Source organism: Butyricicoccus sp. AM05-1, assembly GCF_003474415.1.
Taxonomy (GTDB): Bacteria; Bacillota; Clostridia; order Oscillospirales; family Butyricicoccaceae; genus Agathobaculum; species Agathobaculum butyriciproducens.
Genome location: NZ_QUDG01000001.1, coordinates 165,128 through 278,532 on the forward strand (window position 1 = coordinate 165,128; position 113,405 = coordinate 278,532).

Below are 113,405 nucleotides of genomic sequence, written 5' to 3' on the forward strand. Positions count from 1 at the left end.
GGGACAAGAATGCGTGGCGCGTTGTGCTCGCAGACGAGCCGCGCCCATTCACCAAGGCGATTCTTTATCACGATGACCCGAATGCAATCGCGCCGCTGACGGCTGCGCTCGATAAATACGGTATTTTCGAGCTTGCGCCGTCCGTCATGTACAGCGGAGAGCTGCGCAACGTCGAGGTCAACCGCGTGGGTGTGCACAAGGGACGCGGACTGGAATGGCTGGCGCATCACCTCGGCTGCACGCTGGCCAACGTCATCGCCATCGGCGACAGCGAAAACGATCTGACCATGCTGCAGATGGCGGGACTGGGCGTCGCTATGGCAAACAGCGAGCCGTGCATCCGCGAAGCAGCGGACGTTATCACCGGCAGCAATATGGAAAACGGCGTCGCGCAGGCGATTTACCGACATGTTCTGGGGGAATGAACGATGAAAAAAGTAGTGGCAATCGGCGAACTGCTCATTGATTTCGTGCCGCAGCAGCGCGGCTGTGCGCTTGATGAGGTCGTGCAGTTTGAGCGTGTCGCGGGCGGTGCGCCGGCCAATGTGGCAACCGCAGTGGCGCGTCTCGGCGGCAGAGCGCAGATGATTTCGCAGGTGGGAGAAGACGCATTCGGTACGCACATTCTCAAAACGCTGCACGCAAACGGCGTGAACATCTCAACGGTGTTCCGCACCGGACGGGCGAATACCGCGCTGGCGTTTGTTTCGCTTGATAAGAACGGCAACCGCGAATTTTCCTTCTACCGCAATCCCTCGGCAGACCTGTTTCTCGATGAAGCACAGATCACGCCGGATATTTTCGCGGACTGTGCCGTGCTGCACTTCTGCTCGGTCGATCTGGTAGATGCACCTGTCAAGCAGGCACATCGCAAGGCCATCCGGCTGGCAAAGGACGCAGGCGCGTTCCTCTCGTTTGACCCTAACGTGCGCCTGCCGCTGTGGGACAGCCCGGAAAGCTGTCAGGCAGCGATTCGTGAGTTTCTGCCGTGTGCAGACCTCGTGAAGCTGTCGGATGATGAAGTTGAATTCTGCACCGGCTGCAAAACCGAGAGGGAAGCGGCAGAGCTTCTGTTTTCGCGGGGCTGCAGGCTGCTGCTTGTGACACGCGGCGCGGACGGCGCGGCAGTCTACACGCCGAACGCGAGCGCCGAGACCAAAGCGCTGCCGGTGACGGTCGCGGATACCACCGGAGCGGGCGATTCATTCATCGGGTCGTTCCTGTATCAGCTTACCCGCGACGGTGTGACAGCGGAAACGCTCGCTGACATCCCGCAGGAGAAGCTCGCGGATTATCTGACGTTTTCGTCCGAATGCTCGGCGTATACCGTGCAGCATAAGGGCGCGGTTATGCCAACGGAAGAAGAATTGAAAATGGGAAATGGAGAATGAATGTATCCGCCCACAGGGCGGCAATTCAATAATGCGCTTTGCGCGTAACCGCGGTTCTCAATTCGCCATTCTCCATTTTTCATTCACCTGCCACTAAAATTTATTGCACAATGTGTGCAAACGTGGTATAATTTTGAGGTTATAAAGAAATGATAACGATTCTTGGCATCGACCCGGGCTACGGCACGATTGGCTATGGCGTGGTGCGGTTCGATAATATGAAATTTACGCCGGTGCAGTACGGTGCGGCAAAAACCGCGCCCGGAACACCGATGCACCTGCGCTTATGTGAGATTTACGATGATATCTGTACGCTGGTGGACACATTTCACCCGGACGAGGTGGCAATCGAGGAGCTTTTCTTCTCGAAAAACGTCACAACCGGCATTCAGGTTGCGCAGGCGCGCGGTGTAATTCTGCTGGCGCTGGCACAGAAGGGACTGCATCCGGTATCCTATACACCAAATCAGGTGAAGCTGTCCGTTGTCGGCTACGGCGGCGCGGAGAAAAAACAGGTGATGGAAATGACGAAAAGCATTCTCCATCTCACCAAGCTGCCGCGTCCGGATGACGCCGCGGATGCGCTCGCGCTTGCCATCTGCCACGGGCATTCCCGGCAGGCCATGCGCTATGAAGGCTTATTATGAGGTTGAAATAGATGTTTTATTATGTAGACGGCACGGTTTCCGTGCTCCAGCAGGGTCTTGCAGTGATCGACTGCAGCGGTGTAGGCTATGCCTGTCACGCTTCGCAGAACACCATCGGCAAGCTGAAAACCGGCGAAAAAGCGCGTCTGCTGACCTGGCTCAATGTCCGTGAGGGCGTGTTTGAGCTGTATGGCTTTATCGACGAGGAGGAGAAGTCCTGCTTCCTGATGCTGACCAGCGTTAACGGTGTTGGCCCGAAGGCGGCGCTGTCCATCCTGTCGGTCGCACCGCCGGACAGACTGGCGCTCAGCATTATCACCGGCGATGAAAAAATGCTCATGCAGGCGCCGGGCATCGGCAAGAAGATCGCACAGCGCATTGTACTCGAGCTGCGCGACAAGATGAGCAAGGAGCAGCTCGAGACCGCATCTGCAGCGTCTCCGGTGGCGGCAGCCGCCGTTTCCGGCGGTGTCAACCACACGCAGGAGGCAGTCGCGGCGCTTATGGTGCTCGGCTATACGCAGGCAGAGGCGCTGCACGCGATGGAGGGTCTGGATGCTGCCGACATGGAGGCGGACGAGATCATCCGTCAGTGCTTGAAAAAGCTGGTCAAATCCTGATTTTGGACGATAAAAGCCTGATCAAGTAGGAGAGTGTACCTTTGAGTATTGAATTTTCCGGCGGCATGACGGATGATGAACGCATCATCTCCACCCGCCAGCTCAGCGAGGACGAGACCGAGAATTCGCTCCGTCCGAAATCCATGGCGGACTATATCGGTCAGAAAAAAGCTAAGGAAAACCTGAGTATTTACATACAGGCCGCGAAAATGCGCGGTGAATCGCTCGACCATACGCTGCTGTACGGCCCGCCGGGTCTGGGCAAGACCACACTCGCGGGCATCATTGCCGCAGAAATGGGCGTGAATATCCGTGTTACGAGTGGTCCGGCAATCGAAAAAGCGGGAGATTTGGCGGCTTTATTGACAAATCTCTCAGAGAATGATATTTTGTTTATTGACGAGATCCATCGCCTCGACCGTGCGGTAGAGGAGATTCTCTATCCCGCGATGGAGGACTATGCACTCGATATCATCATTGGCAAGGGGCCTTCGGCGCGCTCGATCCGTATCGACCTGCCGAAATTTACGCTCATCGGCGCAACTACACGTGCCGGTCAGATGACCAGTCCGCTGCGTGACCGCTTCGGCGTCATGCTCCGTCTGGAGCTGTATTCGCCGGAGGAGCTGTGCGGTATTGTTGAACGCTCGGCAGGCATTCTTAATGTACCGTGCGAGCACGAGGGCGCATTCGAGATTGCGCGCCGCAGCCGCGGTACGCCGCGAATCGCCAACCGGCTTCTGCGCCGCGTGCGAGACTTTGCACAGGTAATCGGTACCGGTACGATTGACAGAAAAAGTGCCGACATTGCGCTTCGTGCACTCGAGATTGATGAGTTAGGTCTGGATAACGTAGACCGCAGGATGCTCAAAAGCATCATCCAGAACTACGGCGGCGGTCCGGTCGGACTGGACACGCTGGCCGCGACCATCGGCGAAGAAGCGATCACCTTGGAAGATGTTTATGAGCCGTATCTCATGCAGATCGGCTTTCTCAGCCGCACGCCGCGCGGACGCTGCGTGACGCTACAGGCTTACCGCCATTTGAATATGGAACCGGCGGACGGACAGCAAATGCTGTAATTCAATCATTTCCCCGCCTTTATCATACAAGAAAGTTAGGTGTTTCATTTGGGTAGATATTTTGGAACAGACGGCGTTCGCGGTGTTGCGAACTCGGAACTTGATGCACTGCTGGCGTTCAAGATCGGCGCGGCAGCGGCATACGCACTTACGCAGGAGTCTGCACACGGCCGCAAGGCGAAGCTGCTGATCGGCAAGGACACCCGCGTATCCTCGGATATGCTGGAGAACGCGCTGGTCGCGGGCATCTGCTCGGTTGGCGCGGATGTAGAGCTGCTCGGCGTTATCCCGACGCCGGCGGTCGCTTTCCTCACCATCAAGCACAAGGCAGATGCAGGTATTGTCATTTCCGCAAGCCACAACTCCTTTGAGTACAACGGCATCAAGATTTTTGCGGGCAACGGCTACAAGCTGCCGGACGAAACCGAGGCAAGAATTGAGGACCTGATCGACGATTTCGAGTCTATTCCGAAGATGACCCACGAGAAGATCGGCCGTGTACTCAAAAGCGAGATCGACCCGGTAGTCGAGTACACCGACCATCTTGCAGATACCATCAAGGGCGACCTGTCCGGTCTGCGCGTGGCGGTGGACTGTGCAAACGGTTCCTCCTCCACAACGGTGGAGCGCCTCATGCGTCTGGTCGAGTGCAAGGCGGAAATCCGATTCTATGAGCCGGATGGCATCAATATCAACGATAACTGCGGCTCCACCCATCTCGGTCAGCTGAAGGAGCGCGTCCGCTCGGGCAATTTTGATCTTGGCGTTGCCTTTGACGGCGATGCTGACCGCTGCCTGATCGTAGATGAGACCGGCGAGGAGTTGGACGGCGACCGCATTATGGCAGTCTGCGCGGCGCACATGAAGAAGGAAGGCAAGCTGCGCGGCGGCGCATTTGTTGCCACCATTTTGTCCAACATGGGTCTGCACGCCTACGCCGATAAGAACGGCATGAAGATCGAGTGCTCCAATGTAGGTGACCGCTATGTGCTCGAAATGATGCTCAAGAAGGGCTACATTCTGGGCGGCGAGCAGTCCGGACACGTTATTTTTCTTGAGTATGCGTCCACCGGTGACGGTGAGCTGACTGCACTGCAGTTCATGTCTATCCTCAAGGCGAGCGGCAAGAAGTGCTCGGAGATCGCAGCTGAGGTTGAGCCGTGGCCGCAGCTGATGATCAATGTCAAGGTGCCGAACGATAAGAAGGCTACCCTGCAGCAGCTGCCCGAGGTCAAGGCGGCTATCGATGCGGCTTCTGCGGAGCTGGGCAATAACGGCCGAATCCTGGTTCGTCCGTCCGGCACGGAGGCGCTTGTGCGCGTCATGGTAGAGGGCACGAACAGTGAGCAGGTAGATACTTTGGCAAAAAAGGTTGCCAAAGTCATTGAGTCTGTTGTATAATGTAAAAGAGCCAACAGGAGTGGGTGTGGTTTGCACACCCACTTTCTTCATTCTGAACAGGGAGGTGGGAGCATTTGCGCACAATTCCATAATATGCTAAGCGCCAGAACTGCGGTGCAGCCGGTATCGCAGTTGACGAGGAAAGGGTTAATCGAAAGTATTCGGCGGGTGCCCTTCGGTCACAAGTGGGTTGATCGTCAGCAGGCTGTTAAAACATACGGGCGACCGTATCGACAGAGCAGTTATGCGTAACGCACTATTTTTATACCCAAAATTAGAAATTCACCGCATATATTGAGGTAAGGCAATACGGAATAATTAAACAAGAGCGATTTGTGAGAGAGTTTTACGGACCAACAAGGCGTGTTTGACGGTAATGCTTGATGTATTATCGTAAAATCGCAACGCAGTCAGGACGTAAAATCTTCACAAAGCGGTGCGGCAGCGCGACCGGAGTTCGTGCAGGAAGCCGCAGCTTTCATTGTTCCGTGCTGTCTAAGGCTCATACTGAAATGTTGCGGAAGATATGTTATATTTACCGTTGCAAAGGAGTATTATTTTATGTGTGGAATCGTTGGATTCACCGGACGCGAGAATGCGCTTCCGATTCTCATCAAGGGTCTGTACAGCCTGGAATACCGTGGCTATGACTCTGCCGGTGTGGCTGCCTTTACGAAGGACGGTCTGCGCGTTGTCAAGGCGCGCGGCCGCATTGCAAACCTTGAGGAGAAGATCAAGGAGGAAGGCGGCGACATGTACTGCACCTGCGGTATCGGCCACACCCGCTGGGCAACGCACGGCGAGCCGTCCGACCGCAACTCGCATCCGCATCTGGGCGGCAAGGGCAAGGTAGCAGTTGTACACAACGGCATTATCGAGAACTACAAGGAGCTGCGTGAGCGTCTGGAGGCACACGGTTACGAGTTTAAGTCCGAGACCGATACGGAGACTGTCGCGCACCTCGTGGACTATCTGCACACCGGCAAGCAGGAGGATCTGGCAAAGACCGTTCTGCAGGCCGTGCAGCGTCTGCGCGGCTCTTACGCACTGGGCGTAGTCTCGATGGATAACACGCAGGAGATTGTCGCTGCACGCCGCGGCAACCCGCTGGTTATCGGTATCGGTGAGGGCGAGAACATGATCGCATCCGATATTACCGCTATTATCAATCGCACCAAGCGTTACATTATTCTGGATGATAACGAGGTTGCAATCGTTCGCCCGGACAGCGTAGTTGTCATGAACGAGTTCGGCGATACGGTAGAGAAGGAAATCATGACCGTAACGTGGGATATGTCCGCAGCGGAAAAGGGCGGCTACCAGCACTTTATGCTCAAGGAGATCATGGAGCAGCCCAAGGCAGTTGCCGATACGGTTAAGCCGCGCATCAAAAACGATGCGGTTGTATTCGAGGACAACGGTCTGACCGACGAGCGTCTGCGTGAGATCGAGCATATTCATATCATCGGCTGCGGCTCTGCACTGCACGCAGGCATGGTCGGCAAGCGCGTGATTGAGGCAATGTGCCGTATTCGCTGCACGGCAGAGGTTGCCAGTGAGTTCCGTTATGAGAACCCGATCATCGGCAAAAAGGATATGTGCATCGTTATCAGCCAGTCCGGCGAGACGGCGGATACGCTGGCTGCCATGCGTCTGGCCAAGCAGGCAGGTGCGTTCACGATTGCGATCGTAAACGTCGTTTCCTCGACGATTGCGCGCGAAGCAGACGGTGTGCTGTATACCTGGGCCGGCCCGGAGATTTCGGTTGCGACAACCAAGGCATATTCCGCACAGCTGTCCGCTCTGTACCTCATCTCGGTTAAGATCGCGCGTGTGCGCGGCCTGATTTCCATCGGTGATGAGCGTGCGCTCTGCGCTGAGCTCCAGCGCCTGCCGGAGTGCATCGAGCAGACCCTGAAATGCCAGTCGGATATGCAGCGTATCGCTACGCTGTATGCAAACCGCTCGAGCGTGTTCTTCCTTGGCCGCGGGCTGGACTATGCCGCCGCGCTCGAGGCTTCGCTCAAGCTGAAGGAAATTTCCTATATTCATTCGGAGGCGTACGCTGCCGGTGAGCTTAAGCATGGCACGATTTCGCTGATCGAGGAGGGTACTCTGGTTGTTGCTCTGGCAACGCAGCCGGCACTGTTTGAGAAAACAGTCTCCAATATCCGTGAGGTTGTAGCGCGCGGCGCAAGCGTCGTGCTCGTCACCACGGACGATTTCACCGGGGACGAGTCGGTCTGCCAGCACATCGTGCGCCTGCCGAAGTGCCTGTATGAATTTTCTGCTTCGCTTTCGATTATTCCGATGCAGCTTTTGGCATACTATATCGCAGTGGAGCGCAACTGTGATGTCGATAAGCCGCGCAACCTGGCAAAGTCGGTAACTGTAGAGTAAAACGTTAATAATATTGTCATAATTGCATAAAAACAGAAGCGTGTTTTTGTGTGATATCGGTAAAGATGACAATCGTTTCTTGACATTTCCAATTCTACCGCGTATAATAGCTATTGACATGAGAAATGATTATCAAATACAGCCATCGAACGGGATTCCCGATGAAAAGCTGTGCCGTCTGGCGCGGCAGGGAGACGGACCCGCGATGGAGAATCTGATCCGTCGTTATACCCGTCTGGTCAAGACCTGTGCGCGGCCCTACTTTCTGGCAGGCGCCGATACAGAGGATTTGATGCAGGAGGGGATGCTCGGGCTGCTGAATGCCGTCCGGGAGTACGATGAGAGTAAGGGCGCACCCTTTGGAGCGTTTGCACGGTTGTGCATCACGCGGAAGATTTATTCCGCAGTGAAGGCGGCAGCGTCGCTCAAGCACGACCCGCTCAATCAGTCCATGTCAATCGATCGACCTCTGTTTGAAGACCTTGCGGAATCGCGTACCCGGGTAACTGCACCGAATGGTGATCCTGAATCGCTTGTTATCGGCAATGAGGAGAGGGAAGAGCGGAAAAAGAAGCTCTACTCGCTTTTGTCTGAATTTGAGGCACAGGTTTTGACGTTGTTTTTGGACGGCTTATCGTATGAAGAGATGTCCGAAGCGCTGCACAAACCGATCAAATCTGTGGATAATGCCGTCCAGCGCATCAAGCGAAAATCGGCAGCCATTAAACCTATTTAGGCGATAGCAGGCGCAGTGTCTGTACGCATATATTTCAAGGTTCCCGAGGGAACAGTATCAAAGAGAGGTAAAAACCATGTACGAAGACAAGACTTTAGTATGCAAGGAATGCGGTAAGGAGTTCGTGTTCACCGCTGGCGAGCAGGAGTTTTACGCAGAGCGCGGTTTCCAGAACGAGCCGCAGCGCTGCAAGTCCTGCCGCGATGCGCGTAAGAATGCTGCACGCGGTCCGCGTGAGTTCTTCACCGCTACCTGTGCTGCTTGCGGCGGCGAGGCTCGCGTTCCGTTCGAGCCGAAATCTGACCGCCCGGTATATTGCAGCGAGTGCTTCGCAAAGATGCGTGAGCAGTGATACCGTAACGGTAAAAAATCAATAAACGACACGTTAAAAGTGCCAGTAATGACTTCTCATTGCTGGTGCTTTTTTCTTTGCCCAAAAGAAAGGAATCAGCAAGGGAATGTATGTGTTCCGAAAAATGATAAAGAAATGAAGAATCGGATCCGCAGGCGATGGGCGGCTTGCGGCAAAAGAAAACCTCTGCTCAAAATGAGCAGAGGGGATCTTTTGATTTTAAGCAATAACATCGTATTTCAGGATTAAGCCACGTTTCTGCCGGTCGTCAAGGTCAACAATAGCGGCATCAATACTGGGAAATAAGCAAGGGCAGATATGACCTTTGCTGAGATTCACGAAGCTGTACATGTTTGTTCCCTTGTGGGGGAGCAGAAGTACGTCCAGCGTTTCGTTGCGCTTGAAAATGTAGAAATGCATAGAGAAGATCCTTTACTTGGCTTCGTTGATGGTAAGCAGCTCTTCGACCGTCTCTTTCTGCCGGCGAAGAAAGCTGAGATAGAAACCGTCAGAAACGGAAAATGCGATGCATGCTGCGTGCAGCAGAAGGGCTCCGATATGTATGAGAAGAGCTATAATCTCTGCGATGTTCATATTTTTTGATGCGTAAAAGGCATAGGCGGGATTGGCAAGCAGCAGATAAAAGTACCATAAGATAACCGCACTAACCGGAATCAGAGCGAACGATAAGACAATCCCAAAGCGGGTGTCTTTCTTAAGGACCTCGTATAAATGCAGAATATCGGCGTGCTTGGTTTCCAGTTCCTCGCGCGAAAAGCGGGAATAGTAATCCAAGTCACATAGTTTCTGGTGCTTGATGAATTCGGCTGCGCCGTTTTCATCGGACTTTGATGGTATATTGCTGGGCATAAGCGATAACTCCTGTAAATCGGGGTAGTTCTTGATAAAAAAGAAAAGGAAGACCCTAAAGAGCCTTCCTTTCAGGTCACAGGCCTCACGGGCTTCTGCGACACTAATCACTGTAAACAGTATAGCATGGCAATGCCGACCTGTAAAGCGCCGAGAAAGGCATTATTGTTCAGACGGTATTATTCCCGCATTGTCGAAAGCAGCGTTACGCTGGTCAGCACAACATCCGCCTGCGGCGGCTGAGGAGGGGACCAGATGTTAGGGCGAACGGCCTGAAGATGGTTATTTACGATCAGGTTCTTTCCGAGCGACTGCTGCAGTTCAACGATGTCTGCCGTTGTCAACTCGTGATCGCGGATGATGTTGGTTTCGCCAAAGCCCTTAACAGGGTTCTGTTTGGCAACATAAACGGTGTAGGCGTAGCCGATATAGTAGAGATAGTTCATGAGCGGTTACCTCTTTATATGTTGACTTGTGCTCACATTGAGCAGAGGCTAATGTCCAAACCCTCAGCGTTTTGAGGGCTTGGAAGAAGATAAAATTGCATGATACTCAAACCCTTACGATCAGGGCGGTGATAGAGCTTGGAAGAAGATAAAATTACATGGTACTCAAACCTACTTTTACTTGGGTGTTACCCTACTCTCGGTTTGGAAGAAGATAAAATTACAGGGCACTCAAACTCGTGCTGCTACCAATCCACTCGTTTTGGTGGAGAAAAAGCTACATGGTACTCAAACTTCGCAGCTGCTCGTTCCGGAAGGTGATCCGGGTTGGAAGAAGATAGAATTACAGGATACTCAAACCTCATCGGCGGAGGCACTGGTTTGGACGAGAAAGAAATTGCATGGTACTCAAACGCAACTTTTTTCGCGTGTCAAGCCCCCTTGTTTGGGAGGCGGAAGAAATTACAAGGTTCTCAAACCAAGATTGCAGCCGAGGCGGAACCTACCCCGGGTTGAAAGAAAATAAAATTACATGGTGCTCAAACTATAATCGCAATTGCGATAGAAATGTGTTGGGTTTGGAAGAGAATAAAACTACAGGGTTCTCAAGCATCATGCCGTTCTCTTATCCGCGTCTAATCGTTTTGGAAGCAGAAGAAATTGCATGGCGCTCAAACAAACTCGGCATCGTAAGTCAGTGAAAGAAGGAAATTGCATAGGGCTCAAACACGACCGTGCCGCGTGCTACACAAAGGTTTGGTTTGGAAGTATAAGAAATTGTATGGTACTCAAACAAACCGGACAGATGATTTTGTGCAAAAGTAGTTTTGAAAACAGAAGAAATTGCAAGGTTCTCAAATAAATGAAGATATAAATCCGTAAATGAGGATGTTTTAGAAGGGGGGATTACAGGGGCTCAAACGAGTGAAGGATGAGATCAGCGGTATGCGCTGGAATTACAGATCAACTCAAACAAAAAGAGAATACTGGCTGAGTATGGTTGGGTTGGCGGTAAAGAGCTTTTGAGAAAAGAAATTACACGGTACTCAACGGTACTCAAACCTTAAAAACCGTGCCGTCGCCATTGATAAGCTTAGAAGAGAAGTAGAATTACGTGGTTCTCAAACTCCGCCTTGATGTAGCTCGCGTTTTAGACGGGAAATACATGGTTCTCAAACCTATACACAGGCCAAAGATATCGGCCGCCTGATTTGGAAGAAGATAAAATTACATGGTACTCAAACACACACTCAGGTGTAACAGTCGGCAGGCGGTTTAAAAGAAGATAAAATTACATGGTGCTCAAGCCGAGATGTGGATGCAGAACGTGAGATCAGAGGATTGGAAAGAAACGAAATCACAGGGTTCTCAAACTGGACATGACGCAATCCATTTTGCCAGATTCGAAAGAATGCAAGACTTCAGCATTTTGAAGGCTTGGAGGAAGGTAAAATTATATGGTGCTCAAACCGGATTTCTTCGATGTGTCGATGGATTTCCGGTTTGGAAAGGTGTGAAGTTGCAGGGTTCTCAAACGTCAAGATGAGCCGCAGCGTTGTAAGAAAGCAAAATTACAGGATACTCAAACGGACATAGACTTTTTCACTGACCCCCTCAAGGTTTGGAAAAAGATAAAATTACATGGTACTCAAACTTTACAACAATATCACCTGGTTTAGAAGAAGATAAAATTACATGGCAATCAAACAGTCGCGACTGGGACTAAAAGATAAAAAAAGGGGGGGTAGAAGAAGATAAAATTACATGGTTCTCAAACTCGAAAAGATGTTCCGAATATTGCACCGTGGGTTTGGCAGACGTGAAATTACATGGTGCTCAAACCCCTGATGTTGCCGGCACGATATTCGAAGGAAAATGGAATTGCATGATGCTCAAACTGGCTTTCGAGCCGGAACACGCTTTGGAAGTGGAAGAAACCTTTGGATGTCGCACGTTCACTTATTTCACGATTTGAGCGGCTTTTCGGACAAGGATAGCAAGCAGTTGAATAAGATTGCATGCTGCGCTGGCGACAAACAAAGGAGCAAAGATAAATGCTCCCCAGTGGAAAAGCGTTAATACGGCAGAAAACAGGAGATTCGAGGGCCAGTATGGCACATGCAGCATCAACAGCCAACATTGCGCCCCAGCCAATGCCGATGAAAACATAACATCTTTGATTTGCAAAAGAATAGTCTGTTTGTCGATTAAGGTCTTTTGAGACATAAATAATCCTCCGAATTTGATTTGGAAATGGAATCGCGGGGTACTCAAATAATGAATTTCTTTTACCTCTATTGCATAAAATGCAAAAATGGAATCGAAGAATGCTTAAATAAAGTGGACGAAATTGCAGACGCTCAAACTTCACGGTCTGTTTCCCATTTAGAGCATTTACTTAGAAAAAATGAAAGATTGCAGGACACTCAAATGCAGAAACATGGATTGCTTTTGATTGAAAGTTGCAAATCCGCAAGCTAACGATGTTCATACAATGCAGAAGTTAAGCCGCACTCGCAGAACCAGACCAAGCCACGAAAAGCATCGGTAAATCCGAGACGAAATTGCAGGGTTCTTAAACAGGCTGGCGGTCATGCACAGTTGACCGTATGTTCTGGAAGAGAAAGAAATTACAGGGTTCTCAAATGCATGTATTGACTCAAAAGCGCTTTGAGGGTTTGGGAGAAGATAAAATTGCAGGGTACTCAAACGGCCAATGTGCGGGAGCTGCGCGGTCGGGCGGTTTGGAAGAAGATAAAATTGCAGAGTACTCAAACTTTGAGTTTCGGTACCGCCAACCCCTAAAAGGTTTGGAAGAAGATGAAATTACATGGTACTCAAACACATGCTACACCTAAGGCACATTTGAAAGGAAGCAAAATTACAGGATACTCAAACCGGATAAAGTCCTTTCCGAACGTCAGGTTTGGAAGAGTGTGAGATTACAGGGTTCTCAAATCTTTTGCGAATGAAGAAACGGCGTCCACGCGATTTGGAAGGGAATAGAATTGCAGGGTGCTCAAACCAAATCCTTTTCGATTGACTTACGGAGATAGGTTTAGAAGAAGATAAAATTGCATGATACTCAAACCATAGATTACCACAACGGAAGTGCTTTGGAAAAGAGTAAATTACATGGTACTCAAACGATGTACAATATCGCTCCTAAGTCGCCACCTTGGGTTGGAAGAAAGTAAAATTACAGGCCATTCAAATAAGAGAGAAAAATTGCAAGGCTCTCAAGAAGGGTACCCAAAGGGTTCAAATTGAAAACTCGAATCACAAACGCCTGGTCGCAAGAGAAGATAGACTTGTGCTCACAATGAGCAGAGGTTGATATCAAGCCCTCAGCATTTTGATGGTTTGGAAGAAGATAAAATTACATGGTACTCAAACAAACATAGCAGTCGCAGTCCTCACCGTAGAGGTTTGGAAGAAGATAAAATTACATGGTACTCAAACAAGCAAGATTTCGTCCGAAAACGGAACAAAGCTTTGGAAGAAGAGTAAAATTGCATGGTACTCAAACATATCTTGTACGGCAAATCAAATCAGCCCACTTTGAAGAAGAGTAAAATCGTATGGTTCTCAAATAAACAGGGCCCAATATTTTTGCGTACATTTCTGCTTGAAAGGCACAAAGAAATCGTAGGAGCACTTGTGCTCACATTGAGCAGAGGTCGATGAGAAACCCTCAGCGTTTTGAGGGTTTAGAAGAAGATGAAATTACATGATACTCAAACGCACAGAAATATACAGGAAACAACGAATTTGGTTTGGAAGAAGGTAAAATTACATGGTACTCAAACAATGCTACACTTTGATGCGTAATTACAGAGCTCTCAAATTCGGTAACACGGTCCTACGGCGCTTTGGAGAAGAGTGAAATTGCATGGTTCTCAAACCTGGTTCTGCGTCTGGGCCTGATTCTGTACGGTTTGGAGGAGTGTGAAATTACATGGTGCTCAAGCCCTACACCCGTTGAAAATCACGAATGTACAGGTTTGGAAGAAGATAAAATTACATGGTACTCAAACATACGTCAACTCGCCAACCAGACGGGTTTGGAAGGGTGTGAAATTACATGGTTCTCAAACAATTCAGTTCCATTTATATGTTACACACTCGATTTGGAGGGGTGTGAAATTGCAGGGTGCTCAAACAGATATTCACTATATTGTCAAGTCTTTTAAGGTTTGGAAGGGTGTAAAATTGCAGGATACTCAAACATCGGAAAATCAAAGAGCCGCTGTTTTGTAAGGAAGCAAAATTACATGGTGCTCAAGCCCTACAGCCGTTAAAAATCACGAATGTGCAGGGTTCTCAAGCTGAGATGGTTCACCTGTACTACGCTACAAATACAAAAAAATTGCAGGGCACTCAAACTCAAGAGACTCAGTCAGACGCACGACATCGGGTTTAGAAGAAGATGAAATTACATGGTACTCAAACACATGCTACACTTTCCAGCCAGAACACACTTGGAAGCGGAAGAAATTGCAGAATTCTCAAACAAGGATGTAGGCGGTTTTGCTTTGTAATTATTATACCATATCCTGATAGAAAAGCAAACATTTGTTCTATTTGTTTGAGAGCAGAAAAGGGTGAAGTTTAGGATGTGCTTCACAGAGAACGTAGATATTCCCTGATAAAGAATGATAAAAATGATTATGTGAGAAACAAAAAACAGAATTTAAGAAACGGAAAGGGAAACGTACATGATTTATTATGATGATTTTAGAGCTTTTGCAAAAGAGCATGAAGATGAAATTTTCGCGTATTTCGTTCGAGATGGAGAAGATGCTGCGCAGTATGGCACGATCATTGAGGTAGTGCCGTTGCCGGACGCAGATTTCCTGATTGGCTTCAATGTATGGACAGAATGCTATAACGATAAGGATTTCATGCTGTACCAGCAAGATGATCTCGAATATTATAAGCTGAGCGAGATTCGTCTGGGTATCAATCCGCATTTCGAAGCAGCAAGAGTTCCGCTAATGGGATAAGAATAAAACGCGGATGAAACATGAACGGCGAAAGGAGGTGATAAAATGAGCAAAATGGTCTATCTCCCGTATGTTCACTTTGAACAGGAAGAAGGAGAAGCGGAGGGTACCGGCTGGTACTTTACGCAGTATAATACAGAAACAGGAGAAGGTCGAGGCTGGCACGGAACAGAGTTCATGCCGGACTGCTTCTTCGAAACGAAATGCGAGAATGGAGAGCCGGAAACAAAGTTCTTTGATGTGCGTACCAATGAGCCAATCAAGCAGTGGAGTTGGCCGGAACCGCAGGATGACAATGCGTTCACAAACTATGGCTCGCTGGCTGAGTTCGTTGCGAATAATTCGCAGAAGGTGTTCCGTATTGTTGACCTCGATGAAGAAGCATACGACTGCTCATGCACAATTTATGGCCGATTGACTACATTGGTCGAACTGGCGAACAAGGATGCTCTGCTGGGCATTCAGGTGCTGCAGGAGAGCGATGACGGCAAGCTGTATGGAACGGATACGCTGGAATACTACAAACTCAGTGAGATCCGCCTGACAAGCTGCAAGGAGGACATGAAACGATATTATACCGATGAAGCTGCTGAGTGGATAGCCAATTACACATGGAATGCGTATGGTTCGTTCAGTAGATTTGCAGAGAAGAACAAAGACAGGGTCTTTCGAGTGATCGTAAAGCCGGAGTTCTGCGGCGATGTCCCGGAAGACAGCTTTGATGCAAGACGCTGTAAGATGTCTTCTGTCGTAACGCTGCCGGATGATGATGTCTTTATTGGGTTGCGGATGCTTGATATTGCGCAGGTGGAATACCGGAAACTGAGCGAGGTTCATCTGCAGTGGCGTGCAGACGATAATCAGCCTGAATGATCGGCGCAAAAAGAAAACCTCTGCTCAATATGAGCAGAGGAAGATGGATAAAGAAATGAAGATGAAATGCTGTTACTCTCCCTCAGATGCGATGAGAGGGCGAGCAGCAGAACGTACGAGAAACTCTAATCACCATTGCCATGGGCGAATATATCGCCGGTGAGAGGTTTTTAGCGGCTTTCGAGTAAGGAAGCTGCGCTTTACCAGCAATCGTGCTGGTCGATAAAGAAATGATTATAAAACGCTGTTGCCCGTCCTCAGATGCGACAGGAGGACGGGCAATGGGACGAATGTGAAATTTAACTACTGAAGATTAGAAACGCTTACAGCGCATTGTAGCGCTTATTTATCCCACGCCTCAGGAGCCGCCCCCGCCATCACCACCATCGATGCCAGCAGTGCACAAGGTGCTACCGTAACGATAAAAATCAATCTGCAATGCCTATTGCTTATATGGGCATCGGAACCCGAGCGCAAAGGATCATAGCAATAATACAAATCAGTATAGTTGCGATAAGAATAATGCATACAATCTCAATTTTGTATTCTTCCTTGTGCAGCTTGAACGCTGCAATAAGAACTATGGCACTTACAAGTGCGATAATACCTATTCCTTTCCATAACCATGAAAGTTCATGTATTAACTGCATTGTGGTCACTTCCTTTCTGAAATCTTGTAGAAAAAATATGGGATAGGATCACCCCACGTGTGTAGGGAAAAGACTTAAAATTATCCCGGTAACAATGGTCCATATTAGCCATCTACATTTATAAATATCGAAAATCTGGTTTTTGTAACACAAGAACAAATTGCATAAAAACTCCACCTAACCGCAAGGGTATAGATGGAGTAGGAATTTTCGATTGTGTAGGTGTTAATTTGACGGAGGAATATGCAGCATTCTAGCAGTTTCAAGCCATGCGATTTCATTGGACTCCAGCTCTTTGATTGCCTCAAGGCGAGTATCTCCTTGGGCGACGCAGCCTTTCAAATGCAGGCTCTTGGCGATCCAGACACGATGCCCATTGACGCTCTCACGGCTTATGGCGTAGGGATACAACATGAAGAACAGCTCCTTTAGCAATAAAAACGGATTTATATGACAAGGTGTAGCACAAGGCACGAGAACAGAACAAGAATACCCACAAAAGTTGTTGCCATTCCTGTGAGAAAACATCCCATAGTCAAAGAACCAGGAGAGGATTTGCTCGAGTCTTCAATTAGAAACGCAGTAAGCAGAAGGACGAGCCCGAAACAAAGCAAAAAAGCGCCTGCATGAATGTTAATAGGGATTATCATTTAGAGTTCTCCTTGTTTATGCAGATTTTGAAGGTAGAGGATTTTGCATAGGTCTTAAACTGGGGTACTTGCACTTCTTCCGCCGACAGCGGTTTGGATATATTTCGTTTTACATAGGTCTCAAACTCATCGAGGTTAAGGCACGCATCTCGGCTATGAGTGGAGGTATTTTGTTTTACATAGGTCTCAAACCGATTTTCAAGCAGGTTGTTGATACCGAACGGTTTGGATATATTTCGTTTTACATAGGTCTCAAACCCTGATGGAACGGATATTTCATATCCGGTTGGAGGTGTATGGTTTTACATGGGTCTCAAACTATAAAGGCAAAATAAACAGAGCCCCCGAGGTTTGAAGGTATTTCGTTTTGCATAGGTCTCAAGCTATGATCCAACACGGCATTATGTTTAAAGGCATCCTGTTTTGCATAGACCTCAAACGCAAAAAGCCAACCTAACGGTGGAGGGCAGGGCTCAAAAGCCAGTCCAAAAGACTTTTACATATAAGAGAAAGGTCTTAATCTTTCCGAGTAGCTTTGTTGTAATCAGCCTGTCCGGCCGCAATAACAGCGGTCACGCAAACAACCGTTGCTAAAAGACACAGGCCAGCAATAATGCCGATGATAAACAAAGAAATCGCCTCCTATATAAGCAAAAATGGTTGTGAATTTACAAGGTTAAGTAACTCAAACGCGCGTAGCGGACCAGGATAGCCGATAAAAGAGGTTTGACATAGGCTCAAACGATAATTTAACGCCCCTATGAGATAGGCAGGTCACTGGGAAGCCGCAATCAGGTAATTTACATAGGTCTCAAACGCACGACCGTTCAAAACGAAGACTGTATCACGTTTAGAGGTATCGGATTTTACATAGGTCTCAAATTAAGCGCGAACCTATGTTGGAATGCCGTCGGTTTTGGAGGTAAGTGATTTTACATAAGGACTCAAACAGGGCAGTAACAGTCGTCTGGAAATCGAAGAAATAGAGGTGTTTGCTGTTTTACATAGGTCTCAAACTGCAATCGTAAACCCTATTCTCTTTGATTTAGATGCAAGATAGGACTCAAACCCTGATGGAACGGATATTTCATATCCGGTTGGAGGTGGATAGTTTTACATAGATCTCAAACAGAAAAGATATGTGGACTAATCAGGTAAGAGTTTGAAGGTGTCCTGTTTTACATAGGTCTCAAACGGCAGGCACAGGATTGTAATAGGTTGGTGGTTTTAGAGATAGTTTGTTTTACACGAGACTCAAACAAATTACTGATTTGCGGTCTATTTTCCTTTGTTTTGGTTTTACATAAGTCTCAACATAGGTCTCAAACTTAAACTGTATTCGCAAAAACAGGTTTTGGAGGTGAGTGATTTTATATGGGACTCAAGCGTTATGTAGTCGCACTTCCAGCGCACGGCAAACGGCTGGTCTGTTACATCGCCGATAGAGATGGGTTTGGAGGTATATGGTTTCACATAGGTCTCAAACATTATGAAAACATATAACAACATCCCCTCCGTTTTAGAGGTGAGTCATTTTACATAGATCTCAAACGGCATTGAAAGAAGTTCGTCTTAGAAATGTTTGATTTTACATAGGTCTCAAGCTGTTAGCCAATGGCACAGGACACAGAGATAAGAGGTAGTTGATTTTACATAAAACTCAAACGAACGCAGAAAAGACAAAAATAATCGTGTTGTTTTAGATGTATTTTGTTTTACAGGCTCAAACGGCTGGTCTGTTACATCGCCGACAGAGGCAGATTTAAAGGTATCTGATTTTACATAGGCCTCAAATTTCCTTTCAGGGTTATTCGGGGACAATGTGAGGTTTTAGGAGTGTTTGATTTTACATAGGTCTCAAACGATGCGCCTATTACCGTCGTTAGGAGTCTTGTTTTAATAGTGTTTGATTTTACATAGGTCTCAAACGGGGAAGAGGTGTATTTTTTTCGCGCGCCAGGTTTGGAGGCGAGTAATTTTACATAGGTATCAAAAAATGATCCTTTTAGAGATGTAGGTGATTTTACATAGGTCTCAATTATCGAGATATTTTCCCCTGAGAGTGATTTGGAGGCATTTGTTTTGCATGGATTGTAAAAAATAGGACTCAAATGACCGGTCTGAACGGTGATAATAAGGTAAATGATTTCACATAGGTCTCAAACTATAGGCAAGCTATAAGAGGATGATAGGAGTTTTGTTGGTATGTTGCATTACAGAGGGCTCAAATTATGTATGAGGTATGGGACGAAAAGAATTTTTAAGTGTGAGTAATTTTACATAGGTCTCAAACAATTGCCGATGCCGTTGCAAGTGAGGATAGATTTTGGAGGCGTTTGATTTTACATAGGTCTCAAACAAGCGAATGGCCATGCTCAGCTGACCGCATGTTTTGGAGATGTGCGATTTTACATAGGTCTCAAACGATGAACTACCGCCAAAGAAATCAACAGCGGTTTTGGAGGTAAGTCATTCATAGGCACTCTCGTTAGGATTGCGGTCAAATAATCCCATAACAGTTACCTCCTGTTAGATATCAATCAGTGTTGCATTTTTTAGGATTTCAAAGTTTGTACGAGAAGGAAGAATGAATCGACTGATTTCGCCTGTTTCTTTATCAATGGCAATACCAGCATTGCCGAATTTAGGCTGGTCTTTCTTTCCGGCATATACAATCCAAATCTTTTTTGCATCGTATACTTTGGTTAGTTCCTGTTGGCCTTTCTCGGCATAATACTTTCTCGCAATCTCTACTGCAATATGAAAATCAATCATCTGTTACCCCCCCTTACGACAATCCAATAATAGGCACTCTCGTTAGAATTGCGGTCAAATAATCCCATAGCAGTTACCTCCTTGTTCTCCCTGAGAAATACTCGTAAATCGGTTTGAAGGATGGCGCTTTAATTTCCTCCGTTTCGGTCAGGTAAGAAATATACGCATCTTTAACATCGTCCAATAGCCCGCTGTGCTTTACATACGATTCTGTCAAGATGTCTAACTGTTTGGAGAGCGTCCGCTTACGAACAAAATCTGTCTTTCCTCCAGCATTGGATAAATCAGCAAGTGAAGGAAACTGTGATGTTATCGACTTATACAAATCAGAAGACGATGCTATGACAGATTCCTCATTGACAGAATATATCACATAGCTGAAACTCTGGTTTGATCCATCCAGGTTGCTTCTCTCAGCAATAAACACAACATACGCACGAGTAGAGTGCGTCACAAAGAAAGTATCCTTCAGACTCAGGGAATACCCTTTAATCGCAAACTCGCTGCTGTTATATACTCTTTGCATAATCTCATTTATCATAGACATATCACTTCCTCCTTTCTTTTGTTCTATCTGGCCCGCCTTACTCACGATTGAAGTCACGAGTGTGCGGCGGGTAAATTATCAATTCTCGATGATCTGAAGAAGAGTTTTGGAGGTGTTTTACATAGGACTTGAACGATCACATATTTTCGTGGAGACATTCATCGCCGCAATAACAACGCATCGCAAGTGTACCTTTACTATGACGGTTGATGATTTCACATGCCGTATGCGTGGGCATCTCTATAATCCAGAATCCATTGCGGAAATAGCTCTTCGGCGGAAGATAACCGAATTCGAAGAGATCTTGTTTAATAGTCTCAACTTCAGCTTCGGAATCACACATACTTAAAGGCCAAATGACCAGTGTGTTGCGGTTAGCGAAATTAGACTTTAGATATGAACGAAGCATATCGTCAACGGTTACATGTTCAAGTTTCATAATAGCCCTTCTTTCTTTAAACGCAACATTTGCTTTGTAATTATTATACCATATTTCAGTGAAAAAGCAAACAATTGTTCGATGCCCGGACTTATGCAGTTTTTGCATTAGCGAAAGGGAAGTGAACTGTGATATACTACAAAATTTGCGCCAGAATCGCTAGTATGGCAGGGGACAAGTGGTTCGGAAAGAACCCTTACTCTTACCCGTACCGTACCTCATACGCCGTCTACACGTCGCTGCAGCCTATTCCATTTTGCACTTAGCAGGGTTGACATTGGTATGGTATAATGCAGGGTTTGGGCACTTTTTTATTTGTCCGGAGCAAAAATAGTCTTCAAATAAGAAAGAGAAAAGAGGTGTGAAAAATGAGAAAAATGGTCTATCTCCCATATGTTCGTTTTGATCAGGAAGGAGAAGGTCGAGGCTGGCATGGAACAGAGTTCATGCCGGACTATCTCTATTAGGTTGCGGATGCTTGATACTGCGCAGGTGGAATACCGGAAACTGAGCGAGGTTCATCTGCAGTGTCGTGTAGACGATAAAACGATGGGGTTTTAACGTGTCATTTGTATGGTTTTTAACGTGTGGAATACAAGCAGTGATACCGTAACGATAAAAAATCAATAAATGACACGTTAAAAGTGCCAGTAATGACTTTTCTCATTGCTGGTGCTTTTTTCTTTGCCCACAGGAAAGGAATCGGCAAGGGAATGTATGTGTTCCGAAAAATGATAAAGAAATGAAGAATCGGATCCGCAGGCGAAGGGCGGCTTGCGGCAAAAGAAAACCTCTGCTCAAAATGAGCAGAGGGGATCTTTTGATTTTAAGCAATAACGTTGTATTCCAGAATTAAGCCGCGCTTCTGCCGGTCGTCAAGGTCAGCAATAGCGGCATCAATACTGGGAAATAAGCAAGGGCAGATATGACCTTTGCTAAGATTCACGAAGCTGTACATGTTTGTTCCCTTGTGGGGGAGCAGAAGTACGTCCAGCGTTTCGTTGCGCTTGAAAATGCAGAAATGCATAGAGAAGAGCCTCCTTTACTTGGTTTCGTTGATGGTAAGCAGCTCTTCGACCGTCTTTTTCTGCCGGCGAAGAAAGCCGAGATAGAAACCGTCAGAAACGGAAAATGTGATGAATGCTGCGTGCAGCAGAAGGGCTCCGATATGTATGAGAAGAGCTATAATCTCTGCGATGTTCATATTTTTTGATGCGTAAAAGGCATAGGCGGGATTGGCAAGCAGCAGATAGAAGTCCCACAAGATAAACGCACTAACCGGAATCAGAACGAACGATAAGACAATCCAAAAGCGGGTGTCTTTCTTAAGAGCCTCATATAAATGCAGAATATCGGCGTGCTTGGTTTCCAGTTCCTCGCGCGAAAAGCGGGAATAGTAATCCAAGTCACATAGTTTCTGGTGCTTGATGAATTCGGCTGCGCCGTTTTCATCGGACTTTGATGGTATATTGCTAGGCATAGGCGATAACTCCTGTAAATCGAGGTAGTTCTTGATAAAAAGAAAAGGAAGACCCTAAAGAGCCTTCCTTATCGAAAGTGTCGGTAATGAAATCCTCATTACCGGCACTTTTTTATTTGTCCGCAGTAAAAATAGTCCTCAAATAAGGAGGAAAAAAGGTGTGAAAAATGAAAAAATGATCTATCTCCCATATGCTCGTTTTGAGCAGGAAGAAGGAGAAGCAGAGGGCAGCGGCTGGTACTTTACGTAGAATAATGCCGAAACTGGAGAAGGTAAAGGCTGGCACGGAACAGAGTTCATGCCGGATTGCTTCTTTGAAACGAACTGCGAGTGCGGCGAACCGGAAACAAAGTTCTTTGACGTGCATATCAATGAGCCGATCGAGCAGTGGAGTTGGCCGGAACCGCCGGATGACGATGCGTTCACGAACTATGGCTCGCTGGATGAGTTTGTAGCGAATAATTCGCAGAAGGTGTTCCGCATTGTTGACCTCAATAAAGAAGCACAGGACTGTCCCTGCATGATCTATGGTCGCCTGAGTACGATGATAGAGCTGGCGGATAAAGGCGCTCTGCTGGGCATTCAGGTGCTGCAGGAGAGCGATGATGGCAAGCTATATGATACGGATACGCTGGAATACTATAAACTCAATGAGATCCGCCTGACAAGCTGCGAGATCCGCCTGACAAGCTGCCAAGAAGACATGGGATATGCGTTTTACCCTCTATCCACACCAAATTTAAAATAGCCCATCTCGTCGCAAATCTTGACAAAATCCGCAAAAACCGATACAATATAAAAGCTAAAAAGGAATTTCGGCTCCTGCTCTGACGGCGGGAGCCTTTTTGGAGGAAAACCATATGCAACTCACATTATGCTGCCCGACCCTGTTCGGGCTGGAGGGCATCGTCGCGGATGAGCTGCGCTTCGGCGGCAGGCTGACCGACGTGCATGCGGAAAACGGCCGCGTGCTGTTCACCGGTGACGAAAACACGCTTGCATGGGCGAACCTGAACCTGCGGTGCGCCGAGCGTGTGCTCATCCGCATCGGCACATTCAAAGCCAAAACGTTCGACCAGCTGTTCGAGGGCGTAAAAGCACTCCCGTGGGAGCAGTTCATTCCGGCGGACGGCGCATTTCCGGTCAAGGGTCACAGTCTGGACTCCGCGCTGCACTCGATTCCGGACTGCCAGAAGATCATCAAAAAGGCAGTCGTATCGCGCCTGGGCGCGAAGTACGGTCAGACCTGGTTTGATGAGATTGGTGAAAAGTATCAGATTCAGTTCGCCATCATGCACGATGTGGCTGAGCTGTACCTCGATACCTCGGGTGCCGGTCTGCACAAGCGCGGCTACCGCGCCAACAGCAATGCGGCGCCGCTTCGTGAGACGCTGGCGGCGGCTATGGTCAAGCTGGCGCGCTGGCGCGGGCGCGATCCGTTCCTCGACCCGTTCTGCGGCTCGGGCACAATTGCGATTGAGGCGGCCATGATCGCGCAGCGCCGTGCCCCCGGTCTGCTGCGCCGCTTTGACGCGGAAAAGTGGAGCTGCTTTGACAAGTCGGTCTGGCAGCAGGCGCGCGAGAGTGCGCTCGACTTTGCCCAGCCGGACGCAAAATTCGATATCGTCGGCAGCGACATCGACCCGGACTGCGTGCAGCTGTCCATCGAGAACGCGCGCAAGGCCGGTGTAGCGAACACGGTGTTCTTCGAGCGCGCGGACGCGACCAAGCGCGATTACAGCGGTGCAGGCGTACTGTTTGCCAATCCGCCGTACGGTGAGCGTCTGCTGGACTTGCAGCAGGCGGAAAAGCTGTACGCCGACCTCGGCAGAGCGACAAAAAACAGCCCGATGAAGCAGTATCTGCTCAGCTCGGACCCGTTGTTCGAGCGTTGCTACGGCCGCAAGGCGGATAAGCGCCGCAAGCTGTATAACGGCATGATCAAGTGCGAGCTGCATATGTATTTTAAAGACCCGTCTGCATCAAACAGGGGAGAGAATAAGCACTCCGACCGACCGTCTGCTAAACGGTCGGCAAAACGCTGAGCAGTACAGGGCACTGTTCATAATTTGTTTAGAAAATTTTTGTGAAAATTCCGGATTACCCCCTTGCATATTGCGGCTCCTTGGTGTAAGATAATACTCGAAGTTAGCACTCGGGTAATTTGAGTGCTAACCCCCAACATTGTAAAATCTTATTTTTCATAGGAGGAATCCATTATGAAGCTCAAGCCCCTTTGCGACCGCGTAGTTATCAAGATGGTCGAGGCGGAGGAGACCACCGCAAGCGGCATTATTCTTACCGCATCCGCACAGGAGAAGCCCCAGGTTGCTGAAATCATTGAAGTAGGCCCAGGCGGTGTTGTTGACGGCAAGGAAATCAAGATGGAAGTTCAGAAGGGCCAGAAGGTCATTACCGGCAAGTACACCGGTACTGAGGTTAAGCTGGACGGCGAGAAGTATATCATCGTTCGTCAGAGCGACATTCTGGCAATCGTAGAGTAATTTTCAGGAGGTAATTCATCATGGCTAAGCAGCTTATTTACGGCGAGGACGCGCGCAAGGCTCTGCAGCGCGGTATTGATCAGCTCGCTGATACCGTTAAGGTAACCATCGGTCCGAAGGGCCGCAACGTTGTACTGGATAAGAAGTACGGCGGTCCGCTGATCACCAACGACGGTGTTACCATTGCTAAGGAGATCGAGCTGGACGACGCTTTCGAGAACATGGGCGCACAGCTTGTTAAGGAAGTTGCCACCAAGACCAACGACATCGCAGGCGACGGCACCACCACCGCTACCGTTCTGGCGCAGGCTTTCGTTCGTGAGGGTCTGAAGAACGTAGCAGCAGGTGCAAACCCGATGGTAATGCGCCGCGGTATCTCCAAGGCAGTCAAGGCTGCTGTTGCAGCAATCGCTGAGAACTCCAAGAAGGTTGACGGCACGGGCGACATCGCTCGTGTAGGCGCTATCTCCTCCAGCTCTGACGAGATCGGCACCCTGATCGCAGAGGCTATGGAGAAGGTTTCCACCGACGGCGTTATCACCGTTGAGGAGTCCAAGACCGCTGAGACCTACTCCGAGGTTGTTGAGGGCATGCAGTTCGACCGCGGCTATATCACCCCGTATATGTGCACCGACACCGAGAAGATGGAAGCAAACCTGGATGATGCTCTGGTGCTGATCACCGATAAGAAGCTGTCCAACATTCAGGAGCTGCTGCCGATCCTCGAGCAGGTTGTTAAGGCCGGCAAGAAGCTGTTGCTCATCGCTGAGGACGTTGAGGGCGAGGCTCTGTCCACCCTGATCGTAAACCGTCTGCGCGGCACCTTCACCTGCGTAGCTGTTAAGGCTCCGGGCTTTGGCGATCGCCGCAAGGATATGCTCCGCGACATCGCAATCCTGACCGGCGGTACCGTAATCTCTGAGGAGGTTGGTATCGAGCTGAAGGACGCTACCATGGATATGCTGGGTTCTGCCCGTCAGATCAAGGTAACCAAGGAGAACACCACCATCGTTGACGGTGCTGGCGACAAGCAGGCTATCGCAAACCGCGTTGCTGAGATCCGCGGCGCAATCGAGCGCACCACCTCTGACTTCGACCGTGAGAAGCTGCAGGAGCGTCTGGCTAAGCTGGCCGGCGGCGTAGCAGTTATCAAGGTTGGCGCTGCAACCGAGACCGAGATGAAGGAGCAGAAGCTCCGCATCGAGGATGCACTGAACGCAACCCGCGCAGCTGTTGAGGAAGGCATCGTAGCAGGCGGCGGCGTAGCTTATGTAAACGCTATCGCAGCGGTTGAGGCTCTGGCTGCAGAGGCAACCGGCGATGAGAAGACCGGTATGCAGATTGTTGCACGCGGTCTGGAAGCACCGATGAAGCAGATCGCTGCCAATGCAGGCATCGAGGGCGCAATCGTTGTTGATAAGGTTAAGCACGCTGACAAGGTTGGCTACGGCTTTGACGCTGCAACCGAGACCTACGGCGACATGATCGCAAACGGCATCGTTGACCCGACCAAGGTAAACCGTTCCGCACTGCAGAATGCAGCATCCGTTGCTTCGATGGTTCTGACCACCGAGAGCCTGGTTGCTGATAAGAAGGAGCCGGTTCCGGCTGCTCCGGCTGCTCCGGATATGGGCGGTATGTACTAAGAAGTACCGAAAAATACTGAAAACGCTGGAGATTTTAAGGGTTAAAAGGCAAACTTGTGATAATCGTCAGTGGAAAAGCATCAGATATGTAAAAGACCGATGTCTGCATTTTGCAGGCATCGGCCTTTTATGTTGTCGAAAAATTACAGATACAAATGTGCTTAATGTATTCTTCAAGAGGCTTGAGACTTACCCGGAAATGAAAACAGAGCGCTTCACAGCAGTGAAACGCTCTGTTTTTGTATGAGTATCATCGGACTTGCGTGCTCCGGAGCTTCATGCGGCATTGTTCGGAAATCCGGATGAAGCAGTTCCGCGGCAGCCGGAGATTATTCGTACAGCGGGAACTTCTCGGTGAGTGCCAGAACGCGTGCGGAAATCTCGTCCTTCTTCTCATCGTAGTGATAGATGCAGTCTGCAATGCAGTCCGCGATGATCTTCATCTCTTCCACGCCCATGCCGCGGGTCGTAGCGGCCGGGGTGCCCAGACGAACGCCGGAGGTGATGAACGGGCTGCGCTTCTCGCCCGGAACGGTGTTCTTGTTGGCGGTGATGTGAACCGAATCCAGACGCGCCTCCAGATCCTTGCCGGTGCACTCCTCGTCGGTCAGATCAACGAGCAGCAGGTGATTGTCGGTGCCGCCGGAAACCAGCTTGACACCGCGTGCCTGCAGCTGTGCAGCCATAGCCTTGGCATTCTCAACGATCTTGCGTGCGTACTCCTTGAACTCCGGCTGCAGTGCCTCACCGAAGCAAACCGCCTTGGACGCGATAACATGCTCGAGCGGGCCGCCCTGGGTGCCCGGGAATACAGCGGAGTTAATGCGCTTTGCCAGAACAGCGTTGTTGGTCAGGATCAGGCCGCCGCGCGGACCGCGAAGCGTCTTGTGGGTGGTGGTGGTAACAACGTCAGCATACGGCATCGGGTTCTGGTGCTGACCGCCGGCAACCAGACCGGCAATGTGCGCCATATCGACCATCAGGTAAGCGCCGTAGCCATGTGCGATCTCGGCCATTTTCTCGAAGTCGATGGCACGCGGATACGCGGATGCACCTGCAACGATCAGCTTCGGGCGATGCTTCTTGACAGCCTTCTCAAGCTCAGCGTAGTCGATGAAGCCATCCTCGTTTACGCCGTAGGAAACAAAGTGGTAGTTCTTGCCGGATTGGTTGACCGGAGAGCCGTGGCTCAGGTGACCGCCCTGAGACAGATCCATACCCATAACGGTGTCGCCCAGATCGAGCAGAGCGAAGTAAACCGCAAGGTTGGCCTGTGCACCGGAGTGCGGCTGAACATTCGCATACTTTGCACCGAACAGCTCACATGCGCGCTTGATTGCGATGCGCTCTACCTTGTCAACAAATTCACAGCCGCCGTAGTAGCGCTTGCCGGGAAGACCCTCAGCGTACTTATTGGTCAGCACGCTGCCCATAGCAGCCATAACGCCGGGAGAAACGATATTTTCGCTGGCGATCAGCTCGATATTCTGACGCTGACGGTGCAGCTCCTCGTTCATCGCACTGCCCAGCTCGGGGTCGATCGACTGGATCATACCGATGGAATCCATCATTTCTTTGTACATTTGAACTACCTCCAAGCTTTAGTAGTATAAAGTTCTCTTTGACTATACCATTGCCCTCCTAAAAAAGCAAGTCGATTTTACGAAAAATATAACCAAAAATGAAGGATTACAAAAAGCCTCCTGCAAAAATAAAAAAGGCAGGTTACCCTGCCTTTGCTCAGATGTTCTGATAGAACAGTCCGTCCCTCGTGCAGTACCACAGCAGCATGCCGTGCCGAATATAGGGCAGACGCACGTCTAATCCCCATTCCGGGTACTGCTTTTTGACGATCATCGTGTCTCCGGTGAGAAATGCAACGAACGAGATATAGTGCTCGCGGTGCATTTCATGCGGTGCGGTGATATACCATTCGCCGTCGCTGTGCTCAATTTGCAGTGCATTTTCCTCGTCCGGTTTGTGCATAACGAGGTTGGTCAATTTTGCACCGCAGCAGGTCACATCTGCGTCATCGGTCGAGAACAGCAGATTGCCGCAGGCCGGACAGCGGTAAAACCGCATTTTCTTCATATTGCCGTTAGTCATATCGTTTTCCTCCAGATCGCCTCTCAGCAGGGCTTCGGTGTCCACGCCGAGAGCCTGTGATAACAACGGGAGGAGCGAGATATCGGGAGCACCGCCGCCGCGCTCCCATTTGGATACCGCTTTGTCGCTGACACCAAGCTGTTTGGCCAGCGCAAGCTGTGTCAGTCCCAGTTTTGTCCGCAGAGCGCGGATCAGTCTGCCGGTTTTTACCTGATCCATTCGGATCACCTCCCTTGCATTCTATTATACGGAAAACGGAGGAGAATACAATGAACGTTCCGTAGAGTTGCGGAAAATTGAGAATGGAAAATTAATGTAAGAGTGAACCTGCGGCATCCTGCTCCCAAAGCAGGCGCAAAGCAAAGTAAGCATAAGGCAACACCGCATAATTAAAGCCGCGGCTCCTTTATGCGGTATTGCCATAAAAATCCCGCGTGAAATTCAACGCGGGATTTGTTATCTTATCGGAAGACAGACTGCGGAAACGCTTCCGGGTCGGCTGCCTTTGCGGCGGCATCGTCGAGGCGGACCTCGCCGCTGCGGACGAGTTCACCGAGTGAATCGTCCATCAGCATCATGCCCTGATTGCGGCTGGTCTGCATGGTGCTGATCAGTTGATACGACTTGTTCTGACGGATCAGGTTGCGCACGGCAGAAGTGCCGGTCAGAATCTCAAATGCGGCTGTGCGGCCGCCCATGGTGCGCGGTACGAGCGTCTGACAGACAATGCACTCGAGCACCTCGGCAAGCTGAATGCGAATCTGCTCCTGCTGCTCCGGCGGGAATACGTCTACGATACGGTCGATCGTACCGGCAGCCCCCTTGGTGTGCAGTGTGCCGAATACAAGGTGACCGGTCTCAGCAGCCGTAATAGCGGTCGAAATGGTCTCCAGATCGCGCATCTCACCAACGAGAATAACGTCCGGGTCCTGCCGCAGAGCCGCCCGCAGACCGCTTGCGAAGCTATCCGTGTCCGCGCCGATTTCGCGCTGGTTGATCATTGAGCGAATGCGCGGGTGTACATACTCGATCGGGTTTTCGAGCGTAATGATATGGCGTGCCGCGGTGCGGTTGACGTGGTCGATCAGTGCCGCCAGTGTGGAACTTTTGCCGGAGCCGGTCGGTCCGGTCACGATAACCAGTCCGCGCGGCTTTTCGGCCTGCTGTATAATGATATCCGGCAGGCGAAGCTGCTCCGCAGTCGGGATTTCCATCGGCAGCAGACGCAGCGCCAGCGCTGTGTGGTGCTGCTGGCGAAACAGATTGCAGCGCATACGCACGGAATCGGCAAACGTCACTGCAAAGTCGGACTCGCCGATGGTTTTCAGCTCGTGCAGCTGATGCTCATCCGCAAGCTGCTGCGCCGCATCCTGCACATCCTGCTCGGTCAGAGGTACGTCACCGTGGGTACGCAGCTCACCGTCGATACGCAGCATCGGCGGGAGACCAACGGTTAAATGCACATCGGAGGTGTTTTTCTCCTTGGCGTAAAAAATCAGAGTTTGTAAATCGTACAAGGCGTGTCTCTCTCCTTGGTGTCCCAAAGCAGGGGACAGAGTTTATATGGGTATTGTACCGCAAATTGCCTGCCGCTGCAAGTAAGGATAAATGAAAACGGCTTCGGAAAACCGAAGCCGTTGAGATTGTTGGAACACTTCGTTCCTCTTTTGTTTGCGCGTGTTATTTCGGCGGGTTGTTTCCTTTATTTGAACTGCAGTGCGCTATGACTTCGTTCAGATAGACCGACATGCCCGCACACAGGACACCCTGCACCACACCTTCAAACAGAGCGGCTGCCCAGTTGCCGTAGCTGGCATAGCGCGATACGACCGACAGACAGGCCAGTCCAATCCCGCAGAACGTGAGTGCCAGAGGGATAAATTGATTGGGAAACCGCTGTATTGCCTTGAGTCCGCGTCCGATGCAGTATAAAACCGCCACCAGAACCGCGAAATCCGCCTTGATATACTGCGTCAGTTCTTCCATGGGTTCACCTCCCCTTAACAGCCTATGCGGAAAGAGAACGATGTTTGCCAAGGCATATCGCAGGGCGGCATGACCTCATGCCGCCGTTCGTAACAATCTGCACATACTTACAGGCGGCGGACCGGGGTCAGCCCACCCTGCATGATACGTTTATCGCTATTTACTCCTCACTCTCTGCAAGCTGGACTTGCAGATTTTAGTTTGCTGCTGTATAATACAATAGATTAGGAATGTTTACCGCCATAAAAGGCTGGAAAATATGGGAGATACGAAGATGAATACTGCTTCTATTCTGGGCGTGCAATTTCACGCCGTTACCAAGCAGCAGGCTGTTGAGCTTGCAATGAGCAAGATCCGTTCCCGGCAGAAGGGCTACGTTGTTACCCCGAATCCGGAGATCGTCGATCTCTGCCGCCATGACGAAAAATTCATGGGCGTTGTCAATCATGCGACGCTTGTCCTGCCGGACGGCATCGGCATCATCTATGCTGCAAAGATCCTCGGTGAAAAGCTGCACGGTAAGGTAGCCGGCATTGAATTTGCCGAGAGCCTTGTTGCCGCGATGGCCAAGGAGAATATGCGCCTGTATCTGCTGGGTGCGAAGCCCGGTGTTGCCGAAAAGGCAGGTGCAAACCTGTGTGCGAAGTATCCGGGACTGGTGCTCGCCGGCACGCATGACGGCTATTTCTCCGACCCGCAGGAGGTTGTTGACAGCATCAACGCCGCAGGCGGTGCGGATGTTGTGTTCGTCTGTCTGGGTGCGCCCAAGCAGGAGAAATTCATTGCGGACAACATGGACGATATCCACAGCACACTGTTCTGCGGTCTCGGCGGCTCGCTGGATGTGTTCGCAGGCGTTGCCAAGCGTGCGCCGGATATTTTCATCAAGCTGGGTCTGGAGTGGTTTTACCGTCTGCTCAAGCAGCCCAGCCGTATCGGCCGTATGATGAAGCTGCCGAAATTTCTGCTCATCGTTATCAAGGAGCGGCTTTTCGGCAGGAAGGGAAAGTGATAAGAATGAAAGTAAAACTGCTTGCTTACACGCCGGACCCGGAAAAGCTGGTCGCGGCTGCAGCAAAGAACTGCTATTCCTCCACGGACGTGGACAGCGTGCTGGATGGTCTGACCGAGGAAAAGACCGAGAGCTTTGTCAACATGCTTTCCGAGATCGGCCACGAAAGCCCGATCGAGCATGTGTCGTTCACCTTTGCAATCGAGGGTGTATCGCGTTCTCTGCTGGCACAGATCACGCGCCACCGCATTGCATCGTTCTCGGTGCAGAGCCAGCGCTATGTGCGTGAGAAGGGCTTTGAGTATGTTGTTCCGCCGGAGATTGATAAAATTCCGGCTGCCCGGGCAAAATTCATTCAGGCGATGGAGGATGATCAGCGTACCTACGAGGAACTGACGGCCGTGCTGATGGAAGGCTACCTCAAGGAGCTGCTCGAGCAAGGCGTTCCGGAGAAGACCGCTCGCAGCAAGGCTGAAAAGCACGCCATTGAGGACGCACGCTACGTTCTGCCGAACGCCTGCGCGACTCGCATTGTCATGACGGCGAACGCCCGCAGCCTCAAGAACTTTTTCCGCCTGCGCTGCTGCAATCGCGCCCAGTGGGAGATCCGTGCGCTTGCCGAGAAGATGTACAGGCAGGTATACGCTGTTGCGCCGACGCTGTTCGGTCACTGCGGACCGGCCTGCGTGGACGGTGTCTGCACAGAGGGCAAAATGTCCTGCGGCAAGGCCGCAGAAGTGCGCGCGCACTATCAGGCGCTGCGCGAGGGCAAGTAACCCCCAAATCAATCTTGAGAAAGGTATTATATGTTACCGTTTAGAGAAATTACTTTAGAAGATAAACCAATGGTCGAGCACTGCGGCTCGCATTACAACTATCATCTGTGCGAGCGCTGCTTTGTCGATCTTTTCATGTGGCGCAGCCACTACAATACGCAGATCTGCTTCAAAGACGGCTTTATGCTGGTGAAAATGTCCCCGCTGGACGGCGGACACGACTGCTATCTTGCGCCTGTCGGTCAGGGCGACCTCGGCGCTGCGCTGGATGCGCTCGAGCAGGATGCCGCTGAACGCGGTCTTCCGTTCGTCATCGTCTCGGTCGCTGAGCCGATGATCGAGCGTATCGAAGCCGTTCGTCCGGGCAAGTTCATGTTCTCGCATGACAGCGAGGACGGCGACGACTATATCTACCTCGCGGAAAAGCTGCGCACGCTGTCCGGCAAAAAGCTGCAGAGCAAGCGCAACCTCGTCAACCGCTTCAAGACCGCCTATGAGGGCCGCTGGAGCTACGAGGATATGACCAGGGAAAACAGCAAGGATGCCTTCGCCTTCCATGTGCACTGGTGCAACCTGAACGGCTGTGCACGCGAGCGCGACTTTGAAGGCGAGACCTGCGCAATCGTGCAGGCGCTCCACAACTTTGACTACTTGAATTTGCGCGGCGGACTGCTCCGCTTGGACGGCGAGGTTATCGCGTTCACATTCGGCTGCAAGGCTACGCCGGATATGTTCGTGGTACAGATTGAAAAGGCCGACCACACGATTCAGGGCGCGTACCAGATGATCAACCAGCAGTTCGTACAGCGCAACTGCAATGATGTGGAATACGTCAACCGCGAGGAGGATCTGGGACTCGAGGGTCTGCGCAAGGCGAAAAAGTCCTATTATCCGGTAATGCGCGGCATCAAGTATATGGCTGTGCCTAAGGAGTAATCAGAAATGATGCGATTTGCAGAAAAGGGCGATTTTCCTGCCGTTCGCGCCCTTTGGGAAACCTGTTTTCCGGATGAGGGCGGCTTCAACGACTACTTCTTCGCGCACTTTTATAAAGAGAAATATACGCTGCTGTATCTTGAGGGCGAAACGCTCGTGGCGATGGTGCAGATGCTCCCGTACCGCATGACGGCGGGCGGCGTATCCCGCGAGGTGACGTATATCTACGGCGCGTGTACCGACCCGGCGCACCGCCGCAAGGGGTATATGGCGCGGCTGCTCGAGCGCTCGTTCGAGCTGGACAGGGAAGCGGGGCGCATTGCGTCCGTGCTCATTCCGGCAGAAAAGTGGCTGTTTGATTTTTACAAACCGTTCGGCTACGAGCCGTTCTTCCATATTTCCCGCCGGGAGATTACCCGCACGGCAGGGGAGCGCGAAGCACCTCGGCGGCTAACCTCGGCGGATGTGCCTGCACTGGCGGCGCTGTATGACAAACTGGTGCCGAAATGCCGCATCGAGCGGGACACAGTGTACTGGAACGCGCAGCTTGCGCTGTTCGACATGCTCGGCGCGGGCGTATACGGCTGGTTCAAGGACGGAACGCTCACCGGCTATGCGTTCTGCTGGGAGGACAATGCGCAGGAGCTGCTCGGCGCAGATGACGCGCAGCTGCAGGGTCTGCTGGACGTGCTGCGGCGCGATATGCTCGCCGTGACGGAGATCGGCGCGGAAACCGCACTCGGCGTATGCAAATGGCATGAGAAAGCGGATGAAACCGCTGGATATATGAATTTAATGCTCAACTGAAAGGTGTGACAAACATGGTATATGTATTACTGGCAGAGGGCTTCGAGGAAGTCGAGGCGTTGACTCCGGTCGATCTTCTGCGCCGCGCAGGCGTGGAGACCAGGCTGGTCGGTGTGACCGGTGCAACCGTGTGCGGTGCACGCGGCATCAATGTCGTAACCGACCTGTCCATGGACGAGGTTGACCTTGCAAAGGTCGATATGCTCGTTCTGCCGGGCGGTATGCCGGGCACGACCAATCTGTACGCGGACAAGCGCGTTACCGATGCGGTTCGCACGATGGCAGATGCAGGCAAGTACGTTGCGGCCATCTGCGCGGCTCCGTCCATCATTCTGGGCGGCATGGGTCTGCTCGAGGGCAAGAAAGCCACTTGCTATCCGGGCATGGAGGACGGCATGACGGGCGCGACTCCGGTCAAGGCAAATGCCGTTACCGACGGGAAGATCATCACCGGCTGCGGCGTAGGCGGTGCACTGGATTTCGCGTGTGAGCTGATTACCGCGCTGTGCGGCAAGGCCAAGACGGACGAGATCGCAGAGTCGGTCGTACATCATGTGTACGGATAAGAAAACGCTGCGGGGGCGCTATCTTGCCGAACGGGCAAGTCTGTCCGCCGTGGAAAAGCAGGCGATTGATCGCGCCATCGCACAGAACATCCTGCAAAGCGAGTTCTATCAGCAGGCAGAATGCATTTTCTGCTATGTTTCGACTACTGAGGAGATTGACACCCGCATGGTACTCGAAAACGCGCTTGCGTCCGGCAGGACGGTCTGCGTGCCGCTGTGCGGCAAGGGCGGCAGCATGACCGCGCGGAAAATCACCGCGCTCTCTGAGCTGCAGACCGGTCACTACGGTATCCTGGAGCCGTCCGACACGGCGCCCGAGATTGCACCGGAGAACATCGACCTGATTCTTGCGCCTGCGCTCTCGTGCGACAGAAAAGGGTACCGTCTCGGCTACGGCGGCGGCTATTATGATCGGTTTCTCAGCCGGACAAACGCGGTCTGTGCGGCGCTGTGTGCATCGCAGCGCATGAGCGCAACTCTGCCGCGCGAGGTGTTCGATCGCCGCTGTCATTACATTATCACCGAAAGAGAGGTGCTGCGCACCGATGAATCAAGATAAACGCACACTGCTGCCGGGTCTCAGCCTGTTTGTGTGCTTCTGCCTGCTGACAGGTATGGAAAAGCTGATCACACACTTCAATCTGCCTCCGTCACTGATGGCGCTCGGTGAGATCGTGTGCTTCGGTCTGGCGCTTGCAATGGCACTGCCCGGCATGGATCGGGAGCGCTTTAAGCAGCGGCTTGCATTCAAGATGCCGCGTAAGGGCGGCTGGCTGCTCATCCTGTTTATGGGCGCGGCGACCGCATTTGCCGCCCTCAGCCTGAACATGCTGGAATACCGTCTGCTGGCGCATACCGGTCTCCGGCTGACGATTGCATCCCTGCCGATGCCGCTCGGCGGTATGTCGTTTCCATGGCGGCTGCTGATCGGCGTTGTGATAGCAGCTCTGGTCGAGGAGATCTATTTACGCGGTGCGCTGTTCAGCGTATACGGTGAAGAAGTCGGTACCTCAGCGTGCCTGCTGTTCGGCGGCATCGTGTTCGCACTGCTGCATGGCAGCCCGCTTGATCTGGCGGCAGGATTCTGCGCCGGTCTGGCGTTTACCTATCTGACCTATGTGTTTGATACCGTATGGGCGGCGGTGCTTTCCCATGCTGCGGCGGCTTTTGTCACCGTGTTGATGCAGTGGATAGCAGATACCTATGCACCGTTTGGCATTTGGAACATCCTGCTGCCGCTGACTGTGCTCTTTTTCCTGCTGTTTGCGTTCTTAACGCTGGACACGCTGGGGAAAATGCTGGCGCGCGGTTCCATTCCGCGCTTTGAGGTCAGCGCCGGCTGGTATGACCTGTGGCTGCTGGTGAAAGAGCCCGGATTTATTGTGTTCGCGCTGGCATTTGCCGGTAAAATCATTCTGAATTACTGGATCGGCTGAGGCTGACCCGCAGAGAGGTGAATTATGGATAATCATTTTAACAACGATGAAACGCGGCGCGTACCGCTGCCGGGTTCGGAACCGCCGGTGCCTGAGCAGTTCACGCCGGAGCATTTCGATGACGATCGGGAGCCGCAGCCGCCGCAGAAGCAGCCCAGACGCCGTCGCAGCCGCCGCCGGATGAACGCAGGCTGTGCAGGCTCGATGGTGTACATGATCGCAGTAGTCGGCGTTTCGCTGGTGCTGTCGATTGCAGCGCTGTTCATGGCAAACGACATTTTTGCCTTTGTCAAGGCAGATGCGGTCAAGGAGATCACGGTTTCGGAGAACACCTCGGTATCCTCGCTCGCCAAGGAACTGGACGACCAGGGCGTTATCAATTATCATTCGGTGTTCAAGCTGTATCTGAAGCTCAAGCACCAGACTGATACCTCGGTTCTGGCAGGTGCGTATCAGCTGAACCCGTCGATGGACTACGGTCAGATCGTAGACGCGCTGACCAACACTGCAAGCACAGAGACCGTGCAGATTACCATCCCGGAGGGTTATTCCATCTCGCAGATCCGTCAGGTGCTGCTGGACAACCATATCTGCACCGAGGATGCACTGGATGAGGTGCTGAATGAATATTCCTTCAAGCACGATTTCCTTGAGGATGAAAAACCGGCCGCGGAAGGCTGGCTGGAAGGCTATCTGTTCCCGGATACCTATGAGGTATACAAGGGCAACGCTGCGGTAGTCGATACCATCAACAAGATGCTCAACAACTTCGGCAACAAGTACGATGCGGACATCAAGTCCGGCGCGGAGAATCTCGGCCGCTCGATGCACGATATTGTCACGATCGCCTCTCTCATCGAGCGTGAGGCACAGCGTGACGATGAGCGCGCACGCATTGCGGGCGTTATCTACAACCGTCTGAACAATTCCTCCGAGTTCCCGTATCTGCAGGTGGACGCGTCCGTTCTGTATGGTCTGGGACGCACCGGCGGCAAGCTGAGTGACGAGGATCTCAAGTCGGATTCCGAGTACAACCTTTACAACCACGAGGGTCTGCCGCCCGGACCGATCTGCAACCCGGGTCATGCTTCGCTGTACGCAGCAAGCCATCCGGAGGACAACAATTACTACTATTACGTTGCTATGCCGGACGGCTCGCACCTGTTTGCAAGCAGCTATGAGGAGCACGAGCGCAACATCGAGGCTTCTAATCAGGCACAGGCGCAGGCTGCAAACGCTTCGGCAGATACGACGACAACGGAGGCAAACGGTGAATAACACACCTGAATTACTGTCGCCCGCAGGCGATCTGGACAAAATGCGGTTTGGCATTGCCTACGGCGCGGATGCGGTCTATATGGCCGGAACGCGCTTCGGCATGCGTGCCGCTGCAACCAACTTTGACGATAACGCGCTGCGCGAGGGCATTGCCTACGCGCACGCGCACGGCGTTAAGTGCTACATTACAGTCAATATCATGCCGTCCAACCGCGATCTTCCGGCACTTCCGGCCTATCTGGAGCTGCTGCAGGACGCAGGCGCGGACGCACTCATCATCGCGGACGTAGGCGTGCTGCGCATGGCGCGCAGATACGCGCCCAAGGTTCCGGTGCACATCTCGACCCAGACCAGCATCCTTAACCACGAGGCGGCAAATTACTGGGCGGATGAAGGCGCCGAGCGTATCGTGCTCGCGCGCGAGCTTTCCCTTGAGGAGATCGCCGAAATCCGTGCAAAAACCCCGAAGGAACTCGAGATTGAGGCCTTCGTTCATGGTGCCATGTGTATTTCGTACTCCGGCCGCTGCCTGATCTCGCAGTACATGACCGGCCGCGATGCCAACCACGGCGCATGTGCACAGCCGTGCCGCTGGAATTACTCTCTGATGGAGGAGAAGCGTCCGGGGCAGTTCTTCCCGGTCGAGGAGGACGGACGCGGCACCTACCTGTATAACTCCAAGGATATGTGCATGATCGAGCACGTTCCGGAGCTGATCAAGGCCGGTATTACCTCGTTCAAGATTGAGGGCCGCAACAAAACTGCGTACTATGCAGCCTGTGTCACCGGTGCATACCGTGCCGCGATCGACACCTATAAAAAGGACCCGGAAAACTTTGTTCTGCCGCAGTTCTGCCGTGATGAGGTCAATAAGGTCAGCCACCGCGAGTATTACACCGGCTTCTACTTCGGCAATCAGGAAAACGGACAGCATTACGGCGACAGCCAGTATATCCGCGAGTATGAGGTTGTCGGCATGCCGGTCGAGTGTGACGACAGCGGCAAAGCCGTGTTCGCACTCAAGAACCGCTTTTTCGATGGGGAAGAGCTGGAGCTGATCCAGCCGGGTCAGGCGCCGTATGTGTTCCGCGCGGAGAACGTCACCGATGACGAGGGCACGAAGCGTGAGCTGTTCAACGTGCCGCAGATGCGCGTACACTTTGCGTTCCCGTTCAAGGTCAGCGAGTGGGCTATTTTGCGGAAGGTCAAAGAAAGACCGGAGTAAACAATCAATGAGGAGTTAGGAGGCAGGAATTTTCCTGCGTGTCGGCTTACCGTAGGGGCGCACATTGTGCGCCCTTTTGCGTTGCCCACTTGCAAATCGCTTGAACAGGCGAACACGGTTCGCCTCTACGGCATGGTTTCTCCTGCCTCTTATCTCCTTTTTATGAATGGTTGCAACGTATGATAAATTGTGGTATCATTACAATTAAGTATGGAAACCTTTCGGGGTGAATTGAACCGAAAAATTCTAAGCAAGGGAAGTATATACATGAGCGATAACCAGAAGAAAACGATTTTCTCCGGCGTGCAGCCGTCCGGCAAGCTGACGCTGGGTAACTATTTGGGTGCTATCCGCAATTTCCCGATCCTGCAGGAGCAGTACAACTGCATTTACTGCGTGGTCGATCAGCACGCCATTACGGTCCGGCAGGAGCCTGCGGCGCTCCGCCGTGCAACACTTGAACTGATCGCGCAGTACATTGCCTGCGGTCTGGACCCGGAAAAGAGCATTCTGTTCATCCAGAGCCATGTGCCCGCGCATGCGGAGCTGGCGTGGGTGCTCAACTGCTTCACCATGTTCGGCGAGGCTTCCCGCATGACCCAGTTCAAGGACAAATCCGCCAAGCATGCGGACAACATCAATGTCGGTCTGTTTACCTATCCGGTTCTGATGGCGGCAGACATTCTGCTGTACCAGACCGATCTCGTTCCGGTTGGCGTGGATCAGAGCCAGCACATCGAGATCTGCCGCGACATTGCAAACCGCTTCAACAATCTGCATCCGAACACCTTTACCATTCCGGAGGGCTACTATCCGAAGGTTGGCGAGGGTGCCAAGATTATCAGCCTGGTTGACCCGAACAGCAAAATGAGCAAGTCTGACCCGAACCCGAACGGCTATATCCTGCTGATGGACAAGCCGGAGGACATTATGCGTAAGTTCAAGCGTGCGGTTACCGACTCGGATTCCCACATCATCTTTGACCCGCAGAACAAGCCGGGTGTTTCCAACCTGCTGCAGATTTACGCTCTGGCGACCGGCAAGACCATCGAACAGGCGGCAGCCGAGTTTGACGGCAAGGGCTACGGTGAGTTCAAGCCCGCAGTCGGCGAGGCTGTTGTTGAGCTGCTGCGTCCGATTCGTGAAAAGACCACCGATCTGCTGAACAACAAGGATTATCTGGAGCAGGTCTACAAGGAGGGCGCACAGAAGGCCTCTTATCTGGCGCGCAAAACGCTGGATAAGGTTTATCGAAAGGTAGGCTTTGTCGCACGCTGAGCCAAAAGGGAGTAAACCATGTCTGAATATATTGTTATCGGCACGATCATTGCAGCGTTTGCCGTAGCTGCCGTGCTGAGCTATTTCTTCACACCGCCGGTCAAGAACTTTGCACACAAGGTCGGCGCGATCGACGTGCCGAAGGATGCACGCCGCATGCACAAAAAGCCGATCCCGCGGCTGGGCGGTCTGGCCATTTACGGCGGCTTCCTGTGTTCGATTCTGATTTTCGGGCAGCTCGATGAGACCATGCTGTGCGTCCTGCTCGGAGCGGCCATCATTGTCGCACTCGGTATTTTCGATGATGTGCTGGCGCTCGGCGCCAAGCTGAAATTCGTGGTGCAGATTGTAGCGGCAGCTATTCCGGTCTGCATCGGCGACCTGCAGATTGGTCTGTTCACCAATTTGAATCCGCTGTCGGATACGCCGTTTGTCCATCTCGGCATTCTGGCAGTGCCGGTCACGATTATCTGGATTGTCGGCATCACGAATGCGGTAAACCTGATTGACGGTCTGGACGGACTTGCGGTCGGTGTTTCGTCTATCGCGGCGATTACCATGCTTGCCGTTGCACTGCTGACCGGCAACATGCCGATTGCCATCACGATGGCGGCGCTCGCCGGCGCGTGCATCGGCTTTATGCCGTACAACCTTAACCCGGCTAAGATCTTCATGGGCGACACCGGTTCGACCTTCCTCGGCTACATGCTGGCGACCGTGTCCATCATGGGTCTGTTCAAATTCTACGCAGTCATCTCGTTTGCGGTGCCGTTCCTGATTCTCGGCCTGCCGATTTTTGATACAGCCAATGCCATCATCCGCCGTGTGGCGGCAGGCAGAAGTCCGATGAGCCCGGACCGCGGCCATGTGCATCACAAGCTGATCGACATGGGCTTCAACCAGAAGCAGGCGGTTGCTATTCTGTACGCTATCAGCGCAACGCTCGGTCTTACCGCCGTGGTGCTTACCTCGTCCGGCGAGGTTAAGGCAATCGTGCTGCTGCTGGCGGTTCTGGCTGCAATTCTGGTAGGTGCATGCATCATTTACGGTGCGGAGCACTGGAGCAAACACGCATCCGAAAACAAGGAGGATAAAGACGATGAATAAAATCAAGGTAATGACGGTTTTCGGCACCCGCCCGGAGGCCATTAAGATGGCGCCGCTGGTGCACGCGCTCGAGCAGAATGAAAACACCGAATCCATTGTGTGTGTTACCGCGCAGCACCGTGAGATGCTCGATCAGGTGCTTGATATTTTCGATATTAAGCCGGATTATGACCTGAACATCATGCAGCCGCGTCAGACGCTGGCGACCATCACCGAGAAGAGCCTGCACGGTCTGGATGAGGTGCTCGAAAAGGCACAGCCGGACATCGTGCTCGTCCACGGTGATACCTCGACCACCTTTGCCGGTGCGCTTGCGGCATTCTACCACAAGGTGCCGGTCGGCCATGTAGAGGCCGGTCTGCGTACCTACGATAAGTACAGCCCGTTCCCGGAGGAAATGAACCGCAAGCTGACCGGTCAGATTGCAACGCTGCACTTTGCGCCGACTCCGCGCAACCGCGACAATCTTGCAAAGGAAGGTATCACAGACGGCGTGTTTGTCATGGGCAACACGGTTGTTGACGCAATCCACATGACCGTAAAGCCGGATTTCGAGTTCCGCGATGAGCAGCTCAAAACGCTGGACTTCGAGAACAACCGCGTTGTCCTCGTTACCGCGCACCGCCGCGAGAACTACGGCGAGCCGATGGAGAACATCTGCCGCGCCATTGCCGAGCTGAGCGAAGCATATCCGGATGTACACTTCGTTTATCCGGTGCACCTCAGCCCGTATGTCCGCGAGACTGCGGAGAAATTCCTCGGCGGCAATAACCGCATTCACCTCATCCATCCGCTGGCCGTGGACGAGATGCATAACCTGATGGCACGCTGCTATCTCATCATGACTGACTCCGGCGGACTGCAGGAGGAGGCGCCCAGCCTCGGCAAGCCGGTTCTGGTGCTGCGCCGCGAGACCGAACGTCCGGAGGCCATCGAGGCAGGTACGGTCAAGTTGGCAGGCGTGGAGCAGGCCAATATCGTTAAGCTCGCGCGTGAGCTGTTCGACGATAAGGACGCTTACGAAAAAATGGCGCACGCTGTCAATCCGTACGGCGACGGAAAGACCTCGCAGCGTATCGTGCAGGCGATCGAGCAGTATTTTGGTCTGCGCGAGGACGGTCCGGCTCCGTTTAACCCGTGAAACCCGTAAAAAAAGAGAAGCACACACCGAAACACTATCTGCCGGACACTACGCCGAAGATTGCGGCTGCGGGCGCTACCGTGCTCGTGCTGTTGGTGGTGCTCAGCTTTGTGCTGTCCTCCGGCTGGATGCACGGCAGCAGCACCGGCATTATCCTGCCCGGCAGCGAGGGCGATTCGCCAACGGTTGGTGCAGGCAGTGCGCTGCTCACCGGGCAGAGCGTGGATGATATTACCATTGATGTCAATAACGCCAAGACCGTCATCGCAACGCTCGCACGTCCGGCGGCATACAGCAGCAGGATCGAGAACACGATCTACTATGATGGCGGCTCGGCGGCTCTGTACTGCCATCGCTATGCGCGGGATAGTGTCGTGCGCACGGATACACTCGGCAGTGACAATCAGGTACAGTCTACGCTGATTCGCGTTCCGGACGGCAAGGTGTATGCGTGGAATGCAGGGGACAGCATTGCTTATCAGGGCAAAGCCGGCGATTTTACCGATGATGTAGCTGCTATGCTGCCGACGTACGAGGATGTGCTGGCTGATGAAGTACAGCTGACTGCTGCCGGTCGGCAGGACATTAACGGTGAACCGTGTATTGCCGTTACATTTGAGCAGGGCGGCTACCGCTGTGTATATGGCATTTCAACGGTCAGCGGTCTGCTGGCGCAGGCGTCGTTTTATGACGGCGATACGCTGACGCGCAAAGTCACCGTCAGCGAAATCAGCACGGAAACGCCGGACAGTGAATTATTTACGCTGCCGGACGGCGAAAGCGTTATATAGAAAAAGTGGAGAGTGGAGATTGCAGAGTGGAGAGACAGCGAAACCGTTTCGTTATCTTCACTCTTAACTCTCCACTCTTCACTCTGATAGAAGGAGATTACACATAAATGTCTGAATATATTAAGATTTCACCGGAGATTCGTGCGCTCGGCCGTGAGGCTGAACGCGAGATCCGTCCGTATTTCGAGCGCCTCGAGGAGATCTGTGACCGCAACACCGAGAAGGTGCTGGCGGCATTTGCGAAGAACCGTGTATCCGACAACCTGTTTGCCGGTACGACCGGTTACGGCTACGATGACTACGGCCGTGACACGCTCGACAAGATCTACGCCGATATTTTCGGCACCGAGGCCGCACTCGTGCGCATCGGCTTTGTAAACGGCACACACGCGCTGTCCTGCGCGATGTTTTCCGCCGTCAAGACCGGCGACACCGTGCTGTCCGTCACCGGACCGGCGTATGACACGCTGCAGAACACGATCACCGGCGATTACTGCGGCAGTATGAAAAGCTACGGCATCGGCTACAAGCAGGTTGACCTCAAGAACGGCGAACCTGACCTCCCTGCCATCCACGAGGCGGCAAAGGACGAAAACATCAAGCTGGTATTCATCCAGCGCAGCCGCGGCTACGGCGTTCGCAAGACGCTTTCCGTCGAGGAAATCGGCGAAATCTGCAAGACCGTGCGTGAGGTCAATACGACTGCGGCCATCATGGTCGATAACTGCTACGGCGAATTCACCGAGGAGATCGAGCCGACGCAGGTCGGTGCGGACATCATCGCAGGCTCGCTCATCAAGAACCCGGGCGGCGGTCTGGCCCCGACCGGCGGCTATATTGCAGGCCGTGCGGATCTGGTCGAGAACGCCTCCTACAAGCTGACCGCACCCGGCATCGGCGGCGAATGCGGCTGTACGATGGGTCAGAACCGCCTGCTGTATCAGGGCCTGTTCATGGCGCCGCATGTCACCATGCAGGCCGTCAAGACCGCGATGTTCTGCGCAAAGGTCATGGAAAAGCTCGGCTATGAGGTAAGCCCGAAGGCAGAGGAGCCGCGTTACGACATCATCCAGACCATCGCGTTCGGTGCGCCTGACCCGCTGCGCCGTTTCTGCGAGGGCATTCAGGCCGGTGCGCCTGTCGATTCCTATGTAACGCCGGAGCCGTGGGCAATGCCGGGTTACGACGATCAGGTTATCATGGCTGCAGGCGCGTTCGTGCAGGGCGCGTCCATTGAGCTTTCCGCCGATGCGCCGATGCGCGAGCCGTATGTCTGCTATATGCAGGGCGGTCTGACGTATGAGTCCGGCAAGCTGGGCATTTTGCTTGCTGCAGATAAAATTACCAAGGCAAAGGCACAGTAATGGTGAATGAAAAATAGAGGATGATGGTATCCTGCATTTTTCAATTCTTCATTTTTCGTGCGGAATCGGTTGACAAAGTGCGGATATGAGCGTTATAATAAATCTGTATTTATTAAGTTATAGGCAATGACGGAAATCCTGTTTTCCGAAAAGCATTTGGCAGAGAGCGTGCGCCACGGCTGCAAGCACACGCAATGCGGAGAAAACAGTACCGATTCCCGAGCCGCACAGCGGAAAACCGCAGTATGCTGTGCCGTGTCGTTCGCGTTAAGAACTCCGAGCGGCAGTCCTTCAAGGGACTGCAAGCAGGGTGGAACCGTGGGCAAGCGCTCACCCCTGAATTTACCAGGGGTGAGCGCTTTTTTGTTGCTGTGCAGCAAAATGTAATGTGTTACACTAATTAGTAATTACTAACTGCTAATTCACAAGAAAGGTCTGAATAAAAGTGTCCGAAGATAACAAGTACACGTTTGAGAACAAGGAATACCGCGACACCTACCGTCACACGGTATCGCACATTCTCGCGCAGGCAGTAAAGCGCCTGTATCCGGAGGTCAAGCTGGCCATCGGTCCGTCCATCGACAACGGCTTCTACTACGATTTTGATGCGCCGTTCTCCTTCACGCAGGAGCACCTCGATGCTCTCGAGGCAGAGATGCGTAAGATCTGCAAGGAGAAGGAGAAGCTTGAGCGCTTCGAGCTGCCGCGCGCGGAAGCCATCAAGTTCATGGAAGAGCGCGAGGAGCCGTACAAGGTAGAGCTGATTAACGATCTGCCGGAGGACGCTACCATTTCCTTCTACAAGCAGGGCGAGTTCACCGACCTGTGCGCAGGCCCGCATCTGGACTCCACCGGCCGCGTAAAGGGCAACGGCATCAAGCTGATGAACGTTACCGGCGCATACTGGCGCGGCGATTCCTCCAAGAAGATGCTGCAGCGTATTTACGGCACCGCATTCCCGAAGAAGGACGAACTCGACCAGTACCTCAACATGCTGGAGGAAGCGAAGAAGCGCGACCACCGCAAGCTAGGCAAGGAGCTCGGCCTGTTCATGCTGACCGAGGAAGGCCCGGGCTTCCCGTTCTTCCTGCCGAACGGCATGACCCTCAAGAACACCCTGATCGACTACTGGCGCGAGGTACACAAGCGCTACGGCTACGTTGAGGTCTCCACCCCGATGATCCTCAACCGCAAGCTGTGGGAGCGCTCCGGTCACTGGGATCACTACAAGCAGAACATGTACACCACCGTCATCGATGACGAGGATTACGCAATCAAGCCGATGAACTGCCCGGGCGGCATGCTGGTCTACAAGGCTCAGCCGCACTCCTACAAGGAGCTGCCGCTGCGTGTCGGCGAGCTGGGTCTGGTACACCGTCATGAGTTGTCCGGCGCACTGCACGGTCTGTTCCGTGTGCGCTGCTTCACGCAGGATGACGCGCACATCTTCATGACCTGGGACCAGATGAAGGACGAGATCAAGAACGTTGTCCGTCTGTTCGATGAGGTTTACTCCACCTTCGGTCTGACCTATCAGATCGAGCTGTCTACCATGCCGGAGGATCACATGGGTGACCTCAAGGACTGGCAGTTCGCTGAGAAGACCCTCGCAGAAGCAATCACCGAGATTGGCAAGGACTACGTTGTCAACGAGGGCGACGGCGCGTTCTACGGCCCGAAGCTGGACTTCCATCTGGCAGACTCCATCGGCCGTACCTGGCAGTGCGGCACCATCCAGCTGGATATGCAGCTGCCCGAGCGTTTCGAGCTTGAGTACACCGGCGCAGACGGCGAGAAGCACCGTCCGGTTATGATCCACCGCGTTGTCCTCGGCTCTATTGAGCGCTTCATCGGCGTTATCACCGAGCATTTTGCAGGCGCATTCCCGACCTGGCTGGCACCGGAGCAGGTTCGCGTTATGCCGATGACCGACCGCAATATTCCGTGCGCACAGGAAGTTGTTAAGCAGCTGACTGATAAGGGCTTCCGCGTAACCATGGACGAGCGTAACGAGAAGATTGGCTATAAGATCCGCGAAGCACAGGTTCACAAGGTTCCGTATATGATCGTCATTGGCGACAAGGACGAGGAAAAGGGTGTTATCTCGGTTCGTACCCGCAAGACCGGCGAGACCACCGCTATGGAGACCGGTGAGTTTATCGAGAAGCTCGCATATGAGGTTGAGAATAAGCTGAAGTAAGCAGCCAAACGGAGAGCGGAAGCTGTATTCCGTTCTCCGTCACAATAGAATAAAGGGACATAGAGTTTTGTCATGTATGCAGGGAGGGTGCAACATGAAAAAATTTGTTTTCGCGTGTCTGATGGCAGGTCTGATGACTTGTGCTGCCGGTGCAGCACAGGTTGGTACGATCAACAACAACTATCCCGGCGATACCGAAGCGCAGGCGCAGATGCTTTACGATCTCGGGCTGTTTAAAGGCACCGACAAGGGCTTTGCGCTGGAGAAATCCATGACCCGCGCAGAGGCCTCGGTGATGCTGACCCGCCTGCTTGGCGCAGAAAAGACCGCGCTGGCAGGGAACTGGAAGCATCCGTTTACCGATGTGCCGCAGTGGGCGGACAAGTACGTTGGCTGGCTGTATCAGAACGGTTTGACCAAGGGCGTTTCCGCGACAAAGTACGGCTCGCAGCGCAATGTCACCTGCGACCAGTATTGCATTTTTCTGACCCGGGCACATTTGGATGCGGACAGCTATCAGGGTACGGCTTTTGTCGATAACGATGAGGTACGGCAGACGGACGAGGAGGGCTTTATCCGCGGAGATGCGGTTTCGCTCTCGGCTCGGCTGCTCGGTACGAACTACGCGAAAAATGGCGACGAAAGCGACCGCAGTGTGGCGAAAAAGCTAATCGACAACGGCGTTTTCACAGCGAAGCAGTTCAAAAATGCGGCATGGGACGTTCTGCCGCGTGATTACGGCAATGATTATCAGTATGATGACAAGTGGAACCTGATCGCTTCGCCGTTCGTCTGCCAGATTGCAGATGTGACAGTGGCGCAGTGTCCGATTGATGGCGTGCAGCCTGTCAGCGGTACAGACCGTTATGCGCAGAGTGATATGAGGCAGTCGGACTTGATCCTGTACCGCATGGACAACAAGACGATGAAACTGGCGCAAGTGCTCTCGCTGCCGAAAGAAAGCTCCGTGGAATATCTCGGCCGTGCCGGAGAAACCGATTATCTGCTGGTGTGCGACCGGAAAACGGAAACGTATTCGCTGTGCTCAGTGCACGGCGATACGGTCAAAACCGAACTGACCCTGACCGAAGCACAGCAGCAGGCAGCACATACCGTTTATCAGAGCGCACGCGGCTGCATCATCTGCACGGACGAGACGACCGGTTATAAGCTCACTGAAACAGGGGTGGAGCCGTTGGGCGTGGCGGCAGGCATCTGCCAACTGACCGAGGACGGCATGATTATTACGCAGAAATGTACGGCGGACGAAACCGTGCTGACGGCGTATAACTGGGACGGTCAAAAGACAGACCGCTATACCATCTCGAATGCGTATCAGTCGGATGATGCTGAGGTGCGCAAGCATTGTGCGCCGCGGATAATTGGCAGTGACGGTGCGTTGCTCTGGGGCACAGCCGGGCTGTACCGCGAGGAGAATGACCGTCTGGTACAGGTGACAAACTCTCCGGTCATCAGCGTAAAGCAGGATGCTGATGGGGCTTATTATGCTGTTTCCTGCGATAAATCTGAGCGGACGGAATACTATTCGGATGGTATCGGATACATGGCCGGTGATATGCTCGTGCGTATCGCGCCGGATGGAACGCAGACCACGCTTGCAACACTCGATGACATTCTGATCGACGAGGTAAAGACGGTCAAAAGCGGTGCTGTTCGCTTCACAATCGCTATTCCGACAGAGGGCCATAGAAGCGGACACTATACCTGCCTGTTGAAAGACGGAAACATTACCGTCCGGTCTGCAACCGATGATGTATTCTACATCTGGGGCAACGATGCGCTGGAAAACGAACAAGAGAAAATAGATAAGATTATTGCGAACCAGAAAGGTGAAGAATAATGGCAGAAAAGAAAAAACTGGTCAGCGAGATCACGTCCATGGACGTGGACTTCGCGCAGTGGTACACAGATATTGTTAAAAAGGCTGAAATGGCCGATTATTCGTCCGTAAAGGGCTGTATCATCATGCGTCCGTACGCACAGGCGCTGTGGGAGAACATCCAGCACACGTTGGACGGCATGTTCAAGGAGACCGGTCACGAGAATGTAGCAATGCCGATCTTCATTCCGGAAAGCCTGCTGCAGAAGGAAGCCGACCACGTTGAAGGCTTCGCGCCGGAGTGTGCATGGGTAACGCACGGCGGCAACGACAAGCTGGAGGAGCGTCTGTGCGTTCGTCCGACTTCGGAGACGCTGTTCTGCGAGCATTACGCAAAGATCGTTCGATCCTGGCGCGACCTGCCGAAGCTGTACAACCAGTGGTGCTCGGTTGTCCGTTGGGAAAAGACCACCCGTCCGTTCCTGCGCAGCCGTGAGTTCTGGTGGCAGGAGGGTCATACCGTTCATGCTACCGCCGAGGAGGCTATGGAAGAGACTCTGCGCATGCTGAACATCTACGCGAAGTTCTTCGAGGAATGGCTGGCCATTCCGGTCGTTAAGGGCGAAAAGACCGAGAAGGAGCGCTTTGCCGGTGCAGAGAACACCTACACCATCGAGGCTATGATGCACGACTGTAAGGCTCTGCAGTCCGGTACCTCGCACTACTTCGGTGACGGCTTTGCACGCGCATTCGGCATGCAGTATACCGATAAGAACAACACCCTGCAGTATATGTATCAGACCTCTTGGGGCGTTTCCACCCGTATCATCGGCGCAATCATCATGACGCACGGTGATAACGAGGGTCTGGTTCTGCCGCCGCGTATCGCTCCGACCCAGCTGGTTGTTATTCCGGTTGCGGCTCACAAGGAAGGCGTTAAGGAGAAGGCAACCGAGCTGTACGAGCAGGTCAAGGCAGCGGGCATCCGTGCCAAGATCGACCTGAGCGACAATACCCCGGGTTGGAAGTTTGCCGAGTACGAGATGAAGGGCATTCCGCTTCGTCTGGAGGTTGGTCCGCGCGATATCGCTGAGGGTCAGTGCGTACTGGTTCGCCGTGACACCCGCGAAAAGACCGTTGTTAAGTTCGAGGATCTCGAAAAGACCATTCCGGCACTGCTGGAGGATATCCAGAAGTCGCTGTATGAGAAGGCGCTCGCAAACCGCGAGGCGCATACCTATACCGCAAAGTCTCTTGACGAGATGAAGTCCATCCTTGCTGAGCACACCGGCTTTATCAAGTCCATGTGGTGCGGCGACCTCGCCTGCGAGGAGAAGGTCAAGGAAGAGACCGGTATGCCGAGCCGCTGCATGCCGTTCGAGCAGGAGCACATCGCAGATACCTGTCCGGTCTGCGGCAAGCCTGCAAACAAGATGGTTGTCTGGGGCATCGCGTACTAAGCGAAGTCTCAGAACCAAAAACTGCACAAGCAAAAAGTCCCTCATCAGTCGATGAGGGACTTTTTGCGTCAATAGAGAAACTTTTTCAGCAGATAGAACGGTTTGTGCGGCAGTGATCAGATACCAGTTGCAAAGCTGTCGATCAGGAAGCCGCCGTCTGTATTCTGAACGAGAATGAAGAATGAAGCAGTGGCATCCTTCAGGTCATAGATCGAATTTGCCGACGGCTTCATTTTCAACGGACAGTCGAAAACCATCGGCTTGCCGTCATACAGAACGGCGAATTTACAGCCGGCTGCGTGTAAACGGGTAGATAGATTATCTGCAGGAATTATTGCCGCTGCAGGAATTGTTATTGCCGCAGCCACAGCCGCAGCGATTGTCATTTACGCCGGCACTGCCGGTGAACAGACAGCCTGCCTTGTCGCTCTGCGGCGGGAAAAAGGCGTCGATGGGGAAGTCGAAGCTCGAGAAGATCTCGCACGGGTCCTGCTCACCGCCGACACCGCTGTTCGAGCAGTCGCGCCGCGGCAGACATACGTCGTAAGCGGGCATGAGCAGCTGGATGTCGCGCTCAAGTCGGATGATCGAGAACTGACCGAGGGTTACGAACAGCTGATAGCCATCGTTGCTGAGCACGAGATCGTCACCGCCGAAGCACGAGCAGATTGAACGGGGTACTTCATGCAGCGCGCAGCAGCAATAACTTAAATGTTAGAGGTTTGAGGTATAGCAATTTTGGGGTGGATTGTCAGATGGAGGTCGCTTTTGGCTTTGCCGTAGACACGGACGGTTTTATGGTAGTCTATACGGCGGATTACCTGCTTTAAGAGAAGATTTTGTTCTTTTGGATCTTCCAGTGTGGGGTATACGTCCAGCACATGACGGATGAGTGGCGCGGAGTTCTTCTGCGCTTCAATGTCTGTTTGTTTATTATGGAGTTTGCGCTCGATCTCGTGCTTTGTGTTTAGCAGTGCGGTCTGATCCTGGCTGATTGCGGATTGACGCTGCAGGAACGTTTCTTTACTGTAAACACCATCTTCGAGCAGTTCATAGGTACGCTGCAGACGGTGGTTTATATCGGTAAGCTGCTTCTCGATATTCTGCAGTGCGATTTCTTCGCTTTTCGTGTCCAGAAGGGCAGGAGAGCTGAGTTCGATCTTGTGAAGAAATTCGCGGAGAGACTGCAGGACAAGGCTTTCCACATCTTCAAACAGACTGGAGACGGTAGAGCAGGACGGATTTTCACAGCCAAACCGGACTTTATCTTCACGGCGGTATGGATGGCGAGACATCAGTTTACCACATTGGTCGCAGTAGACCAGTCCGGCCAGCGGATTCATCTGCTGGTATTTGCGCGGTACACGCGGCGTAACGGTGTCTTTCATGCGCTGTTGGACGCTGTTCCAGACGTCCCGCGGGATGATCGCTTCGTGTATTCCTTCGTACAGCTCACAGTTTTTATTGACCGGTCGCTTGGTTATCAATTTGCCTTTTTGCACAATTTTTGTGTTGACCTTCATGGCACTGGGGATAAAACCGGCATAGTGCGGGTTCTGCAGGATGGCACGGGTAGTCGCGGGCACCCATTTTTTATCGAGCGGTGTGCGGATCTTCATAGCGTTCAGTTCGTTCGCGATTTCGGAAAAGCCTTTGCCGGAAAGATACATATCGTAGATGGTGCGGATCACACCGGCCTGCGGCTCAACCGGTCGAAGGGACCAGCCGCGGCCGTCCAGTTTGTAGCGTTCATAGCCGTAAGGCGGACGTCCGGGAACGTAGTGGCCTTCTTTCTTGGAGGCTCTCGTTCCGGCCAGCTGACGGCGGCGGATCATGCGGTACTCCTGCCGCGACATGAACAGGCCGAACTCCATCCATTCCTCATCTGCTTCCTGCGTGGGGTCGTAGGTTTTGGCGGGTGTTACGATGAGTGTGCCCGAAAACTTAAACGCTTGGGCGACGATACCCTGATCTATCGTATCACCACGCGCAAGACGAGAGGTTTCCGTGACGAGGACGCCCTTCCAGCGGCCATCCTCCACCTCGGAGAGAAGCTGCTGCATGACGGGACGGTTTGCGATACGCTCGCCGGAGACGATCTCACGGTATATCGCGCCGATGGGCAGGGCGCGGGACTTGGCAAGCTCCATCAGGATATGCTCGTGCCGGGCGAGGGTATCGCCCTCGCCGTGTGCCTCGGCTTCGAGGTCCGCGCGGGATTTGCGGAGATAGAGGGCGTATTCGGTGGGCATGAGAGGAACTCCTTTCGGTTACGGCTGATTGATGGCGTCGGCAAGGAATGTCACCCAACGCGGCGCGTTCTCGTAGCAGACGATCACGCCGTTGCGGTACTCAGCGACCGCAACAAAGCCGTTATCATTATCGAAAAAGGTCGCTTCGTCACAGTAGGGCAGGACAGCAGCCAGCGACTTGACGCGGCCTGCAAAACGGCGGCGCACATCGTCCGCGGGAATGTCATGCCCGCCCTTGCGGACGCGGTTTGCAATACGCGCAAGCGACTCCTCGGCAGAGTCCAGACCGACATAGTACATCCGCACGGCATAGCCGCTTTCACGCGCCTGACGCGCGGTATGCGCAGTGAGCGAACCGGAAAGCGTGGTTTCCTGCGTGAAGCACACGCCTTTTTTCAGGCAGGAGCGAATGCGTTCGATGGCAAGACGGCCGGCAAGTATGTTATTGCCGCCGTTTGCTGCGGCCAGCTTATCAACATCGACGATTACGCCGAGGTCGTTCATCTCCTGACGGAGTACGCCGGTGAGGCTGGACTTGCCCGCGCCGTTGACACCGGCGATGATGGTGTAGGTTTTCATGGGCATACTCCTTACTTATGCTTGTTTCTCCAAGACAGGTTCACTACATTTTTTATATTTTGGGTTATCTGCAAGGTCTGCGACGTAGTCGCGGACCTTTTCTTTACCCTCATCGTTGAATTCGCGGTAATCGTCGATGAGTTGGGTTTCGTCATCAGATAAAGATGGCGTAAGTTCGTGCCCCACTCTGGCAGAATACTCGGATATGGAATCAACGGCCTGATAAAGCTCGTTTATGGCGTGCTGCACTCCGTCACCGAGATGGTGTTGACTTTGCTGCGGTTCAAATCCACTGATAACTGAAATATTGACTTGTAATATGTCGCAAAGTGTGAAAAGAGTATCAATATCAGGCAAACTTCTGCCTTGCTCCCATGATGCAAGACTGGTTTTCTTCACATGAAGTTTTTCCGCAAGCTCATCCTGCGTTAATCCTGCTTTCTTTCGATAAATAGAAATATTGTGCTGGATTTTGCTTCTAATTTCAGACATATAATCACCTCGATAAAATTAGTATAGCATGAAAAAAAGAAAATACAAGATAAAATACGAAATTTTCGTATCACCTATTGACATACGAAAATTTCGTAGTATTATATATACATGAAGTACGAAAATATTGTACCGAAAGGAGCGCCAGATATGGTTGGAAAAAACATAAAAACATATCTCAAGGAGAATGGAATCAAACAGAACTATGTTGCACAGAAGATTGGTGTTCCGGCAACTACGCTGAATTCTATGCTTTTAGAGAAGCAAAAACTGCCGGTTGACATTTATTTCTCTGTGTGCGCTGTACTGGGCGAGCCGGTAACAAGATTCGCCCCGCAGCAGGCGGAAGGGAAGGGGTGAGAGGATGGACGTTCGGATTGACGAGACAGGAACGCTGATCGTTGAATTTGACACCGGATTGCGGCGCAGGAAGCAGCGGAAACAGGCATATATGAAGCTGCGCAAGGCAGGTGTAAAACATAAACCTGCTGAAATTACCGCTAAATATCTCTCACAAAAAACAAATTTTCCATATGGCAAGTTTGTAACTCATACTGCAACGCTTTCGGAAGATTGCTTTGGAAGGAAAACGATTGCAGAGAGGAGAAGCAAAAATGAAAATCATTCTTGACGGAACGGATAAGGAAATCGGACACATCTCCGTAGAAACGAAAGATATGCCCGATGAGTTTATGTACCAGATGCAGCCGCTTATGGAAAATGGTCAGCTGTTTGGCTTTGTTATTCAGTTTTGCATGATGGATAAAGCGGCGGATTAAGTTCGCCGGACTCCAACTGGCGATGGATTGCGATATTTTTGGCGTGTGTTTCATTGGAACAGCCGATAACATGCGCAGATGCACTCATAGGCCGAGCGTACTGCGTACCGCTATCACCGAATGTCATTAGCCCGTTATGGATTGTTGCGTAGTATTCCACAACAGAGTTACCGGAAACATTGACAGTACCGTATAAATCGCCGCGAAGAATGAGACGGGACTGCTCGATCGCATGAATATCGCCGTGATAGTCGGTCTGCACATCGACTACGGCACCATCCATGACAACGAGGTCCCGCTTCAAATCTTCGGAGATTGCAACAGAACGATTGATCTTGTACATATAAACACCTCCTTTCTGCTATTCAGTATAGCAGATGAGGTGGAAAGAGACAACGAGGAATGTATGAAAGTAAAGATTACCATTAAGGGGAAAGCTGGGCAGGCTGGTACACTTGCCGAAGCACTGGACGGTTTTTTGAAAGATGAACTGAAAGTGCGTGCAAAGTACCCTGAAAAGACACAGTATGAAATCCATGTGGTACAGCGGACATTTTATCGTACAGTGAAAGGCTCGCGCCCTGCTAAGGACGCCGAGAAGGCGGAAGGGAAGGGGTGAGATCATGAAAAAGAACGATCTGGATCTTGCGTTCTCGGTAATAGAAACAGCGGCCGTCCATCTGCATAATGGACTACCGCTGTTTCTGGAGGGTGATCTGTTCGCCGAACGCAACGAATGGCTGCGCGAGTCTCTTATCCAGGCTCTGCTCCTGTCACTCGATCTGCTTCGCCGAGAAGGTGCAGAGGTGGAGGAAACGCCCCTGCTGGCATGGGTTCGCCGCGCATATACATCAGAGTAATCGCGGCACAGCATTTTTGACATTGCGTGCGGCCCTCCATAGCATCACAGCCGTTGCACATGGCAAAAGTTTTTCCATCCTCGGTGACGGTGGTTTTGGTATAGACCGTGTGCTTCATCCACGGATGGAGCGGACATATCACCAAACAACTGCGCTGAACGATTTTACACACAAAATCACCTCCTTTCTGCTATTCAGTATAGCAGAGAAGGTAAACGAAAACAACGCCGAGCAGGCGGAAGGGAAGGGGTGAGGGGATGGACACCGAGAAAAACAAAGAAGCCCCGCGGGACGGGACTTCTTACAGCATGGATGGGATTCGGGATGCGCTGCGCTTTGACAATGATGAATTCGTTCGGAAGCGGAATGCGATAGCTGAAAGCGAGTACAGAATGCGCAGACGGTGGTATTGGAGCAATTTGCGGGGCACACTTGCGACAATGATTGGTGTGTTGAGCGTGCTAACACTGTTTATTTACATCTGGGTCTGCCTATTTCGTTGGGTAATTTAGCATCTTCAGGCAGTTCGGCAATATCGGGTGCGTAATAGCGAAGAAGATCGTATTGAAGTGCTAAACGAAGATTCATGGTTGCGTCATTAAGCTGCTGCACTAATTCGGATGAGCGTTTTTCTGAATAAGCGTACAAAAACAGTTTTTGACGAAAATCAGCCAGCATTGAAGTGGTAGACGGTGTTGTAAGCATTGATGCTTTTTCGATTGCGGCAATCAGCTGCGGCAATAGAGCCGGATTGTAATTCGCACAGATGTAGTTGCTCCATTGCTCGAAAAAGAGAGAATACGCATCTACGCGGGCATGCATGAACTCGGTTACGACGGCTTGGTTCATTTGCGATTTTTGAGCAATACGCGCTGACTTTACCGCACCAATTACACCGCAAACAGCACCGACAGCGCCAGCAGTCAAGGTAATCAACGCAGTTATTACAGTTTCAGACATGAAATACCTCCTTTCTGTTATTCAGTATAGCAGAGGAGGAAAATGAAAGGAATATGTAAAATGAAGAAAACAATACTGGTCGCGCTGGTAGGCGCAATGGCGGCTATGTTTTCCGGCTGTGCCGGATGCGACCGAGTGGGTAAGAGCATCGGAAGCGACTTTGGCGGCGGCCTGCACCGCACGGTAACGGTGTACAGCAACACCGGCGAGAAGATCAAAGAATGGAACGGCAAGTTTGATGTTTCCGAGAACGATAACGAGGTATATTTCGATCTGAATGATAAGCGTGTCATTATTCATGGCGGCATCGTAATCAACGAGGAAGATTGAAAAGGAGCACACCATGAAGTACGAAGTTTGGGTTCTGACTGAAAAAGGTCATATTGCGTACCAGTGGACGCAGTATTTTTGCGACAGCCGAGAGGTTGCGCTGCAGAAGGTCGAGGAGTGGCTCGGCAAGGCGGAAAAGATCGAGGTGAAACCTGTATGAAACCATTCAACGAATACCTCGCCATGACGGCAGAGCAGATCATGGCTGACCCGGAAGCGCCGGAGAGCCTGCGGATCGCTGCCCGCATTGAGCTTGAGAAAGCACAAAAGTTCAATTTAGAGGCAGAGGCAGCACGGACGGCAACAGACAAGCCGGTCTGAGCATAGGCTTTAGAAAGGGGTGGTTACGGTGGCAATCGTGGCTGAATATCATTATCCAAACGGTACGGTTCTCATAGACGACGACTGTTACCGTGACGTTCCGCCGGAGGAAATGCAGCGGCGCATTGAGCGCCTGCAGCGGACGGCGTGGGAACTATATCTCACAAACGAGAGGAGAAAGAGAAATGAAAACCTGTAAGATGGCAATGGCCGCGTGCGGCGCGGTGCTGGCCGGTGTGGTCTATGGCTGTATCGCGGGCTTCTGCCCGCGCGGCGATGCGGTCATTTGCGCCGGGATGATGGCGCTGTGCCTGGCGTACTGCCGGGCAAGCATGATCTATCGCAAGCGCCGCCGCCAGCGACAGGAGGCTGAGGCCCGCCGCGCCGCCCGCGAATCGCTCGACCGCGCGGTCTGGCGTGCCGACTTTATGAGGCAGATCAGATGAAGCACCCGGACTGGAAAGAAACCAAGGTGCAGCGGCGGATGGTTCGGCGTATCGCTACGGATTTGGCGATGGAGGAGCTCTATATGCAGAAAAAGGCCGAGGCAAAGCGCAAATGGCAGTTTGACAAGCTGCTGCTCGAGCGCTGGAAAGCGCGGCAGGCCGCGAAGAACGGCGGGGTCGGTCACGATGGTTAGATTCAGCGGGCTGGAAATCAAGCCGTACAGCCAGCTGACCGAGCTGCCGCGGGTGCGGATAGACAGGGTGCGCGTTGAGGTACAGCGCACTCTGTTCGGCGAAACTGAGTATCACCTTGTTGGCACGATGGGTGACGAGGGCAAGGCTTACCCGATCTGCGCTCCCTTTACCGAGCTGCCGGATGTATGGGAGCGAAAGAAAGAAGTAGAAAGCGCCATTTTTAAGGCGCGGCAGGAGGAACAATATGCGAAAAAAGGAAAAGACGCGGGTTATCTGGAAACACCCGCGCGGCCGGTTTGAGATACAGGAGACCGAGCACTACAGTCTTTATGATCACTGTACATATTACACGCGCGAATGCGTATTTACGCCGCAGGACGATGCGCGCGGGCTGTGCAGCGAGGTGCCGACAGGCATTTTTGTGCCGGCAGCGCCTGCGCCGCAGAAAGGCGTGCAGGGTCCGGTCTACGTCGAGGACGTAGACCAATGGTGCGAATGGTACAAAGCCGGCAGAAATGTTGCGGATATCGCTGAGATGGCAAGACGCAGCAAAGCTACCGTTGCGGCGCGTCTGCGCACGCGCGGACTGCTGCCCGATCCCGTTCCGCGCGTGACGGATGAGGAAGTACGCGAAATGGCGCGGCTGTTTGCTTCCGGCCTGTCCGTGCGCGAGGTTGCGAAGGCAACCAAACGCAACATGAGAACAGTACGCGAACACTTGAGAGAAACGAGGGCTATCAGATGAGTTTACATAAGATTAAGGCGGCAGTGGACGCCGCCGAGGGCAACGCCCGCCAGATGGGCGAAGTTGTACTGATGATCGCCCAGGCGGACGAGCACGCCGCAGAGGTGATTGCGGCTGACCTCGATAACCCGGAAATGAGCCTGCAGAAATGCTTTGACGCGCTGCGGGCTTACGCGCGAAAGCATCAGCGGGGCGGCTTTTGGGGCTGTATGTGCAACAGCTACGACCCCGAGAACCCGGTAATCAAGGTTGCGGCTGACTTTTACAAGGTGGATTTGAGTGCGGCGGCAAGCGAGACGCCGGAAACCCAACCGCTTGGGCGCGGCAGTGACGATCTGGATTTGATGAGTCTGCTGTAAGGAGGCGGGAATCGTGTTTGAGGTCAACGATATTCCGCCGATTTATAGTCTGGAGCTGCAGGAGCTGATCGGTGAGAACGTTCGGCACGAGGAATTTTTGTTCTTCCGTATCAACCACGGGGATGATCTGGACTGGATCCTCGGCGAAGCCGATGATTACGAGTGCTTTTGCACTGCGTGTCAGCAGCATTTCGCTATGGACCGCAAGAGCGGCCCTGCGTCCTACTGGGATGCCTGCCCGCGGTGCGGGGCACGGATCACGCCGCGCCGATGGAACAGCGGCAAGGCGAAGTTCCTCGCACGGACGGCGTTCGCATTCCACTTTTTCCAGCCCGGAGAGCACGGGGATGTGTGGCTGACTTCCTGCCAGGTGCGGATGAACCCCGACTTCCAGTGCGGGAAATATCTTGCGAACGAATATGCGCGTTACTGCTTTTCCGAGTTCGGTTCGCGCAAGTGGATCTGGAAGGAGAACGGCTGGAAACGAACGAAAAGCATCTGTTTCAAGCGGTGGCAGGCGATGGGAGGATACTGCTACGATAATTTCTGGGCACTGCCGAGTGAGCAGGATCTTGCGGGAAGCTGTCTGCGGTACAGCCAGCTGACGCAGGCCTGGAGCTATGTGTCGGATCTGCCGGAGTATCTGGCGTTTTACCTGAAGTTCCCGGGGGCGGAATACCTCTGGAAAATGGGGTTTGGCCGGTGGCTGGTCGAACGGCAGGAAGGCAAGGGATATTTGTTTCGGAAACTGGTCAACCTGCGGGCGAAGGAGCCGAAACGGCTGTTTCTGCACCTCAGCAAGGCGGACCGCCGCCTGTTGGGGCGGGAACGGGTAAACCTCGCGGCCGGTGCCGCTTATCAGGATCTGCGGCAGGCCGGTGCGGTGGAGTGCAGCGAAGACGGCTTGCAATATGCCTGCGCAACGGTACGGTGCCGGTTTGTGTGGCAGACGACTGCCGAACAGTGCGGCTTGAGCGGAAAAGAGCTGCGGAAGTACATCGAACGGCAGGCGCGGCGCTCCGGTTTGACGATCGGCGCGGTGATGCACGAGTTTACCGACTATCAGGCTCAGCTGGAACGGCTTGCGCCGAATGCGGACAGGCTGCCGGACGATCTGCATGAGGCGCACGCCCGGCTGAGCGGACGCGAACGGCGGCTTATGAACCGCGAGAAAAACGAGAAGTTCCGCACGCGGCGTCATCTGCTGGCGTGGATGCGGTGGAAGTACAAGGGTATGTTTATCCGCCCGATCGACAGCGCAGAGGAAATTGTGCGCGAGGGCGAGGAACAGAACAACTGTGTTGCCGGCTACGCCGGGCGGCACGCGAACGGCAGCACCATCATCATGGTGCTGCGGAAATGCAGCGAACCGAGGAAACCGTGGCACACGGTGGAAATTGACCCGAAAACGCTTGTCTGTCGTCAGTGCTACGCTGCACACAACCGCGCGCGGACGCCGGAGGCGGCGGAATTTATGGACAAGTACCTCGACCATTTGCGCGAGGTCACGAAAATGATAAGGAGGTCAGCATAAATGAGTGAAAATGTAGTTGCGGTTCGGTCGATCGAGATCGTAACCGCCGAAATCACGATGATCCGGGACAACGCCCGCAGGGTATTTCTTGAGAGCGTGATCCAGATCGGAACGCGGCTTGAGGAGGCAAAGCAGCTTGTACCGCAGGGCGAGTGGACTGCTTACCTGACTGACAATCTGGGCTACAAGCCCAGCACTGCGCAGAACTATATGCGTATCGCGCGGGAATTTGGCGGCGGGCAGGTATCGCTTACCGGCAAGACGGCGGCGGATGCCTTCGGACAGTTATCCTATTCGCAGATCCTTCCGCTGCTCGGCATGGCCGAGGAGGAGCGCGAGGAGCTTGCGGAAGAGAACGATCTGCCGAGCATGTCGAGCCGTGAGATTGCCGCTCTGGTTAAGGAGCGCGACGAGGCCAAGGCGGAGGCGGAAAAGGCGGTGCGTGAGAACGATGCCGCGCAGGCGGCACTGTCCGTTGCCGAGGAGAACCGCGGCAAGGCTATGCGCGAACGGGATGAAGCTGTGCGAAATGCCGAGAATGCCAAGGAACGGGCGGACGAACTGCAGGAACAGCTTAGCGCGATTGAGGACAAGCCTGCCGAAGTGCGCGAGCTGACCGAGGAGGAGCTTGAGGGAATCCGCGACAAGATTCGAGCGGAGAATGCCGAAGCCGCCCGCGCTGCCGAGGAACGCGCACGCGCGGCTGAGGAGAAGCTGGACAAGGTGAAGAACCCTGCGGCGCACAGGGTCAATTTTCTGTTTGGCGAGGTGCGCGGACTGGTCGAACGACTCGAGCAGGCGCTCGCGGAGCTGCAGCAGTCTGATGAGGCTGCCCGCGAGAAGTTCGCAAAGGTGATTGCGGACTGGCTGTGCAAGGAAGGGGATCGTCTGGCGTGAAGAAGAAAGGCAAGGGCAAGCCGCGGGGCATGAATTACGCCGATGTGCTCAGGGCGCGGCGGGATCGTTTGCAGTTGGCGATGGATGAGGCGGCGCTTTTGAACGTCGAGCAGAGCATGCAGCGGTATCTCTGGCTGATGGCGGTCAGCCTGCACGATGCTTACGGCTTCGGTCCGGAGCGCCTGCAGAAGTTTTTCGAGGCGTTTCAGGTGAACTCGGACGAGCTTGCGAAAATGCGGGCAGAGGTAGACGACGATTACGCCTTTGAAAAGCTGCGGCTGCGGGCGGAGGACGTCAGCCGGATGGATATTCGCTATTACGGGAAACTCAAGATTGATTAGGAGGAAAAATATGAATGCAAAGAGAGCGGCAAAGCTGATGCAGATCGCCCATTATTACGGCGAGGAAAAGCAGGTTTGCAAGCTGATGGAAGAATTGGGCGAGGCTACGAGCGCGGCAAGCGAGGTGCTGATGCTGCTCAGCTATCACGAGCAGGGCGGCAAAAAGCGTGACCTGACCGCGAGACTCGAGCACCTTGCCGGAGAACTGGCTGATGTGGTCAATGTCACTGAGCAGATCATTCAGCTTTTTGGGCTGGAAACCGATTTTAAGGTGGCACGGCACGCGGGGATCCAGAAAACCTTGAAGAGAATCAGAGAGGAGGAACAGGCGAATGAGACACGAGATGAGCCTGCGTGGCGGAATTTTCAATGATGCGGTCGATTTGTTCGATTCGAAGCTGCGTGATGTTCTGAATACCCTGCTGCGGCAGGGCTTGAGCGAGGGCAGTGTAACACTCAAAGTTAATGTGGAGCTTTGGAACGTGGGAGAGCAAGACGAGAACGGTATCTATCACGAAACCAACAAGACCCATTTTGATTACAATGTTACCTCAGCTATTACGCAGAAAAACAAGTCTAACGGCGAGGTCAAGGAGATGCTTAAGCTGCGCTGCGTGGACGGTCAGCTCGAACTGCGCGATCTTGACGAGAATACGCTGTTTGATATTGTGGAGGGTGGTGTTCAGGATGGAGCGCAGCCCGACAGAGACGGCACACCTGGTTGATTCCCATTACAGCCGGAGCTTCGGCAGACCGCCGGATAATGAAATGCGTGAGTTTATTCGGAATGCTGCTGAGAACGGTCTGACGGCGGACGAGCTGATCAACTGCATGACGGCGGCTGTGGTTACTTACGGCTTCGGCGCGTATGAGCGCGATTATCGAAAGGTTTTCGTGGCTGAGGCGCGGAAGGTTTGGAAGATGAAAAACAGGATAGGAAAAGCCAGCCTGTGAGGGCTGGCTTCATCCGACTTACCGGTATATATGTTCATTTGCAGATGCATGAGTCGGAATGGACGGAGGATTTTTTATGTTATATCAAAAACAGGAGTGCAACGGTCCACTCTATCAGATGTGCCTTTACTCCATGGGCACGATGCCGGGCATGTCGCCCAGGCAGAGAGCTGGGCGGCGCAGGACCACGGACGCGGCCAAGCAGGAAATCAACCGCCGTCAGCGCAAGTGGCGGCTGATGCAGCTCATATGCGCGAACTTCCGCTCCGGTCACGATCTTTTTGTGTGCCTGACCTATGCGCCGGACGCAAACCGCGCCCGCGCACTGGAAAAATTCCATGCGAAAATGAAGGCGGCGTACAAAAAGCTCGGGCTTACATACAAGTACATCGCCGTGACCGAGGAGCACGACATGGACGGCGAGCCGGTACGGCTGCACCATCATCTCATCATCAGCGGTGCGGCCGATATGCGGCTTGCGGAAACGGTGCGTGCCTGCTGGCCTTACGGTCATGCGGATGTGCGGACGCTGCGCGAGGGCGCGGACTTTTTCGAGGATACCGCGTTGTATCTTCTCAAAGAGGACAAGCACAAGGCGCGAGGGGCGCGGCGGTACTCCACCAGCCGCAATCTGACCCCGCCCGCAGATCCGGTGCGGCTGCGGCTGCCCGAGGAGGCAGAGCCGGAGACGCCGCCGGGCGTCAAGATCGTTGAGAATGTCCGAAATGCAAACGAGTTTGGGCGGTATGAGATCATGGTCGGCCGGATTTACGATCACAAGGCGTTTGACGCATGGTGGCAGATACAGCGGCGCAGGGCTGCTCCCGATCCGTGGGAACGGCTGCGCAGGAGACGGCAAAGAAAAGTTTAAGATATCGGCGGCCGGGTCCGCCTGACAGCCTTGTAGGGGGTCTAACAATTCCCCTGCAGTTTGTCGGAGAGGTTCGGACGAATGAATACAGAATGTAATCACATTACTGTTTGTACTCTCTCAAAGGACGGAGCGCGCGGAAGCGCGTAACGGTGACGGCAGTAAGGCGGGAAATCTGCGCGGCAGGAGGTGCAGTACGGCACAATGACAAAAGACAGATTAAAACAGGTGGAAAGTCTGGTCTGTGAACTGGAAGAAGAAAGAGAACGGTTTGCGCGGGAGGCGCGGCACCACAAGCGGATCGAGGAGACTTACGGCGTTGGCTGTCTGTTTGGCCGGGATGCACTGGACGCGGCACGGGATCGGCTGCAGGCCATTGAGGCCGAGTGCCAGGATGAGCGCGACATGGTGCGGCAGTGGATCGACAGCGTTTCCGACTCCATGACCCGGCGCGCGCTGCGGCTGCGGTATCTGGACGGGAAGAGCTGGGGCGAGTGCGCCCGGCGGATGGGGTACGCAGATGAGAGCGGTCCGAGGAAGCTGGTCGGGAAATTATGGTCGAAATAGCCGTGTCAAAAGGTGTTCCTTTTCGCACGGCAGATTGACGGCGGTATTTTTATCGGTATGGCGTGCGAAAAGGCTTGTCTTTTGATTTACGGACGTTCCGCGAGACAACAGGACATTTTGAAACGCATTGAGCAAACAGGAGGTCAAATATGGAAAAAGTATACGGATGTGCGCGGGTCAGCACGCGCGAACAGAATCTCGACCGTCAGATTGCAGCGCTGCGGCAGTACATCGCCGATGAGCGCGACATCATCACCGACAAGGAGAGCGGCAAGGACTTCAACCGCCCGGGATACCAGTATCTGCGCGAGGCACTGCTGCGGCCGGGTGACACGCTCATCGTCAAGAGTCTTGACCGTCTCGGGCGCAACAAGCAGCAGGTCAAACAAGAACTGGAATATTACAAGGCGATGGGTGTGCGCGTGAAGATCATCGACCTGCCGAGCACGATGGCTGACTTTCCAAAAGGTCAGGAGTGGATCTGCGAAATGGTAAACAACATTATGATCGAGGTGCTCGCAACGATCGCAGAGCAGGAGCGCCTGACCATACGCCAGCGGCAGGCCGAGGGCATCGCTGAGGCGAAAAAGCAGGGGCGGCAGCTCGGACGGAAGAAGACTGAGCTGCCCGCCGAGTGGGAGTTAGTCACAGGATTGTGGAAAAGTGGGAGCATCACGGCCGTGCAGGCGATGGACCGGCTCGGACTGAAAAAGAGTACATTTTATCGCATGGTGCGGGAGCAGAAATAAAAAATACCGCTCTGCGGCGGCGTTGACAAACACGGTGGTTTGGGTGTAAAATAAGGGCACAAAAGGGACGCAGCCATGAACGGTTACTCCCGATTGGTTATGTCATTGAAAATGACCGCAATCTTGGAGGAGGGCGGTCATTTTCTTTTGCTGATTTTGAGAATCAGTTCAGCAAAAGCTATGAGAAGGAGACAAAACTGAAATAAATCAGAAAATGTAACCATCATAGCATCACCTCCCCTCGTGTTGGGTAAGGTGGGAATAACCGCACATAGCGTTAACATGGCTGCGTCCGCAACAACAGTATAACACACAAATCGACAAAGGGCAATCCGGGAGGATTGCCCTTTTGTTATGCGCTCCTGCGCGTTCTGACGGACGGCTCGGACACTTTTTGATGCCGGAATAAAGTTTTCCGTTTTTTCCGATTTTCCCGATTATACTTGTATTCAGCAAAACAAGACACGCGCGGGAGGTGATTGGATGCAGCAGCGCGGGAGCAAATACGACCAGAAAATTAAAGACGAGGCGCTTGCGCTCGTGGCGAGCGGCGTCTCGATCACAAATGCCGCTTGCCGGATGCGCATTCCCAAATCGACGCTTGCCGACTGGGTGCACACCCAGAACGAGAGCGACGAGGACGGCGTTGCTGCACGGCGGGAGATACGCCGCAAGCAGATTGCACGGTGCGAGAAGATCGGGGACAAGGTGCTTCGGGCGCTCGACCGCAAGGCTGAGGCCGCCGCGAAGGACACCCGGACCATCAATGACGGACTGGCAGTGCTTGAAAAAGCGGCCAAGGACGGCGTGATCGCGCTGAGTGAGGCCGAGGTGGCAAGTCTCAGAAACGTTGTAAGCGATTACACCGGCGTCGGCCTGCGCGAGCTGGCCGGAACCATGAAGGATGTTGCGGCAAGACAGGAAACGCTTGAGGCACACCTGGCTGAGAAGGAAGAAGCGGCTCCGGAGATCAACCTGCAGCTGACGCTTGTTGATCCGGCAAAGGCGGTTAGCGATGAATCTTGATTTTCAGATCACGCCGAAACAGCAGCTGTTTATGGACACGGATGCTTTCGAGGTTCTTTACGGCGGTGCAGCCGGCGGCGGCAAGACGTTTATTCAGGCGCTGGACGCTCTTGTATACGCGCTGCGGTATCAGGGCAGCAGACAGCTGATCCTCAGACGCACATTTAAGGAGTTGGAACGCTCCATGGTGCCGCAGACAATGGAGTTGTATCCGGCCAGTGTTGCCAGCTATAACACGAGCAAGCACATTTGGAAGGTTGGCCGTTCTACCATTGAGATGGGATACATTGCAACCGAAGGCGATGTGCAGCAGTACCAGTCCGCCGAGTACGACGTGATCCAGTTTGACGAGATGACGCATTTTACCGAGAGCATGTACACCTATATGATCTCTCGCGTGCGCGGCACGAGACCGTTTCCAAGACACGTCAAATCCACCGCCAACCCCGGCAGCGTGGGACACACCAACGCCAAGAGCCGGTTTATCGACATTGGCGCTCCGATGGAGGTGCACCGCTGCGAGGGCGGCACGCGGCTGTTTATTCCGGCCAAACTGGAGGACAACCCGTTTCTGCTTTCCAAAGACCCACAGTATGAGGAACGCATGAAGAACCTGCCGCGCGAAATCTACATTGCACTGCGTGAGGGCAACTGGGATTACTACGTCGGACAGTATTTCACCGAGTTCAAGCGGGAGCTGCACGTTGTTCGTCCTTTTGAGATTCCGGCATGGTGGAGACGGTATGTTGCGATCGACTACGGTCTCGACATGCTGGCGGCGTACTGGATCGCGGTAGATGAGAACGATTATGCGGTGGTTTACCGTGAGGTTTACCAGCCCGACCTTATCATCCCGGAGGCGGCCAAGCGACTGCTGAACGCAAACTGTAATGACGATATCACGGCATGGTTCGCGCCAAAAGACCTGTGGAACAGGCGGCAGGAGACCGGCAAGAGCGTATCCGACTTGTTTGCGGAGTACGGTCTGTATCTCTCCAAGGTGAGCAACGGCCGTGTGGCCGGATGGTACGAGCTCAAGCGCCGGCTGCAGCCTGTGCCCGATGTGGATGGTACACTCAGACCGAAATTGCAGATTTTTGATACCTGCTTGAATCTCATTCGCACACTGCCGGGCTTGCAGCACGACGAGAAGAACCCTAACGATACGGCAACCGAGCCGCACGAGCTGACGCACGGACCGGACGCGATCCGGTATTTCTGCGATGGCTGTCCGCTGCCTGCGGAACTGCCGAGAGTACGAGACGAGGATTATCTATCAACTGAGGAGGAAATGGGAAATGTATTTAGCTATTAGTGCCGTTGCGGCGATGTGTGCTTTTCTGGCTGCTGTGCAGACCCGAAACACCAAGCGTTTGGGCGAGGATCTGCGGGTAAAGACCGTGGAAGCGGAATCCTTTCAGCTGACTGCGCGGACGATGGAGCAGAGACTGCACACCGAGGAGGCGGCGCGCATGCAGCTTGCGGACCGCATTACCAAGGTGGAGACCGCCCTGCGGGAGAGTGAGGACACGGCCTGCCGGTTGCGGCAGGAGCTGCAGACCGGACGCAAAGCTGCGAAGGAGCTGCAGGAAGAACTCGACTCCACTAAGGATGCACACGACGCGGCAATCAGCGCGATGTGGAGCGCCCGCAACGAGGTTGATAATCTCAAGCAGGAGAACGGCAAGCTGACCGAGGCGCTGAACACCGAGCGGGAGGCTGCAGAGCACTTGAGAGAGGAATTACTCAAGGAGCAGGCGTACCGGCTGAGTACCGAGGGCCGCATTATGCGTGAGGTGAATAATCTGCTCTGCTATGACGGAACCGCCCACGGGCAGGAGGATTTGAGTGATGAATGAGCAGAAAATCACGCTCACGGCTGACAGGATACAGGCCGAGTACGAAAAAGGTGTGCAGTACAACACCGGCATTGGGTTGTACGAGAACGTCAAGCAGTGCGAGAATTTTGTGGAGGGCAAGCAGTGGGAAGGACTGAAATCCAAGAATCTGCGGCCGATCACGATGAACGTCCTGGATCCGATCGTACATTACAAGGTGGCGCAGATCGTCTCGAACGATGTGGATCAGGAGGTTGAGCCGTTCCTTCCGGATGAGCAGGCCGAGTATGCGGCGAAAATCCTTGAACAGAGCATTGACCGCGTGGTGGAGAGGACGAAGCTCAAGAGCAAGCACCATCTGGTGCTGCGCGATGCCTGTGTGGACGGCGATGCGGCGCTGTACTTTTACTTTGATGCAAGCAAGGCCTCCGGCCTTGGCGGCGTGCAGGGTGAAATCTGCGCCGAGCAGGTGATGAACACCAACGTGATTTTCGGCAATCCGGCGAACTGCAATGTGCAGGAGCAGCCGTATCTCATCATTGTGCGGCGCAGACCGGTGTCGGAAATCAGAAAAGATGCAAAACGGCTCGGCTGTGCCGAGTGGGAGAGCATCGAGGGCGATTCCGACGGCCTGTACAAGGGTGATGACGAGCAGAATAACAGCGACAGTCTCGGCAACGAGCTTGTGCGGTTCTGGAAGTCCGAGGACGGCAAGGTACATTACTGCCGCTCCTGCGGTCGTTTTATGATCGAGCAGGATGTGGCAACCGAAATGACGCTGTATCCGGTGGCGTATCTCAGTTGGAAGCCGAGAAAGAACTGCTATCACGGCGTGATGGAGATCAAACCGCTCATCAACACGCAGATCGAGATCAATAAGCAGTGGACCGCGCTTGCGCTCATGCTGCGGAATAATGCGATTCCAAAATTGATATACAATCGCAATAAGTTCCCCAAGGGCTGGGACCCGGATGCGACTTCCATCGGCGTCACCGGAGATGTGAAGGACGCGCTAACCGGCGTTGCAGGCTCGATGCCCATTCCCACCGAGGCAACCGGTATTACGTCCAGCATGACGGACGCACTGAAAAATGTTGCCGGTGCGAATGATGCCGCGCTCGGCAACGTAAAGAATCCGGAGAACAGCAGTGCAATCGTTGCGGTGCAGACCGCGAACGCCGCGCCACTCGCGCTGACCAAGATCGCCTATTATCAATTCGTCGAGGACTACGAGCGGGTGCTGATTGACATGATGCACGCCTATTACGGGATGCGTCAGGTCAAGATTACTGACGAGATGACAGACGAGACCGGCGAGACGCAGGAGCAGACGCTTGTGGAGATGTATGACTTCTCAAGTCTGCCGGTGGAGGCGCTGGATCTCAATATTCATATCGGCGAGACAAGCTACTGGTCGCGCATTTTGCAGGTGTCGACACTCAACAACCTGCAGACGGCGGGTGTTATGCCCAATATGGTTGAGTTCCTTTCTCGTATGCCGGAGGGCAGCGTAAAGGATCAGGAAGGACTGGTCGAGGCTGCAAAGAGAGTGCAGCAGCAGGCCAGCATGCAGCAGGCATTACAGCAGGGAGGTTTAATGAATGGATAACAATGAGAGCAAGTCGGAACGATTTGTGCGACTGGCAGAGCCGCGCGTGAACCGTGCTTGCAAGGCAATCAGCATGATCGGCCATCTGGCGGCCAGCTCGTATGAGTACACCGAGAAGCAGGTTGAGGCCATGTTCGGTGCGATGCAGGAGGAGCTGAACACGCAGAAGGCGAAGTTCACCAAGGTTACGGACCGGAAGTTTCGGTTTTGAGGGAGGTACGGCATGAAAAAGTTATTTATTTCTCAGCCGATGAAGGACAAGACCAACGATGAGATTGAACGCGCGCGTGAGCGTGCTATCCGCGAAGCGACTGAATATCTCGGTGAGCCTGTCGAAATCATCGACTCCTTTTTTAAGGATGCACCGCACGACGCAAAGCCACTTTGGTTTATTGCGGAGTCTATCCGGCTTATGGCAGATGCGGATCTCATTTATTTCGCCAAGGGTTGGAAGGACGCACGCGGCTGCATGATTGAGCGCGAATGTGCTGTGCAGTACGGCGTTCCGATTCTCGAACCTGATTATTGATTTTTCTGTTCCGGCACTCGGACGGGCGGGAGCTGACCTCACCCGCCCCATTGATTCCCCTTATTTCTTTCTGATGGCGGGCACCCTCGTTCGGGTCGAGGGCGTCCGTCCGAGCGCCGGAGCACAGGAACACACGATAAACACACGGCAATGAGACTCAAGTCTTTTGCATATAGGAGGATTGTCTAAATGAATTGGAAAACCAGCAATCATATGGACGGAAGCGAGATCCGTGACAGTATCGGTTTACAGTATTTTGACGAGGGCGGCAATACATCCGACACCGGCGCGGACATGGACGGTTTTAACGGCGACGATTTCCTTGCGGCGCTTGAAGGTAATGATGATCTGGAAAACCAGCAGACCGCCGCAGAGGGCGCAGAGGAGACCGTGCAGGACGGCGCGGAAAACCAGCGCGCCGAAGAGCAGCAGGAAGAACCGGAGAATCAGCCTCCAGAGGGCGGCGAAGTACCGCCGGAGACGGCGGAACAGCCGGTACAGACCGTGCCGCTCGTCTACAACGGACAGCAGATCCTGCTGCCGGCAGACGCAGTGCAGGCGCTGACCGGTGCGCTCGGCGCGAACCCGGTCGAACTGCTCCAGAAGGGCATGAATTATGACCGCAAGGCCGAGCGGGAAATGCGTGTACTGGATCAGTACGCTGAGGCCGCTGGCATGAACCGGCAGCAGTACCTGGAACAGCTGGAGGGCGCACGCAATGAGCAGCTGCTCTCGGCTGAAATCGAGAAGTGCCGCGCGGAGTTTCCGGAAACGCCGGATGCGGCGCTCAAGGCGATAGCCGAGGGCCGCATGGCTTCCCAGCGTGCAGCCGCGGCACAGGCCGCCGAACAGCAGCGCGCACGGCTTGACGCCATGCAGCAGAGGATCGACCAGACCGTTGCGCAGGCAAGGCAGGAGGCCGACGAGCGCGCGTGGGACGAATACGAGACTCTCGCAGGCGTTCACAAGCCGGAGGACGTACCGCCGCGCGTGATGGAACTCGTGAACAGCGAGGGCATGACACCGGTTGCCGCGCACTGGCGCTATCAGGCTGAGCAGAATGCACAGGCTGTACAGATCGAAAAGAAGAACAACCAGAACAAAATGACAAGCCCGGGAAGTGTGCAGGGCAATGAGGGCGACACGAGCGACCCGTTCCTGCGCGGCTTGCTGGGACTGTAAAAGGAGTGACAATATAATATGCCTATTTACCTTACTGAACAGTATTCAAAAGCTGTAGAAAAGCTGTATACCCATACCTCGTTCCTGCGCCCGCACTGCAAGGCGCACGTTGACATGATCGGCAAGAAAACATGCAAGGTTTACCAGATCCTCACCAGCGACCTGAACGACTACAAGCGAGAGGGCAAGGACCGCTACGGCGTGCCGAACGATGTACAGGACATCGTAAACGAGTACACCATCACCCAGGACAAGGCGTTTACCGCCATTGTAGACAAGGGCGACGGCTCTCAGCAGGCTATCAGCAACAAGGCCGGCCAGTACCTGCGCCAGCAGATCTCCGAGAAGTGCGTGCCGACCGGCGACAAGTACGGCTTCAGCCGCATTGCACGATTCGGCCATATTCAGGGCGTTTCTGCTGCACCGACCAAGAGCGACATTATCTCCACCGTCTATGATGCTGCCGCCTATATGGACGATCACTATGTACCGGATGATGGCCGTATCCTTTTTGTCCGCGTGAGTGACTACAAGAAGATCATCCTCTCGGACGAGTGGGTCAAGCTGGACAATCTGGCGGGCAAGCAGCTGCCCACAGGCGTTGTCGGTCAGGTTGCGGGCTTTACTGTTGTAAAGGTTCCCGACCGACTGTTCCCGACCGACGTTTATATGCTTGCAATTCACGAGCAGGCGCTTGCGTTCCCGTATACCATTGACGATACCAAAATCCACACCGATCCCCCCGGCGTTTCCGGTTCTCTGGTTGAGGGCCGTCAGATTTACGATCTGTTTGTGCTTTCCAGCCGTGCGGATTCGGTTGTCGTTGTGGCCAAGGCCGCAAGCCAGCAGGCGTGCACCGTAGCGATCGCTTCGCACAGTGCGACCGTTACGGCGGCAGATGCGGACGAAATCTGGTACACGCTGGACGGCTCGGACCCGCGCTTCTCCGCAAACCGCATGCTGGTCGCAAGCGGCGGCACGGTTGCAACGACCGCAGGCCAGACCATCCGCGTGGTTGCGTTCGGCAAGGCCGGCAAGCTGACTTCGGATGTGGCTGAGGCTACGGATAAGTAAATTCAGGAGGCAAGAATGGCAACAACAGTAAGAAAGATTTTTGATCTTGCGGCCGCCATTCTGTTCACCAGCAAGGGCGGCGATACTGACTACGATCAGTATTCGCCGCTTTTGCTTGAGCGGCTGCTGACCGAGGCGCTGCCGTATGAGAACGCGATCCGCGCGGCGAGCGGGCGAGAAGAGCTGACGAGCGCGCCGGAGATCAATGCAATAGACGATACGGTTATAGACTGGGACGACCGCATTACGCGCGGCGCACTGCCGCACGGCCTCGCCTCAGCGCTTATGATAGACGAGGAGGACAAGCAGGCTCAGATGGTGCTCGAACGCAACTATTTTGTCGAAGCGCTTGAGGAAGCCGCGCCTGCGGTGCTCGGATATGTGGACGGTGAAGAAGAATGAAAACCATGACGGTTCCCGACTTTTCCACGCCGACCATCGGCAGGAAGAGTTACAAGCGGTTCCGAGGTGTGGACTACTCCACGGATGAGACGCAGATTGACGACGGCAGAAGTCCGCGTGCGGTGAACGTTATCGCGGACGAGGGCGGCGCGCCCGAACGTCGGTGGGGCTGGCGCACAGTTGTTGACCTCGGCAGCGACAAGCCGATTGCGGGTATTTTCCCGTATGAGGCCACGACTGAGGCAGGCCGCACGATGATCGTCCATGCAGGCGATACGCTGTATAAGGTACGGCTGAACGAGAGCACTTATCTGCCGATTCCGGACAGCCAGCAGACACTTTTGACCGGACTGAGGGGCGGCGGACGCTCGCAGGGCTTTTACCTCAACGGCAAGCTGTACATTTTAACCGGGTCGGAATATCTGGTATACGACGGCAAGGACGCGAAGCACGTCGGGGACGATACGGCGTACTGTCCGCTGACGAGCTATCAGCGCAAGCCGTCCGGCGGCGGTGAAGCCTACGAGAAGGTAAACATGATCTGCAAGTGGAGACGCAACCGCTTTGTCGGGGATGGGAGCAGCAAGACGTTTCAGCTGGATGTTACCGGCATTGACAAGGAGCAGACCATCACCGCGAAATACCATATCACGGGCGATACGCTCGAGGTGGCGAGCTTTGATGCGAAAAAGGGCACGGTGACACTAAAGACCGCGCCCAAGGCGCCGGAGAACGCGGGAACGAGCAACATCGAAATCCGGTTCGCCAAGACCACCGAGGACCGGAAGAAGATCCTCGGCTGCACCATCTTTGCGATTTACGGCATGGACGGCTCGGGCGACCGCGTATTCTTTTCCGGTAACGGCAAATATGCAAACACGGAGTGGTTCTCGGGACTGACAGACCCGACATATTTCCCCGACATTAACTATTCGGTGGTGGGTTCGAGCGATTTCCCGATCATGTGCTATCTGAAAGCGCAGGGCGAGCTGCTTATCATCAAGAAGGATAATCGCCAGGAAGGTACGATCTGGCACCACGCGGGCGTTGTGAGCAACGATGTTGCGGCGTTCCCACTCAAGGAGGGCGTGCCGGGTTACGGCGCGATTGCGCGGTACTCGGCGGCAAATCTGAATGACGATCCGTTATATCTGAGTCCACGCGGCGTTTATGCGCCGACGACAACTTACTACAACAACATGCAGGTGCGGCAGTTATTCTGCCGGTCGAGACGTGTCAATCCGAAGCTCACCAAGGAAAACGGCCTTGCGGATGCGGTGGCCGCCACCTGGCGCGGGTGGTATGTTCTTGTCGTGGACGGACGCGCTTATGTCGCGGACGGCAACCAGGACAAAAGCGACAACGGTTATGAGTGGTACTACTGGACCAATATTCCGGCGCGGGTGCTCCGCGCGGATCAGCAGACCATGTATTTCGGCACCGCAGACGGCAAGGTATGCAAGTTCAATGACGATATGCGGACAGAGGAAAACGAAATTCTCATGCGTGCGTACAACGATGACGGCAAACCGATTCACGCGGAGTGGGCGTCGAAGCTCGACAGCATGGGCAATATTGCAATGCTCAAGACCATGCCAAAGAGAGGCTCGGCGGTACACCTCAAGCGCTATGCACGCTCGAAAGTCGATCTGTATATTCGCACGGAACGCGACAGCGGCAGGCTGTACCGCGAGTTTTACGCGGACAGGCTTTCCTATGAGGATATCAACTTTGTGCGGTTCACGTTTGAGACGAGCGCGAACAGTGTGCGCCAGTTCCGCGTGAAGAAGAAAAAGTGGAAAATGATTCAGTTTATTTTCGTCTCGGATGCGCTCAACGAGGGTTTTGGTATTTATGAGATCCTGGTTAAGTATATCGAGGTGGGAGAGGAGAGAAGTGCGTGAGTATTAGAGATTACAAAATTACCGATGCGCAGATTGCGGAAAAGGGCGTTATTGCGTCCCTGGACACGCTGACCGGCACGGCAGACGAGAACAAACGCGTGTTTGACCGTTTGGTGCGGGAATGCGTGGCTCCGCAGTTCAACGAGATTGTGGAGACGTTTGCGGATATGGAGGAGTCCACGACCGAGTGGAGCGGCGAGGAGGCAAAACGCCAGCTGGCCGAGCAGGGCCGCGCCTCTGCCGAGAGTGCCCGCGTGAGCGCCGAGGACGACCGTGCGCAGGCCGAGAGTGCCCGCGTGAGCGCCGAGACCGCCCGTCAGCACGCCGAAAGCGCCCGCGACACGGCAGAGACCGCCCGCGCCAATGCGGAGAACAAGCGCGACACCGCGGAAAAGAGCCGCGTTTCTGCTGAGACCGGCAGAGTGAACGCCGAATCTGCCCGCGTGACGGTGGAGAGCCAGCGGGCGAACGCGGAGAGCAGCCGCGCACAGAATGAATCTGTGCGTATTTCTGCTGAGACCGGCAGAGCGGATGCTGAGGCAGACCGAGTGAGCGCCGAGGATACGCGCTTTGCCAATGAGACCGCGCGGAAAAACGCCGAGACAGACCGCGCCTCTGCGGAGACTGCGCGCGAAAGCGGCGAAGCGGCGCGAAAATCTGCGGAGAAGGCACGCGAGAGCGCGGAACAGCAGAGAGCGAGCAGCGAAAGCACCCGTCAGACCGCAGAACAGAGCCGCGCGGGTGCAGAGACGGCAAGAGCAAAGGCCGAAAAGGCACGCGCGGACGCGGAGACCGCAAGAGTATCGGCAGAACAGGCAAGAGCCACGGCAGAAAGCAAGCGAGCTGCTGCGGAAACTGTTCGTCAGAACGCAGAGACTGGCAGAACCGACGCGGAGACAAAGCGTGTGAGCGCCGAAACCGCAAGGGCCACGGCAGAGGGCAAGAGAGCGGATGCGGAGACCGCGAGAGCAACAGCCGAGACAAAGCGCGTGAGTGCCGAAACCGCGAGAGCCAATGTGGAAAGCACCCGTCAGACGAACGAGACCGCCCGTGTGAGTGCGGAAAAGAGCCGCGCCGCTGCGGAAACCGTCCGTCAGACCGCTGAGAAAGCACGCAACGTGTGGGAGGAGTACAACGCTGGCAAGGCGTATGTACTCGGAAACAAGGTCAGCTTTAACGGCTCGTCTTATTTATGCACGGCTGCAACGACCGGACATGCGCCGACCGATACCGCGTACTGGCTGCTGATCGCCAAGAAGGGTGAGGACGGCAAGGGTGCGGGCGATATGCTGGCAAGCGTTTATGACCCAAAGGGCAAGGCGCAGGATGTGTTCCAGTATGCGGATGCAAAGGCGAGGGCGGCGCAGAGCGCGGCGGCAACGTATACCGACAACAAGATCAAAGCGATTCCTACACCGGATGTCAGCGGACAGATTGAGACGCACAATACAAGCGAGAACGCACACGCAGACAAGTTTGCGAAGTATCTGCCGCTTGCAGGCGGCAAGATGACGGGCGCGATCACGGGAGGAGACGAGGAAGGTTTTCTTCTCAAAACATGGGATAATACCCTCAACGGAAAACGGTATGTCAGAGGGTTTGGAAGATTCGATGCCAGTCCAGCAATGCAAGCGTTTCAGTTTGAAGAGGGGGGTATAAAAAACGGTTCTCAGTGTTCGGTTACCATTGACGGAATTTCGTTTGTTTCAATGGCAGGCGATACCAGAAATACTCTAGATATTACGCCTGCTGGAACTCGCATTCCCAAAGTTGCCGATCCCACCACCGATACTATGCCGACACCAAAGTCCTACGTTGATAAGCTCAAGACCAAGGCGCACAAGGTATCGCTGACGGTTGCAGGTTGGAACAGCTCGACAAAACAGCAGACCGTATCCGTTGGTGATGTGGTAGCCGATGAAACGGCACAGCTTATCCTGCCAATGCCTGCGGCGGCAAGCATGACGGCGTACAATGATGCGGGTATCCAGTGTACCGCGCAGGCGGCAGGCAAGCTGACGTTTACGGCGGATACCGTTCCGACGGCAAGCATTGACGTTTATGTGACGGTTACGCCGGTGGCGTTTTCGTGAGGTGAGAGTATGATTCATAATACTGCGAAGCGGACAAATAATCCTGAAAATATGTGGATTATTAACAGCACTCCAACAACTACGAATCTTGATGTGAGTATCAAATTCACATATGAGTACAATGGTGTAACCAAAGAATCCGACGAAATTTATCTTTATGCTGGTGGCAAGCTGGGACATAGCATAGCGTATCTAGGCTTTAACGACGCTGAAGATATCGTATATTCCGCTGGGGACTGTTTTCTTGTTTCCTTTACGGGCTGGTTATCTGATTCACTTCGTACAATCACATTCCTTGAGCCGCCTACCGGCGACCTGCTCAAATGGTTACAGGCAAACGCTGTGAAACAGTAAGGAGGATAATATGCACAACTTTAGCATACTAAAATCCGGGGGGGGGCAGCTCCTAACGCTGCTTCGTCGCATTGCACAAAAGGCGGTGCGGCATGATACTCAATCGGACTGCCGGAGGGCAGAAGAAGTACAAAATCACGGACAATTCAAATTCTGGTTTCCCGGAATCAGCGTATGCGGGAGAAATCGTATTCGCAACGGTGGATTCTTATTATGTAAAAGTAGTCGGGACAAGCAAACGCTATATCCCTGTCGATACAAAATCCTATATTTTAGCAGACAGCGATGTCTCTACTTATGCAGGATCGCAAGAACCTTATGGTTTCGTCATGCCTGCGGAGGATGTAACCATCTCGTAACGGAGGTGGGCGTATGATTCTTAATAGCAGAGTTGATAAAGCGAAAAAGGATGAAAACCCTAAATGGGTGAAAGTGAAGGTGAAGTAAGATGGCGGGAGAGCCTTTAGAGATTTTAAGCGGTTCTGTTTTGTGCAACTACAGGCTACAAGACGGTCTTATTATACTCGGTTCATATTATTATGGTGGGGAGAGACGAGTGTGTTTTGCTTGTTATAGTTCTGCTTTTTCTGGGTGGAGAGGCGCCTCCACTGGAAGTGGCACCGGCTTCCGGTCTTTAGAATTAAAAGATGGTACATTGCACTTTACGGTGGAAGTTCCGTTTGACGCAACGGAAGTAGATGTTTGTATTATTAAAACAGACAACTTCCCAACAACTTAAAAGGAGAAAACTATGTACGACAACATTTACATCAAAAACTACAACGAAGTGAAAAGCTACGCCGGTGATATCGGTGTGCCGAAGCTGATGAGTGCGGATAAGCAGCGGCAGGGGCTGTAAAACATACGCGCAAAGAGAAAGAAAACGCGCAAAGGAGAATAAAATGAATAATGTAAACGAGTTCAAAGCCGCTGTTGCGGCGGGCATTGCGGTGCTTACCACACTTTGGGGGTGGTTCGGCTGGCTGGTTGTGCTGTTTGTGGCAGCGATGGCGGCGGACTATCTGACCGGCACGGCGGCGGCAATGCAGAAAGGAAAATGGTCGAGTAAGGCGGCAAGGGACGGCATTTTTCACAAAGTCGGTTCCATCGTAGTGGTTGCAGTCGCAGGCGGCGCGGATTTGCTTATCGGTATGATTTGTGACCATCTGCCGGGCGTGACGCTTCCGTTTGAATATACGGTTCTGCTGTGCCCTCTGGTAGTAGTCTGGTACACGCTGACGGAACTCGGCTCTATCGTTGAGAACGCGGTTTCCCTCGGTGCGCCTGTCCCGGCGTGGCTGCAAAAGGCACTTTCCGCCGCAAAGGACGCAGTGGATAAGTTAGGGGAGGAGAACGATTGATGAACATTCCGTTTGTGCCGACTGATCCGAGCAACTACTACTCCGGCCGCGGCGGCAATTCGATCAAGTACATCGTCATGCACTATACCGCCAACGACGGCGATACCGACGAGGGCAACGCGCACTATTTTCAGGGCGCAGGCCGACGGGCAAGTGCACACTATTTTGTCGATGAGGACAGCGTTACGCAGTCCGTCCGCGACAACGATGCAGCATGGCATTGTGGCGGCGATCTCGAGAGCGCGCATCACCCGTTACGCGGCATTTGTATGAACCGTAATTCGTTGGGTGTGGAAATGTGCAGCGACATCGTAGGTGGCAAGTACACCATCACGCCGCAGACGGTAGACCGTGCCGTCGAGTTGGTCAAGTATCTTATGGCGAAGTACGGCATTGACGTAGATCACGTCGTGCGGCACTATGATGTCACCGGCAAGCTGTGCCCCGAGCCGTGGGTACGCGATGAAAGTCTGTGGCGTAAGTTCAAGGCACGGCTGACCGCGAAGGACACGCCGGTAAAGAAGGAGGAAGCCAAGATGACAGACAAGGAATTTGCCGCTTATATGGATCGCTATCTGGCGGCCAAGGCTAACCAGCAGCCGCATCCGTATGCGGCGGAGGCGTGGAAGGCGATGCAGGACGCAGGTATCACGGACGGCACAAAGCCGCAGTGCGCCCTGACCCGCGAACAGTTCGCTACCATGTGTCAGCGCATGGGGCTGATTGGGAAGGGCGTGAAGTAATGGGATTGGGTGCTTTTATTAAGGCTGCGGCCGGTGCTGCCAAGGCTGCCTCGGCGGCAGCTAAGGCCAGCGGCGGCTCGTCCTCGGGTAGCTCGTCGGGTTCTTCCGGTTCGAGCGGATCGCTGAGTGCGAGCGGCAAGAACGGCTCGTACGCTATCGGCTCGAACAAGGGAAAGAATTTTGTTTCGAGCGCGGCCGCCGGTTCGACCATGACAGGCAGTGATGGCTCGACGTGGAAGAAGAACAGCGACGGCACGACCACCATCAGCAAGGGCGGCCAGACGTTCACCTACGGCGGCACTTCCGGCACCGGCTCCGGCGGCTCGTCCTCCGGCAAGACTTCGGGCAGCGGCTCGTCCAGTGGCAGTTCGGGCGGCACTTATACGCCTGCGGGTACTTACAATGATGCGCTGATCCGGCAGAATGACGCACAGCAGGCGGCAGAAATTGACGCAATTAAGAAGCGGTATGAAGAAGCAAAAGCCATCGGCGATGTAGCAGGCATGAAGAAGGCCCACGCGGACGCCGAGGCAAAGCGTAAGGAATGGGGCTATTCCGGCGGTGCGGACGGCTCGGATTACATTGCAAGCGGCGGTATCGCCGGTGCGAATCTCGGCACGCTGATGAGTAATCAGTACAATCAGGGCTTTCAGGACTACGAGAAGAAGATGAACGATGCCGCACAGGCACAGCAGAGTGCTTTGCAGGCGAGTGTGGATTCGGCGGTCGCTAATCTGAACGCCCAGAAGTACACCATCGGCAAGAACACCGAGGCGAACAACGCTGCGGCTGAGAAGGCGTACATGACGGCGATCAATCCGAACGGCTCCATGGCTGAAAATCTGGCGGCACAGGGCCTGCTGACGACCGGCAACACCGAATCCAGTCAGATCTCGGCAGGCAACACCTATCAGAACGCGCTGAACAGCAACGCGACGACCGCTACCGAGGCCCTCGCTGAGATTGAGAGAGCGATTACGCAGGCGCGCTTAAACGGCGATATTCAGAAAGCCAACGCGCTGGCGGATCTCTACAAGGAGGTTGCGGGCAAGCAGCTGGACAACGTAAACAGCATTATCTCCGCTATGCAGTGGGGTCAGCAGTTCGGTCTTTCGCAGGGCGAGCAGACCGGCACGTACAACGGTGCCGATACGATCGCAATGCGTCAGCTGAAAATGCAGGAGCAGCAGCTAAAGGAGGACATCGAGAACGGCAAGGTTGACCGCCAGACAGCGCTCAAGCAGCTTGAATATATTCAGGCACAGATCGAGAATATGCAGGCGGATACGACCAGCAAGAATCTCTCGAACAAGTATTCACAGTGGCAGCTTAACCAGCTTTAACTACGCCAGAAGGCGGCGGATTTCCGCCGCCTTCTTTCTTTAGGAGGTTACTATGGGCAGTTTTTACGATGATTTTAAGAAAAAACAGAACAAGAGCCAAAACAAACCTACGCTGCTTAAGGTGCCGCAGGTTGCGCCGCAGAAGCCGGCACAGCAGGACAACAGCCGCCGTGCGACGGCGGCGCGCAGCGGAGAACAGCAGCGTGTACAGGCGCACCAGAATGCACAGCGGCCTGCAAGCACTTATCTGACCGGCGGCGTGACCAGAAGTCAGCCGTATGCGGCTTCTCAGCAGCGGAACACGGTTTTTCGGCAGCGTGGGAACACGCGGCAGAGCCTTTCCGGTACAGGCAGCCGGAGCACGCAGCAGAACAATGTGCGGCAGCCCGCAAGCACCTATCTGACCGGCGGCAGCGTGACCAGAAGTCAGCCGTATGCGGCAAGTCAGCAGAATCAGCTGTTTTCAGCGAGGATGGCCGCGGAGCAACGGCGTAATCCGCGGCAGAACGTATCCGCCGGAAATAAGAGCAGCGGCGACGGCAACCCGTCACTCGCGCAGTTCCTCAAAAACTCTATGGAGTGGCACAAGACCAGCGATCCGAACAGAAAGGCACAGCTGCACGCGCAGAACGACGCCTTGCGGCGCAAGCTGGGATACGAGTACAATCCGCAGACCGGCGCCTCTTTTGATAAGTTCGGGCACGAAATGACCGCCGGTGTGCGCATGGCCTACGGCAGCACGCCGACCGAACGGCTGAATCAGGCTACACAGCTGCTGCATACTTCCGGCGTGATGGGTAAGACAGACAAGGCAACTGTCTACCCGACTGCCATGCAGGCGGCGCAGGGACTGACGGAGGACTATTTCAGCGGCCAGACCGGCTACAACGCACACAAGACGATGCATGACCTTTTTAACCGCTCGGATGAGACGTGGAGCAGCGAGGACACGCAGAGCCGTGACAGGGCGCGCCAGGAGCTTACCGATGAGATGGGCCGCATTATGAAGCGGTACGGCCTTACCTATCAGCCGCGCGACAACGCGAACGATATCATGAACCGGCTGAAAGCCGCCGGTGCGGACGAGCAGACGCTTGCGTATGTGCAGGAAAACATTGACCTGCGGCACGCGGCGGACCGTCTCGGCAACAGCCTGGAGGCAGTCGGCAAGCGGTGGATCGCTTCGCTGCCGTCCCTCGTGGATACCTCGCGTCAGGTGAGTGCGAACGTGGAGGAGAGCCGCCAGAACGAGGAATACCGCCAGCTTGAGGAGCAGGAGCAGACGCTTGAACTCACCCTGCAGGGCATGAACAGCACGGCGGCAGACGGCTCGGTTCCGGCAGATTATCAGGCGATTTACGATCAACTGCAGGAGGTTAAAAAACGCAAGAACGAGCTGACCGTAAACAAGGGCGTAGACCCCAACAAATGGTCACAGCGCATGCTGCGCGAGGCAAACGAGGCACAGGCAAACGCCGAGGCCGGTTTAGCGCCTGCGCCGCGCTGGCTGACCGAACAGGGCATTTCCCTTGCGGGCAATGCGCCGGTGATGGCGGCAAGTGCGATTCCGGTCGTGGGTCCGGCGGTCGGCTCGATCATGATGGGCGGCCAGGCTGCAGGCCAGCGCTCGTTTGAACTGAATGAGCAGGGCAAGGGTGCGCGGGAGTCGCTGACGCGAGGGTTGACCTCGGGTGCGATTGAGGCGGCAACCGAAAGACTGCCGCTCGGTCAGATGAGCAAGATTTTGCACTCCGGCGGCGTGAATGCCGTAAAAAATATCCTCATCCAGATGGGTGAGGAGGCGACAGAGGAAAGCGAAAGCTATTTCATGAACTATGTTGCGGATCTGGCGGCAAACGATCCGGACGCAAAGTTTTCCCTTGCGGAGCTGACCCAGAGCGCCGCAGGCGGTGCGTTCGGCGGCTTAGTGTTTGGTACGGCGGGTGCGGTCACTTCTCGCGGTGTATATGGCAGTCCGACGGAAAATCAGCTCACCAATCGCCCTATGATGGACTATGAGCTACAAGCAGATACGCCTTATCTGCAGGTGGAGCAGTTTACCGAACCGCTGACGCAGACGATGGTTAAAATTGATGAGCAAATGCGCAAGGCCGAGACTCTGCCGGAAGGAACCATCAAACAGCAGTATACAGCTGCGCTGCAGGAGGACGCCCAGCGCGTAAGCAAGCAGCTGTCTATTCTGGAGAATAACCGTGCAGAGCTTATGCAGGCGAGGAATATCGCTGAAAGGTTTGGAGCAAAGTTTGAACTCGCAGACCTCGGCCCTGCGGGCGGCAAATATGAAAACGGTACGATCACGGTTAACCCGTATTCCTCGTCACCGGTACGACAGGTTCTGGTGCATGAATTAACGCACCATTTGGAGAACAGCGGCAGCTATAACGCATTGCAGGATATGGCGCTGCATCTGTTCACGCAGGAGCAGGGCGTTTCTGCGGATGTACTGCGCGATAATATCACTCGAATGTACGCAAAACAGGGTGTTACGCTTGATACACAAGCGGCAAACCGTGAACTGACGGCGGCGTTCTGCGAAAAGCGGCTGTTTCAGGATGACGCCAGCATTCAGCGCCTGGCACAGACCGATGTATCGCTTTTCCAGCGGATTCGCCAGTGGATCGCAGATACAGTAATTCGCCTGCGCGGAACAAAAGAGCAGCAGCAACTCCTGGAGCTGCAGAGACGCTATGAAAAGGCCGCGCGTACGGTCGGCGCGGTGCAGGACAGAGGGGCACAGTACACGTTCGGCCGTGAGTACGATAACGAAACGCTTGCGAAAGCCGTTCAGATGGAGCAGGAAGGCGCAGACAAGGACACTATCTGGAATACGCTCGGCGTTATTCGAGACACAAAGGGAAACTGGATCAATGAGATTGACGACAGCCGCATGAACTATGATGAGTTCGGCCTGCATCAGCTGAGAAAAGACCCGGATTTCCGACGGCTTGAAGAACTGGAAGATAAGGCGAATGCGACTGCGGAAAACTTCGGGTTCTCTCCGGAAGAATATGCGGAGTGGGAAAAGCTGACCGACAAATACGGCGATGCCGAATGGGACGATAAGTATCTGCTGCGCGATTATTTGAAGCACGACGAACTGTTTAAGCGTTATCCGTCTTTACAGGGCGTAAGCCTTGTATTTGAACCTATGAAGGTCGGAGAATTTGGATATTTCCAGGGACGCGATAACTCGATTCACCTGAATGAAGATTTTAAGAGCGTTCCTGAAAGTACGCTGCTCCACGAGATTCAGCATTTTGTCCAGAATAAAGATTACAGACCCGGAGGCGCAACGCCGGAATACTGGCGCTTGATGAATGAAAGCGCAGACGAGTGGCTTGACCGAAATCTGCTGCAAGACCGCAAGCAGAAAATCATTGAGCGCATGAACACGATCGAACAGCAGGTCGGTTACAGCGATTTTTATGACAGCCTGCTTGACCGCGAGGAAGCCGGTGAGCTGACAAGCGAGCAGGTTGACGCGTTGGATCGTGAGTTTGTTGCGCGCTATCCTGAGCTGGAAGCGCTGAGAAACGAGCTTTACAACGATGTTTACATGAAATTAAAGGAGCTCGGCAAGGGCAAACGTGATCCGAACGAACTGTACCGCAATACGGCGGGCGAGATCGAAGCACGCGAAAGCGAAAGCCGCTGGAACATGACCACTGAGGAGCGCAGACAGAAAACGCCCGACCTCGGCTGGGATCGGGCGGTGTTCGCGGAGGATGCAGGTACCACCGCGGAAATCAAATATCCTGTTTATACCCCGGAGGCTATCCATGAAAATCAGCGAAAACTGCGTGATATGCAGCCGGTGACAAAACTGACAGGAAACGAGTTTGCCAAGGGCGATACAGACCTGATGACACAGGTTTTGAACTATTTCGATTCGCTCGGCAATTCTGTGTATTCGGAACAGTTTGGCGATGTTGCATTGACCAAGAGCAGCTGGCGTTCGGAACGCCGACATGGTATGACAGCGTTGAAAGCAAATACGTTTGCGGCTGTTCCCGATGTCATCCGCAACGGCGTAGTAATTGATTATATGCAGAAGCATGACGGCGCAGTGGATCGCATCGTTGCGGCGGCACCAATCCAAATCGACACAGATGCAGACTATTATGTTGGCGTTATGCTGCAAAGAGACCAACAGAGTCAGCGCCTTTATTTACACGATGTTGTTGCATTAAAAAAACAAGGTCAGAAGAACAAAACACAAACGTGGCACCAGAATTCTGATGTATCACGAAGTTCTTCTAACCTTGATATATCCAGTATACTCCGAAATGCACTGGATGGCAATACTTCTGTACAGAATACTTTCGGTTTCACGCCGGAGCAGATCGCAAAGGGAACGGTTCCGCTGACTGACGCGATGCAGTACGGCAAGACGCCGGAACAGGCGGTGATGGAGGCAAAAGCGAAGGCTGAGGGCGAGAGGGTACGGCAGGCAAGAGAGGAACAGGCGGCGGCAGAACAGCAGGAACGCATTGATCGCATCACCAACGGCAAGAACCGCGACATTATGCAGCGTGTATACGAGGCACAGGAGCGCGCAGAACGCGTGGCAAGCCGCCATGCGCTGGAACGCGCAACGACCCGCGCGACAACTGCGGACGCGGACAGCTACATTGACCATACGCAAGAGGATATTGCAATCGACCTTGTGAACAGCCTGGAAAGTGAACGCCGCTTTTTAACCAACTTGCGCAATGGCTGGCATTTGAGCGATGCCGAACTGGTAAATGCGGAACGCATGGCGGCGGGACGCGGCCCTGTAACCGAGATGGACAGCCACCGCTACGAACTGGTAGAGACCTACGCCCGCGCTATGCGGCAGTACAACGAGGATATGCAGCCGTATTACGCATTTCAGCGCGGCCTTGATGACGCACGCCTGAGACGCGCAACCGAACTTATCAAGGATTCGGACAATTGGAAGGATTCACGCGGTAACCTCGGTTTGCAGATCCGCACGCCGGAACGTGTGCTGCGCAAGGTTATGGGCGACACAGCCGAAACAGAGGCTATTTATCAGGCATATTTCGCGCCAATCTTCAAGCATGACGCGGAGGCTATCCGCTGGGAGAATACCCAGCGTGAGAGACTGAAAGGCATTATGGAGGGTCTGTCGCACGAGGATAGCGTGTATATGCACATGAAGAACCGCGCGGAACTCTCTCCGAAAAACGAAGCTATGCAGAAGCAGCTTGCAGATTATGTGAAGAAGAACAAGAGCAAAATCCATTTCAAGCAGGCAGAGAGCGCCATGCAGAAGCTGTATGAAATGACAAGCGAAATGCATCCGCAGGTCAGCGAGGCCGGTGTGCGCAACGGCTATGCGCCGCTGGAATTCCGACAGAAATACATCCCGAGCCTTACACCGACCAAGGAAGGCAAGTGGTACAACCGCATTCTGCGTAAGGTGGGCGTGGAAACCATGGTGGACGAGCTGCCGACCGAGATCGCGGGACGAACCGAAGACCGCAGACCGGGCAGACAGTACGCCGGATTCTACAACCAGCGCGAGGGCATCAACACCGAGTTTGACGCATTTAAGGCGATGGACAACTATATCAGCGGCGCGAGCAACGCTATTTTCCACACGGATGATATTCAGAACCTGCGTGTACTGGAGGACGCTATTCGCAGCAAATACAGCGATGAAGGCAGCCGTGCGGAACTTGAAGCCATCCGCAAAGACCCGGATATCAATATTGAGGACAAGGAACAGAAGATCAGCAAGATTTGGGAACGCAACTCCGGCACGCTGCCGAGCTTCCCGAGCTGGATCGCGGAGTACACCAACATTCTGGCGGGCAAGAAATCCCGCACAGACCGCAGCGCGGAACAAATGTTCGGACGCGGCCTGTACCGAGCCATGAGCGATGTTGAGGGCAAGGTTGCGGCAAACATGGTAGGCGGCAACCTCTCGACCGCGATCTCTAACTTTATTCCTCTGGCTCAGGGTTCCGGTGAGGTGCGTTATTCGAGCATGATGCGCGCAATGCTGGATTACGGCGCAGACCTCGCCAAAAAAAATCCGGCATTCCATGAGGATTCGGACTTCCTGACCAATCGCCGGGGCAGCGAACGTGTTATCAAGACGAAACTGCAGAAAGCCTCGGATGCGGCCGGGTGGACGATGAACGCAATCGACAATCTATCCAGCGAGGTGATGGTGCGCGCACGCTATCTGGACAATGTGGAAAAGCGGCATATGAGCACCGAGGCGGCGCTGCAGGAGGCTGACCGCTGGGCGGCGGGACTGATCGGCGACCGCGCAAGAGGTGCAAAGCCGGTTATCATGGAGTCCAAGTCGCCGCTCATCAAGGCGTTCACCATGTTCCAGCTGGAGGTTATGAACCAGTATGACCACCTGTTCGGCGATATTCCGCACAACCTGCGGACGCAGGGCAGGAGCAAGGCGCAGATCGCGGCAGGCACAGCGGCGGCGCTGCTGCAGGTATTCGTTATGTCCCACCTGTTCAACGATGCGCGCGAAAAGCTGACCGGTTCGCGCGGTGCGTTCGACCCAATCGAGATGGTGAACGACTTTGTAGGCCGCCTGACCGGCTACGCACTGCCGAACGTCTTTGACCTGCTGGGCGAAATGATGGGAGACGGTATTGACGAGGATGATTTCCGTGCGGAAAAGTCGGAAACGGCATGGGACAATGTAACAGCAACCGCACAGGATATTGCATCTAATATTCCGTTTGTTTCCGGTCCGCTCGGATCGTTGGCAGGTGCAGGCAACTCTCGTCTGCCGATTCAGTCGGTTATTCCGAGTATCGCCAATATTGCGACTGCGCAAGGCGAGGATGCACGCAGCATGGCAATGATTAAGGAGCTGAGCAAGCCGCTTTACGGCTTCCTGCTGCCGTTCGGCGGCCTGCAGGCGAAGAAAACCGTAGAGGGCGCGGCAACTATGTTTGCGGGCGGCAGCTACTCGTATGACAAGAAGGGCGAGAAAATCCTGCAGTTCCCGACCTACGGACAGAAACCGGCAGACTGGGCACAGGCGCTGTTGTTCGGCAAGAGTTCCAGCGATGAGGCCCGCGCATGGCGCGAGAGCGGCTATGAAACCCTGAACGCGGAGGAGACCAAGGTATTTGACACGCTTTCCAAGAGCGCAGACAACGATCCGGAAGCGCGCAAAAACATTTACGATGCGATCATGGCGCTGCATGACGTGCAGTCCGACACGAACGAGAACGGTCAGCTGCTCGACAACGAAGGCGAGAAAAAGCGCCGCATGCTGTTTGAGAACGACAAGCTGACGCAGAGCCAGAAAACCGCCATCGACCGCGAGATCATCGTTAATACAGTGGGCGGCTCGGCTGCGGATTACTCAGACCGGACTTCGTTCGAGATCAGCACCGAGGTACGCAAGAAGATGCAGGGCGCAGCTCACAAGGCGGCAGACGCCGGCCTTGCAGTAAGCACGTTTGCCAAGTACGACAATACGCTGAAGGAATTGACCGAGGGCACGGACGAAAACGGCGAGAAGCTGCACACGGCGGACGAGGCACGCGGGATGGTACTGGATGCGATTCAGCAGGACAGCAGCCTGACGGACGGCGAGAAGCAGACCCTTGCGGATTACCTGCTCGTTTCCTCCATGAGCGAAAAGGCGCGTGAGACGTGGAACGATGAGGTTAAGGGCAAGGTAAATGCAAGCGATTATGTGCGGTTTAAGTCGGATGTAGCGGCGTATGAAGCGGAATTCAAGGGCACTGGCGCGGATCATGCCGCAAATGTGGCTAATATTCTGAACAGCTACACGAACCTGACGGATGAACAGAAATCCGTACTCATGAACACTTACAACGACACGGCAAAGAATGATGTATTCCACGTTTCGGAGTATGAGAAGTCGCTGACGGACAACAGCTATTACAAATCGCTGAACGACAGCGAAAAGAGCAAGCTGCGGGCATACTGCAACGAGTATGAGCAGGCAATCAGCGCGGGCAAGGAGCTTTCCGGCTGGAAGGCCAAGGCTTATATGGCGAAGGAGGCCGGTATCCAGCCGGGCACCTATGCACTGTTCCAGACGGCGCTTTCGCTTATCAATTCGGATGGCGGCAACGCTAAGAACGAGGAAATCACGCAGGCCGTTAAGCTGGTGCCCGGTCTGACGGATAGCCAGAAGGCTTACTTGTGGCAGGCGGCATATGGCAAGGAATCGACCAAGAGCAATCCGTGGGGCGGTGCGACCGTGACGAAGTATCAGAAGGGCGAGAACAAAGTGGTAAATCCCGTTGAGGGCGGTACGATTCCGGATGGCGGCGGGTTTGGCTGGCGCACTGCGCCGACTACAGGTGCATCGAACAATCACAAAGCAATTGATATTGCCGCACCGCAGGGAACACCGGTAAAGGCAGCTATGAGCGGCAAAATCGTTGGAATGAATAAATACGGCTACGGCAAAGACGAGTATGAGGGATACGGCGTATCGGTTACGGTTGACTGCGGAAACGGTATTACTATGGCATATCACCACATGGTTGACGGCAGCAATGCCAACCTGAACATCGGTGACGAAGTAAAGGCCGGTCAGCAGATCGGTCAGGTTGGTTCGACCGGTATCTCGACCGGCCCGCATCTGGATTTCCAGGTGGTCAAGGACGGCAAGTATGTTGACCCGAGAAATTATATTCCCGGTTATGGCGAGGGCACTTCTGAGACGATCTCGGCGGCACAGGCGGCTGTGGCGGCAAGTTCCGGCAAGAAGAGCGGAAAGAGTCATAAGAGCGGCGGCTCGGGGAAGTCGGGAGGAAGCTCCGGCGGACTTAAACAGCTCAAGGGGCTTAGCGGTTTGAAAGGATTGGGATTCTGATAAGGAAATGCGAAAGCGCCGTCGATTGACGGCGCTTTTTTTGTCGTTTCGTAAACCTATAACATTTTATGCTTTGACAGCAGCAGTTGCAGCTGGTTTCCGGCGCAACCACACGCGCGTCCAGCATGATCGGATCAACGACCTCGACGACCGCAGTCGGCTTGTTGCTGTCAGGCCGCAGCTGCACATCGCGGCCGTCCTCGATATACTGCGAGGAAAAGATGCGCGCGCCGCCTTCACCGCCGAACAGTACAACGCGTTTGTCAAATACCGCCAGACCGTCCACGATACGCGGACGACCGATTACGCAGCTGATTTCACATTCAATGCGGTAGAAAAAGCGGATATCAACGCTGTAGAAACCTCGATTAAACTGAATCCGTTCAACATCAATAGAAACGCAGAGCAGTTCTGCTTCACGCGGCTTCACAGATGCAATGCCGCCGGCATTGATCAGCTCCTGCGCATCGCGGGTGAGATACACGCGAATGTCACGCAGGCACTCCTTACTGCGGCAGGAGTCATAAACCTTTTTGGTGTGGACGCAGACCGCTTCGCGGAAGCCGCCTGCACTGTTGCCGTTATTGCCGCCGATAGGACCCGGGCAGCAAACTTTTTCAGCCATGTATATTACCTCCAAACAAAAATTGAAGCAACTTCAGTATCAATCTATTCGGAGATTTTCCGGGGTGTTACATTAAGAAGTCCCTCTGTACCTTCAATACAGGGGGACTTCCGTCAAAGAGGGATGGGGGCTGCTTTATACGTCCATCCAGACGCCTCCGGCCTTATGGCTGCGCACACAGGCATCGACAAAGCGAACGCCGAGCACGCCGTCCTCCACAGTCGGAAAGGTGTCGGTCGTGTTCTTACGACCTGCCTTGAGATCAGAGAGCACATTACAGAACGAACGGTAAATATTCGAGAACGCCTCGATAAAGCCTTCATTATGGCCTGCACCGACGCGGGAAAGCCGCGTGCTGGCATCGAGCAGATAGTCTGCACCGGCGGACAGCCGCTGACTCGGCTGGCTGCGCGGCGTGTAGATCAGGTGGTCGCAGTCGGTCGCGGTCCATTCGAGCGAGCCTTCGGTGCCGATGACATAGATGCCGCTGTCACACTCGTGTCCAATCGCAATCTGGGATGCCCAGAGCGTACCGGTTACGCCGCCCCCAAAATCCATCAGCACATTTACATTGGTATCGAGCGGCAGATCACGCGGATAGGTATCCATCATCGCCAGCACGCGCTTGACGTGCAGACCGGTAAACTGCGTTACCATCTGCTCTGCATGTGTGCCGAGATCGTTTGCACACAGCGAGGAACCGACCTTTTTCGGCTGAAAACGCCATGCCGAGGTGTCCACCTTGCCGTCAACTGCGCCGGAAATGACCCAGTCCTCCGGATGCTGCACGCGGACGTGCAGAATATCACCGATTACACCTGCGCGAATCATCTCACGCGCCTGACGGATGAGCGCATAGCCGGTGTACGAATACGTTATGCCGAACAGCAGACCGCGCTCCTCTGCAATGCGGGCAAGTTCCTCGGCTTCCTCAGTGCGGAGCGCAAGCGGCTTGTCGCATATAACGTGGATGTCATGCTCAAGAAAGCACTTTGCAATCTCGTAATGCGTATCGTTTGCCGTCATGATGGAGACAAAATCAATACCGTCTTCACGCGCGGACTCCTTGTCTGCCATTTCGTGAAAATTCGCATACACGCGGCTGGTGTCAGGCAGGTGATACGCCTCAGCGGTCGCGCGGTTCTTATCCATGCTGCGGGAGAAGCAGCCGCAGACCAGCTCGGCGGAATTGTCCAGCATAGCGCCCCAGCGGTGGAATTTGCCGATGTACGAACCAAGCCCGCCACCAATCATACCAAATTTCAGCATAAATAATTACTCCTTACATTTTACATATCAAAGTTTACGGCCTCTACATTTCTCGAGGTCTGTGATGCGATGCTTGAGGTGCTCCTGACCGATAAAGCCGCCCGCACCGATGATTACCTGCCGAAATCGTTTTCTTCTCCATGATCTGTGCCTCCTTTTGTTCTTCGTGGCTCACTTTATGCCTCTATTATAGAACAAAATTGCATAAAGTTACGTCAGGAAATTAACCTGTTCTATGCAGAAATTAACATCAGAAGTTTATGGAGCGGAATTTGCTCGGCGTCATTTTTCACGGCTGCGGAATACGCGGGAAAAGTGGCTTGCACTGTTGAAGCCAATCTGTTCGATGGAGAGCGCCGAACCGGTCAGCAAAACCTTTGCGTGACGCAGACGCTGCTCCTGCAGATAATCATGCGGACGGAATCCGATGTACCGGGCAAAGCAGCGAATGAGATGCGTGACACTGAAATGGTGCAAATTGGCAAATATTTCGAGCGTGACCTCTTCCCGAAAGTGCTCGGCGATATACTCGACCGCCGGACGAATTACCTCGGGAATATCCGGCTTGGTGTCCGGCGCGGCAAGACAGCACAGCACGGATTGGATGCCGACCGAAATGCGGTGCTCATTGTACACCTGCTTGTCTCCGTAGTAGAAAATCTGCTCAAAATACGGGAGAATCTCATGATTCCCATCAAAGCAGATGCCGGTGCTGCCGGTCAGCAGCCGGACGTAAGCCGCGCTTTCGCCGCCGGAAAAGTGAAACCAGAGGAGCTCGGTCGACCCGGTGACGTAATACCGGTGGGGAAGGCGGCGGTCCATGGTAGCGTCCGTACTGGATAAGGTACTACAGATGCTCCCGCGCAAACGGAGACGGAATGGTAAAGTCCACACGCGACGAGAGCAGCAGGCCTTTGTCGGGTGGTTTCACAGGCATCACATCCGTGAGAGCATACAAAAATTGTAATGCGGATTTGCTCAAAGAGCAAGAGCGTATCCGGCAGATTGTCTGAAATGCACATGGAAAACGCAAACAGGGGAATTAACCCATCAAGTCCTCATCGGTGACGAAAAACTCGTTGTCGAGTTCCGCGCATCGGCGGTCAAGCTCCGAGGTCGTGCCGAGCGTGCGGCGCACGGCGTCGTACTCGGCTTTCGCGCGGTGGTTCACCTTGCCGGTGCGCGTTGCGCGGATGAGCAGGTTTTTCGGGGTATCGAGCGGCGAAATATACTCAACGACAGACACCTTGTAGCCTTCGGCTTCCAGTTTGAGCGCACGCATGCTGTCGGTCAGCACATCGTTGAAGCGCGCCTTGAATACGCCGAATTTGGTCAGCGGCTCGAGGCCGGGCATGGTGTACTGATCGAGCAGCTCCTTGTGGCAGCACGGCACGCACGCGATGTATTTCGCCTTGGCGCGGATTGCCGTACCGAGCGCGAGGTCGGTCGCAATGTCGCACGCGTGCAGCGAAATCACAGCGGTAACGTTTTTCGGCGGCTGGTACGTCCGCAGATCCGCACAGATGAATGTCATGTTGTGGTAGCCAAGACGCTTCGCCATCGCACGGCTCTCGTCAATAACGTGCTCCTTGATATCCACGCCGATAACGCGGCAGCGACGATGCAGCACCTCGTGGATATAGTAATTCATGACAAAGCTGAGATAGGATTTGCCGCAGGCGCAGTCCAGCAGCACAATTTCGTCGCTGTCATCCTGCTCGAACATGGGCGCAACCAGTTCGACGTAGTGGTCGATCTGATTGTACTTGCGGATCATGTCGTTTTTCAGCTTGCCGTCTGCGGTCAGGATGCCGATCTCGCGCAGCAGCGCCGCCGCCTGATCGACGCGGATGAGGTACTGCCGGCCGCTGTCGAGCAGCGGATTGGCGGCAGCCGCCTTTTCCTCGGCGGTCGCTTCGCGCTCGGTCTGCTTCATCTGTACGCCGCGTGCCGTCACGGACAGCGTAACGACCGTGCTGCGCTCGGTATAGGTGAGCACGCTCTCGTCGTATTTCTCAGCCTGCTCGGCAAAGAAGGCGCAGAATTCAGCCGCGTCTACGCGGCGGTCGCTGCCCTGAAAATGCAGCGTGTAGTCCTCGTCCGCGCGGGACAGCTTTGCGTCAAATTTCTTTTTGCCGGAAACCAGAGTGCAGTCTGCCTGCACAAAAAAATCGCGGTTTTTGGTCAGCCGTGCTGAAATGCCTGTCAGCAGCAGCTTGAGCTTCGCGGAATCTCCCTTTTGCATGAATGTCACAACCTTTATTGTAATGTTTTTTGTTTTAGTATAGCACAACGGAAAGCATTTCCGCAATTCCAAAGTATAATTTGTGGAAACGAGTGAGATAATATTACCGAAATCACAAAAGGAGGTCATTCTCTATGAGTAACGATCGCTGCAACAAGTCTATCCACTGCACGGTGGAGCAGTGCGCAAACCATTGTCCGACCGCTTCTTACTGTGCGCTGGACAGCATTACCGTTGGCACGCACGAGGCTAATCCAACGATGGATCAGTGCACCGACTGTAAGTCCTTCCAGCGAAAGTGCTGCTGATTTCCCCTCGCAATGCAGAAAAAGGAGCCGGATTTGTCCGACTCCTTTTTCGAGTGTACCTATTAAAAATAAAGCGTTGGAATGCGCTGTGCTTTGACCTCGGAATCCGGCAGCACATATTGATTGAGCCACGCCGCAAAGGCTTCCGCGCCGTCGAAGCAAAGTGCCTTTGTGCCGTCCGGTGCAGTGACCCAGTAATCATGCTCGGTCGATGACTGCAGCCATTTGTCAAATTCAACCTGATAGACTCGCGCGTTTTCGGCGACAAACGCCGGAACAGACAGCAGGCACTGACCGTTCTGTCCCAAATCCAGAAAAATAAACGAAGTGTTCTGCGACTGATTATTCATTCTCCATCCTCCATCTTCAATTCTCCGTTTTAAGCTCCGGCATCACCACATGCCGCATGGTAAAGTAGCACGCCAGACCGCCGATGCAGTTGGACACCGGCTCTGCTGCAAATACGCCGCTCACGCCGAGATTCCAGCAGTACGGCAGCAGCAAAGTCAGGGGCACAACAATGAACGCCTTGCGCAAAAGAGAGAAGAACACCGCGTATTTCGCCCGGCCCAGCGCGCGGAACGTACTCTGACCGGCATACTGGAACGCCATCATCACAAAGCCGAAAAAGTAAATGTGCAGCGCCGGAACAGCCGCCGCGACCAGTTCCGCGTCCTGATTGAAAATGCGGATGAACAGGGCAGGGAAAAGAGAGACCAGCATCCAGACAAGCATGGTGTACCCGATAGCGATCTGCGTCATAAACCGGATAGCGTCTCGGGTGCGCTTGTACAGACCGGCGCCGTAGTTGTAGCTGATGGCGGTAGATGCACCATCCGCGATGGCGAGCACCGGCGTCTGTGCAATCTGGCGCACGGAGTTAAGTACGGTCATGACGCTGATGTACAGGTCTCCGCCGAAACCGCGCAGCATGGAATTGCACGCTACCTGCACGAGCATATCCGTAAACGACATGACGAAGCTGGCGATGCCGAGCACGGTAATGCGCTGGATACAGTGCCAGTCCGGACGGAAACCGCGGAAATCCAGCTTTAGCTCGGCTTTTTTGCCGGTTAAAAACTTGACAACCCATGCAGCAGACAGAAACTGCGACAGTACGGTTGCGATAGCAGCGCCGCGCACGCCGAGGTGCAGTGCGAAAATGAAAATCGGGTCGAGCACGATGTTGGCTGCCGCGCCGAGCGCCACGGTGAGCATGCCGGTTCGGGCAAAGCCCTGACAGTTGATGTACGGATTGAGACCGAGCGACAGCATGACGCACAGCGTACCGATCAAGTAAATCACGATGTACGAGGACGCATACGGGTACGTTACCTCACTGGCGCCGAACAGGTACAGCAGCGGGCGATGGAACGCGATGCCGAGCACGGTCAGCACGGCACCGCTCAGCAGCAGCATAAAGCCGGCGTTGACCATGATGCCTTGTGCGCCTTCACGGTTGCCTTTGCCGCGCGCCATCGCGCAGAGCGGAGCACCGCCCAGTCCGAACAAATTGGCAAACGCGGTAATGAGCGTCACAAAAGGGAAGCACAAGCCGATACTCGCCAGTGCAAGCGTGCCCTCGCCAGGGATCTTGCCGATATAAATACGGTCTACAATATTATACAGCAGATTGAGCAGCTGCGCGATCAGCATCGGTGTGGCCACCGCAAGTATCCTGCGGCGGATGCTGCCCTGAGAAAAGTCGATTTGCTGCAAACGAATACAGTCCTTTCAAAATCAGAAAAAGCAGGGAGAAGTCCAAGCTTCTCCCTGCTTTATTGTATCACTGCTGCTGATTTTCGTCAAGAATCCAGCAAAATCAGTGCGCGGTACAGCATCTCGCACGCCGTTCGGCGGTCGAGCGGAGTTTCGGGATTCTGCGCCTGCGCCGAGGTGAGCACGGAGATCCGTTCAAGACGGCTCATTGCAGGCTGCGCCCAGTCCTGCGGCGAATGGTCGGACATCGACCAGGCGTACTGCATACCGTTCAGCGTGCCGTCAAGCAGGTGATCGAGCACCACGCCGGCTTCAGCGACTGTGATGGTTTTCTCGCCGCGAATCTCACTCACGCCGGAGGCGGTCGCGTAGCCGCTGACCAGTCCGTTTGCGGCTGCGGCGCTGATATACGGCTTAGCCCATGCAGAAAGTCCGCTGTCGTCCGCAAAGTCGGTCTGGTCTGTCGGCGCAACGGACAGGTCTGCCGCGGCGGCTGTCATGGCGATGAACTCACTGCGTGTTACCGCTCGGCTGGGATGGAAAAACGCACAGCTGCCGATGGTTTCTCCGGTCATTACGCCTTTCTGCGCCAGATAGATCGCCGCGTAATGTGCCGGATCACCGTCCATGTCCGAGTAGGTGAGTCCGGTCTTATTCTTTTTGATTTCAATCGTGATAGCGGCAGGCTGCGCTGTATTGCCCTCGGCGTCCACGGCGGTATAGCGAAAGCTGTCGCGTCCGGCTTTGCGGCCCGGTGTGTAATATAAGGTACTGCCCTCGATCTTCGCTGTGCCCAGCCGCGGCTTTTCGGTCAGTTGATAGAGCACTACGTCGTTATCCGCGTCGGTCGCGGACAGTCTGGCCTCCACGGCAATATCCACGCAAGTCTGCGCCGTGACCGGCTGCACCACTGGTGCATTGTCCGCCGCCTGTGCAGTTACTGCGGCAGCGCCGATCAGTCCCGCATAGGCGAGCACGGTTGCGAGCAGCACCGCAATGATGCGAATCTGTCTGTTTTTCAAAATCCTTCACCCTTTCCGGTCGTTTCTTCTATCGGAAAGTATGCACGCGGCTGTTAAATTTTATACCGGATCGGAAGAATTCCGGTTCGTGTATGTTTTCTTCCAGTCGGGAAACGGAAAATTCCGCAAAAGCCCTTGCCGAAAACGCAGAAATGTGGCATAATTCTATTATATATACATTGGGAAAACAGAAAGGAGATTGGCGATGGAAAATCATCAGCTTGTTCTGGTGCTCGACTTCGGCGGTCAGTACAATCAGCTGATTGCACGACGCGTCCGCGAACATAATGTTTACTGTGAGGTCAAGCCCTATAAGACCTCGATTGAGGAGATCAAGGCGCTCAATCCGATCGGCATCATCTTTACCGGCGGTCCGAACAGCGTTTACGAGGAAAAGTCCCCGAAGTGTGATCCGGCTCTGTTCGAGCTGGGCGTACCGGTTCTGGGCATCTGCTACGGCTGCCAGCTTATGGCGCATACCCTCGGCGGCGAGGTAACTGCAGCGCAGGAGGACACCGCGCGCGAGTACGGCAAGACCGAGACCTTCTACAACACGGACTGCAAGCTGTTCAAGGGTCTGCCGGAGCAGGGTATTTCCTGGATGAGCCACGGCGACTACATGGCAAAGGTGCCGGAGGGCTTCGAGCTGGTCGCTCACACCGATATGTGTCCGACCGCTGCCATCGCTGACGAGAAGCGCGGCTTCTACGGCGTACAGTATCATCCGGAGGTAAACCACACCGAGAACGGTTCGCTCATGCTGAAGAACTTCCTGTATGAAGTCTGCCATGCAAAGGGCGACTGGACCATGGGTGACTACAAGAACAGCTCCATCAAGGCCATCCGCGAGAAGGTCGGTGACGGCAAGGTTCTGCTGGCGCTGTCCGGCGGCGTTGACTCCTCGGTTGCAGCGGCCCTGCTGGCTGAGGCAGTCGGCAATCAGCTGACCTGCGTATTCGTAGACCATGGTCTGATGCGCAAGAACGAGGGTGATGAGGTTGAGGCAGCTTTCTCCAAGTGGGACATCAACCTGATCCGCATGAACGAGGAGGACGCATTCCTCGGCGCTCTCAAGGGTCTGACCGATCCGGAGGACAAGCGCAAGGCCATCGGCGCACAGTTCATCCGCACGTTTGAAAAGATGGGCAAGCAGATCGGTGAGCAGGTCGGCAAGATCGACTATCTGGCACAGGGCACCATTTATCCGGACGTGATCGAGTCCGGCAAGGACGATGCCGCTGTCATCAAGAGCCACCACAACGTAGGCGGTCTGCCGGATTTTGTGGACTTCAAGGAGATCATCGAGCCGCTGCGCATGCTGTTCAAGGACGAGGTTCGTCAGCTCGGCTTTGAGCTTGGTCTGTCCGAGCAGCTGGTTATGCGTCAGCCGTTCCCGGGGCCGGGTCTCGGCATTCGTATTACCGGCGAGATCACCAAGGAGAAGTGCGACATTCTGCGTGAGGCAGACGCAATCTTTCGCGAGGAGATCGCAAATGCAGGTCTGGACAAGGAGATCAACCAGTATTTTGCAGTTCTGACCAACACCCGCACCGTAGGTGTTATGGGCGACAGCCGCACCTATGATTACGCACTCGCGCTGCGCGGCGTAACCACCAGCGACTTCATGACCGCTGACTGGGCGCGCATCCCGTACGAGGTGCTTGATAAGGCTTCCAGCCGTATCGTAAACGAGGTTGTCGGCGTAAACCGTATTGTGTATGATATTACCAGTAAGCCGCCGGCTACGATTGAGTGGGAATAACCTTCTCTGGCTAACACCTCTTAAAAAGTGACCATATATCTAAGGATTTGGGCATTTTGAAAAACGTCAAAAATTTTTTGATACATTTTTGATACATGTCAGTAATTTACATCTATTAACAAGACCTAAAAATCCCCGCCTGTTTTTGATCGCAGGCGGGTTTTTTTATGAATAGATATGCATAAGAAGTGGATAATATTCGTAAAAAATGGGGCGCAAACGCGCCCCAAAACTTACTTCATATCCTTAAATCGGTACAAGAACTGAACCATCTGCTCTCTTGTGCAGAAGCTCTTGTAGTTCTTATTGCCCTTATCATCGCCCTTAATCAGGCCGATGCCTTCAGCCCACTTACGAGCAGTCTCAGACCAAGAGCACGGCTGTTGCTTAGCAAGGCCGGCCAGATAAGTATCCATCATCTTGTTAAACTGTTCCTGAGTCACTTCTTCTTCCTCCTTTACCGGCACGTTGTAAGTGCCATTCATAGCCTTTACGATCAGCGGCTTCAAGTTCTTGTCGTAGCTTGCGCGGGTGTTACCGCCGAAGAAAGCGGTGCCCGGGCAGGTCTTACAAGAACGGCTTGCGACGTAAGTCCCCAGAGACTTGCCATCGTCTGTCCACCACGCATGATAGGTGATACCAGTCTCCGGCGAGAGCTTGAACTTCTTCAGAAGAGCCGCGGCCATGCGAACGATAACATCCTTCTGGGCAGCATTCATCTTGTCGCAGCTAACGTCGAAGTTGCCAAGGTTCTCAATGCAGATGCCGTTCGTGTTTGCTCCACGACAACCGGCCGGCGCGACGTTCATCGAACGACCAGTGCAGATCATACCGTCAGGGAATACCGTGAAGTTCTGTGCGATGTCTGCGTAGCCTGCTCTGTTGACATGATAGTCACGCATATTCTTCTGCAGCTGGAGGTGATTCGATCCGTTGAACTGCTTATAGCAGGGAGACCAAGTGTGATGCTCCTGAATTACGGTGATCCTGCGAGTAACCTTCTGCTGGGTCAGCCAAGTCTCAAACTCGCCAATCGTCATGAGCGTAAAGCCATACTGGGTCTTCATACGGTCTCTACCTCCTGTTCGGTCGTGCCATTTACAATCTTCGACATATCGCAGAGACTGTCGATCATCTTGGACAGCGTGTCCTCGTCTACAGGGTAATTGATGTAGTCAGCCGAAGCCTTAACCATAGCCATGACCCATTCTTTTCTGGTTGCGCCGTCGTCGAACTTCTTCTCTGCCTGTTCCATCAGGGACATAACGAGGCCGAGCAGGTTCGCCCAGTTCTTTTCCTTGGTCGCGGTCTTAACATACTCCACCAGCTTTACAGCAAGCGGGATGCAGGTTGCCAGACCGGTAAGAATAGCCACAATGAGCTGTACAATCTGATTAGTATCCATAATTGCCTCCTTTCGGGCATAAAATATACTTAAAAGTTATCAGCAGTCGCGGTCGTCGTTCTCATATCCGAAGTCGGTATCTGTATAAGAAACTGGCGGCGCGATCTCAATTTTTTTAATGTTCTCCTTGCCGCTTTTGCTCTGATAGAAGCTGACACTCGTACCATATGCCGCCCAGACAGCGGAGATAAAGGTCGTCAGATAGGGGAGAGACCCTGTATAGTCCAACTCAATCGCCCGTCCGACAAAACCGAGAACCCTGTGCGACACATAAGCCACGAGTACGGTCTCAAAGACCAGAATCAGCTTGGAGAACTCGAGCTTACGCTTTTTTCTTCTTTTGCGAGCCATGACAGCTCCTTTCGCGTTTTATTGAAAATTGGTAAAGAAAAAGCCGGGAAGCCCCGGCTTATCTTTTAAGATGCTGTGCTCATCAGGATAACCACAACAGGGATGTCTACGGTCGGAACAGTGCCATCCGCAGTCATCGTCAGCAAATTTGCAGCCTGACCGGTAGCACGCAGAGATGCTTTCTTAGCAGCTTTCAAAGCGGCCGCCGAGATATTCTGCGTCAGACTGATAACGCCGTTCTGGCTGGCAGCCAATCCTTTAATCGTCAGAGCCTGCGTCTTATTGCTCCAAGCAGCCGCCGACAGGGTAGTAAACACCGCCTCTGTCTCATAACCGGGGGTGAGGTCAACCCATGCCCCGCCGGTATAACGCCACAGGTGAGCCGTTTCTTTCACGAAGTAGAAACGCTCCATCGGCGCAAGAATTGCTTGTCGAGCCGACTCGGTAGCTACATCAATGATGTCGGTCAGGTGCTTGCGAACCTTATCCTTGGTGTCGTAGAAGACATCGCCGGTGTCTGTGCAGATCAGATAACGTCCCGGCACAATCGGCACAGTGGTTGTATTCTGAGCCTTGCTGAGCACCGTCTCATAGGTTCGGAAGTAATAGCCCATTTCGCACCCCCTCCTTTATAAAGAATAGCCCCGCGAGAAGCGGGGCGGATAAACAACAGGGGCGATCAGAACGTGCCAACCTCCAGAGCGGTCTCAACAGCGGCAACACGGCCGTCCATGGTGGTGTTCAGACCATCAGCGTAAGCCTTAGCATTGGTCTCAGCGGTTGTAGCAGAGCCCTTAGCATCGTAGTTGACAGCCAGACCATCAGCGTAGGTCTTAGCGGAAGCCAGAGCGGTATCAGCGGCACCCTTTGCGTCATAGTTCTTAGCCAGACCATCAGCATAAGCCTTAGCGTCAGCCAGAGCCTTAGCAACAGAGCCGGCAACGTCAGCGCCGCCGTTCAGAACTCCAACCTTGGACTCAAGGTCAGCAATGCGGGCAACAGCTGCAGTCAGGTCAGCAGCCTTTGCGTAGTCGCCGATCTTCAGAGCGTCGATAGCTGCGGTAACGTATGCAACAACGGTGGCCGGCTCATCGGTGCCGCCGATACCCTTAACGATAGCTTCCAGAGCCTTGATAGCGGAGTTCATGGAAGCAGCGTCGGTCTTGTGGCCGGAAATCCAGTCAGCGATCTCCTTCAGGGTATCAAAAGAGGAGTCAGCGCCGTCAACGATCTTTGCAACCTCCTCAGCTGCGATTGCGCGAGCAGACTTGGAAGCGTCCTCGCCAACCAGAGTAGAAGCCTGAGCAGCAGCGTCGTTGATCTTCTTCTTCAGAGCGTCGCCGAGCTCGGTCTCGGTGACCTCGTCCTTCTTAGCCAGTGCGCCCAGAGCGCCGATGCCGCCGGTAACAAGGTTGTCAACGTAGTCCTTTACAGCCTTAGCGGTTGCAATCTGCTCGTCAGTTACGCCAGCCTCAATCGTGGTAACGGTCGGCTTGATGACAGTCTTCCATGCAGAGCCGTCGTAAACCTCACCAAGGCCGGAGGGCAGAATGTACAGAACGCCCTGTGCCGGGGTGGTCTCACGCTCAGGTACAAAGCGTACCGGCTCGGTGTACAGGTTCTGGCCGAAGTATACCTCATGGGTATCAGTGGTCAGATAGAATGCCTGCTCACGAACTGCAGGCAGGTTTACCTTCTTACCGCAAAATACAAGTTTAGTTGCCATAGTGTTTTCTTCCTTTCTTGCCGCATTGAGCGGCCATCATGATGTGAAAAGTGTGAAAATATTAGAAAAGGACGCCCGAGAGCGCCCGAATCTACTTTATTAGAAGCCGTTAACTTCAACCAGATCGTCAGCCGAAGCAATGCCCTGACCGCGTGGAATACCAAGATTCAGAACATAGTTCGGTGCTACACCGGTAATATCGGCCGTCGCCTGCTCGTCAGGAGCCAGCGTAGTTACCGTGCCGATTGTCAGATAAGCAGCCTGTCCATCTTCGCCGGTCTCGCCACGAGGAAGACTGATTACCAGATGCGGATTCTCTGCGTCTCCGCTGACGGAAACGGTCGGAGCATCCGTAGGCTCGAGAGCTTTTACCTCGAAGGAAAGATTTGGCGTTGCGCCGGTCTCTCCCTTTTCACCCTGCGGGATAGAAAACTTCAGCTTTGCTTCATTTGCAGTGCCGACATTTTCAACCAGAGCAGGGGAGTCTGCAGCCACAGTTTCGGTCGATTCAACCTCAACGGTCGCGGCTTTGCCCTCTGGGCCAACTACTTTACCAAGAATAAGTTTCGCCATGCGCGTTCACCCCCTCAAATTTCCGCCACAAGATAACCATCTTCATTGATGGAAAGATTGGGCGCAGCTGTGTTGTCTGCATAATGCAGTTCGAGATATCCGTCAGGATTGACTTCAAAGCCGTACAAGCCCTCATGTGCCACAACGTCACCCGGGTCGCCCTTCTCACCTTTAGGAATAGAGAAGTTCAGTGAAATGCTGCCGTCTTCATCGACAGTCTTTTCAACAGAGGCTTCCTCGTCAGGCTCTACCGATTTGGCCGTCGCGCCCATGTTTTCGATGGCGTTCTTGGCTTTTTCAGCCTCGGCAGCCGTGTTCTTAACCTTCTCATAGGTCTCGTTTACACGATGCTCAATCTGGGTAAACTCAGATGGAATTTCCGGCCACTGTGCTTCTCCGGCCATCGACTTCGGAATACGGATGGTGATGAGATTGGTATGACGAACTTCTTCGCCTTTGACTCCTCGAAGCTGAACAGAGTATTTGCCCGATTCGCCGACCCAGCCGCGTTCGAGAACCGCGCCGATTAGCTTGGGTTTCTTCTCTGGCTCGCCGTCCTCTTCCGGAAGATCAGCCACAGCCGAAGCAGTATCTTCGATGGGTTCCATCAACACGATGTTGAAATTATCGCCGCACTGCACAAGCATGTGCCAGATGTAACCGTCTGGCAGATTGCCCGCCACCAGAAGCGAGCGGGAGAGATGGTCATACTGCTGAGCAATCGTTCCAACAGGCTTGTCAAGATACCAATCGTCAAATGTAAATACAGAGGAGTAGTATTCCATGCGTTACGCCTCCTTTCCCGATGAGTTCGGACATTCCCTTACAATCAGTTCGGTCATCGCTGGCTGAACTACTGAGTGCATATATCCGTTGCCGCCGGCCTCTTCATAATCGCGAAACAACCCCCAGAAGGCTTCAGCCTCCATCTGTGTCCATGACTTACTGGGGTTGGTTTCTTCGTTTGTGTAGTAACGGTAACTCTGAAGAAGCCTGTCACGGAGCTTGTTGCACTCGCGGCGTTTATTGGCTTCTTCTACTGAGTCCAGTCTGGCTTGGTAGCGCTCCATTGCTTGGCGGATAGTCTGTATCTCGTTTTCCAGCGTTTGCTGTATCTTGATGCTCTGGGCGCGGTACTCAGGGTATTTATGCACAGCGTCGAGTGCTTCATTGATTCGCTGGTCGCGGGCTTTTTCAGCCTCGTAGCGTTCAATGAGAAAATCTCTGACCTTTTTGTAGATCAGATAAAGAAAAACGCCGGCGAGAACTAACTCGACGACGGTAGAAAGGGTGACTTGCCCAAATAGATTTATAAAATTATTAAGGCCGGTCATTACGCATCACGCTCATGGCGAGCCTCCTTTCTTTGCAAAATTTATTGACGTTAGGTGGATTCTATTGTATAATTTATACAATAAAGAAATGAAGGTGTGAGACCAGTGACAGAGAACGAAACTCCGCTCAAGTTATGCAGAAAGTGGAGCGAGATGGCTCCCGGCTGCTTCGACACGTTAGACGTGTTGTGCAGAGAGTCTCACGAAGAAATGGGAGTGAGCGATGTGTGCGACCTCCCAATAGGTGCAGCATATGAATATCTGCGAGTGAAGTGCCATTTGGAAAAAGACGGACGTGCTCGTCTCGCCAGTGAACTTACGGGATTATACATTTGGCGAAAGCATAAGGTTATCTACAACTTCGACCATACTCTTGCGCAAGAGTTAGTCGCTCAAGCCGATGCCATAACAGAAGATGACAAAATCCCTACAGAAATTCTGCTGAGACCGCCTTATCCGTGTGTGTATATTCAGACCGATAAGCCGCTCGCCGGAGATTCACTACCTCTCAAGTTTATGGCTTGGATAGAAGAAGACGCGAATTCTCACGTTAGAGAGTTCCGCGTCCAATCTTTTTCAGATGACATGGAACACACCAAGACGTTCATGTTAGAGCTGACGAAGCCCACGGTTTATGACTGTATTTATGATACCGTAGCCACAACCGCAAAATATCACACTTTTGCCAAATTTCAGTTGAACAACATTCACATTGACGAAAGTGTTCGTGTGGTGCTCCGCGCTATGCAGTTATATCTGTATGTCTGCAGTGACCAAGCGGATATCCGAGAAAATCCTAAACAGCAAGGGATTTATCGGCCTCGCCAGCCGGGTCAGCCGATCAAAGATAAATTCCGCGAGATAGACATGAAGGACGTCGGTGTTGTAATTGGCCACACGCTGCGCCGCGCCGAACAGGAATCCAGCGCTCCGCAAGCAACCCCTTCGACGGATGAAGCGAAGCAGGGAAATCATAAACGCCCGCATACTCGTCGAGGCCATTGGCATCACTATTGGACTGGCCCAAAGAGCGAGCCAGAACAGAGAAAACTGATTCTGAAGTGGACTCACCCGATACTCGTCGGCGGTTACACAGATAATGTCGTTACCATGTTCCCGGTAAAGGAGTAATGTATGAAAAACAGAAGTTCTAACACTGTTGCTGTAATCATGTGGGTGTATGCAATAGTCAACGCGGTTGTTGGTATTATTTTTGCTTGTTCAATGTATGATACCTATGAAGTCTTGAGCATCTTGTTTATAGCAGTAACTGTTGTTTTCAGTTTTGGCATCTATGCTGTTGGTGAAATCATCCAACTTTTGCAGGACATCAAAGATAATACCAATGGTGCGATTCAACCTATCACATTATCGCAAAAGCAGAGCAGCTCGGTAGATGATGATTTGCCTTCGATATAAGCATCACTAGAGGTGAATGATATGTCTGAAAAATATACGGTTATACAACATGAAAAGCGTGCGTTCTGGGCGCATGATTGTCCTGTACTACTGCAGGCTCATGCTTTAACAAAGAACAATGTAGACAACAGTATCCTGGTTCAATGCAAATTTGAAAATCTATCTGAACAGAACATAAAGGCGATGTTTGTTTCCGTCAAGTGTTTTGATGTTCTGAATAGAGAATTAACTGGAGTGGACAAATTTTCTTATCTGGATATTTCGATACAACCATATACGTTGTTTGGAGACAGGACAGCTATACTACTGCCGGATAATGAAACCAGAAATATTCGCATCACTCCTGAGCAAATAGTGTTCTCTGACAACACAGTCTGGGAAAACAAATATAGGCAAGCATATGAGTTAGCGAAATATGATCAACTACCAATTTCTTCTTTAGGAGAATTAGCAAGCCAGTATAGCCGAGATTTAAGTTACATCAGCCCCACACAGCAGCATAACTATTTGCCTTGTCATGAAAATGGATTTGTTATTTGCGGATGTGGAAAAATTGTTATGAATTCGGTTGCGAATTGCCCCTGCTGCAAGGTTCCCTTGAAAGCATTGTTCGACTTGAATAATGTCAAAAATCTGGAAAAACATCTCTCTGAATACAATGCTGAACTAGAAGATAATTATAAAAAAATTGAGATTCAACGCGCCAAAGAGAAAGCCATACTATCTGAAAAGGCCCGACAAGAGGAACTTCAACATCTGCAGAGAAATCCTTTTATAAAACAAAATCCGAGTTCAGATCATACAAAAGTATATAATCTGAAGAAAAAAATCGAGTTAAGTATCTTTGAGAAGGTAGATAGTAAGATTGAAAAAAATAAAAATGCTGTTCTCATCGTTCTCTTCGTTTTGGTCATATTACTCGCAATCGTGTTACCTCTATATTTGGGGTAGTCAAAAAATGTGGCACTTTTGTCATTCAGAAAAAATAAGAAAAGCACCCTTTTATAGGGTGCTTTTTCGCGTAAATTATGATTTTGAATACAAATCCTGTTAAAAGCAAGCCACAAACCGTAACAGGGAGTGTAGGCAGTTACTTTCATTGTTATTGGTATGATGGGATAACTTTTCACGAAGATTCAGGCAATTCAAACATGACTGTAGCGGCTAATAGTGTCTTTGTCGTCAGAGATACTGGCAGTAGTATTACTTTTTCCGGAGGGATTGAAGAAGTATATACGGAAGAAAGCAGATTTTCCAATACTCATATTTGCAAAGTTGCCGGAGATTTCGAGATTACCTAATCGTCCCAAATCATAATTTCATTCCTCCTATAATAGCAATCAAGGTTTAAGGTGCAATACCGCCGAGCGTACCGACCAGCGACAGCGCCGCTGTAATCACTTCTGCTGGCATAGATGCCTCCTTTTAATCGTCCATAATGATTCTAAAATCTTTTAGAACCTTATAGGTGCCATAATTAGAATACGGCGTACTATCTGCCGAATAACCGGTTTCAGACACTTTTAATAAAGCATCTGTCGGATCTACAATCATTGGAAATCCTCCGATCGTATCAGGCAATACGATATATGAATTTTTACAAATTCGGGCTTGGGATGCATTAGTCGAACTGATAGCCATAGGTAAAATGATTTTGAGATTTTCAGATGTTGTAACTTCGCATAAAGCGTAAAAAAGCTGGCTAGTGCCTTTGCATTTTACCGTTTCAATGTTTCGGGAATTGTTTCTATCCTGCGTGGCGTTCATAATCATGCCGCCACCTCCGTTACGAGATGGTTACATCCTCCGCAGGCATGACAAACCAATAATGGCGTCTCCCATTTGGAAATGTTATTCCCTGTACTTTGCCTTCCCCCATAGGAATCATTGTCCCAGATGCGGTTTTTACAAAACTTTCTCCAAAATCGAACATGAACTTGTCGTCGGTCCCCATTCCAACGATTTGTCCTGCTTCTGCATACTCCGAATTGAACCAAACCAGTACGTTTTGATTTAATATATGGTACTTCTTCTGCCCTCCGGCAGTCCGATTGAGTATCATGCCGCACCGCCTTTTGTGCAATGCGACGAAGCAGCGTTAGGAGCTGCCCCCCCCCGGATTTTAGTATGCTAAAGTTGTGCATATTATCCTCCTTACTGTTTCACAGCGTTTGCCTGTAACCATTTGAGCAGGTCGCCAGTGGGCGGCTCAAGGAATGTGATTGTACGAAGTGAATCAGATAACCAACCTGTAAAGTAAACAAGCATACAGTCCCCAGCGGAATATACGATATCGTCAGCATGGTTAAAGCCTATATACGCTATGCTATGTCCCGTCTTTCCACCAGCATAAAGAAAAATTCTGTCGGATTCTTTGGTTACACCATTGTACTCATATGTGAATTTGATACTCACATCAAGATTCGTAGTTGTTGGAGTGCTGTTAATAATCCACATATTTTCAGGATTATTTGTCCGCTTCCTCGGTAAATTATAAATCATCGCCGCACCTCCAATCCAATCAGCTCTGCAACGTATTCCAGCTCGCCAATCTCTGCATCATAGAACGCCTTGTTCCAAATCCAGAAATCCGCGTATTCCTTGCGCTTGAATTTTGCGCAGAGCTTGTCTGCCCAAACCTTGTCCCAGCGCTTCTGGTAATCGCCGTCGCGTTTCGCAAGCCTGCGTTTGATGTCGCCAATCAGCTTGCCGCGCAGTAAACCCTTGCCGTCATCGTCTCGTGCAAAGTGGCAGAGCGCGTTCTCACTGGCTGCAAAGCAAAGCGGCTTGCCCTCGTAGAAAATAATGCCCTCTGATTCCCAACAGGGAAGAGTAGCTTTCAAGTTCACAGGACCACAGAGGGCAGCGTCCTTGAACCGTTTGTATACGATATATCGCATGAAAAACCTCTTTTACGCCCGTTTTCGCGGGCGTTGTTTGTTTAATTAAAGATTAGACCTTGAACATTGGGGCAACGTCATTACTAAAGCTAGCTTTTTTCGTCGTCTCGTGACCGGTGTCATTCACACAGCAAAAATGTCTGCCGCTGGCGGAAGAAGGCGAACGACACAACCAGTTACCCTCCAAAGATTGATCTGAGTATTTATACTTGGTTGTAACATATTGGTCATTAACATCAGCAGCAAAAGGATCGATATTACCATCTTTGAAATACTTATACTGTGCCTGATGATTTTGTTCTGCTGAATTTGCATAGGTTCGAGCACCGTGAATCTCAAATTCCGCCAGAAGTGGAAGGAAATCAATGGTCGTCGTAACAAAAGACGCAGTATCAGAACCGCCGCCCGTATTATCCGTATAAATACACATCGGACGCATCACAGCGCGGAGATCGGCCGGCAAGCAGCTCATCAGGGAATAAGCTACCGGAGACGTTGCTGTTGTCGCAGTTGCATCACCGTTCTGAACGTTTGTAGAACCTAAAACATTGTAGCGCATTTCGGAATTCTTCCAGCCACCAGAGTTGGTATCAGGAAAAGGATTCATAACAAAAGTGAGATCGTCCAGACAAATATCCTTGCCACCGGTAAGCGCCGTCTTAAACGTGCCGAATGTAATGCCATCCTTCGTGCCGCCAACCGTACTGCTGTCGTGGTCAAAGTCCAAAATGTAAACATACAGCTCAGTATTCAGGCTCAGTTTCCCTGCCGTGCCGCTCAGCTTAATCTTCTTACAGTCGCCGACCGCCCACAGATTCTTAGCATTACCTGCTAAAGACTGCTTGCTGATATAATCCCAGCTTGCCTGATCAAGTGTCGGCGGCGTCACATCATTCACACTCTGCACCACAACCCAGACCTCAACATCCGCCGTCGGCACGGTATCCGCCGTAAACGTAACCGAGTTATCGCCCTGCGCCGTCATCTGAATGCCTGCTTCGTTGTAAGCGCTCATGCTCGTTCCCGCAGGCATCGGCATGATAAGCTGCTTGCTCTCGTCTTCAAGTACGCCGGAGACCGTTGCGGATTGGGTTTTCGCAGTGGAATCCCAGCCGGAAGCGGTGAGCGTTACTTTGCAGGCGTTCGGAGTGACAGCAGAAGTAGCCGCGTCTACATAGCTTTTAGGTGTCGGCATGGTATCGGTGGTAGGGGTGACTACGTTGTTGATATGTACACCATCGGGCTGCAAGAGCATTGCGGTTTCGCTTCCATTACGACTGACGATAGCTTCCACTCCGTCCACGCCAAGCAGAACGTGTGCATTACTGTATACCTTGCCATCTTTTTTATAATGAATCGCCGCAATCAAAGGATTACTTTGGTATACGGCAAAACCTTTGACGTATCGGTCTCCATTATGGTTCTCACCCTGCGTCTTGTAAAAATAACCTTCGTTATCTCCGCCCGTGATCGCGCCCGTCATCTTGCCGCCTGCAAGCGGCAGATACTTCGCAAACTGACTTGCGTGTGCATCCGTTGCGGAATTGTGGGAACTAACCGCGTCTGAAACATCGGTTTTAACATCATCCGCATTCGGAATCTGTGTGTTCGTGCCATCAGCGTTACCGGTATACAGCCGCTTTTCATCGGTTACATACGCAACCTTGCCCTCTTCCAGCGATGGCAAACCGGGTTTAGGGCCAGTATAATCGACGGTGCTTTCGCCCGTCGGAAATGCCGAAATAATAGGCATCATTTCATCCTCCTTTATCCTAAGAGTACAACCACAGTAGGAATATCCACCGTGGGCTTCTTGCCGTCGCAGTTCAGAGTAAGCAATCCATCAGCCTGCGCCGCAATCGAAAGCTGAGCCTTGCGGACAGCTGCACGCTGATCTGCCGTCGCGCCGCTTGCAATCGCAATAGACCCGTTGGTATCAGCCTTCAGATTTGCTACTGCAACCTGCTGCGAAAATGGCGCGGCGTCGCCAATCCAGCCGTCAGCCGTCAGCGTAATTTCGACCGAACGGCTTTGCTCAGCCTTTCCGGAAAGGGCGGCGTCGATCTTCACCATATTGGAATTGGACTCGGACGCCATCTGTTCGCGCCAGTCCTTGAATTTAGTCCCTGCATCATCTGTGACGAACAGGTCGTAGTTAGGTGTTTTGCTCATCTCACACCGCCTTTCTTACAAAATCACATAGTCTAAGTCGTCGAGTGTCATCGTGTCTATATCAGCCAGAGACCTATCATCAACTTCAGACAGCAGTCGATATTTTCGGATAAACTCCTCAATCGCACAGCCGAGCACCACAACAGAAGCCAGTTCAGGAGAAGAACCAGTCAACGCTGCATCACACGCAACCGTGATAACGCTATCAGAATCAGCGTGCTCTCTCTTTTCGAGCAGAAAATGGCCGGCGGCCATATTCTCTATTTGGACAGCATTTTCAAAGCCGCCGAGCGGGAAGTGTTCCTCAAGCTCGCCGAGCTTCGCTGTGATCTCCATACCAGAGTTGCCGCCGGAGAAGTAGTTGTAGCACAGATTAGTAACTGCCGCAGAAACTACTGTTTGAGTCTCTGCGCCTACGGCATAGGTCAGTAAAAACTGAACCGGGAACGCGACTGGAATTACGGAAGTCTCAGTCTGCAGAAAACTATTCTTTGATATTTCTACAACTGTAGAATCAAGAGTGAAAGAAGAAGCGCCGCCGCCCAGAGAATAAAGAATATCCACCTGCAGCGGTGCCGCGTAAGGCTCCATCGCTGTCATGCCGCCATCAGAGAAAAGCTGATAGCATAAACTTTGCAATTCTGCCTGAAAATGCAATGCGTTCTCGGCTTTGTCGAATTTGTGGCTCCAAGTCTGCTGAACTTCTGCGGAGAAGGGAAGTGCGCCGGTTGCTTTTTCAAGCGTCTGCTTAGTCTCCTGCGCGGTGGTCTGAATCTCCAAACCATTCTCCGTGCCGGAGAGCTTTTTGCGTACTTCCATATTCAGCTTGTCTACCGCCAGAACAACAACGTCACCAGCCTGTTCGAAGGTCTCGGCGTGCAGCTCGGTCGGCTCGCTGTGAATCGTGAGCGCGTCAGGGAAGGAGCTCAGAATCTTGTGAGAGGTGAGCTCCGCTTTGCTGTCGATAACAAGCGCGTTCATGCCGTGTTCCATAACGTGCCGCAGAATCTGGTCAATCTCCGAATGGATAACCACACCTTCATCTACAGAGAAAAGGCCGGTCAGATAAGTATCGACCACATGGCTGTCTACGATGATTGCGTCATATACCTCGCCGACATATTCACGGAAGGGGATAGAGGATATCGTCAGGTCACATTCGGTGTAACGAGACTTGGTGACCAGATCAATGTCGATCAGACGGTCACGAAGATAGAGTTTATAATCCTTCATGCTTGTCCCCTTATCTTAAACTTAGGCGGTCGGGTTCTGAACGGACAGCTTGAGGTAATTCTCCTTGATGGTCATGATGGTAGCCGTCTCGACCGTTCTCGGCGTAGTCAGTGCGCCGTACATCAGCAGATTGCCTGCGCCGACCTCGTTGGAATCATATACAACAAAGTGGGTAACAGTGCCCCAGCCGTTGGTAGACTCGTTGAAATTGATTGCCTGCTGGTTGGTTACCATACCGTCAACCGGTTCACCCAGACTGTTCAGCTCAACACGAGCGTAGCCTGCTGCAGTCTCCGGCTCCGTTACATTGCCGCCGGTCTCATTGGGCTCGGTCTTGCTCAGGCCGATGTAATACTTCGTCGGAATAGCCGGCGTCTCCTTGGAACGGAATACATTGCCCGCCACAAGGTTCAGAAAATACTTAGTATTCATGCCTTTTCTCCTTTACTTAATGATTGGTTTGTCAATATTGCGCGTCACATACATGATGCCCTGATAGGGAATGTCCACATCTCCCTCGGAGCCTTTGATAGTGACCTGATAAATAAATTTCCCCGCCAGATTGACCGTGTCAGATGGTTCGAGTTCGACGCGAAGAATGTTGTCTGTCGCGTCGGTTTTGCTCTCGATGATATCCATCGTTTTGGTAATCAGCGGGGAAGATTTATTCAGATACTCAGCTACAGAAAAGTAGCCGGTGCAGCCTCTCATGCTGAGCGGGCGGCCGTTGTCCTCAAAGTAGGTATGAAACGCCAGCTGCTGTGTTGCACCGCCAACAAATGTGACGGTCGGCAGCTGATAGGGCGATTGGTCGCAAAGCGACATAAGTTCACCGCCTTTCTTAGGCCGCAGAGTTGTCCTCTTCTGCGAGTTTTGAGAGTTGCTGTGCGAGGTTTCGGCAGCGCGTCAGCACTTCTGCCATGCGGATAGCATCATCGCCGCGGACTGAGATTTCCGCCAGACGATTGTGAATCTGTGCTACTTCCGCGAGAATTTCTTTTGTCATGTGTGCTCCTTTAGATTTGATCTATCCACTCATTCATACATCGGGCGAGCGTGGTAAAGTACCAAGCGTACACAGTGTCGCCTGAGGCAACTTCGTTAATACCGGTAGAGTAACTGCGGCCGATATTATAGCGAAGTGAATTGAAGCGTTTCGCGGTCAGCCTTTTATCAGATGTTGTCATTTTAGTGTCAGTATATTGGGCATATTTTGTGCTCCAAGTCTGCCCGAGCGCGTTTTCAATCTCAATAACCTTACCACACATATCGTTCCAGACTTTATAGGAGAAGTCTGAAAGTGCCCCTTTGTTTATCAGAGCATCATACGCCGCTTTGGTCTGAGCTGCTGAAGCAGTACCGTTTGAAGAACTCCACGACCATTTAGATATGGCGGGCTTGTCTGTCGTAAATTCATCTGCGTCCAGCCATGAACCGTCAACGCGTACATTGATGGCGTAACGTGTGTTCGGCGAAAGATTTTTGTATGTTTTCGAAAAAGAAGAGCCGCTCGCACTATAGTCTTGATTAACGACAGTCGTACTGGAATCATTGTACGGTCGAATCAGTACACGAATGCTTTGGCCATACGCGAGATCTTCAACATAAACAGTAACAGAGTTTGTTCCGATATTGCCGGTATAAAAATAAGGATTAAGTTCCGTTTTTGTTCGGAATTTTGCGCCAGTTTGCCATACATTATTTACTCGGACATTGGCGATATAAGCAGTATCAGGTTCGAGACCACCTATATCTGTGCTCATCGTTGTACTGGTCGCAGTCGCATAATCAGTTCCCGACACGTCCGACGAATCGTCTTGTCGGCGAACGAAGAAAAACAGGTCGTCGCCCTTTTTTACGCCGCTGACACGGACGGTAACGCTGGTAGACTCAATATTTCTTACGGAAACGGTAGCCATAGATCAGCCTCCTTATCCGAATGTAGCCGTATTAGCAAGTCCGGTTACGGTTGCACTGCTGAAGTCAACATCTCCATAGAACACAATCTCATTTGATGAACCTTCTTTACCAATTACGATACGAGCACCAGCCGGAGACATCAATGTCACTTCCGGATAGTCAGATGGATAGTATGAGATTTCGAACATATGGTACTGTTTGTTATTATACATTCCGTACAAACTAAAAGATCCATTGCCGTTTGACTCACTGATGACATTAAATGTATTGCCATAAAATTCTCCGCCATAAATTTTTGGAGATTTGATACTTGTTCCATCTATAAAAGTAGCTTTCGGTGCACTATATTGTCCCTTAGCAAGAGCCAAAACATCGTCAGCCGCACCTTCTGCGGTAGACATAGCATCGTCAGCTCGGTTTTGGGCAGAATTTGCTTTGGTTACCGCTGAATTAGCCGTGGATTGTGCGTTCTCGATTTTCTGGTCAATCTCATCGGTTCCGGTAACTGCGCCCCAGCTGATGTTGCCGCTCTTAATAGTTACGTTGCCAGAACTATCTACTTGAAACGCTCCGTTGCCGATATTCAAGCTAACGCCTTCCAATGCTCCTCCAGTCTTTTCATCAGACTTAATCGTGCCGGAAATCATACCGCCGTCAATCCTACCAGCCTTCAGCGTACCCGAAAAAGTGCCCGAAGCACCCTTCAGCTCGCCGGAGAATTCACCGCTCGTCGCAGTAATCTTGCCGGTAAACTCGCCGTCCTTGGCATAAACGGTGCCGTTGAAAATGCCGTCCTCGGCATAGATATTGCCACGAAAATAAGCCTTGCCGTCATTGGCGTCGATGTAGAAGTTCGTACCCTTTGGAATCTTCAAGCCCTTCAGTGTGATATCATCATCGAAAACAATCTTGCCGTCCTCGTCGATAAACGAAGGGGTGACTGTCGTGCCGTTCGTTGTATACAGGTCTCCCTTGCCGGATGCAATGCCGTAGCGTGGGTCGATTAAAATCTTACCGCCGCCGTCCTTCGCCAAAACAAAGGT

126 protein-coding genes (2 of these 126 running past the window's edge) are annotated in these 113,405 nt (G+C 53.0%); 79 read left to right on the top strand and 47 right to left on the bottom strand.

Translation table 11 applies throughout. The features are described 5' to 3' along the window. The 9 genes from DW088_RS00950 to DW088_RS00990 all read left to right on the top strand — a co-directional run. Positions 1–425, top strand: partial view of a Cof-type HAD-IIB family hydrolase gene (locus tag DW088_RS00950; protein ID WP_158574567.1) — the 3' end only. The gene continues 439 nt to the left of window position 1, outside the view; the window shows 425 of its 864 coding nt (coding positions 440–864); its start codon lies beyond the left edge, outside the window; it ends in the stop codon at positions 423–425. A gap of 3 nt (positions 426–428) precedes the next feature. Further along, the gene (locus DW088_RS00955; RefSeq protein WP_118358779.1) at positions 429–1,391 is read left to right on the top strand and encodes a carbohydrate kinase family protein; all 963 of its coding nucleotides are present in this window, start codon (positions 429–431) and stop codon (positions 1,389–1,391) included. 152 nt (positions 1,392–1,543) lie between these two features. After that, positions 1,544–2,038, top strand: coding sequence for a crossover junction endodeoxyribonuclease RuvC (gene ruvC, locus DW088_RS00960; RefSeq protein ID WP_110437233.1), 495 nt, complete (start codon positions 1,544–1,546; stop codon positions 2,036–2,038). Between the two features lie 11 nt (positions 2,039–2,049). After that, a complete protein-coding gene (gene ruvA / locus DW088_RS00965) occupies positions 2,050–2,658 on the top strand; it encodes a Holliday junction branch migration protein RuvA (RefSeq protein WP_118358781.1) in 609 nt (202 codons plus the stop codon). Positions 2,659–2,699: 41 nt separating this feature from the next. Beyond that, positions 2,700–3,740 (top strand): Holliday junction branch migration DNA helicase RuvB, encoded by a 1,041-nt coding sequence (gene ruvB, locus DW088_RS00970; RefSeq protein WP_192924405.1) that lies wholly within the window; start codon positions 2,700–2,702, stop codon positions 3,738–3,740. Between the two features lie 48 nt (positions 3,741–3,788). Next, complete coding sequence (gene glmM, locus DW088_RS00975) at positions 3,789–5,141, top strand: phosphoglucosamine mutase (RefSeq protein ID WP_110436909.1); 1,353 nt, start codon at positions 3,789–3,791, stop codon at positions 5,139–5,141. A 561-nt stretch (positions 5,142–5,702) separates the two neighbouring features. Beyond that, positions 5,703–7,541 (top strand): glutamine--fructose-6-phosphate transaminase (isomerizing), encoded by a 1,839-nt coding sequence (gene glmS / locus DW088_RS00980; RefSeq protein WP_110436908.1) that lies wholly within the window; start codon positions 5,703–5,705, stop codon positions 7,539–7,541. Positions 7,542–7,746: 205 nt separating this feature from the next. Next, positions 7,747–8,277: a sigma-70 family RNA polymerase sigma factor gene (locus DW088_RS00985; protein WP_243029716.1), complete on the top strand. Its 531-nt coding sequence runs from the start codon at positions 7,747–7,749 to the stop codon at positions 8,275–8,277. Between the two features lie 76 nt (positions 8,278–8,353). After that, the gene (locus DW088_RS00990; RefSeq protein ID WP_117490422.1) at positions 8,354–8,629 is read left to right on the top strand and encodes a zinc-ribbon domain containing protein; all 276 of its coding nucleotides are present in this window, start codon (positions 8,354–8,356) and stop codon (positions 8,627–8,629) included. A gap of 432 nt (positions 8,630–9,061) precedes the next feature. On the opposite strand, the gene DW088_RS01000 is transcribed toward DW088_RS00990, so the two are convergent. Both DW088_RS01000 and DW088_RS01005 read right to left on the bottom strand, forming a co-directional pair. Then, the gene (locus tag DW088_RS01000) at positions 9,062–9,499 is read right to left on the bottom strand and encodes a hypothetical protein (protein ID WP_118358785.1); all 438 of its coding nucleotides are present in this window, start codon (positions 9,497–9,499) and stop codon (positions 9,062–9,064) included. 179 nt (positions 9,500–9,678) lie between these two features. Continuing rightward, positions 9,679–9,945 (bottom strand): hypothetical protein, encoded by a 267-nt coding sequence (locus DW088_RS01005; RefSeq protein WP_118358787.1) that lies wholly within the window; start codon positions 9,943–9,945, stop codon positions 9,679–9,681. 401 nt (positions 9,946–10,346) lie between these two features. On the opposite strand from DW088_RS01005, the gene DW088_RS15635 reads away from it, so the two are divergent. Then, positions 10,347–10,646, top strand: coding sequence for a hypothetical protein (locus tag DW088_RS15635; RefSeq protein ID WP_147356521.1), 300 nt, complete (start codon positions 10,347–10,349; stop codon positions 10,644–10,646). Between the two features lie 1,258 nt (positions 10,647–11,904). Here DW088_RS15635 and DW088_RS01010 read toward each other — a convergent pair. Continuing rightward, positions 11,905–12,171, bottom strand: coding sequence for a hypothetical protein (locus tag DW088_RS01010; RefSeq protein ID WP_118358789.1), 267 nt, complete (start codon positions 12,169–12,171; stop codon positions 11,905–11,907). A 2,492-nt stretch (positions 12,172–14,663) separates the two neighbouring features. Between DW088_RS01010 and DW088_RS01015 the strand changes: the two genes are divergently transcribed. Both DW088_RS01015 and DW088_RS01020 read left to right on the top strand, forming a co-directional pair. After that, the gene (locus DW088_RS01015; protein WP_118358791.1) at positions 14,664–14,951 is read left to right on the top strand and encodes a hypothetical protein; all 288 of its coding nucleotides are present in this window, start codon (positions 14,664–14,666) and stop codon (positions 14,949–14,951) included. Between the two features lie 45 nt (positions 14,952–14,996). Then, positions 14,997–15,824, top strand: coding sequence for a hypothetical protein (locus tag DW088_RS01020; protein WP_118358793.1), 828 nt, complete (start codon positions 14,997–14,999; stop codon positions 15,822–15,824). An 875-nt stretch (positions 15,825–16,699) separates the two neighbouring features. Here the strand turns inward: DW088_RS01020 and DW088_RS15640 are convergent. The 6 genes from DW088_RS15640 to DW088_RS01060 all read right to left on the bottom strand — a co-directional run bounded on the left by DW088_RS15640 (position 16,700) and on the right by DW088_RS01060 (position 22,365). Next, the gene (locus tag DW088_RS15640) at positions 16,700–16,888 is read right to left on the bottom strand and encodes a type II toxin-antitoxin system HicB family antitoxin (protein WP_147356522.1); all 189 of its coding nucleotides are present in this window, start codon (positions 16,886–16,888) and stop codon (positions 16,700–16,702) included. Positions 16,889–19,653: 2,765 nt separating this feature from the next. After that, complete coding sequence (locus tag DW088_RS01040; protein WP_118358801.1) at positions 19,654–19,899, bottom strand: hypothetical protein; 246 nt, start codon at positions 19,897–19,899, stop codon at positions 19,654–19,656. 73 nt (positions 19,900–19,972) lie between these two features. Next, positions 19,973–20,446 (bottom strand): hypothetical protein, encoded by a 474-nt coding sequence (locus tag DW088_RS01045; RefSeq protein WP_118358803.1) that lies wholly within the window; start codon positions 20,444–20,446, stop codon positions 19,973–19,975. A gap of 136 nt (positions 20,447–20,582) precedes the next feature. Continuing rightward, positions 20,583–20,885, bottom strand: coding sequence for a hypothetical protein (locus tag DW088_RS01050; protein ID WP_118358805.1), 303 nt, complete (start codon positions 20,883–20,885; stop codon positions 20,583–20,585). Positions 20,886–21,711: 826 nt separating this feature from the next. After that, positions 21,712–21,912, bottom strand: coding sequence for a hypothetical protein (locus DW088_RS01055; protein ID WP_118358807.1), 201 nt, complete (start codon positions 21,910–21,912; stop codon positions 21,712–21,714). 15 nt (positions 21,913–21,927) lie between these two features. Further along, positions 21,928–22,365 carry a hypothetical protein gene (locus DW088_RS01060; RefSeq protein ID WP_118358809.1) on the bottom strand — a complete coding sequence of 146 codons (438 nt, stop codon included), beginning with the start codon at positions 22,363–22,365 and terminating at the stop codon, positions 21,928–21,930. Between the two features lie 298 nt (positions 22,366–22,663). Between DW088_RS01060 and DW088_RS01065 the strand changes: the two genes are divergently transcribed. The 4 genes from DW088_RS01065 to groL all read left to right on the top strand — a co-directional run bounded on the left by DW088_RS01065 (position 22,664) and on the right by groL (position 26,515). Beyond that, positions 22,664–23,113, top strand: coding sequence for a hypothetical protein (locus DW088_RS01065; RefSeq protein ID WP_118358811.1), 450 nt, complete (start codon positions 22,664–22,666; stop codon positions 23,111–23,113). A 112-nt stretch (positions 23,114–23,225) separates the two neighbouring features. Next, positions 23,226–24,410 (top strand): THUMP domain-containing class I SAM-dependent RNA methyltransferase, encoded by a 1,185-nt coding sequence (locus tag DW088_RS01070; protein ID WP_118358813.1) that lies wholly within the window; start codon positions 23,226–23,228, stop codon positions 24,408–24,410. Between the two features lie 174 nt (positions 24,411–24,584). Then, positions 24,585–24,869 carry a co-chaperone GroES gene (locus DW088_RS01075; RefSeq protein WP_110436870.1) on the top strand — a complete coding sequence of 95 codons (285 nt, stop codon included), beginning with the start codon at positions 24,585–24,587 and terminating at the stop codon, positions 24,867–24,869. A gap of 20 nt (positions 24,870–24,889) precedes the next feature. After that, entirely contained in the window at positions 24,890–26,515 is a 1,626-nt protein-coding gene (groL, locus tag DW088_RS01080; protein WP_118358815.1) for a chaperonin GroEL, read from the top strand. Between the two features lie 329 nt (positions 26,516–26,844). Here groL and glyA read toward each other — a convergent pair whose 3' ends face one another. From glyA to DW088_RS01100, 4 genes are all read right to left on the bottom strand, one after another. Beyond that, entirely contained in the window at positions 26,845–28,098 is a 1,254-nt protein-coding gene (gene glyA / locus DW088_RS01085) for a serine hydroxymethyltransferase (protein ID WP_118358817.1), read from the bottom strand. A gap of 157 nt (positions 28,099–28,255) precedes the next feature. Continuing rightward, positions 28,256–28,840 carry a helix-turn-helix domain-containing protein gene (locus DW088_RS01090; RefSeq protein WP_118358819.1) on the bottom strand — a complete coding sequence of 195 codons (585 nt, stop codon included), beginning with the start codon at positions 28,838–28,840 and terminating at the stop codon, positions 28,256–28,258. Positions 28,841–29,082: 242 nt separating this feature from the next. Further along, positions 29,083–30,138, bottom strand: coding sequence for a type IV pilus twitching motility protein PilT (locus DW088_RS01095; protein ID WP_118358821.1), 1,056 nt, complete (start codon positions 30,136–30,138; stop codon positions 29,083–29,085). Positions 30,139–30,301: 163 nt separating this feature from the next. After that, complete coding sequence (locus tag DW088_RS01100) at positions 30,302–30,607, bottom strand: phage holin family protein (RefSeq protein WP_118358823.1); 306 nt, start codon at positions 30,605–30,607, stop codon at positions 30,302–30,304. A gap of 274 nt (positions 30,608–30,881) precedes the next feature. On the opposite strand from DW088_RS01100, the gene DW088_RS01105 reads away from it, so the two are divergent. The 17 genes from DW088_RS01105 to proS all read left to right on the top strand — a co-directional run bounded on the left by DW088_RS01105 (position 30,882) and on the right by proS (position 49,824). Beyond that, positions 30,882–31,619: a WecB/TagA/CpsF family glycosyltransferase gene (locus DW088_RS01105; RefSeq protein WP_117491714.1), complete on the top strand. Its 738-nt coding sequence runs from the start codon at positions 30,882–30,884 to the stop codon at positions 31,617–31,619. 5 nt (positions 31,620–31,624) lie between these two features. After that, positions 31,625–32,395 (top strand): FAD-dependent thymidylate synthase, encoded by a 771-nt coding sequence (gene thyX / locus DW088_RS01110; protein WP_118358825.1) that lies wholly within the window; start codon positions 31,625–31,627, stop codon positions 32,393–32,395. A 69-nt stretch (positions 32,396–32,464) separates the two neighbouring features. Further along, on the top strand, positions 32,465–33,331 hold the full coding sequence (locus DW088_RS01115) for a DUF2156 domain-containing protein (RefSeq protein WP_158574568.1): 867 nt from the start codon (positions 32,465–32,467) through the stop codon (positions 33,329–33,331). A gap of 6 nt (positions 33,332–33,337) precedes the next feature. After that, positions 33,338–34,138, top strand: coding sequence for a GNAT family N-acetyltransferase (locus DW088_RS01120; RefSeq protein ID WP_118358829.1), 801 nt, complete (start codon positions 33,338–33,340; stop codon positions 34,136–34,138). A gap of 14 nt (positions 34,139–34,152) precedes the next feature. Then, the gene (locus tag DW088_RS01125) at positions 34,153–34,704 is read left to right on the top strand and encodes a DJ-1 family glyoxalase III (RefSeq protein WP_118358831.1); all 552 of its coding nucleotides are present in this window, start codon (positions 34,153–34,155) and stop codon (positions 34,702–34,704) included. After that, positions 34,691–35,263 carry a 5-formyltetrahydrofolate cyclo-ligase gene (locus tag DW088_RS01130; RefSeq protein WP_118358833.1) on the top strand — a complete coding sequence of 191 codons (573 nt, stop codon included), beginning with the start codon at positions 34,691–34,693 and terminating at the stop codon, positions 35,261–35,263. Before DW088_RS01125 ends, DW088_RS01130 begins: the two co-directional genes overlap by 14 nt. Then, entirely contained in the window at positions 35,250–36,140 is an 891-nt protein-coding gene (locus DW088_RS01135) for a CPBP family intramembrane glutamic endopeptidase (protein ID WP_118358835.1), read from the top strand. The genes DW088_RS01130 and DW088_RS01135 overlap by 14 nt, the downstream gene beginning before the upstream one ends. 24 nt (positions 36,141–36,164) lie before the next feature. Further along, positions 36,165–37,418 carry an endolytic transglycosylase MltG gene (mltG, locus tag DW088_RS01140; RefSeq protein WP_118358837.1) on the top strand — a complete coding sequence of 418 codons (1,254 nt, stop codon included), beginning with the start codon at positions 36,165–36,167 and terminating at the stop codon, positions 37,416–37,418. Next, positions 37,411–38,643, top strand: coding sequence for a peptidase U32 family protein (locus DW088_RS01145; RefSeq protein ID WP_243029719.1), 1,233 nt, complete (start codon positions 37,411–37,413; stop codon positions 38,641–38,643). Before mltG ends, DW088_RS01145 begins: the two co-directional genes overlap by 8 nt. A gap of 267 nt (positions 38,644–38,910) precedes the next feature. After that, the gene (gene trpS, locus DW088_RS01150) at positions 38,911–39,921 is read left to right on the top strand and encodes a tryptophan--tRNA ligase (RefSeq protein WP_118358841.1); all 1,011 of its coding nucleotides are present in this window, start codon (positions 38,911–38,913) and stop codon (positions 39,919–39,921) included. 18 nt (positions 39,922–39,939) lie between these two features. Further along, a complete protein-coding gene (locus tag DW088_RS01155; protein ID WP_117491700.1) occupies positions 39,940–41,028 on the top strand; it encodes an MraY family glycosyltransferase in 1,089 nt (362 codons plus the stop codon). After that, positions 41,021–42,169, top strand: a complete 1,149-nt coding sequence (gene wecB / locus DW088_RS01160; protein WP_118358843.1) for a non-hydrolyzing UDP-N-acetylglucosamine 2-epimerase — start codon at positions 41,021–41,023, stop codon at positions 42,167–42,169. Before DW088_RS01155 ends, wecB begins: the two co-directional genes overlap by 8 nt. Next, positions 42,166–42,960 carry a hypothetical protein gene (locus tag DW088_RS01165; RefSeq protein WP_118358845.1) on the top strand — a complete coding sequence of 265 codons (795 nt, stop codon included), beginning with the start codon at positions 42,166–42,168 and terminating at the stop codon, positions 42,958–42,960. Before wecB ends, DW088_RS01165 begins: the two co-directional genes overlap by 4 nt. A 107-nt stretch (positions 42,961–43,067) precedes the next feature. Further along, positions 43,068–44,324 (top strand): methionine gamma-lyase family protein, encoded by a 1,257-nt coding sequence (locus DW088_RS01170; RefSeq protein WP_118358847.1) that lies wholly within the window; start codon positions 43,068–43,070, stop codon positions 44,322–44,324. A gap of 445 nt (positions 44,325–44,769) precedes the next feature. Then, entirely contained in the window at positions 44,770–46,524 is a 1,755-nt protein-coding gene (thrS, locus tag DW088_RS01175) for a threonine--tRNA ligase (protein ID WP_118358849.1), read from the top strand. Between the two features lie 94 nt (positions 46,525–46,618). Beyond that, positions 46,619–48,385, top strand: a complete 1,767-nt coding sequence (locus tag DW088_RS01180) for an S-layer homology domain-containing protein (protein ID WP_158574569.1) — start codon at positions 46,619–46,621, stop codon at positions 48,383–48,385. Next, entirely contained in the window at positions 48,385–49,824 is a 1,440-nt protein-coding gene (proS, locus tag DW088_RS01185) for a proline--tRNA ligase (RefSeq protein WP_110436840.1), read from the top strand. The genes DW088_RS01180 and proS overlap by 1 nt, the downstream gene beginning before the upstream one ends. 116 nt (positions 49,825–49,940) lie before the next feature. On the opposite strand, the gene DW088_RS15740 is transcribed toward proS, so the two are convergent. The 5 genes from DW088_RS15740 to DW088_RS01205 all read right to left on the bottom strand — a co-directional run bounded on the left by DW088_RS15740 (position 49,941) and on the right by DW088_RS01205 (position 53,147). Continuing rightward, positions 49,941–50,081, bottom strand: a complete 141-nt coding sequence (locus tag DW088_RS15740; protein ID WP_158574570.1) for a hypothetical protein — start codon at positions 50,079–50,081, stop codon at positions 49,941–49,943. A 61-nt stretch (positions 50,082–50,142) separates the two neighbouring features. Next, positions 50,143–50,463: a hypothetical protein gene (locus tag DW088_RS01190; RefSeq protein ID WP_117491686.1), complete on the bottom strand. Its 321-nt coding sequence runs from the start codon at positions 50,461–50,463 to the stop codon at positions 50,143–50,145. Positions 50,464–50,531: 68 nt separating this feature from the next. Next, complete coding sequence (locus tag DW088_RS01195) at positions 50,532–52,076, bottom strand: recombinase family protein (RefSeq protein ID WP_118358853.1); 1,545 nt, start codon at positions 52,074–52,076, stop codon at positions 50,532–50,534. A gap of 18 nt (positions 52,077–52,094) precedes the next feature. After that, a complete protein-coding gene (locus DW088_RS01200) occupies positions 52,095–52,655 on the bottom strand; it encodes a hypothetical protein (protein ID WP_118358855.1) in 561 nt (186 codons plus the stop codon). A 15-nt stretch (positions 52,656–52,670) separates the two neighbouring features. Beyond that, a complete protein-coding gene (locus DW088_RS01205; protein WP_118358857.1) occupies positions 52,671–53,147 on the bottom strand; it encodes a helix-turn-helix domain-containing protein in 477 nt (158 codons plus the stop codon). Positions 53,148–53,297: 150 nt separating this feature from the next. Here DW088_RS01205 and DW088_RS01210 point away from each other — a divergent pair, with 150 nt between their 5' ends. Genes DW088_RS01210 through DW088_RS15745 form a run of 3 tightly spaced genes read left to right on the top strand, consistent with a single transcriptional unit; the run spans position 53,298 to position 53,926 of the window. Then, positions 53,298–53,507, top strand: a complete 210-nt coding sequence (locus tag DW088_RS01210; protein ID WP_158574571.1) for a helix-turn-helix domain-containing protein — start codon at positions 53,298–53,300, stop codon at positions 53,505–53,507. A gap of 4 nt (positions 53,508–53,511) precedes the next feature. Next, complete coding sequence (locus DW088_RS01215; protein ID WP_118358861.1) at positions 53,512–53,778, top strand: hypothetical protein; 267 nt, start codon at positions 53,512–53,514, stop codon at positions 53,776–53,778. Continuing rightward, a complete protein-coding gene (locus DW088_RS15745) occupies positions 53,762–53,926 on the top strand; it encodes a hypothetical protein (RefSeq protein ID WP_158574572.1) in 165 nt (54 codons plus the stop codon). Before DW088_RS01215 ends, DW088_RS15745 begins: the two co-directional genes overlap by 17 nt. Here DW088_RS15745 and DW088_RS15645 read toward each other — a convergent pair. Continuing rightward, entirely contained in the window at positions 53,889–54,269 is a 381-nt protein-coding gene (locus tag DW088_RS15645; protein WP_147356523.1) for a hypothetical protein, read from the bottom strand. The two genes, DW088_RS15745 and DW088_RS15645, sit on opposite strands and share 38 nt — an antisense overlap. A 63-nt stretch (positions 54,270–54,332) precedes the next feature. Between DW088_RS15645 and DW088_RS15650 the strand changes: the two genes are divergently transcribed. Both DW088_RS15650 and DW088_RS01225 read left to right on the top strand, forming a co-directional pair. Then, positions 54,333–54,545: a hypothetical protein gene (locus DW088_RS15650; protein WP_147356524.1), complete on the top strand. Its 213-nt coding sequence runs from the start codon at positions 54,333–54,335 to the stop codon at positions 54,543–54,545. A gap of 4 nt (positions 54,546–54,549) precedes the next feature. Continuing rightward, positions 54,550–54,786, top strand: coding sequence for a hypothetical protein (locus DW088_RS01225; RefSeq protein ID WP_118358865.1), 237 nt, complete (start codon positions 54,550–54,552; stop codon positions 54,784–54,786). A 471-nt stretch (positions 54,787–55,257) separates the two neighbouring features. On the opposite strand, the gene DW088_RS01230 is transcribed toward DW088_RS01225, so the two are convergent. Further along, positions 55,258–55,746 (bottom strand): hypothetical protein, encoded by a 489-nt coding sequence (locus DW088_RS01230; RefSeq protein WP_118358867.1) that lies wholly within the window; start codon positions 55,744–55,746, stop codon positions 55,258–55,260. A gap of 60 nt (positions 55,747–55,806) precedes the next feature. On the opposite strand from DW088_RS01230, the gene DW088_RS01235 reads away from it, so the two are divergent. The 36 genes from DW088_RS01235 to DW088_RS01390 all read left to right on the top strand — a co-directional run bounded on the left by DW088_RS01235 (position 55,807) and on the right by DW088_RS01390 (position 88,379). Beyond that, positions 55,807–56,076 carry a hypothetical protein gene (locus DW088_RS01235; RefSeq protein WP_118358869.1) on the top strand — a complete coding sequence of 90 codons (270 nt, stop codon included), beginning with the start codon at positions 55,807–55,809 and terminating at the stop codon, positions 56,074–56,076. A gap of 13 nt (positions 56,077–56,089) precedes the next feature. Beyond that, positions 56,090–56,236: a hypothetical protein gene (locus tag DW088_RS15750; protein ID WP_158574573.1), complete on the top strand. Its 147-nt coding sequence runs from the start codon at positions 56,090–56,092 to the stop codon at positions 56,234–56,236. After that, entirely contained in the window at positions 56,233–56,397 is a 165-nt protein-coding gene (locus DW088_RS15755) for a hypothetical protein (protein ID WP_158574574.1), read from the top strand. Before DW088_RS15750 ends, DW088_RS15755 begins: the two co-directional genes overlap by 4 nt. A 28-nt stretch (positions 56,398–56,425) precedes the next feature. Continuing rightward, positions 56,426–56,596: a hypothetical protein gene (locus DW088_RS15760; RefSeq protein WP_158574575.1), complete on the top strand. Its 171-nt coding sequence runs from the start codon at positions 56,426–56,428 to the stop codon at positions 56,594–56,596. Next, entirely contained in the window at positions 56,583–56,843 is a 261-nt protein-coding gene (locus DW088_RS01240; protein ID WP_118358871.1) for a hypothetical protein, read from the top strand. The genes DW088_RS15760 and DW088_RS01240 overlap by 14 nt, the downstream gene beginning before the upstream one ends. After that, a complete protein-coding gene (locus tag DW088_RS01245) occupies positions 56,840–57,037 on the top strand; it encodes a hypothetical protein (RefSeq protein ID WP_118358873.1) in 198 nt (65 codons plus the stop codon). Before DW088_RS01240 ends, DW088_RS01245 begins: the two co-directional genes overlap by 4 nt. After that, positions 57,030–57,338 carry a hypothetical protein gene (locus tag DW088_RS01250; RefSeq protein ID WP_118358875.1) on the top strand — a complete coding sequence of 103 codons (309 nt, stop codon included), beginning with the start codon at positions 57,030–57,032 and terminating at the stop codon, positions 57,336–57,338. The genes DW088_RS01245 and DW088_RS01250 overlap by 8 nt, the downstream gene beginning before the upstream one ends. After that, positions 57,283–57,783, top strand: a complete 501-nt coding sequence (locus DW088_RS01255) for a response regulator transcription factor (RefSeq protein WP_118358877.1) — start codon at positions 57,283–57,285, stop codon at positions 57,781–57,783. The genes DW088_RS01250 and DW088_RS01255 overlap by 56 nt, the downstream gene beginning before the upstream one ends. Then, complete coding sequence (locus DW088_RS01260; RefSeq protein WP_118358879.1) at positions 57,780–58,142, top strand: hypothetical protein; 363 nt, start codon at positions 57,780–57,782, stop codon at positions 58,140–58,142. Before DW088_RS01255 ends, DW088_RS01260 begins: the two co-directional genes overlap by 4 nt. 13 nt (positions 58,143–58,155) lie before the next feature. Then, entirely contained in the window at positions 58,156–59,676 is a 1,521-nt protein-coding gene (locus tag DW088_RS01265) for a PcfJ domain-containing protein (RefSeq protein ID WP_118358881.1), read from the top strand. Next, the gene (locus tag DW088_RS01270; RefSeq protein WP_118358883.1) at positions 59,677–60,573 is read left to right on the top strand and encodes a DUF3102 domain-containing protein; all 897 of its coding nucleotides are present in this window, start codon (positions 59,677–59,679) and stop codon (positions 60,571–60,573) included. Next, positions 60,570–60,914, top strand: a complete 345-nt coding sequence (locus DW088_RS01275) for a hypothetical protein (protein ID WP_118358885.1) — start codon at positions 60,570–60,572, stop codon at positions 60,912–60,914. The genes DW088_RS01270 and DW088_RS01275 overlap by 4 nt, the downstream gene beginning before the upstream one ends. Positions 60,915–60,924: 10 nt before the next feature. Then, positions 60,925–61,287 (top strand): hypothetical protein, encoded by a 363-nt coding sequence (locus DW088_RS01280; RefSeq protein ID WP_118358887.1) that lies wholly within the window; start codon positions 60,925–60,927, stop codon positions 61,285–61,287. After that, complete coding sequence (locus tag DW088_RS01285) at positions 61,247–61,639, top strand: hypothetical protein (RefSeq protein ID WP_147356525.1); 393 nt, start codon at positions 61,247–61,249, stop codon at positions 61,637–61,639. The genes DW088_RS01280 and DW088_RS01285 overlap by 41 nt, the downstream gene beginning before the upstream one ends. Then, entirely contained in the window at positions 61,602–61,868 is a 267-nt protein-coding gene (locus DW088_RS01290; RefSeq protein ID WP_118358891.1) for a hypothetical protein, read from the top strand. Before DW088_RS01285 ends, DW088_RS01290 begins: the two co-directional genes overlap by 38 nt. 76 nt (positions 61,869–61,944) lie before the next feature. Continuing rightward, on the top strand, positions 61,945–62,739 hold the full coding sequence (locus DW088_RS01295) for a rolling circle replication-associated protein (RefSeq protein ID WP_118358893.1): 795 nt from the start codon (positions 61,945–61,947) through the stop codon (positions 62,737–62,739). Between the two features lie 204 nt (positions 62,740–62,943). Then, entirely contained in the window at positions 62,944–63,306 is a 363-nt protein-coding gene (locus tag DW088_RS01300; protein WP_118358895.1) for a hypothetical protein, read from the top strand. A 149-nt stretch (positions 63,307–63,455) separates the two neighbouring features. Further along, positions 63,456–64,055 carry a recombinase family protein gene (locus tag DW088_RS01305; protein WP_118358897.1) on the top strand — a complete coding sequence of 200 codons (600 nt, stop codon included), beginning with the start codon at positions 63,456–63,458 and terminating at the stop codon, positions 64,053–64,055. Positions 64,056–64,538: 483 nt separating this feature from the next. Then, entirely contained in the window at positions 64,539–65,081 is a 543-nt protein-coding gene (locus tag DW088_RS01310) for a hypothetical protein (RefSeq protein WP_118358899.1), read from the top strand. Next, positions 65,071–66,396: a terminase large subunit domain-containing protein gene (locus tag DW088_RS01315; protein WP_118358901.1), complete on the top strand. Its 1,326-nt coding sequence runs from the start codon at positions 65,071–65,073 to the stop codon at positions 66,394–66,396. The genes DW088_RS01310 and DW088_RS01315 overlap by 11 nt, the downstream gene beginning before the upstream one ends. Continuing rightward, positions 66,380–66,940, top strand: coding sequence for a hypothetical protein (locus DW088_RS01320; protein ID WP_118358903.1), 561 nt, complete (start codon positions 66,380–66,382; stop codon positions 66,938–66,940). Before DW088_RS01315 ends, DW088_RS01320 begins: the two co-directional genes overlap by 17 nt. Beyond that, a complete protein-coding gene (locus tag DW088_RS01325) occupies positions 66,933–68,528 on the top strand; it encodes a portal protein (protein ID WP_118358905.1) in 1,596 nt (531 codons plus the stop codon). The genes DW088_RS01320 and DW088_RS01325 overlap by 8 nt, the downstream gene beginning before the upstream one ends. Beyond that, positions 68,521–68,739 carry a hypothetical protein gene (locus DW088_RS01330; protein ID WP_118358907.1) on the top strand — a complete coding sequence of 73 codons (219 nt, stop codon included), beginning with the start codon at positions 68,521–68,523 and terminating at the stop codon, positions 68,737–68,739. Before DW088_RS01325 ends, DW088_RS01330 begins: the two co-directional genes overlap by 8 nt. A gap of 12 nt (positions 68,740–68,751) precedes the next feature. Further along, complete coding sequence (locus DW088_RS01335) at positions 68,752–69,057, top strand: hypothetical protein (protein WP_118358909.1); 306 nt, start codon at positions 68,752–68,754, stop codon at positions 69,055–69,057. Positions 69,058–69,246: 189 nt separating this feature from the next. After that, positions 69,247–70,239: a hypothetical protein gene (locus tag DW088_RS01340; RefSeq protein ID WP_118358911.1), complete on the top strand. Its 993-nt coding sequence runs from the start codon at positions 69,247–69,249 to the stop codon at positions 70,237–70,239. A gap of 18 nt (positions 70,240–70,257) precedes the next feature. After that, positions 70,258–71,313 (top strand): chitobiase/beta-hexosaminidase C-terminal domain-containing protein, encoded by a 1,056-nt coding sequence (locus tag DW088_RS01345; RefSeq protein WP_118358913.1) that lies wholly within the window; start codon positions 70,258–70,260, stop codon positions 71,311–71,313. 15 nt (positions 71,314–71,328) lie between these two features. Continuing rightward, entirely contained in the window at positions 71,329–71,715 is a 387-nt protein-coding gene (locus DW088_RS01350) for a hypothetical protein (protein WP_118358915.1), read from the top strand. Beyond that, positions 71,712–73,619, top strand: coding sequence for a hypothetical protein (locus DW088_RS01355; RefSeq protein ID WP_147356526.1), 1,908 nt, complete (start codon positions 71,712–71,714; stop codon positions 73,617–73,619). Before DW088_RS01350 ends, DW088_RS01355 begins: the two co-directional genes overlap by 4 nt. Next, positions 73,616–75,712, top strand: coding sequence for a hypothetical protein (locus tag DW088_RS01360; protein WP_118358919.1), 2,097 nt, complete (start codon positions 73,616–73,618; stop codon positions 75,710–75,712). Before DW088_RS01355 ends, DW088_RS01360 begins: the two co-directional genes overlap by 4 nt. A gap of 9 nt (positions 75,713–75,721) precedes the next feature. After that, positions 75,722–76,066, top strand: a complete 345-nt coding sequence (locus DW088_RS01365) for a hypothetical protein (RefSeq protein WP_118358921.1) — start codon at positions 75,722–75,724, stop codon at positions 76,064–76,066. A gap of 92 nt (positions 76,067–76,158) precedes the next feature. Then, on the top strand, positions 76,159–76,425 hold the full coding sequence (locus DW088_RS01370) for a hypothetical protein (RefSeq protein WP_118358923.1): 267 nt from the start codon (positions 76,159–76,161) through the stop codon (positions 76,423–76,425). 89 nt (positions 76,426–76,514) lie between these two features. Then, positions 76,515–76,805 carry a hypothetical protein gene (locus DW088_RS16115; protein ID WP_207663029.1) on the top strand — a complete coding sequence of 97 codons (291 nt, stop codon included), beginning with the start codon at positions 76,515–76,517 and terminating at the stop codon, positions 76,803–76,805. Positions 76,806–76,968: 163 nt separating this feature from the next. Beyond that, positions 76,969–77,427: a phage holin family protein gene (locus DW088_RS01375; protein ID WP_118358925.1), complete on the top strand. Its 459-nt coding sequence runs from the start codon at positions 76,969–76,971 to the stop codon at positions 77,425–77,427. After that, the gene (locus DW088_RS01380; protein ID WP_118358927.1) at positions 77,427–78,170 is read left to right on the top strand and encodes a peptidoglycan recognition protein family protein; all 744 of its coding nucleotides are present in this window, start codon (positions 77,427–77,429) and stop codon (positions 78,168–78,170) included. Before DW088_RS01375 ends, DW088_RS01380 begins: the two co-directional genes overlap by 1 nt. Then, positions 78,170–79,513 carry a hypothetical protein gene (locus DW088_RS01385; protein WP_118358929.1) on the top strand — a complete coding sequence of 448 codons (1,344 nt, stop codon included), beginning with the start codon at positions 78,170–78,172 and terminating at the stop codon, positions 79,511–79,513. The genes DW088_RS01380 and DW088_RS01385 overlap by 1 nt, the downstream gene beginning before the upstream one ends. 52 nt (positions 79,514–79,565) lie before the next feature. Beyond that, a complete protein-coding gene (locus DW088_RS01390; RefSeq protein ID WP_118358931.1) occupies positions 79,566–88,379 on the top strand; it encodes a peptidoglycan DD-metalloendopeptidase family protein in 8,814 nt (2,937 codons plus the stop codon). On the opposite strand, the gene DW088_RS01395 is transcribed toward DW088_RS01390, so the two are convergent. The 4 genes from DW088_RS01395 to DW088_RS01410 all read right to left on the bottom strand — a co-directional run bounded on the left by DW088_RS01395 (position 88,351) and on the right by DW088_RS01410 (position 92,518). After that, positions 88,351–89,004 (bottom strand): hypothetical protein, encoded by a 654-nt coding sequence (locus tag DW088_RS01395; RefSeq protein WP_118358933.1) that lies wholly within the window; start codon positions 89,002–89,004, stop codon positions 88,351–88,353. The genes DW088_RS01390 and DW088_RS01395 overlap by 29 nt on opposite strands. A gap of 135 nt (positions 89,005–89,139) precedes the next feature. Then, positions 89,140–90,273 (bottom strand): Gfo/Idh/MocA family protein, encoded by a 1,134-nt coding sequence (locus tag DW088_RS01400; protein WP_118358935.1) that lies wholly within the window; start codon positions 90,271–90,273, stop codon positions 89,140–89,142. A 282-nt stretch (positions 90,274–90,555) separates the two neighbouring features. After that, entirely contained in the window at positions 90,556–91,095 is a 540-nt protein-coding gene (locus DW088_RS01405; protein WP_118358937.1) for a helix-turn-helix domain-containing protein, read from the bottom strand. A gap of 220 nt (positions 91,096–91,315) precedes the next feature. Then, on the bottom strand, positions 91,316–92,518 hold the full coding sequence (locus DW088_RS01410; RefSeq protein ID WP_158574576.1) for a class I SAM-dependent methyltransferase: 1,203 nt from the start codon (positions 92,516–92,518) through the stop codon (positions 91,316–91,318). Positions 92,519–92,652: 134 nt separating this feature from the next. On the opposite strand from DW088_RS01410, the gene DW088_RS01415 reads away from it, so the two are divergent. Beyond that, on the top strand, positions 92,653–92,826 hold the full coding sequence (locus tag DW088_RS01415; RefSeq protein ID WP_110436834.1) for a DUF1540 domain-containing protein: 174 nt from the start codon (positions 92,653–92,655) through the stop codon (positions 92,824–92,826). Positions 92,827–92,888: 62 nt separating this feature from the next. On the opposite strand, the gene DW088_RS01420 is transcribed toward DW088_RS01415, so the two are convergent. The 3 genes from DW088_RS01420 to DW088_RS01430 form a co-directional block, all read right to left on the bottom strand. Further along, complete coding sequence (locus DW088_RS01420) at positions 92,889–93,176, bottom strand: hypothetical protein (protein ID WP_118358941.1); 288 nt, start codon at positions 93,174–93,176, stop codon at positions 92,889–92,891. 16 nt (positions 93,177–93,192) lie between these two features. Beyond that, positions 93,193–94,545 carry an MATE family efflux transporter gene (locus DW088_RS01425; RefSeq protein WP_330428041.1) on the bottom strand — a complete coding sequence of 451 codons (1,353 nt, stop codon included), beginning with the start codon at positions 94,543–94,545 and terminating at the stop codon, positions 93,193–93,195. Between the two features lie 86 nt (positions 94,546–94,631). Beyond that, entirely contained in the window at positions 94,632–95,567 is a 936-nt protein-coding gene (locus DW088_RS01430; protein WP_118358945.1) for an S-layer homology domain-containing protein, read from the bottom strand. A 205-nt stretch (positions 95,568–95,772) separates the two neighbouring features. On the opposite strand from DW088_RS01430, the gene guaA reads away from it, so the two are divergent. After that, positions 95,773–97,329: a glutamine-hydrolyzing GMP synthase gene (gene guaA, locus DW088_RS01435; RefSeq protein ID WP_117491254.1), complete on the top strand. Its 1,557-nt coding sequence runs from the start codon at positions 95,773–95,775 to the stop codon at positions 97,327–97,329. A gap of 233 nt (positions 97,330–97,562) precedes the next feature. Here the strand turns inward: guaA and DW088_RS01440 are convergent, their stop codons facing one another. The 8 genes from DW088_RS01440 to DW088_RS01475 all read right to left on the bottom strand — a co-directional run bounded on the left by DW088_RS01440 (position 97,563) and on the right by DW088_RS01475 (position 102,718). Beyond that, a complete protein-coding gene (locus tag DW088_RS01440; RefSeq protein WP_118358947.1) occupies positions 97,563–98,396 on the bottom strand; it encodes a peptidoglycan recognition protein family protein in 834 nt (277 codons plus the stop codon). Beyond that, on the bottom strand, positions 98,393–98,734 hold the full coding sequence (locus tag DW088_RS01445) for a hypothetical protein (RefSeq protein ID WP_118358949.1): 342 nt from the start codon (positions 98,732–98,734) through the stop codon (positions 98,393–98,395). The genes DW088_RS01440 and DW088_RS01445 overlap by 4 nt, the downstream gene beginning before the upstream one ends. A 39-nt stretch (positions 98,735–98,773) precedes the next feature. After that, positions 98,774–99,085, bottom strand: coding sequence for a hypothetical protein (locus DW088_RS01450; protein ID WP_118358951.1), 312 nt, complete (start codon positions 99,083–99,085; stop codon positions 98,774–98,776). A 65-nt stretch (positions 99,086–99,150) separates the two neighbouring features. Then, a complete protein-coding gene (locus DW088_RS01455; protein WP_118358953.1) occupies positions 99,151–99,699 on the bottom strand; it encodes a hypothetical protein in 549 nt (182 codons plus the stop codon). 65 nt (positions 99,700–99,764) lie between these two features. Then, the gene (locus tag DW088_RS01460; protein ID WP_118358955.1) at positions 99,765–100,811 is read right to left on the bottom strand and encodes a hypothetical protein; all 1,047 of its coding nucleotides are present in this window, start codon (positions 100,809–100,811) and stop codon (positions 99,765–99,767) included. A 99-nt stretch (positions 100,812–100,910) separates the two neighbouring features. Then, positions 100,911–101,384, bottom strand: coding sequence for a hypothetical protein (locus tag DW088_RS01465; protein WP_118358957.1), 474 nt, complete (start codon positions 101,382–101,384; stop codon positions 100,911–100,913). 14 nt (positions 101,385–101,398) lie between these two features. Then, the gene (locus DW088_RS01470; protein ID WP_118358959.1) at positions 101,399–102,169 is read right to left on the bottom strand and encodes a hypothetical protein; all 771 of its coding nucleotides are present in this window, start codon (positions 102,167–102,169) and stop codon (positions 101,399–101,401) included. Positions 102,170–102,172: 3 nt separating this feature from the next. Further along, a complete protein-coding gene (locus tag DW088_RS01475) occupies positions 102,173–102,718 on the bottom strand; it encodes a hypothetical protein (RefSeq protein ID WP_118358961.1) in 546 nt (181 codons plus the stop codon). Positions 102,719–102,823: 105 nt separating this feature from the next. On the opposite strand from DW088_RS01475, the gene DW088_RS01480 reads away from it, so the two are divergent. From DW088_RS01480 to DW088_RS01490, 3 genes are read left to right on the top strand one after another with little or no spacing between them, the layout of a single operon-like run. Then, positions 102,824–103,849: an AcrVA2 family anti-CRISPR protein gene (locus DW088_RS01480; RefSeq protein WP_147356527.1), complete on the top strand. Its 1,026-nt coding sequence runs from the start codon at positions 102,824–102,826 to the stop codon at positions 103,847–103,849. A 3-nt stretch (positions 103,850–103,852) separates the two neighbouring features. Continuing rightward, positions 103,853–104,137, top strand: coding sequence for a hypothetical protein (locus DW088_RS01485; RefSeq protein ID WP_118358965.1), 285 nt, complete (start codon positions 103,853–103,855; stop codon positions 104,135–104,137). A 21-nt stretch (positions 104,138–104,158) separates the two neighbouring features. Then, positions 104,159–105,088, top strand: coding sequence for a hypothetical protein (locus DW088_RS01490; protein ID WP_118358967.1), 930 nt, complete (start codon positions 104,159–104,161; stop codon positions 105,086–105,088). A gap of 474 nt (positions 105,089–105,562) precedes the next feature. On the opposite strand, the gene DW088_RS01495 is transcribed toward DW088_RS01490, so the two are convergent. From DW088_RS01495 to DW088_RS01545, 12 genes are all read right to left on the bottom strand, one after another. Beyond that, a complete protein-coding gene (locus tag DW088_RS01495; RefSeq protein WP_118358969.1) occupies positions 105,563–105,910 on the bottom strand; it encodes a hypothetical protein in 348 nt (115 codons plus the stop codon). Positions 105,911–105,923: 13 nt separating this feature from the next. After that, the gene (locus tag DW088_RS01500; RefSeq protein WP_118358971.1) at positions 105,924–106,199 is read right to left on the bottom strand and encodes a hypothetical protein; all 276 of its coding nucleotides are present in this window, start codon (positions 106,197–106,199) and stop codon (positions 105,924–105,926) included. A gap of 92 nt (positions 106,200–106,291) precedes the next feature. Continuing rightward, positions 106,292–106,639, bottom strand: a complete 348-nt coding sequence (locus DW088_RS01505) for a hypothetical protein (protein WP_118358973.1) — start codon at positions 106,637–106,639, stop codon at positions 106,292–106,294. Then, positions 106,636–107,037, bottom strand: coding sequence for an isoaspartyl peptidase (locus DW088_RS01510; RefSeq protein ID WP_118358975.1), 402 nt, complete (start codon positions 107,035–107,037; stop codon positions 106,636–106,638). Before DW088_RS01510 ends, DW088_RS01505 begins: the two co-directional genes overlap by 4 nt. Before the next feature lie 52 nt (positions 107,038–107,089). Then, positions 107,090–108,793 (bottom strand): hypothetical protein, encoded by a 1,704-nt coding sequence (locus DW088_RS01515; protein ID WP_147356528.1) that lies wholly within the window; start codon positions 108,791–108,793, stop codon positions 107,090–107,092. Between the two features lie 11 nt (positions 108,794–108,804). Next, positions 108,805–109,209, bottom strand: a complete 405-nt coding sequence (locus DW088_RS01520; RefSeq protein WP_118358979.1) for a hypothetical protein — start codon at positions 109,207–109,209, stop codon at positions 108,805–108,807. A gap of 15 nt (positions 109,210–109,224) precedes the next feature. Then, on the bottom strand, positions 109,225–110,442 hold the full coding sequence (locus DW088_RS01525; protein ID WP_118358981.1) for a hypothetical protein: 1,218 nt from the start codon (positions 110,440–110,442) through the stop codon (positions 109,225–109,227). A gap of 21 nt (positions 110,443–110,463) precedes the next feature. After that, complete coding sequence (locus DW088_RS01530) at positions 110,464–110,874, bottom strand: phage tail fiber protein (protein WP_118358983.1); 411 nt, start codon at positions 110,872–110,874, stop codon at positions 110,464–110,466. 12 nt (positions 110,875–110,886) lie between these two features. Further along, entirely contained in the window at positions 110,887–111,267 is a 381-nt protein-coding gene (locus tag DW088_RS01535; protein WP_118358985.1) for a hypothetical protein, read from the bottom strand. 16 nt (positions 111,268–111,283) lie between these two features. Continuing rightward, positions 111,284–111,448: a hypothetical protein gene (locus DW088_RS15765; RefSeq protein WP_158574577.1), complete on the bottom strand. Its 165-nt coding sequence runs from the start codon at positions 111,446–111,448 to the stop codon at positions 111,284–111,286. A gap of 10 nt (positions 111,449–111,458) precedes the next feature. Beyond that, on the bottom strand, positions 111,459–112,361 hold the full coding sequence (locus DW088_RS01540; protein WP_118358987.1) for a hypothetical protein: 903 nt from the start codon (positions 112,359–112,361) through the stop codon (positions 111,459–111,461). A gap of 12 nt (positions 112,362–112,373) precedes the next feature. After that, positions 112,374–113,405 carry the 3' portion of an alanine-zipper protein gene (locus DW088_RS01545; protein WP_118358989.1) on the bottom strand. It continues 2,418 nt past the right edge of the window, so only the last 1,032 of its 3,450 coding nucleotides appear in the window; its start codon lies off the right edge, out of view — the gene reads right to left on this strand; it ends in the stop codon at positions 112,374–112,376.

Excerpts from the sequence above, each read along its gene's own strand:
- DW088_RS15645 (WP_147356523.1), bottom strand. The coding sequence starts at position 54,269 with ATGTACAAGATCAATCGTTCTGTTGCAATCTCCGAAGATTTGAAGCGG.
- DW088_RS01235 (WP_118358869.1), top strand. The coding sequence starts at position 55,807 with ATGAAGAAAACAATACTGGTCGCGCTGGTAGGCGCAATGGCGGCTATG.
- DW088_RS01370 (WP_118358923.1), top strand. The coding sequence starts at position 76,159 with ATGATACTCAATCGGACTGCCGGAGGGCAGAAGAAGTACAAAATCACG.
- DW088_RS01260 (WP_118358879.1), top strand. The coding sequence starts at position 57,780 with ATGAGTTTACATAAGATTAAGGCGGCAGTGGACGCCGCCGAGGGCAAC.
- DW088_RS01405 (WP_118358937.1), bottom strand. The coding sequence starts at position 91,095 with ATGGACCGCCGCCTTCCCCACCGGTATTACGTCACCGGGTCGACCGAG.
- DW088_RS01115 (WP_158574568.1), top strand. The coding sequence starts at position 32,465 with ATGGTCGAGCACTGCGGCTCGCATTACAACTATCATCTGTGCGAGCGC.
- DW088_RS01335 (WP_118358909.1), top strand. The coding sequence starts at position 68,752 with ATGAAAAAGTTATTTATTTCTCAGCCGATGAAGGACAAGACCAACGAT.
- DW088_RS01355 (WP_147356526.1), top strand. The coding sequence starts at position 71,712 with ATGAAAACCATGACGGTTCCCGACTTTTCCACGCCGACCATCGGCAGG.
- DW088_RS01320 (WP_118358903.1), top strand. The coding sequence starts at position 66,380 with ATGTATTTAGCTATTAGTGCCGTTGCGGCGATGTGTGCTTTTCTGGCT.
- DW088_RS01340 (WP_118358911.1), top strand. The coding sequence starts at position 69,247 with ATGAATTGGAAAACCAGCAATCATATGGACGGAAGCGAGATCCGTGAC.
- DW088_RS01450 (WP_118358951.1), bottom strand. The coding sequence starts at position 99,085 with ATGGCTCGCAAAAGAAGAAAAAAGCGTAAGCTCGAGTTCTCCAAGCTG.
- DW088_RS01270 (WP_118358883.1), top strand. The coding sequence starts at position 59,677 with ATGAGTGAAAATGTAGTTGCGGTTCGGTCGATCGAGATCGTAACCGCC.
- DW088_RS01225 (WP_118358865.1), top strand. The coding sequence starts at position 54,550 with ATGAAAAAGAACGATCTGGATCTTGCGTTCTCGGTAATAGAAACAGCG.
- guaA (WP_117491254.1), top strand. The coding sequence starts at position 95,773 with ATGGAAAATCATCAGCTTGTTCTGGTGCTCGACTTCGGCGGTCAGTAC.
- DW088_RS01055 (WP_118358807.1), bottom strand. The coding sequence starts at position 21,912 with ATGCATTTCTGCATTTTCAAGCGCAACGAAACGCTGGACGTACTTCTG.
- DW088_RS01510 (WP_118358975.1), bottom strand. The coding sequence starts at position 107,037 with ATGCGATATATCGTATACAAACGGTTCAAGGACGCTGCCCTCTGTGGT.
- DW088_RS01180 (WP_158574569.1), top strand. The coding sequence starts at position 46,619 with ATGAAAAAATTTGTTTTCGCGTGTCTGATGGCAGGTCTGATGACTTGT.
- DW088_RS01090 (WP_118358819.1), bottom strand. The coding sequence starts at position 28,840 with ATGGATCAGGTAAAAACCGGCAGACTGATCCGCGCTCTGCGGACAAAA.
- DW088_RS01310 (WP_118358899.1), top strand. The coding sequence starts at position 64,539 with ATGCAGCAGCGCGGGAGCAAATACGACCAGAAAATTAAAGACGAGGCG.
- DW088_RS01070 (WP_118358813.1), top strand. The coding sequence starts at position 23,226 with ATGCAACTCACATTATGCTGCCCGACCCTGTTCGGGCTGGAGGGCATC.
- DW088_RS01505 (WP_118358973.1), bottom strand. The coding sequence starts at position 106,639 with ATGATTTATAATTTACCGAGGAAGCGGACAAATAATCCTGAAAATATG.
- DW088_RS01020 (WP_118358793.1), top strand. The coding sequence starts at position 14,997 with ATGAGCAAAATGGTCTATCTCCCGTATGTTCACTTTGAACAGGAAGAA.
- DW088_RS01380 (WP_118358927.1), top strand. The coding sequence starts at position 77,427 with ATGAACATTCCGTTTGTGCCGACTGATCCGAGCAACTACTACTCCGGC.
- DW088_RS01330 (WP_118358907.1), top strand. The coding sequence starts at position 68,521 with ATGGATAACAATGAGAGCAAGTCGGAACGATTTGTGCGACTGGCAGAG.
- DW088_RS01500 (WP_118358971.1), bottom strand. The coding sequence starts at position 106,199 with ATGATACTCAATCGGACTGCCGGAGGGCAGAAGAAGTACCATATATTA.
- DW088_RS01240 (WP_118358871.1), top strand. The coding sequence starts at position 56,583 with ATGAAAACCTGTAAGATGGCAATGGCCGCGTGCGGCGCGGTGCTGGCC.
- DW088_RS01250 (WP_118358875.1), top strand. The coding sequence starts at position 57,030 with ATGGTTAGATTCAGCGGGCTGGAAATCAAGCCGTACAGCCAGCTGACC.
- DW088_RS01015 (WP_118358791.1), top strand. The coding sequence starts at position 14,664 with ATGATTTATTATGATGATTTTAGAGCTTTTGCAAAAGAGCATGAAGAT.
- DW088_RS15755 (WP_158574574.1), top strand. The coding sequence starts at position 56,233 with ATGAAACCATTCAACGAATACCTCGCCATGACGGCAGAGCAGATCATG.
- DW088_RS01255 (WP_118358877.1), top strand. The coding sequence starts at position 57,283 with ATGCGAAAAAAGGAAAAGACGCGGGTTATCTGGAAACACCCGCGCGGC.
- DW088_RS01230 (WP_118358867.1), bottom strand. The coding sequence starts at position 55,746 with ATGTCTGAAACTGTAATAACTGCGTTGATTACCTTGACTGCTGGCGCT.
- thyX (WP_118358825.1), top strand. The coding sequence starts at position 31,625 with ATGAAAGTAAAACTGCTTGCTTACACGCCGGACCCGGAAAAGCTGGTC.
- DW088_RS01535 (WP_118358985.1), bottom strand. The coding sequence starts at position 111,267 with ATGTCGCTTTGCGACCAATCGCCCTATCAGCTGCCGACCGTCACATTT.
- DW088_RS00985 (WP_243029716.1), top strand. The coding sequence starts at position 7,747 with ATGGAGAATCTGATCCGTCGTTATACCCGTCTGGTCAAGACCTGTGCG.
- DW088_RS01515 (WP_147356528.1), bottom strand. The coding sequence starts at position 108,793 with ATGATGCCTATTATTTCGGCATTTCCGACGGGCGAAAGCACCGTCGAT.
- proS (WP_110436840.1), top strand. The coding sequence starts at position 48,385 with ATGGCAGAAAAGAAAAAACTGGTCAGCGAGATCACGTCCATGGACGTG.
- DW088_RS01300 (WP_118358895.1), top strand. The coding sequence starts at position 62,944 with ATGACAAAAGACAGATTAAAACAGGTGGAAAGTCTGGTCTGTGAACTG.
- DW088_RS15765 (WP_158574577.1), bottom strand. The coding sequence starts at position 111,448 with ATGACAAAAGAAATTCTCGCGGAAGTAGCACAGATTCACAATCGTCTG.
- DW088_RS01530 (WP_118358983.1), bottom strand. The coding sequence starts at position 110,874 with ATGAATACTAAGTATTTTCTGAACCTTGTGGCGGGCAATGTATTCCGT.
- DW088_RS01325 (WP_118358905.1), top strand. The coding sequence starts at position 66,933 with ATGAATGAGCAGAAAATCACGCTCACGGCTGACAGGATACAGGCCGAG.
- DW088_RS01495 (WP_118358969.1), bottom strand. The coding sequence starts at position 105,910 with ATGATTATGAACGCCACGCAGGATAGAAACAATTCCCGAAACATTGAA.
- DW088_RS01520 (WP_118358979.1), bottom strand. The coding sequence starts at position 109,209 with ATGAGCAAAACACCTAACTACGACCTGTTCGTCACAGATGATGCAGGG.
- DW088_RS01125 (WP_118358831.1), top strand. The coding sequence starts at position 34,153 with ATGGTATATGTATTACTGGCAGAGGGCTTCGAGGAAGTCGAGGCGTTG.
- DW088_RS01475 (WP_118358961.1), bottom strand. The coding sequence starts at position 102,718 with ATGACCGGCCTTAATAATTTTATAAATCTATTTGGGCAAGTCACCCTT.
- DW088_RS01385 (WP_118358929.1), top strand. The coding sequence starts at position 78,170 with ATGGGATTGGGTGCTTTTATTAAGGCTGCGGCCGGTGCTGCCAAGGCT.
- DW088_RS01000 (WP_118358785.1), bottom strand. The coding sequence starts at position 9,499 with ATGCCCAGCAATATACCATCAAAGTCCGATGAAAACGGCGCAGCCGAA.
- DW088_RS01525 (WP_118358981.1), bottom strand. The coding sequence starts at position 110,442 with ATGAAGGATTATAAACTCTATCTTCGTGACCGTCTGATCGACATTGAT.
- DW088_RS01395 (WP_118358933.1), bottom strand. The coding sequence starts at position 89,004 with ATGGCTGAAAAAGTTTGCTGCCCGGGTCCTATCGGCGGCAATAACGGC.
- DW088_RS01245 (WP_118358873.1), top strand. The coding sequence starts at position 56,840 with ATGAAGCACCCGGACTGGAAAGAAACCAAGGTGCAGCGGCGGATGGTT.
- DW088_RS01460 (WP_118358955.1), bottom strand. The coding sequence starts at position 100,811 with ATGGCAACTAAACTTGTATTTTGCGGTAAGAAGGTAAACCTGCCTGCA.
- glmS (WP_110436908.1), top strand. The coding sequence starts at position 5,703 with ATGTGTGGAATCGTTGGATTCACCGGACGCGAGAATGCGCTTCCGATT.
- DW088_RS01470 (WP_118358959.1), bottom strand. The coding sequence starts at position 102,169 with ATGGAATACTACTCCTCTGTATTTACATTTGACGATTGGTATCTTGAC.
- ruvA (WP_118358781.1), top strand. The coding sequence starts at position 2,050 with ATGTTTTATTATGTAGACGGCACGGTTTCCGTGCTCCAGCAGGGTCTT.
- DW088_RS01205 (WP_118358857.1), bottom strand. The coding sequence starts at position 53,147 with ATGTCTGAAATTAGAAGCAAAATCCAGCACAATATTTCTATTTATCGA.
- DW088_RS00990 (WP_117490422.1), top strand. The coding sequence starts at position 8,354 with ATGTACGAAGACAAGACTTTAGTATGCAAGGAATGCGGTAAGGAGTTC.
- DW088_RS15635 (WP_147356521.1), top strand. The coding sequence starts at position 10,347 with ATGGTACTCAAACGCAACTTTTTTCGCGTGTCAAGCCCCCTTGTTTGG.
- DW088_RS01210 (WP_158574571.1), top strand. The coding sequence starts at position 53,298 with ATGGTTGGAAAAAACATAAAAACATATCTCAAGGAGAATGGAATCAAA.
- DW088_RS01350 (WP_118358915.1), top strand. The coding sequence starts at position 71,329 with ATGGCAACAACAGTAAGAAAGATTTTTGATCTTGCGGCCGCCATTCTG.
- DW088_RS15640 (WP_147356522.1), bottom strand. The coding sequence starts at position 16,888 with ATGTTGTATCCCTACGCCATAAGCCGTGAGAGCGTCAATGGGCATCGT.
- DW088_RS01440 (WP_118358947.1), bottom strand. The coding sequence starts at position 98,396 with ATGAAGACCCAGTATGGCTTTACGCTCATGACGATTGGCGAGTTTGAG.
- DW088_RS01465 (WP_118358957.1), bottom strand. The coding sequence starts at position 101,384 with ATGGCGAAACTTATTCTTGGTAAAGTAGTTGGCCCAGAGGGCAAAGCC.
- DW088_RS01455 (WP_118358953.1), bottom strand. The coding sequence starts at position 99,699 with ATGGGCTATTACTTCCGAACCTATGAGACGGTGCTCAGCAAGGCTCAG.
- DW088_RS01005 (WP_118358787.1), bottom strand. The coding sequence starts at position 9,945 with ATGAACTATCTCTACTATATCGGCTACGCCTACACCGTTTATGTTGCC.
- DW088_RS01485 (WP_118358965.1), top strand. The coding sequence starts at position 103,853 with ATGAAAAACAGAAGTTCTAACACTGTTGCTGTAATCATGTGGGTGTAT.
- DW088_RS01010 (WP_118358789.1), bottom strand. The coding sequence starts at position 12,171 with ATGTCTCAAAAGACCTTAATCGACAAACAGACTATTCTTTTGCAAATC.
- DW088_RS01445 (WP_118358949.1), bottom strand. The coding sequence starts at position 98,734 with ATGGATACTAATCAGATTGTACAGCTCATTGTGGCTATTCTTACCGGT.
- DW088_RS01200 (WP_118358855.1), bottom strand. The coding sequence starts at position 52,655 with ATGAAAACCTACACCATCATCGCCGGTGTCAACGGCGCGGGCAAGTCC.
- DW088_RS01375 (WP_118358925.1), top strand. The coding sequence starts at position 76,969 with ATGAATAATGTAAACGAGTTCAAAGCCGCTGTTGCGGCGGGCATTGCG.
- DW088_RS15740 (WP_158574570.1), bottom strand. The coding sequence starts at position 50,081 with ATGGTTTTCGACTGTCCGTTGAAAATGAAGCCGTCGGCAAATTCGATC.
- DW088_RS01155 (WP_117491700.1), top strand. The coding sequence starts at position 39,940 with ATGTCTGAATATATTGTTATCGGCACGATCATTGCAGCGTTTGCCGTA.
- DW088_RS01050 (WP_118358805.1), bottom strand. The coding sequence starts at position 20,885 with ATGAAACTTGAACATGTAACCGTTGACGATATGCTTCGTTCATATCTA.
- glyA (WP_118358817.1), bottom strand. The coding sequence starts at position 28,098 with ATGTACAAAGAAATGATGGATTCCATCGGTATGATCCAGTCGATCGAC.
- DW088_RS01390 (WP_118358931.1), top strand. The coding sequence starts at position 79,566 with ATGGGCAGTTTTTACGATGATTTTAAGAAAAAACAGAACAAGAGCCAA.
- DW088_RS01410 (WP_158574576.1), bottom strand. The coding sequence starts at position 92,518 with ATGCAAAAGGGAGATTCCGCGAAGCTCAAGCTGCTGCTGACAGGCATT.
- DW088_RS15745 (WP_158574572.1), top strand. The coding sequence starts at position 53,762 with ATGAAAATCATTCTTGACGGAACGGATAAGGAAATCGGACACATCTCC.
- DW088_RS01365 (WP_118358921.1), top strand. The coding sequence starts at position 75,722 with ATGATTCATAATACTGCGAAGCGGACAAATAATCCTGAAAATATGTGG.
- DW088_RS01345 (WP_118358913.1), top strand. The coding sequence starts at position 70,258 with ATGCCTATTTACCTTACTGAACAGTATTCAAAAGCTGTAGAAAAGCTG.
- DW088_RS01130 (WP_118358833.1), top strand. The coding sequence starts at position 34,691 with ATGTGTACGGATAAGAAAACGCTGCGGGGGCGCTATCTTGCCGAACGG.
- mltG (WP_118358837.1), top strand. The coding sequence starts at position 36,165 with ATGGATAATCATTTTAACAACGATGAAACGCGGCGCGTACCGCTGCCG.
- DW088_RS01135 (WP_118358835.1), top strand. The coding sequence starts at position 35,250 with ATGAATCAAGATAAACGCACACTGCTGCCGGGTCTCAGCCTGTTTGTG.
- DW088_RS01045 (WP_118358803.1), bottom strand. The coding sequence starts at position 20,446 with ATGTCTATGATAAATGAGATTATGCAAAGAGTATATAACAGCAGCGAG.
- DW088_RS01415 (WP_110436834.1), top strand. The coding sequence starts at position 92,653 with ATGAGTAACGATCGCTGCAACAAGTCTATCCACTGCACGGTGGAGCAG.
- DW088_RS15750 (WP_158574573.1), top strand. The coding sequence starts at position 56,090 with ATGAAGTACGAAGTTTGGGTTCTGACTGAAAAAGGTCATATTGCGTAC.
- DW088_RS01075 (WP_110436870.1), top strand. The coding sequence starts at position 24,585 with ATGAAGCTCAAGCCCCTTTGCGACCGCGTAGTTATCAAGATGGTCGAG.
- DW088_RS01060 (WP_118358809.1), bottom strand. The coding sequence starts at position 22,365 with ATGCCTAGCAATATACCATCAAAGTCCGATGAAAACGGCGCAGCCGAA.
- DW088_RS01400 (WP_118358935.1), bottom strand. The coding sequence starts at position 90,273 with ATGCTGAAATTTGGTATGATTGGTGGCGGGCTTGGTTCGTACATCGGC.
- DW088_RS01170 (WP_118358847.1), top strand. The coding sequence starts at position 43,068 with ATGTCTGAATATATTAAGATTTCACCGGAGATTCGTGCGCTCGGCCGT.
- DW088_RS00955 (WP_118358779.1), top strand. The coding sequence starts at position 429 with ATGAAAAAAGTAGTGGCAATCGGCGAACTGCTCATTGATTTCGTGCCG.
- DW088_RS01540 (WP_118358987.1), bottom strand. The coding sequence starts at position 112,361 with ATGGCTACCGTTTCCGTAAGAAATATTGAGTCTACCAGCGTTACCGTC.
- DW088_RS01065 (WP_118358811.1), top strand. The coding sequence starts at position 22,664 with ATGCCGGATTGCTTCTTTGAAACGAACTGCGAGTGCGGCGAACCGGAA.
- DW088_RS01295 (WP_118358893.1), top strand. The coding sequence starts at position 61,945 with ATGTTATATCAAAAACAGGAGTGCAACGGTCCACTCTATCAGATGTGC.
- DW088_RS01290 (WP_118358891.1), top strand. The coding sequence starts at position 61,602 with ATGGAGCGCAGCCCGACAGAGACGGCACACCTGGTTGATTCCCATTAC.
- DW088_RS01305 (WP_118358897.1), top strand. The coding sequence starts at position 63,456 with ATGGAAAAAGTATACGGATGTGCGCGGGTCAGCACGCGCGAACAGAAT.
- DW088_RS01280 (WP_118358887.1), top strand. The coding sequence starts at position 60,925 with ATGAATGCAAAGAGAGCGGCAAAGCTGATGCAGATCGCCCATTATTAC.
- DW088_RS01420 (WP_118358941.1), bottom strand. The coding sequence starts at position 93,176 with ATGAATAATCAGTCGCAGAACACTTCGTTTATTTTTCTGGATTTGGGA.
- DW088_RS01105 (WP_117491714.1), top strand. The coding sequence starts at position 30,882 with ATGAATACTGCTTCTATTCTGGGCGTGCAATTTCACGCCGTTACCAAG.
- DW088_RS01120 (WP_118358829.1), top strand. The coding sequence starts at position 33,338 with ATGATGCGATTTGCAGAAAAGGGCGATTTTCCTGCCGTTCGCGCCCTT.
- DW088_RS16115 (WP_207663029.1), top strand. The coding sequence starts at position 76,515 with ATGGCGGGAGAGCCTTTAGAGATTTTAAGCGGTTCTGTTTTGTGCAAC.
- trpS (WP_118358841.1), top strand. The coding sequence starts at position 38,911 with ATGAGCGATAACCAGAAGAAAACGATTTTCTCCGGCGTGCAGCCGTCC.
- DW088_RS01315 (WP_118358901.1), top strand. The coding sequence starts at position 65,071 with ATGAATCTTGATTTTCAGATCACGCCGAAACAGCAGCTGTTTATGGAC.
- DW088_RS15650 (WP_147356524.1), top strand. The coding sequence starts at position 54,333 with ATGAAAGTAAAGATTACCATTAAGGGGAAAGCTGGGCAGGCTGGTACA.
- DW088_RS01195 (WP_118358853.1), bottom strand. The coding sequence starts at position 52,076 with ATGCCCACCGAATACGCCCTCTATCTCCGCAAATCCCGCGCGGACCTC.
- DW088_RS01215 (WP_118358861.1), top strand. The coding sequence starts at position 53,512 with ATGGACGTTCGGATTGACGAGACAGGAACGCTGATCGTTGAATTTGAC.
- DW088_RS01100 (WP_118358823.1), bottom strand. The coding sequence starts at position 30,607 with ATGGAAGAACTGACGCAGTATATCAAGGCGGATTTCGCGGTTCTGGTG.
- groL (WP_118358815.1), top strand. The coding sequence starts at position 24,890 with ATGGCTAAGCAGCTTATTTACGGCGAGGACGCGCGCAAGGCTCTGCAG.
- DW088_RS01490 (WP_118358967.1), top strand. The coding sequence starts at position 104,159 with ATGTCTGAAAAATATACGGTTATACAACATGAAAAGCGTGCGTTCTGG.
- DW088_RS01285 (WP_147356525.1), top strand. The coding sequence starts at position 61,247 with ATGAGACACGAGATGAGCCTGCGTGGCGGAATTTTCAATGATGCGGTC.
- DW088_RS01040 (WP_118358801.1), bottom strand. The coding sequence starts at position 19,899 with ATGATTGATTTTCATATTGCAGTAGAGATTGCGAGAAAGTATTATGCC.
- wecB (WP_118358843.1), top strand. The coding sequence starts at position 41,021 with ATGAATAAAATCAAGGTAATGACGGTTTTCGGCACCCGCCCGGAGGCC.